The following is a 94,157-nucleotide window of genomic DNA, read 5'->3' as shown; positions in this document are numbered from 1 at the left end:
AAAAATGAATAGACTTAAAATTGAATTAATTTAATAATGCACTACGAGTTATATAGTATGAAAGTGATAAACCTAAAGTATCTGCAACAGCGTCTAAAACTTCTAGTGATCTCCCCAACTTCATTACGTCTTGGAGAATCTCGGTAAGTAATGCGTAGGAAATGAGAATTAGGAAAAAGTATAAAAGTGTGGTTTTGGGAAAACGAACACGAAAGAGAAATCCAAGAAGAAAGAATATAGAAAAGTGAATCACCTTGTCTATATGTTTGAACATAAAGGAATATTCTTTATTTTCTATGCCAGGACGTAATAGCATATAAGTAAGAAATGCCCAATAAATGGGCAATGTGATCTTACTATATTTTTTAATTAGATTATCCAACAACTTCTTGATATTGCTCTGCTGATAATAATTTTTCAAAATCGGCAGTGTCAGAAATCTTCAGTTTGATGATCCAGCCTTTTCCATAAGGATCTGTATTCAACAATTCTGGTTGATCTTCTAAATCTGCGTTCAGTTCTAAAACTGTTCCAGCAATAGGAAGGAAAAGATCGGAAACTGTTTTCACAGCTTCTACGCTTCCAAAAACGTCGCCTTCGTTAAGATCTTCATCCACTGTATCTACATCTACGAAAACGATATCTCCCAATTCTCCTTGGGCATAATCTGTAATCCCGATTGTTGCAGTGTCGCCTTCTACTTTAATCCACTCGTGATCTTTGGTGTACTTTAGTTCTGATGGTGTGTTCATTTCTTTTAATTAGATTTAGGCAAATTTAATTATATAATTAAGATATAACAATAGAATGAAAATAAATTATAAAAAAAGAGTAAACAAAATTGCTTACTCTTTTTTGGTACTAGATTAAAATGTTTTTTAATCTTTATTAATTGGTTCCTGATCCTCCAAATGTCAACGTTGCTGTAATACCAGCTCTGGTTGTGGACAATGGGAAAGCTGTTGAAATCTTATATTTGGTCATCATCTGATCGTAGAAGAATTTCAGGTTTAGATTTTGAGACATATTATAATCCGCAGATAATTTTAAGCTAAAAATCTTTTGACCTCCTGTCACTTGAGAATCATCTATCAAGATATTTGTAATCGTTGTTTTGCTGTCTCTCATTGATAGATCTAATCTCATATTAAGGTCACTTTTGATATTTCTAGCGGTACCTTGATAATTAAGACGGATCTTAAGATCTTTCAAGATGTAGCCGTAACCAACTACAAATTCATTTCCTGCTTCCTCTGTCAGTGTCGTATTTACTAATCCTAAAATGTAAGTTCTATCTCTGTTATAATTGAAACGGAACTGCATATTATTCCTCATCGTTACATCAAAACCAATTAATGGATAGAATGATTCTGTATAACCAACTTGCGAGAATGTATATGGATTATACAAATTTCCATTGGAGTCATAAGCAGTTTCCGAATTAGTCAAATCTCTGTTGTAATAATCTATACTAGACTGAACCCCCGACATTGTGAATGTAGAAACATAAGAATGTAGTACATCAAACTTAGAGAACTTGCTGTTGATAATTGGTAGATTTCTAAGTCCAGAATAAACTACTTTCCAGTTTGGCAGAGGTGCTTTTGCTCTGGTAGGATTACTCATTTGTTTTGGAGACTTGCCTTCTATCGCTGCTCTGAATGCTGGAATTAACACATAAGAATTACTAATTGAATAACCCGCTGTGTAGCCTTCTCTATCTCTTACTCCAACATACTGCTGAGAAATTGCCAATGCATTATCTTTGATAGACTGATAAAGCGCCGCTCCATCTTTGAAAGCCGTATTAAAGGACCAAGCTGTGTTGGAATAAGTAATAAGCTCCGTTCCAAAAGCATCTCTGTAACCACGGTAATCTTCTAGCTCATTCACTCGGTAAACATTATAACCACCCTGAACATAATTTCTACTGTAAGTTTGCAATACATTGAAATCTATTCTAAGGTCATTCGCTGGCATCACCTGCAAATTACCCGTAAGTGTTCTACTATTAAGCTCAGAATAAGCATCACTCATGAGCTCAGAGTTGGAAACCCAACCGTTTTCTATTACTGTTCTTCTGATATCAGATTGAGAACCGAGCAAGAACCCAATGGTTGGACCACCAAGCGTCTGTCCATAGCCATAGAAGTTAGGTGCAGATAATAAACCTGGCAAGACGGTTCCATTACTTTCATTATAATTAAAGTCCAATTGTTTGAAAGATGTCAACGCATAAGCTACAGCCTGAAGTGGCTTCAATTTATTCTTGAATTTATAACTCTTGAATTTGAACCTGCTATTCTTCTTAGTATATGCTGTATTATAAACATTATTAAGAGAATCTATCTCCTGGCGACGTTTCTGCATCGTTTGAGAAATCTTCTTGAAGTAATTAAACTTACCAAAGAATTTCGGAATATCAACCGTAGATGTTGCAACTATTGCATTGGTGTTCTGAGAAAGGTTTCCTAGATTTTCGGTCTCTAATCTCGAAGCTGTGGATCTTGCATTCCAGTTGTATTGGAACTGATAACTAAGTTCTGCATTGATGAAATCCAAATATGGGAAATACTCAAACGGTAATCTATAGTTCAACTGCGCTCTGTGGTTGTACAATACTGGACGACCAGCTCGGAAAGGATTTCCAAAAATCGAACGATTGTTCATAGAGTTCACATCCACTTGATCATTCAAAGTTTTTGTTTCAGAATTGATTTCCAATTTCAAAGACTTAGTAAAATTAAATCCTAGACTATATTGCCATCCGAAGAAGAAGTTTCTGTTTCTGATTGTTTCGAAATCCGAACCTCCATTACCGGAAAGTAAAGCATCCACATTTCTATACTCCAATTCATTATAATTTCTGTCCAAGATGGTTCTGAAAGATAATCTTGTCGGAACCGGATTGAAATTAAACTCCTTAATCCATCTCAAATATTTATAAGACTTAGCAGTATCGCTAACCATTTTGTTAAACGGTTTCAAAACATACGGTTTGAAAGTATAGTTATACTCTACATAACCTTTCAGATATTGCTTGTAGTTACGTTTTGTGTAAACATCACGGTAGAAATCATCATTATAAATGGCTGTTACACTAAGGTTTTCTACATCATAGAATTTCGGTTTTTTATCCGGATTCATTCTCTCTTTTCTCATATTCACAACACCGATGCTTCTTTGTTGTGTGTATGTACTCACCACTTTTTTCAGCTCGTCCTGATTTGGAGCTTTGGAAAGTTCTACATCATTATCCAAAGGATTGTACTTTGGGTTGGTCATTGTCTGTGTATAAGAATAGTTCAACGGAATTTTCATTCCTGCTTTTTCTGGTAAGAACTTATCTACATTAACAGTTGTATTGATACTGAAAGCAGAGTTGTCATCCTGAGATCTTTCCGATGGTTTTTGATCTATCGCTCCAAATCCTACCGAAGCATAAGATGCATTGGCATTCACCATTGCAAAATCTCCCAAGTTGAAGTTAAGACTTGCATTACCTGCATATCCACCTTTGTTCTCGATTTCTGATAGACGGATTTCGTTTACCCAAAGTATTAGATCTTTTGCAGAAGCTTTCTTACTTCCTTTCATTGCTTCAACCTCATTACGCACACCAATCATAATTGTCGTAATGTTTCCAATACTAGGTCGCCCTTTTATATAGATTTTTTTATTATCATCACCATAATCTTGATATAAATATCTTTTATCAATAGCAATATCAGCAGTATTTGCCCTCAGTAATTCGTCTCTTTTCAATTTCCCATTGACAAAATTTTCAACCTCAAGATCTACATTGTTATCTGTTGGCCAAATATCTAATTGCGATGTTGCATTTTTAGCAGTATAATTAAGTGCTGCTTCATATTCGTAATAATTGTCTGTCGCATCGGTCCCAAAACGGATAAAGAATTTTGCATCTTTATCTGGATTTACAACATTTGGATTATTCAAGTCTTCTGCGTGTACAAACAATTGTAACTTTTTGTAACGACGCATATCCAAGCTAGTATTTTTGAAAACACCTTTGGAAGTTGTAAGTCCTGTCGCCTTCATATATAATGAAGATTCGTTTTGTCTTTGTGCACCAGCATTTCCGCTCAATACTTGTCTGTCAATTCCTGGAGGCAAAACATATGGAGGAGTTCCTAATGCATTTTCCTCAAGATTAACACTCCCAATATCGAAATTAGAATTATCTTGATCTATATTTCCTTCATCTACTGTACCGATTGCTGTTAAATTTTTCGTATATTTTCTCCAATCTGATCTTACAAGATCCAAAGATCCAAATCTAAGTGTAGATGTCTGATCAAAACCTTTCATTAATAGTCTTGCAAATCTTACATTATATAGAACAGATTCGTCTGAACCTTCTACCATTGTATTATCATCATAATTTGCAACTGGTACTCTGAATAGATACCATTTTACTTTTTTGGATTGTCCGTTCTCAAATGTAACATCTACTTCTTTTACATCTACAATCTTGTTCTGACCCAAAACCATACTTGCGGGCGAAAGATCAATTGTATATTGGTTATAGTTTTCTGTCTGATCCAGATTATAATCTCTGTTCACATCTTCCGCATCTGGGGTTTGCGTTGCTACCTCCAAAGTATTAGCAGCAGAGTTCCCTTCTGGGCCACGGAAATATTTATAACGCTCTGTCAAAGATGAAGCTAGATCTCCCTGAAACTGATCTGACATATAAAACACAAAGTTATCAGAAGCTGGATCTAACTCATTGGTAACTGGATTCACAAAGCTAACTCCGAATTTTTCCTGTTCCTGTGTTCCATTAAGACCATCATACCCAAGATCCTGCTGAGCTCTCTCATCACCTTCTGTTGAGAAAGCATAAAGAATCGGGAATTGACTTGGCTGATTTCCCCAATTTGTACTAGATGTATTAGTAACTGTACTTGCTGTAGGTAGTCCATTTTCATATTGAAGTTTACCATCTTTCAGTACATCTTCTGAAACGTTTCCTAATTGTAGTAATAGTTTTGGATCACTTCCCAAAGTATTTCCATCAGCATGTGGATCTTGCAACCAAAACTCAACATAATCGATGTTGGATGTGATGAAGTTGGTTACAGAAATTGGTCTCATAAGTCCTGCCCATCTTTGTGATGTTAACTCAGTATTTGGATTAACGTTGTATGGACCTCTTTCCTGAGGATAGTAAGTTATATCAAAAGTATTAAGAAGCGTTTGCTCTCCCGCAACATAATCTCTGTTGTTATAAAGCTCTCTCATTTGCACTCTTCTGGATGCAAAATTGGAAAGTGTTGCAGCATTGATTCCGTTTGGCGCATTTCCCCCAACACCATAGAATCTAGGATCAATCGTGTACCAAGATAAAAGTCCTCTACCATATCCACTTCTAAGATCATCATTATTAACAGTTTGTGGAAAAACTGCAGGGTCATTTTTATTATTCTCTGGGCGAGAAGCTAAACTCCAAGTTGCTGGTTCTTTCAAAGAAATTTTGGAAGTCGTCTGCTCAAAGTCATCAATATAAGATTGATCATTAATCCCTTTACTTTGTCCAGGAATAAGGTATGCACCTTCGGCCTTGAAATTAAGATTGGATGGCGCTTCTGTATTTACAAATGGTATTTTATCTGTCAATCTTGTTAAGAATGGTAGCTCATTATTATACATAATATTGAAACCAGCCATTGTGTTACTAACTGCTTCCTGACCAAAGTTTACTTTTTGAGTCAATGGTCTTTCGGAATAATTGACAACAGTTGCTCCAACCGTCAAATGCTCATTGAATTTTCTCTCCAAATTAAGTCCCCAGAAACTCTTTCTCTGAGTATTAAATGTCAATTGGTTTTCTAATGAAATATTGATTGCTTGCCCGGATTGTTTTACAGTTTCATTGATGATGTTAACTGTTCCCAGCATATAATCAACTGTATAATCTACACCTTCTACCAATTGAGCTCCATTGGCAGTCACTTTCACAGAACCTTGCGGAACATTGATAGCACCAAGAGAAATCCCTTGACCTTGAGTACCCTTGTAGCGTCCTTCTATTGTATAACGTTGCTCTTGAGGAAGACTTGCTTTAAATTTTGTATAAAGATCTTTGATTAAAAAACGGGATTTATCAGGTTCTGTATTAGCAATAATGCCACTTAAATAATCAACGAAAGGTTTTGACTTTGTAAATATTAATTTCCCATTTTCTGCATCTACAGTGATTCCATTAACAAAATCGAATACACCATCACCTTTGGTTCCATCAGCATTATTTTGTGAATCTCCATTAACATTCAATCGATCCCAGTTGAATAATCTTAATAAATTGGTATCAGCAGGTGTTCCGTTATTATATGTTGCTCCTGGAAGATAATTCACTTTCCCACCAGAGTTTTGATCTTTGTAATAAACATTCAACAAGAAGTCTTGCGCTTGGATCTGACTTGTATTAAGAGAATAGATATTCTTCATCATCAAATCCCACATTGGTGATGTTGTCGTATTCTTGGAATTCGATTTTAATAGTTTCGTAATTAGCGCCGGATTTTCTTCAGAGAATTCTCCTACTTTATAAACCGTACTAGATCCATTGATAGTATATGAATACGATACTGCCAAGAACTGGTTATCATTAAGCCTTTGATTTAATGAGATATATCCTAATTGCGAATTGAATTTGTACTCTGATGTTGTAAGTCTTCTAGCTTTTACATTAGTAATAAACTGCTCACCGGAAACATAGGGTTCAGGTGTTCCTTGAGAGTTTGGGAAAGATCTTCCAGCCAAGGTATTATTTGCAGCAGTAACATCTCTAATACTACCAAGAGTAGCAGAAATCTGGTTATACAAACCATTATTTGTATTGCTTGGGGTAACACCTTGAGCTTCTCCCAAATCTCTAATCCCAACAATAGGTTTCTGACTCTCAAGATTAGCACCACCTTGATCCAAAACATAAACTTCCATCCTCGTAATGTTAATTCTGGAATTAATCAATGGATAGTTTTCTAATGCCGTATTATAATTATCTAAAAAGTAATGCCCTAAAAAGTAGTGCTGATTATCTTCATAATCAATAGCGTTTATTTTGAAGGTACTCATTGTTCCTCCTCCTTGTGCAACAATTGTTTTAGCTTCACCTTGTTGCTGAGAAAATACGAGAGTTCCTGTTGTTTTACCCAACTGGAATTCTGTTTTAAGACCGAATAATGACTGTGATCCTCGGATCAAACTTGTAGATAACGGCATACTGATGTTACCCACTTCTACCCTTTTGATGATTTTATCTTCCGGATCTTGTCCTTTTTCATTAAGACCTTTATTCATAAGATCTTTCCAAGTTCCTTTCGCTTGCCAAACCATATTCATACGGTTTTCAAAAGCAAAACCACTTTGGGTATCGTAATTAGCTTTCAACTGGAGATTTTCTCCTACTTTACCGGTAATTCCTAATTGAATCCTTTGTTGGATATTGATTGCAAAACTTTTTCTGTTCTGCGGAAGAATCATTGGATTGTCTATTTTCTGAGATAAAACGCCTAAATCAAAAGAAGCAAAACCTTGTGGAATCAACTCAATTTTGTTACTTCCAAATATGTTTTCGAACATTTTGTTTTTAATAGTAACAGATGGAATTAATCCTTTTTTCTTGGCATCGGTCTGATCTTTTCTACGTCCAAGATCATTCAAAAGAGATTTTTCTTCGTAATAAGAACGAAGATTATTCTGCATGGTGTAGTTTTTGTATTCTTCAAACGTCATTACAATGGGAGCGCCCACAACAGTGTTCCCAACCTTTGGATAAAGGTAATACATTGCCGTCTCAATATCGTAATATGCCTCATATCTGATAGGATCTGCCAGACTAAAATCAGTCCTTACGCTAATCAAACTGTCGGATGGTTTTTCTTGAGCAAAAACGTTTGTAAAACCAACAAAAACTAAAAAAAGAAGGGTTAATTTATAAAGGTAAATATTTTTCTTCACTTATATTTTTTTTAAGAAATTGATGACGGATTATCATCAACTGTTAAATGTTTTTTAAAATCTCTTTCACTAATTCTTCTACAGAAGCGTTTGGATTTTGTTTCAAAATTCTATCTGCAATCTTCTCACTTACTTTCTTAGAAATCCCTAAAACTTCTAAAGCAGATAACGCCTCATTCTTGATTTTATTGTCTACAAAATGAGAAAGTTTTTCTTCCGAAACACTGAATCTACCAACCTTATCTCGTAGATCAATGATGATTCTTTCCGCTGTTTTAGCTCCTATTCCTTTCACTTTTTGAATAACACCGCTCTTCCCAGAAAGTATTGCATTGGCAGCATCCGACAAGCTGAGTGAAGATAGTAATATCAATGCCGAAACCGGCCCAACACCATTAACACTTATTAACAGATTGAACATCTCTTTTTCCTCTTTGGTAAAAAAACCAAAAAGCAAGTGCGCATCTTCGCGAATAATCTGTTGGACATATAGAAAAACTTCAGAATTAAGGTTCAAATTTTGGGAAGTTTGTAAGCTAACACTTAGATAGTATCCAATTCCGCCAACTTCCACAACTACATACGTTGGTGTCAGCTCCTGAACCAGACCTCTTAAAAAATAAATCATTAAATCAAAATTAGGGTTTTGCGAAGATATTAAATTAAGTTAAAAACAAAAGCCATCTTAATCTCTTAAAATGGCTTTTGCTGAATATTTTTAAATAAAAATCTATTTTTCCTCTTTTGTCTGTGCATCTAACACAGCAATTGTTGCAAGATTTACAATTTCATCTACACTAGACCTCATTTGTAAAACATGAACTGGGTGATCTAACCCCATCAAAATTGGCCCGATAGTTTGAGCCGCTTTCATTCCTCTGATGATTTTGTAAGAAAGGTTTGCACTTTCAAGATTTGGAAAAACCAAAACATTTGCTGGATTGGTTCCTAACTTTGAGAAAGGATAATCTGCCAAATGATCTGCATTAAGCGCAAAATCCGGCTGAATCTCCCCATCCACAATCATTTTCGGATATTTCTCGTGAAGGATTTTCACGGCAGCAGCCACTTTTTTGGAAGTATCAGCTTTTGCCGAGAAATTTTCAAATCCTAACATTGCAACTCTTGGTTCTATAGCAAATGATTTAACTGTATATTCTGCCATTCTTGCAATTTCTACCAAATCTTCTGCTGAAGGATTTTTATTAATAGAGGTATCTGCAAAGAACAGTGGTTTCTTTTCTGTCAAAATCATCATCATTGCCGCTACTTTGTTAACACCCGGCTTTTTATCAATGATTTCTAAAACTGGTTTTAGAATAGATGCATAACTTTTTGAGAAACCAACAATCAAAGCATCTGTATCGCCGTGCTTTAACATTAGTGGCCCAAAATAATCACGTTGTCTTACATAACGTTTTGCTTTGTACTCATTAATACCTTTTCTGTTGCGTTTTTCCCAAAGGGTTTTTCTATATTTTTTTCGAGTTTCTTTTTGTTCAATATCATTTGGATCGATGATTGGAATATCAAGAGTAATTCCGTATTCATCCATTTTTTGTTGAATCAACTCCTTACTTCCTAATAAACTAGGATAAGCAATACCTTCTTCTTGTAGAATCTGCGCTGCTTTCAGAATGTTATATTCTTCACCATTTCCAAGCGTTACTCTTTTCGGGTTTGCTTTTGCACGGTTTTGCATCATTCTCACGAGTTTTTCATCTCTTCCCATTCTGTCAAGAAGCTGGTTCTCGTATTCTTCAAAATCCGCAATCGCTTTTCCAGCAATCCCACTTTCCATAGCAGCTTTTGCAACCGCGATAGAAACTTTTGTAATCAATCTATTATCAAAAGGTTTCGGAATGAAATAGTCTTTTCCAAAGCTGATATCTCTAACATTGTAAGCCAACTTTACCATTTCCGGAACAGGCTCTTTTGCAATTTCTGCCAAAGCGTGAACCGCTGCCAACTTCATCGCCTCATTAATTCCTCTTGCTTGAACATCCAATGCTCCTCTAAAGATGTATGGAAAACCAAGAACGTTATTCACCTGATTAGGATAATCACTTCTTCCGGTTGCCATTATCACGTCTTCTCTTGTAGCGAGTGCTAAATCATAACTGATTTCCGGGTCTGGATTTGCCAACGCAAAAACAATTGGATTACTAGCCATGGAAAGCAACATCTCCGGCGACACCACATTTCCTTTTGACAAACCAACGAAAACATCAGAACCTTTCATAGCATCTTCCAACGTCTCAATATCTGTTTGAGCAATGAAGTCTAATTTTTCAGGCGTTAGATTTTCTCTTTTATGATTGATGACACCTTTGCTGTCACACATCAAGATATTTTTAGGATTAAGACCAAGCGAAATGTATAGTTTTGCACAAGCAATTGCTGCTGCTCCTGCGCCATTGATGACCATTTTCACTTCATCGATTTTCTTTCCTGTAATTTCCATACAATTAATCAAAGCTGCTGCAGAGATAATCGCTGTTCCGTGCTGGTCATCGTGCATCAAAGGAATATCCAATTCCTCTTTCAATCTTTGTTCGATGTAGAAAGCTTCCGGAGCTTTGATATCTTCCAGATTGATTCCTCCGAAAGTTGGCGCAATTGCTTTTACCGTTTCGATAAATTTGTCCGGGTCTTTTTCGTTGATTTCAATATCAAAAACATTGATTCCTGCGAAAATTTTGAAAAGTAAACCTTTCCCTTCCATCACCGGTTTTGAAGCTTCTGGACCGATATCTCCTAATCCTAAAACCGCTGTTCCATTAGAAATTACAGCTACTAAATTTCCTTTTGAAGTGTATTCGTACACACTTTGCGGATCATCGTGGATTGCCATACAAGGCACAGCAACACCTGGTGAATAGGCCAAAGACAAATCTCTTTGTGAAGAATGAGGTTTGGAAGGAATAACTTCGATTTTACCTTTCGGTTCCTGACGGTGGTAATCTAAAGCGGCTTTATCAAAAGCGTTTTGGTCTCTTGAATTTTTTGACATTGTTGAATTTACTTTTTTTGTGACTCCTTATATATAAAGACTCACGGGTTTTTATTCTTTATTGCGTAAGGGCGCAGGGCATTGTTGGAGCTCCTCGCCAAAGGCGGAGAGCGACTGCCCAAAGACCGACCCGCTTGTTTTTGCTTGCTGAAAAGTTCTTTTAATGACTTAGTTTTATAAGCAAAAACAAAGGGATACGCCCAAATATTTCTGCAAAGTTAAAGCTTTGGAATGATATAGTCACGATGATAATTCACCAGACTTTCTATAGGACGCTGAACAACTGTCCCGATTTTGAAGTGAAAATCTGATGCTGCCGCTCTTAAAGAATCCTCAAAAAAATAGGCAATTGAACCAATAAAATTGATTTCACTTTCTCGGCATTCTTCGTATGGCATTACCTGAAACTCAAGGAAATTCTTGAGTTCTTTGTAAATAAAATTCTGAAAATATGGATGTGTTTTCCTGTCCACAATGAACCTTGTGAAATCTGCCATATATGCATTTGCTCTTGGATTGTGATACATATTTTTGAGCAAATCATCTATATTCAGCTGATAAATCTCAGTAAATTGCTGATGCAAATCGGGCGGTAATTTCTTCATAAAATAATGACGAACCAGCTGCTTCCCCAATGCACTTCCACTTCCTTCGTCGCCAATCAAAAACCCTAAAGAGGGCAATTCTGTTTTGACATTTTCGCCATCGAAATAGCAAGCATTGGAACCTGTTCCGAGAATACAGACAATAGCCGGAACGCCTCTGTAAGCAGCATAAGCAGCAGCCAAAAGGTCTTCTTTTACTCGAATCTGTGCTGTGTTGAAAACTTTTTGAATCTCTCTTTCTACAATTAGTTTGTTTTCGGGAGTTCCGCAACCCGAGCCGTAGAAAAAGATGTTTTCCAGATAGTCTTTGAACTTGGTAAGTGCTTGATTTTTTTCTATTTCAATTGTAATCAGTTCTGGTTTTATGATATTCGGATTGAATCCAACGGTTTCGGTTTTCAGAACTTCTGTACCGTCGTTTTCCAGAATAACCCAATCGCATTTGGTAGAACCGCCGTCAACAATGGCAATCATATAATATATTATTTAGAATGCTAAAATAATATTTTTTCGGGGAGAATGGATGAGATTTTATGATTGTTTATCTTCTATTAGCCAATCTTGAATCTCATCTTCCAAGTAAGAAGTCTGTAATTTGATAGCATTGATGAAATCGTCGGGAATGCTTTCTGTAGATTCGCTGCTTTCCAAATCCCAAAGTTCATCGGACATTGTTTCATACTCTGAGTAGATTCTTTTGAATCTGGAGCTGCTTTTTTCTAACTCCTCAATCTTTTTTTGTTGAGGCAGAAATTTTCTGTAAGGTCTGCTAGAATTTTTCATTTTTTGTAATAATTATTTTGTGAGTGTGGTGTCTAAACTACTGATGAAAAAATTTCCCGACCAAACAATTTTAGTCAGGACTTGATATCACCTTTAATCAATATTAAGACTTTCACAATTTATTAACACTATAATAATTAATTTTTCAATTGAATCGTGAAATCCTTAACGCTTAATAAAAGTAAAAATATTTTTGACACTAAAAAATTATTTAACTATTATTTTAAAACATTTAACAAATCGTATAAATTTGCAAACGAAATGAAACAACTAATTCTTCGTCATAAACAAGTATTGCTCTTCATCATCGCTGGTGGACTAAGTGCAATTGTAGAAATCGGCAGTTTTAAAACACTGAGTATTTATCTTCCAAAAATCTTTTCTTGGGAGTATAATCTCTCAGGAATTAAATATCCGTTTAGTAATATTCTCTCTACAAGTTGCGGAATTATCACAAATTATTTTTTGAGCATCTGGTTTGTGTTCGAAAGAGGGAAACATTCTAAGAGGAAAGAATTCGCCTATTTTATTTCAGTCTCTGTCGTTTCAACTTTTATCAGTTTGTTCTTGTTTCAGATTCTTTATCATTTTGTTTTCAGAAATGCGGTTGATTTAGGCTTCTATGTTCTTTCTCAGGAGATGATGAGTAAAATAACTTCTATCGTGATTGTTTCTCTCCTTAATTATTCTGTAAAGAAAAAAGTGATTTTTAACGGATAAAAACTTATTTTTGAACTAAATAGAATATTAATGAAGGTTTTTCTCGTTTATCTTTGGCGATTTTGGATGGTGATTTTAGGAATTGTTCTTACATTAATTTTCTTTCTTCCTGTTTATATTTTATCCTTTCGAAAAGAACATTATAAATATTGTTACTTCTTTATCCGCCTTTGGGCAATGGGAATGTTTTATGGAATGGGTTTCCGATATAAAAAAATTCTCAAAACCACTAAAAAAATTGATAAAAACCAACCTTACGTTATCATCTCCAACCACACTTCTATTATGGATGTGATGTTGCCTTGCATTCTTTTCCCCAATCATCCACTTTGCTATGTCGGAAAAAAAGAGATTGAAAAGATCCCGATTTTTGGGACAGTTTATAAAAGAGTTTGCGTAATGGTTGACAGAAAAAGTGCGAGAAGTCGCGCCGATGTTTACAGACGATGCGCTGAAAGAATGCAACAAGGACAAAGTGTTGTTATTTTCCCTGAAGGTGGTGTTCCAGATGACACAAACATAATTCTTGATCAATTCAAAGATGGCGCTTTTATATTAGCAACCAAACATCAATTTCCGATTGCAGTATTTACATTCCGAGGTTTGAAAGAAATGTTCCCATTTGATAATAAAAAAGGATATCCTGGAGTTGTTAAAGTTTTCTTCAATGATATTTTAACGCCAGATGCTACACAGAAAGAACTGAAGGAAAAAGCATTTGAAGAAATCCAATTATCCCTGATTGAGGAATTAAAATAATTATTATCCAAATAAGACTTTTTACTTACATTTGTTTTTAAATATTAACCTAACATTAACAATAAAATTAAATAATGGAGACACAAAAAACCAATTGGGCACAGTTTATTCCACTTGTTACAGTTTTCTTCTTCTGGGGCTTTGTTGCTGCAAGTAATGATATCTTGATTCCAGTTTTCAAAGAATCCTTCCACCTAACTCAAAGTCAAAGCCAATTGGTTTCTGTAGCATTTTATATTGCTTATACAGTTGGCTCAATCATTTATATGATTGTTTCTAAAAGATTGAGACAAGATCTTATCAACAAAATAGGATACAAAAATGGACTTATCTATGGTTTATTAATCTCTGCAATTGGAGCACTACTTTTTATTCCCGCTGCTAACAACAAATCATTTCTTTTGATGATTACTGGACTTTTTGTTATTGGATTAGGATTTTCTTTACTTCAAATTGTTGCTAATCCTTTAGCTATAGCTTTAGGACCAAAACAAACTGGTGCTCAAAGATTAACATTAGCTGGGGGAATCAATAATTTTGGAACAACTGTAGGTCCTCTGATTGTATCTTTTGCAATTTTTGGTGCCGCATCTACAGCGGGAGTGGAAGCTAATATAGAAAGTGTAAAAACACCTTATATTATTTTAGCAATTGCACTTGTGCTAGTTGCTTTACTAATCAAATTTTCGAAGTTGCCCCAAGTAACTTCTATCGTAAAAGAAGACACCGATGATGCAACGCCAGGCGAACATAGAACATCTGCTCTCAAATACCCTCAGCTGGTTTTGGGAATGCTAGCAATATTTGTATATGTAGGTGTAGAGGTTTCTACAGCTAGTAATCTACCTGCATATATGGAAAAATCTCTTGGTTTTGCCACAAAAGACATCGCACCTTACGTTTCTTTATATTGGGCAAGTATGATGATTGGTAGATGGACAGGCGCTGTTGATGCATTTGACATCTCAGGTGGAATAAAAAAAATATTAAGATTTTTAGCTCCTTATTTAGCTTTCGGAGTTTTCTTATTGGTGAACGCCATTGCGCAACACGATCTAAGACCTTTTTACATCTATCCAATATTAATTCTTGTAATGATTGTAGCTGATGTCCTAAGCAAAGGAAACCCAGCAAAAATGCTACTTATATTTTCTTTGACAGCCATATTAGCTTTGTTGATTGGAATGCTTAGCGAAGGCATGGTATCTGTTTACGCTTTTACAAGTGTTGGATTGTTTTGCAGTACACTATGGCCTTGTATTTTTGCCTTAGCAGTTAGTGGCTTAGGAAAACATACCAACCAAGGAAGTAGTTTCTTGGTAATGATGATTATGGGAGGAGGTATTATCAGCTGGCTACAAGGCTACATCGCAGACCTTACTTCTATCCACGCAAGCTATATTGTAGGAGTTATTTGTTTTGCTTATCTTGCATTTTATGCTATAAGAGTTACTCAAATTTTAAGAAAACAAGGTATTAGTCTTGACAAAGAAAAAATCTCAGGAGGTGGACACTAAAAAAAATATCTTTATCAAAAATAAAAATTGGGCAATCATTCTGGTTGCCCAATTTTTATTGTTTTATATCCTATCGAAAATTGATTTTGTCATCAACTTCTTTTCAAATCTATTTGAATGGAAAAAGAAGTTTCACGTTCAATTATTTTCCGGGCTTGGATTTTCAGTTGGAGACGTAATTTATACAATCGTTTTACTTTTTTTAATTGTTTCAATAATCAATTTGATACGGAAAAAAAATAGTCTAACCTTAAAACGAGTCTTAATTTTAATCAACGTCACTTATTTTATCTATCAATGCTTTTGGGGAATGCTTTATTTCCAACCATTGATTATCAAAAAGCTTTCAAATAAAGAAGTCAAGATTAATAATAGTGATTTGAAAAATTTAACAATCAAATATCTTGAACTTTGCAAACACACAAGAGAGAAAGTTTCTGAAGATAAAAATGGGGTCTTTAGAATTAATAATATTCAAAATTTAGAATACGAAATACTTTCTCAACAAAAGCACTTACCAGGTTACCTCAATGAAAAAAAAACACTCGAAATTCTATCCGTAAAATCTAGTCTCTATGATGGATTTATGAATTACACAGGAATCTTAGGTTATTATAATCCTTTCACAGCAGAATCACAATTCAACCCACATCTACCTTCCACAAACATCCCTTTTACACTAGCTCACGAGATGTCGCATCAGTTAGGTTATGCCAAAGAGCAAGAAGCTAGCTTTATCGCCTATTTGTGCGCTAAAAATTCCAACAATATAGATCTACAATACAGTGGTCAACTTTATGTTTTAAAAAGCCTATTGAGAGCTTTGTCAAAGAATATTAATAATAAAGATTTTGTTCTAAAATCAATTTCTCAATATTCTGAAAAGATGCAACGAGATAGAAAGTATGAGTTAGATTTCTACGAGAAGAATGAAGGGGTTATAAGTGATTTCTTTGGCATGACTAATGACCTATTCTTGAAATCAAATCAACAAGATGGAAAAATCACTTACTCCTATTTCATTAATCTTTTGTTGATATACGAAACAAAAAAGAATCGTACTAGGTACGATTCTAAAAACACAAATGATGAAAAAAAATTTATTGCTCCTGAGTGATTGTCTCAAAAGCCGTGTAAAAGTACAACATCCAAATATAACCACCAAATGTTTTTAAAGAAATAATTTAATTTATTTTTAATTAATCTAATAATCAAATCTTTACTAAAAACATTTTTTTTGATTGATTGCTTCGTAAAGAAGCAATAATTAAAACACATCCCTAAAACAAAAAACTCTTTTCTTATAAAGAAGAAAAGAGTTTGTAGTAGCGAAGACGGGAATTGAACCCGTGACCTCAGGGTTATGAATCCTGCGCTCTAACCAACTGAGCTACCTCGCCATTTTTGTGGTGCAAATATAAGGATAATTTGCAATCCCACAAACTTTTAATTAACTTTTAAATAATCTAAAACATCTGCAACATGATTTGGTTTGCTAATAATCTTATTATCAGAACCTAAGATAAAGTAAGTAGGAGTCGCAACAATATTATAAATATCTCCGTAAGAACTATACCAACCTTTTCCTTCAGAATCATTAATCCAAGGATACAGATTTGCTTTAGCTTTAAAGTCTTCTAAGCTATTATCCAAAGAAAAACCTACTATCTCGATGTTCTGAGATTTCAAGTTATCATATTTTTCTAAAAGCTTAGGCAATTCCGCCTCGCAGTGTGAACAAGTTGATGACCAGAAAACAACGATTTTTTTTGACGCTTTGATATCATAAAGCGATTTAGCTTTTGTATGGATTGCGTTTACAAAATTGATGTTCGGCATTTTTGCACCTATTTCGGTATTCTTATTCGCCTTTATAGTAGATGCTAATCTGTCATTGATTGTACATTTCAAATTATTGGCCTCTGTAAGATATTTATCTTTCAATTTATCCATCCCATAAGTATTGAAAATCTCAATCAATTCTGACAAAATTGTTTGCCCTCTAGGTGTTTCTAGATTAACTGCTTCAAGAAGCTTATCAACATTGCCTTCGACATTAGTTTTTGAAACATTCAGAAAATTAATCAAAGAAGGCTTCAGGATTGAAGAAGTTTCCAGATATTCTCCAGATTTTGAATAAAAATTGATAAAATCTTCAGCTTTTAGCTCAGCAATTTTTTCTTGGTTAGAATATTTTTGGTTTTTATTAAAATATTCTAGAAAGGGATGATTTTCATAGGCAGTTTGATCTTTATTGGAAAGTGCATTAATTTCTGTTTCCAAAGATTTATAAAAACTTTCTGATGGCCTATAGTAATCTTTTATTTGAATGAGAGCTGGGAGAATCAGTTCTTGCTTTTTCTGAAATTCAACCTCGCTACTAAAGAGTTGATTGACCGGATCTTGAAAAACAACATTTGATATTTTATTTTTTGAATCAAGTTCAATTTTCAAATTTACATCCTTGTTCTCAGAAACCATATTAACTGATGAATTGGACTTTTTAAAAAAAGCTCTCATCATACCAACATATTGTTTATCAAGCTTGAATAGAGCTACATTGTTGGAGATTTTTGCTTTAGAATATAATATTTCTTTAGAACCATTGAAACCGTATAAATAAACTTCGGAATCTACTAGATATGTTGGGATATCTACTTTTACATTAAATTGTGCAAATGAATAAGTAGACAGTATAAAAGAACTCGCTAATAATAATTTTTTCATAGAGTAAAAATAAAAAAAACCCACTAAAAAGTGAGTTTTTAAAATATTAAAAAAATATAATTTATTCTATAATACTTTTTCTTGATTTTAGAGCAAAATAAACAATCATGATAATTGCTATAAAAAAAAGAACAAAAGTATATGCGTCTATCGGAGATGCTGGATAAGCTCCAATATCTCCAGATTCTGGTGTCTCTGGCGGAGATGGAACAGATTGAGCAAAACTCAATACACTTATTAACACTAATAAGAAAGTGTAAGTTTTTTTTGGTATTTTAGTCATCATGTGTAGGTTTTGTGTGTTCTAATAATTAATAATTTTTCTGATAATAACTTCTCCTTTTTCCGAAGTAGCTTTTACAAGAAAAGTACTTTTTATTTGAGAGCCTAAAGGGATAGAATAATCAGAACCAGTTGAAATTTGCGATTTAGAATGAAGAAGCTGTCCTGCTGCGGAGTAAACTTCAACAGTGGCACTTTTCCAATTTTTCGCAAATCTAACAACCCAGTTTGCGTCTTTCTTTGCTATAATAGTTTGAGAGTTACTGAAGTTATCTACTCCTAAAGTCCCACTTCCAACTGGCTCTCCATAGTATAATCCTAAATTTGCATGGCTACCATTCATTGAAATACTTGCTCCATCTACAATTTTAATAAATTGACCTTGAGGATTTTTAAAATAAAAACTATTCCCATTAGACAACCCATCTTCCACTCTATCTCCTTTCTCATAAACTTCGAATTTCAATTGATATGGCTCATCCGAATAATCTATATAAAGAGGAATTTGTTTTGATTTGAAATCTATTTCATTAGCCTCATTGATATATAAATTATCTCCATAATTAATATCTAATCCACCATCTACCTGCTCTTCTCTAGTATATATCTTTTTTTCAGCACTGTAGGCTTGAAGATTTGCTAACTCATTTTTACCCGTAATAGCTGAAGGGGAAACAGCGTAGTATGTTCTATCTAACTCATCTCCTTCTTGATCATACATTACAACTGCGACCTGTTTAACAATTTTATCTGCTGGGATATCATCAATACTTTCTGTATCACCATCATCTCCTTCATAAGAAGATCTTGCAGCCGTCACACCATTTCGGGTAGTAGCACCTCCTGATGAATATTGGAACCTACGCGTACCATTGAAGTTTATAGTTTGAGCATCATTAGAACTTAATTTTACTATAAACGCACCAAATGGTCTAATTACAGCAGCATTTACATCACCAGCTTGAAGAACTCCACCTGACACATTTACTATAGATGCAGTGGAATAACTAGACCCCGTCTTGATAGCCCACGCAACATTACCAGACGTATAGTAAGCAATACCTACCAGATTAGAAATATAGTTACCATCATTTCTTAGGTTACCTGATGATTCATCTTGTGCAATATATTTCAAATCCAAATTAGTTAAAAAAGGATTTGATATTTGATATAGGTTACGAGCATAATCCGTTGCCCAACCACTTGATTTACTTCTGAAAGGATCGTCTAGGTAGCTATAATATTTCTCACCAAAATAATTAGATCCATTACCATTAACTCCAAAACTTCCTGTATATCCTCCTGATAAAGAAACCTGAACATTAGTCGTAAGTTGATCAGAAACAGGCGTTCCTACAAATGTTTTTGTCTCTCCATTTGGAACCCAAAACGCATTTATACTTGCTGCAGTCCTTCTGGGTAAAATGTAATAAGTCGTTGGTCTAATAAAATTTGCATTAGGGTTACCTGCTGCATCATAAGCTGTTCCACTATAAGCAATCTGATCAAATCGAGCTCTTGCATTGTTCCACCAAAAAGCAGAAGCGACGTTAAAACGTCCCGAAGAATTATTTGCAGTATTGGTTACATTAAGATTTCCATTACCAAAAACATTTACAAGTTCTGGAATAGTAAAATTGTAGAATGGCAATCCAATCTGCTGTCGTCCAGTATTATCCGACGTATTACCATTCAGATATGAAGATCTATACTCTTTACTAACTTTTCCTGAAATAGAAGTCTGAGGAATTCCGGCAATATACAGTTGACCATAATCAGTAGCAGGAGCTGATGTAGAAGCTACCATTTTGAAAGTAGAATTTGTAGCAATAATCAACCCATCTGCTGAAGTACCATTGATCATTACATTCCCAGCATTGTTGACAACGGCATTTCCTGCAGTTTGGAATCCGCCACCATTGTAAACCAAAGTATTACTCTGAACAGTAACCCGTGCAGAACTACCAACATAGGTTAGTATAGCTTGGGAATATCCTGCAAAGCAGAATAATAGTAATTTAAAAATAAATACTTTTTTAATCATCGTGTTGTTTTTTGTGTGTTTATCGCACAAAGATATTAAATTTTTGACAATCAATAAGATGACTGTCAAAAAATTAAAAATCTTTTAATATACTTTCAATTTTCACATTGGTCTCATTGTCAATATTAAACATATAATCTTCCAATATTTTTTCGGTTGTACCTCTTAGCCCTCTTGCACCAAGACCTTTATTCATCGTATCTTCTACAATTTCCTCTATGGCTTTATCTGTAAATTCTAATTTCACATCATCCATTTTGAAAAGCTCTGTAAACTGATTCACAATAGAGTTCTTTGGTTCTTTCATAATCCTCACCAGCACATCTTTTGTAAGTTTTTCTAGATAAGTAATGATCGGAAATCTTCCCAAAAGCTCAGGTATCAAACCAAAACTTTTCAAATCGATCGCATTGATTTGGCTTAGGATATAATCTTCATCATCCGTTTTTTCTAATTTATCTTTAGAGAAACCAATTGCTTGCTTGTTCAATCTTCTCTCGATAATCTCTGTCATCCCATCAAAAGCACCACCAGCAATGAAAAGAATATTCTGAGTGTTGACTTGGATATATTTTTGATCTGGATGCTTACGACCACCTTGAGGCGGAACATTTACAATACTTCCTTCCAAAAGCTTCAAAAGCCCTTGCTGAACACCCTCACCAGAAACATCTCTTGTAATACTTGGATTATCAGACTTTCTTGCAATTTTATCAATTTCATCTATAAAAACTATTCCTCTTTCTGCTTTTTCAACATCATAATCTGCAACCATCAGTAATCTGGAAAGAATACTTTCTACATCTTCCCCAACATAACCTGCCTCTGTAAGAATTGTAGCATCTACAATACAAAAAGGAACGTTCAACTGTTTTGCAATTGTTTTTGCCAACAAAGTTTTCCCTGTTCCGGTTTCACCAATCATGATGATATTGGACTTTTCTATCTCTACTTCACGATTTTCATTTTTGGCATGGAGTAATCTTTTGTAATGATTATAAACCGCGATGGACAATTGTTTTTTTGCTTGATCTTGCCCAATGACATACTCATCGAGAAAAGCCTTTATTTCCCTTGGTTTTTTTAATTCTTCAAGAGAAGACGCCATTGCATTTTCGGGAGTAGTAGTTGCACTGTCTTTCACAATCGCATGAGCTTGTTCTATACAGTTTTCACATATAAAGCCATTTTGACCAGAAATCAGAATTTGAACTTCATTCTTTTTTCTTCCACAAAATGAGCATTGATTTGGATTCATATTATAATTTGAATTCTATTAATTAAAAAAAAGAAGTCAGAAACTTCTTTTATGCATTGATTATCGATTTTTGAATTTCTTTGTATTCTTCTGGTGTGAAAATTAGCCTAACGTTTTTAAAATTAAGATCATCAATATTATTAAGCGGAACAAGATGGATATGCGCATGTGGAACTTCTAAACCGACGACCGCAACACCAACCCTTTTGCAAGGAACAGCTTTTTTTATCTGCTTAGCAATATCTTGTGTAAAAGCCCAAAGATCTTTATAATCTTCGGAATCCAAATCAAAAATAAGATCTATCTCTTTTTTTGGCACAACCAAAGTATGTCCTTTTACCAGAGGCATTGCGTCCAAAAAAGCAATATGCTTCTCATCTTCAGCAATTTTATAACTATCTATTTCCCCATTGATGATTTTAGAAAAAATACTGCTCATAATATTAAAATTAATTCGTTTTCAGTTTTTAGCAATTATCAAACCAATACAATCTTTTTTTACAAAGAAATTTCTAAAACTTCAAAAGAAAGTTTATTCCCATTTGGAAGGACAATATCAGCAGTCTCACCAACCACTTTACCTAGCAAACCTTTAGCAATAGGCGTATTAATAGAAATTTTCCCAGTTTTGATATCGCTTTCATTATCAGGAACCAGAGTAAACTTTTGCTCTCCTTTTGTTGCATTATTTTTCAACCTCACCGTTGTAAGAATAGACACCTTGCTAAGATCCAACTGAGCAACATCAATGATTTTTGACGTAGAGATAACATCTTTCAGTTTAGAAATTCTCATTTCCAACATTCCTTGTGCTTCTTTTGCCGCATCATATTCTGCATTTTCGGACAAGTCACCTTTATCTCTAGCTTCTGCAATCTGCTGTGTTACTTTTGGTCTTTCAATAGTCTCTAGTTGCTCCAGTTCGGACTTCATTTTGTCCAAACCCTCTTTGGTTACATAGTTCATAACAATAAAATTTGTCGTTGATATAAAAAAATAATCCGACCTTTGCCGGATACTATTTTGTCTCGAATTGAGTTTACAAATATATAATTTATTTTGAAATGAAAATTAAAAAAATCATATCCACTTCTACATTTCTACTGTCTTTCAGCTTATTAACTCTCAGCAGTTCTTGCAGTGAAAGAAACGAAACGGTGAGTTGTTTTCCAAATGCCACTATATCCGCTCAGCTCAATTTGAATTTAGGCACATATTACAAATTACAAAACGTTGGCGGATGGATTTATGAAGACCAGATTGGCTCTGGAACACGCGGATTAATTGTTGTGAGAGTTACCAACGGTTTCAAAATTTATGACCGAAACGCTCCCCATATCTGCCCAGACACAGACACAACATTGGAAGTTAAAAACGGTACATCTGTATATTGCCCAAAGGACAATGCAGAATGGATACTTATAACAGGACAACCAACTGCCGTCGCTAATGTATCACCAAAAACTTATGCTTATAGTTTCGATTCCAATTCTAATATTTTATCAATTTACAATTAATGAGAGTAGTAATCCAACGCGTTTCTGAAGCGAGTGTAGAAGTCGACAACAAAATTGTCGGAGAAATCAAGCAAGGATTGATGCTTTTGATTGGTGTTGATGAAAGCGATGAAAACACAGATGCAGATTGGCTTGTCAAGAAAATTCTTGATGTAAGAGTTTTTTCTGACGACGAAGGCAAAATGAATCATTCTGTAAAGGATATCAATGGAGAGATCCTTTGTATCAGTCAATTCACGTTGATTTCTGATTACAAAAAAGGCAATCGTCCTTCTTATATCAAAGCTGCAAGACCAGACAAAGCCATTCCATTATTTGAATATTTTAAAGAAGAATTAAAAAAATCTGATTTGAAAACCGAAAGTGGAATCTTCGGAGCCGATATGAAAGTTTCATTAATTAATGATGGACCAGTAACATTAGTTTTTGACAGTAAGACAAAACAATAAAGGAGCAGATATTTGCTCCTTTATTGTTAATCCACTTCGTATTCGAGCTTTATGGTAATACTCGCTTCTTTTTCTTTGGAAGTTGTGTTGTAAGTTCCGCCGTAAGAGTAATCTTCGTTTGAATTAGGAGCCGTGATTTGAATCACTCCCATTGTAGCTTTTTTTAGATTCCCAAGACTACTCCCTGCATTATCAGCAATTTTTTCCGCACGTTCTTTTGCGTCTTTGGTTGCATTAGCAATCATTTCTTGTTTTACATCAGACAATTTTGTGTAGAAATATTGAGGTGATGAAGAAGTAAATTCGATGCCGCGATTGATAATTTCTGTGATATTTCTGGAGATATTTTCAATCTTTGCGACTTCTTTTGATTTGATGGAAACATTCTGAGTTAAGTTATAACCTGCGAATTCTCCTTGCTGATAATTCCCATTAGAATCTGTATAATTCCTGAATTGTTTTTGAATATCTACCGCTGAGAAAACCATTTCGTTTTCCTTCACACCTTTAGATTTCAGGTACTGAGAAATAACTTGTCTGTCAACCGCCAAAGCATCATAAGCAGCTTTCAACTCAAAACTATTTTTAGAAAAACTTCCCGACCAGGAAATTAAATCGGAAGTAAAGGTTTTGGAACCTAGTCCTGTTACAGAAACTGTATTTTCTGATTTGTTTCTGTTTTTCACAGCACTTCCAAGCAGAGCTGCAGCAATAATAAAACCCAAAGCAGCAATTCCTACTGCAATATAATTCTTCATAAAATTTTGTACTTGAGTGCTTCGAATCAAACTTAATACCAAATTTTAAGACTTCATTATCGTTTTTATTATAAACTCTTCAAGAACCTAAGAGTGACAATTTTAAAACAATGATAATGTCTTAAGAAGTGTCAGGCTGAGGCTATCAAAGCCTTTTCAAATTATTTAATTTCTTTTTCAAACTCCAGACTTACACCACTCATTTCGCCTCGCATTGGAGGAACTGTTTTAGTTAGTCTGATTTTTATAAAAGTTATTTGAGGAAAAGCTTTTTCGATTTTATTAATGATTCTTCCAATCACATGTTCCAGAAGCTCGGAACGTATGGCCATTTGCTGATGAATAATATCGTTAATCTCGGCATAATTAATAGTATCATTCAGATTATCCGATTCAGAAGCTTTTTCTAAATCTGCGTGTAATTCTGCATTAACAATATAATTGTTTCCAATCAAAGCTTCCTCCAACAAAACCCCATGATTAGCATGGATTTGAATATTTTCCAGAATAATTTTTGATTTCATGAGGTTATTTATTTAAGTAAATATATAAAATTGTTAGAAAAAAACCTCATCAAAAAGATAAGGTTTAACAAATATTTTATTTTATACTTTTGGAAAGTTCCAGCATTGCCTCGATAGGCTTGAGTGCTTTGAGGCGAACATCTTCATCCATTACAATTTCCGGAAGTTCGTACTTCATACACAAATAGAGTTTTTCCAACGTATTTCTCTTCATAAAGAAACACTCTGAACAGTTGCAGCTCTCATCAAAAACCAAAGCCGGAATGAGCGATTTGTGCGGTGCTCTTTTTTTCATCTCGTGAAGAATACCTTCTTCTGTTGCGATGATAAACTCCTGACAATCGTCCTGCTCAACATAATTCAAGAGCGCAGAAGTTGAGCCAATGAAATGTGCCAATTCCAAAACCGGAGATTCGCTTTCTGGATGAGCGATTAGTTTTGCATTAGGATGGTCAGCCAATTGTTGCGCAATACGTTCCATAGAAAAAGCTTCGTGCACGATGCAACTTCCGTCCCAAAGAATCATATCTCGACCCGTTTTTTTACTCAAATATCTTCCTAAATTTTTATCCGGAGCGAAAATAATTGGTCGGTCTTTTGGTAAAGCCTCAATGATTTGTTCCGCATTGGAACTTGTTACGATAATATCAGAAGCCGCTTTGGTTTCTGCATTACAATTGATATAAGTCGCTACCAAAGCATTCGGATGTTGCTCTCGCATTTTGTTAAGACCTTCCGCCGAACAACCGTCAGCCAATGAACAGCCAGCCAAAGTATCGGGAAGAACAACTTTTTTGGTTGGATTAAGGATTTTCGCAGCCTCTGCCATAAAGTGAACGCCACAAAAAGCAATCATATCAGCATCAGTTTCTTTCGCTTGTCTCGCCAATTGCAAAGAATCTCCAAGAAAATCCGCGATATCCTGAATCGGACCAGGCTGATAATAATGCGCCAGAATCACCGCATTTTTTTCTTTTTTAAGGTCAAGAATTGCTTTCACAAGGTCATCACCTGTTGGAATTGCAAATTCCTTGAGGTCAAGAAAACCTTTTACAGGCATATTGTTGATTGCAACGTCTAATGTATTTTCCATTACGTGTTTTTCAGATTTTTATTCGTTGATAAAGTTATTGATTATTTTCTCGACTTCCGCTTTTGCAGTGTCCAAATCTGTATTCACAATAATTTTATCGAAGTGTTTTTGATAAGTCATTTCTTCGCCTGCTTTTTCCACTCTGGTTTTGATGGTTTCTGCGCAGTCTGTATTTCTTTTTATCAATCTCTGTTCCAATTCGGCAATGCTTGGAGGCATTACGAAAATCGACAACGCTTTGTCTCCGAAAATCTCTTTCAGTCGGATTCCGCCTTTTACATCAACATCGAAAATAACGACTTTTCCTTCCTGCCAAATTCTTTCGACTTCGGATTTTAAAGTTCCATAATATTTGTCGGTATAAACTTCCTCGAACTCCACAAAACCGTCTTCCGATATTTTGGTTCTGAATTCTTCCGGCGTCAAGAAATAATAATCTTTTGCATGTTCTTCATCACCTCTTGGCTCTCTCGTGGTAGCAGAAATTGAAAAACTGAGTTGAGGAATTACGGACAATCCGTGTTTTACTAATGTTGTTTTTCCACTTCCGGATGGTGCGGAGAATATGATAACTTTTTCTTTCAAAATTTGATTTTTAAAATTCTATGTTAAATTCTTTTCTACCAATATGTCGCTCCTTCGGAGCTTTTTGTTTATTGGTCAATATTGTTTCTACCAACATTTCGCTTCTTCGAAGCTTTATTCTAATTCAATCTTACTTTTAATAAACTCGTCCCAATATTGTTGTTCTAATTGTTCTTCTTCTGACAAATCTTGATTGGTTTTATCAGACAATCCAACTGGTGAATAAAAATACCAATGCCAAGTCGGACGATGTTTGATGAATAAATGATTTCCTCCAAATTCATCGTTTTTATAAATTCCCAAAAAGAATCTGGAAATTACCAAAACTAATATTAAAAGGAAAATCTTCTTTTTCAATTTTAAAGAACATTCAAAGTTTGCTCTTTAATTTTTTCTAAATCATCCTTCATCTCAACCACCAATTTCTGAATCTCAGAATGATTAGCTTTTGAACCCAAAGTATTGATTTCTCTTCCCATTTCCTGAGCAATAAAACCCAATTTTTTCCCATTAAAATCTTCGTTTTTCATCACTTCAAGATAATATTTGATGTGTTGAGACAAACGAACTTTTTCTTCAGAAATGTCTAGTTTTTCAACAAAATAGACCATCTCTTGATAATATCTTGTTTCATCTACATTTTCAAAATTCTTAAGAGCGGAAAGATAACGGTCTTTGATTGGCTGGATTCTTTCTTCCTCATATTGCGCAACTTGAGAAAGATTATTATCAATATTTTTAACGATTTTCTCAATTTCTTCAGCCAGTTGATTACCTTCTGTTTGACGGAATTCTATAAATCTTGCAACAGATTCTTGAACAACGTCCAAAAGCGCTTTCCACTCGTCTTCTTCCAATTCAGAACTTTTTGTTGATAAAACATCTGGCATTCTCACAGCCATTTTCAACAACTCAAATTCTGGAGCGTCTGAACCCACTTCTCTTAGTTGATTCATATAATTTTTGACAACATCTTGGTTGATTTTGACATCGTTGTTCTCTTCAAGGCTTTCGCAATTGATGTAACAATCTACCTTTCCTCTCAGGATTTTATCATTCAGTAATTTTCTAATATCAAATTCCTTCTCTTTATATCTCAATGGAATTTTAACATTGAGGTCAAAATTCTTGCTATTTAAAGACTTGATGTCAATAGTGATTTTTTTGCCTTCAAAAACAGTTTCGGCTCTCCCAAAACCTGTCATAGATAATATCATAACTATTCTATATAAGAGTACAAAGATAGCTAATTTTGATTTTTGTATTTCAATTTAAAACTCGAATTAAAATCTGAAGTAATTTCCCTATTTTTGCAACATATGAAAAGATGGTATCTCTACCCTTTTTCCTTGGGTTATCATTTGGGAACTTCTATTAGAAACCGAATGTATGATTGGGGAATTTTTTCTTCTTCGAAATTCAGAACACCAATCATTGGTGTCGGAAACCTATCTGTTGGAGGCAGCGGAAAATCGCCGATGGTAATGTATCTGGCAGATTATCTTTCGCGCTCATTCAGAACAGGTGTACTTTCTCGCGGATATGGAAGAATTACAAAAGGATACGGCATTGTAAACTACGACAGCAACTATAAATTTGTTGGTGATGAACCAATGCAATTATTCGAACGCTTCCGTAACCGATTTGTAATCGGTGTGTGTGAAGACCGAGTTTTTGGTGCAAAGAAGATTATAGAAGATATGGATTTGGATGTTTTGGTTTTGGACGACAGCTATCAGCATCGTGCCATCAAACCGGGAATGAATCTTCTATTAACAGATTATAATGATCCTTATTTCAAAGATTATATCCTTCCAGCAGGTGACTTGCGAGAAAGCAGAAACGGAATGAGTCGCGCTAATATCATTATGGTGACCAAATGTCCTGATGATTTGACTGAAGAGAAAAAACAATATTATATTTCCAGAATCAGACCTCAGCATTATCAGAAAGTATTTTTCTCGTCCATTGCGTATGATGAAAACATTCTTGGTCTTGATAAACAGATGCCTGTTAAAAACTTGGATTACTATGATGTTTTAGTAATTACAGGAATTGCAAATCCTTCTCAATTGTTAAAAGAGATTTCTAAATACAATAAAAAGGTCAAACATTTACAATACAAAGATCATCATAATTTCACAGATGATGACATCAAGAAAATCTCTGCAGAATATAAAAAACTCGGCGAATACAAAGTAATTCTAACCACAGAAAAAGATTATGTTCGTCTTAAAACATTCGATTATCTGAGAGATAAAATCTATTATTGGCCTATCAATGTAGAGATTGACAAGAGAGAAGATTTCAACAAAATCATTCAGAATTATGTTAGAAAAATTTAAAGAAACAGCCGAGTTCATCAAGAATATTATTGGGGAAACACCAGATTTCGCCATTGTTTTAGGTTCTGGTCTTGGAAAACTCCAATACGAAGTAGAAGCCATTCACACTCTCGATTATAAAGACATTCCGAATTTCCCTCAGACTACGGTTGTTGGTCACGGTGGAAAATTGATCTACGGAATTCTAGAAGGTAAGAAAGTTCTGATGATGAGCGGACGTTTTCATTATTACGAAGGTCATTCTATCGAAACCGTTACTTTCCCCTTCCGAGTTTTCCATTTGTTAGGCATTAAGAATCTGATTCTTTCTAATGCAGCCGGTGGCGTGAATCCAAACTTCAAAGTAGCTGATTTAATGATTCTGACAGACCATATCAATATGATGCCTGAACATCCGCTAAGAGGAAGAAATATAGATGAACTAGGACCTCGTTTCGTAGATATGAGTGAACCTTATAATCGTAAAATGATTTCTATTGCTAAAGATATTGCTACTCAGGAAAATATCGACCTAAAAGAAGGTGTTTATGTAGCCTTAACAGGACCAACGTTTGAAACGCCTGCAGAATACGGAATGGTAAGAACCATTGGTGGAGATGCTGTCGGGATGAGTACAGTTCCAGAAGTGATTGTTGCAAAACATCAGGGGATGGATTGTTTCTGTCTTTCCATTATTACAGATTTAGGCGGACCAGAAATTTCGTTTGCCGTTTCACACGAGGAAGTTTTGGAAGCAGCCAACAAAGCAATGCCGAATGTAATTAAGATTGTAAAAGGATTGGTAAAGAATTATTAATACCATTCAAAATATAAATGACCAAGACAGCTTTTTTAAGTTGTCTTTTTTATTTCTGTTAATATATTAATGATTAACTTCGTTCTTCAAAAATTAAAAAAATGAAGAGGATATTAGTTTACATCTTATTATTTGTTTTCCAATTAGGATTTTCTCAGGAAGTTCCAAAGGTTCTGAAAACCAAATTTTCCAAAGAAGCACTCGCTCAAAAAGTACAGGATGAAAATGGAAAAGAAACTTCCATCAAAGATATTTTGCAAAAGCACAAAGGCAAAGTTGTGGTTCTTGATTTCTGGGCTGGCTGGTGCAGAGATTGTTTAAAAGCATTTCCAAAAGCCAAAGAATTAGAAGCCAACAACCCGAATATTGATTTTGTTTTCCTTTCGCTGGAACGCTCAAAAGAAGGTTTTGATAAAAGTCTCGTAAAACACGAGATGACAGACAAAGAAAATTACTGGTTTTCAACAGGCTGGAAAAACGATTTCAATAATTACGTCGACCTCAACTGGATTCCGAGATATATTGTGGTTGACCAAAAATCTGGCATTGCAAAATACTATGCAATTTCTCCAGACGATCCGGAGATCCAATCGACAATCGACAAGCTTACAAAGTAACAATATGACAATCCCGAAAATTTCGGGATTTTTTTTGCCTAAATTTGTGAGATGCAATCGCAACGCAAGATAATCCACGTAGATATGGATGCCTTTTATGCTTCCGTGGAGCAACTCGACAATCCGGGTTTGCGTGGGAAACCTATTGCTGTTGGCGGCGGACATCGTGGCGTGGTTGCAGCAGCAAGTTACGAAGCGAGGAAATTCGGAGTGCGTTCTGCAATGCCGAGTAAAACAGCTAAGGAAAAATGTCCGCATCTTATTTTTGTTCCTCCAAGATTTGCTAGATACAAAGAAATCTCAAGCAAAATCCGAAACATCTTTCACGATTATACGGATCTGGTAGAACCGCTTTCTTTGGACGAAGCTTATTTGGATGTCACCGAAAATAAAAAAGGAATCGAGTCCGCTAATGATATCGCCAAAGAAATCCGAAAACGAATTTTTGAGGAAACTGGATTAACCGCTTCTGCCGGAATTTCTGTCAATAAATTTCTAGCGAAAGTCGCTTCTGACATCAATAAACCCAACGGACAAAAAACCATTCATCCAACTAAGATTGATGAATTCTTAGACCAACTCCCAATTGAAAAATTCTATGGTGTTGGGAAAGTAACGGCTAATAAAATGCACGAACTTCACATATTCAAAGGCGCTGATTTGAAAGCTAAAACACTTCAACAACTCGAAGGTCTTTTTGGGAAATCAGGAAGATATTATTACAATGTCGTTCGAGGAATTCATAACGGTGAAGTAAAACCCAACCGAATTCAGAAAAGTGTAGCCGTTGAAAGAACCTTTTGGGACGACATCAATGAAGATGATGAGATTGATGAAAAACTAAAATCACTCAGTCAGGAATTGGAAGATCGTTTAAGTAAAAAAGAAATCAAAGGAAAAACATTGACTCTGAAAATCAAATACAAGGATTTTTCGCTTTACACGAGAAGCAAAACTCAGGAACTGTATTTTGAAAATTGGGAGAAATTCTACAAAACCGCTAAACAACTTTGGGAATTGAGGCCTTTTGACAAAGCCATTCGTTTGCTTGGATTATCGCTTTCTAATCTCAATACAGAAGAAAAAAAGCAAGTTTCGGTTCAGTTGAAAATTCCTTTTGAGGAGTTTGGTGATTAATGTTTTCAAACGCAAAGTTCGCAAAGATTTTTTATATCAATATTGAAAATATTTTAAGGTTCGCAAAGATGTAAAACTCAGCAAAGAAAGAAAAACATTACAAAAGTAAGTTTGTCATTCCGAATCTAGATTGTTGAGATTCCTTCGGAATGACAAAATGGTGTTTTTATGTTAAGATTGGATTTATTACAAATCTTCAACTTTGCGAAGCGCGCCCCGGCTTGAGCGGAAATCCTTTTTACGCAACGAAGTGAAGTGAAAAGATTGGGAGCGGAAGACGGATAAAGGCGCCCAAATTATTTGCTCGCTTCTATGTTGGATTTTAATCTTGATTCTTTTTACTTTTCTCTTGAATCTTTCTCCATTTCCTTGGCTTGATTTTTTCATAGTTCAAAATATCAAATCAAACAATCTGAAAAAATCTACAATCTTATGAATGGCACAATGATTCAATTTTTCCATTGGTACACACCTGGAGATTCATTCCTTTGGAAACACGTCCAAGAATCTGCACATTATCTTTCTGAATTAGGAATTACTGCGGCTTGGCTTCCTCCGGCTTACAAATCCACAAACGGTGGTTACGGCGTTGGATATGGCGCTTACGACCTTTTTGATTTGGGAGAATTTGACCAAAAAGGAACTGTTCCTACAAAATATGGAACAAGAGAAGATTATCTAAAAGCTATTAAATCTCTAAAAGAAAAAAACATCCAAACCATTGTAGATGTCGTTCTGAATCATAAAGCTGGTGGTGATGAATTAGAAAAATTCAATGTTGTGAAAGTGGATGACAATGATAGAAACAAAGTGATTTCTGATGTCTTCGAGATTGAATCTTACACCAAATTTACTTTTCCCGGAAGACAGAAAAAATATTCGGATTTTGAATGGAATTTCACTTGCTTTTCAGGTGTAGATTATGCAGAAGGAAACGAAAAAGGGATTTTTAGAATCATTAATGATCACGGTGACGGCTGGGATGATATCATTGATGACGAAAAAGGAAATTATGATTATCTGATGTATAACGACATCGAACACAGAAATCCTTTTGTGCGAGAAGAACTCAATTATTGGGCAAAATGGTATCACGATGAGACAGATTTTGATGGTGTAAGATTGGATGCGGTGAAACATATTTCACCTGATTTTTATAAAGAATGGCTGAATAATCTCCGTTCAAATACAGGAAAAAACATCTTCGCAGTTGGCGAATATTGGGCACCTGGATATCTTCATCTTTTGGAAACTTACATAGATTCTACCGAAGGTTGTATGAGCCTTTTTGATTCTTCGTTACAGAATAATCTTCATAGTGCATCCAAAAATCCGGATTATGATTTGAGAGAAATTTTTACAGAAACGCTTGTTGCATCTCATCCCGATAAAGCTGTAACTGTTGTTGATAATCACGATACGCAACCTCTTCAGGCTTTGGAAGCTCCGGTTGAAACTTGGTTCAAACCAATTGCTTATGCTTTGATTTTATTGAGAAAAGATGGTTATCCTTGTGTTTTTTATCCCGATTTATACGGAGTAAATTACAAAGACCAAGGAAAAGATGGCAACGAATATGAAATTTTCCTTGACAAAGTTGACGCAATTGAAGAACTCATCAAAACAAGAAGAGATTTTGCCTACGGTGAGCAGAGAGATTATTTTGATGATGCACATTGTATCGGCTGGACGCGTGAAGGTGATGATGAACACTCGGGTTGCGCGGTTGTTTTAAGCAACAAAGATGTGAATCAAAAATCTATGGAAATAGGAAAACGATATGCAGGTAAAACGTTTTATGATTTTACCGGACATCTACAAGATAAAGTCACAATTGATGAAAATGGCTGGGCAGATTTTCCTTGTCCTGCGGGAAATGTGAGTGTTTGGGTTGTGGAATAGAATAAAAAAGCACCTCTCAAAATTTGAGAGATGCTTTATTTTTCAGAATACAGATTAATTAATATCCTGCTCCAGCTTCGCCTTTTCCAAGAAGAGCTTTTGCAGAAGACGTTCCAATTCTCTGAATTCCCATTGTAATCATTTTTTCTGCGTCTGCAGGCGTTTTCACTCCACCAGCAGCTTTTACAGGAAGTTTACCCGCATTATCCAACATTATTTTTACACCTTCGAAAGTCGCACCGTTTGGCTTACCGCTTTCGGTCACAAAGAATCCTGTAGAAGATTTAACAAAAATTCTTGAAAAATCTTTTTCTTCAAAATTTGCTTGAGCCCATTTCCAAATATTGGCTGTTAAATCTGCAATCTGAGCATCTGTAAGTGCCGCAATCTCGATAATCCATTTTACTGTTTTTCCGAATTCCAAACCGAGTTTAGTTCCTTCAACAAATTCTTTCTCAACTAAAGCTAATTCTCCTCTTTTGTAGGCTTCGTAATTGATTACATAATCTAGCTCGTCCACTCCATCCAAAATGGCTTGATTAGCTTCTTTCAATTTGTCTTCCAAAGAATAAGTTCCTTCGTGAAAACCGATAACGGTTCCTACAAGAACATCAGAATCTTTCGAAACTAAGTAATCTTTAATCAATTTGACATAGTTCGGACGAATCATCACTTCTTTGAAGTTATAAGTAATCGCTTCATCTGTCAATTCTCTTACAGTTTGCAACGTTTGTTCTTCTGATAACCCAGATTGTTCTGGCGTTTTCAGATATGTTGAGTCTAAATATTGATTGATTTCCATAATTACAAAAATAAAAAAAGGATACAAATAATTTGTACCCTTTTATGATTATATAAAATTTTTTAAACTTTCAATTGTCTGTTGATACTTTGCTCTAGAGAAAGAATCGTCTCTGTTCTGGTAACACCTTTCAGTTTTTGAATTTTGTTAAGAATCTCCATCAAGTGATCGTTATCTTTACAAAGAACTTTAAGGAAAATAGTATAATTACCTGTGGTGTAATGAGCCTCAACAACTTCGTTTACTAAATTCAGGTTTTTGATTGCATCTTGATAATGACTAGGTTGATCTAAAAACACACCGATGTAAGAAACTACTTTATATCCAATTTTTCTTGGATTAAGGAAAGAGATAGAGTTTTCTATCACACCTGCCTGCTCCAATTTTTTGATTCTTTGATGAACTGCTGTTGTAGAAATCCCAACGTGCTTAGATATGTGCGCAAGAGAAGTCTTTGCATTATCCATCAACATATAGACAATCTCTTTATCAACTCCGTCTAAATGATAACCAGATTCAGATGCACTTTTCATAATTTACTATTTGATTTTAAAAAAAATTTAGTGTAAAATATTCTAACCGAATGAATTGAATTCATTCTCAATAAAAAACGAACTAAAAACTTAATATTTAATTAAAATAATTTCAGATTGTTTTTTATTTGATGGTAAAAGTATAGAAAATTATATGAAATATAAAAATACATTAATATAATTTTTAAAATATATCAGAAAAATAACATTAACTAAATTTTATCCAAAAATGTATTTAATGTTAATTTTTAGTTAAGTTAAAGTCGGAAAAACAAGCTTTAATTAATTAAACAACAACTCACAAATAACTATAAATCAAAACACTAAAATTAAAATCACCGTAAAATTAAAAATCTGAATTGTATAATGGAAAAAGTATATATTTATCACTTAATATATAGACCTTATGAAATTTTTTTACAACCTAATCGCATTATTTTTTGCGATCACAAGCTTTGCGCAGCAACAGACTGTGACATCTTCTATAAGTCCAACGACTTTTAATGAAGACGAATCGATCACAATTACTTTCAATGGTAGCAGTATTAACGAGTCTACATGGGGAATCACGAACAATGCTTTATATCTTTGGGCATGGTCGTATGACAGTAACAATGCAAATAGTATGGACTGTCCTACCAATGGAACCTGGACATCATCCAATGAGACAAACAAACTGACTTACAACTCAAGTAATGATACCTATACAATTACTTTTGTTCCAAAAACATTCTATAACAGAACAGGCATTGGAAGAATTGGTTTTCTGATCAAGACAAAAACCGGAAACGGACAGTCTCAAGACATCTATGCGACAGTAGGAAAACTTCAGTTTACAACAACGACACCGCAAAACGGAAGTGTTAATTTTGTAGCTTCGGGAAGCAATTTCCCTATTACTTACAGCACGTCTTTACCAGCCAATTATGTTGTTAAATCAAATGGGAATACTATCTACACAGCTAATAATGTTTCCACTATAACTACTTCCCCTAATATTACAGGTGATAATCAAATTGAAGTTACAGCAACGGCATCAGGAATAACTTTAACATCTAAATTTACAGTTTCTCCAAACCCGGCAGTTCAAATTGCAGCGATTCCGTCTTATATGAGACAAGGAATAAGTTACGACCTGAATGATCCTACCAAAGTGGGATTAGCTTTGTATGCACCTCTTAAAAATTATGTTCATGTGATTGGAAGTTTCAACAACTGGCAAATTTCTTCAAATTACATTATGAAAAGAGATACCAATAATGCAAACCTTTATTGGTTAGAAATTACTGGATTGACACCTCAACAAGTTTATACATTCCAATACAGAACCAATGATGGAGTGAAAGTTGCTGATCCGTATTCAACATTAGTATTGTCTCCAGATGACGATCCTTCGATTTCTTCTACAACTTATCCTGGACTGCCTGCTTATCCTACTGGACAGCAATATGATGTTTCTGTAATCCAGACTGCAAAACCTGCATACAACTGGACTGTAACCAACTTTCAAAAACCTGCAAAACAAAATCTAATTGTTTATGAAGCTCTAGTAAGAGATTTTACCGAAGGAAAAAACTGGCAGGCAATGATTGACAAAATTCCTTATATCAAAGGATTAAATGTCAACGCAATCGAGTTGATGCCAGTAATGGAATTTGATGGAAATAATTCTTGGGGATACAATCCTGCATTCCATTTAGCATTAGATAAAGCTTATGGAACACCAGAAAAATTTAAAGAGTTTATTGATAAGTGTCACCAAAACGGGATTGCTGTAATTCTGGATGTTGCGCTTAATCACGCTTCAGGAAGATCTCCATTAGAAAGACTTTGGTCAACAAGTACAACTGGTGGTTATGGAGATGTGGCTGCTAACAATCCATACTTCAATCAAGTTGCAAAACACGCTTATAGTGTTTTCTACGATTTCAATCACTCAAAACCTGAAACGAGATATTATGTAAATAGAGTTTTGGAACAATGGATTTCTGAATATAAAATTGACGGATTCCGTTGGGATTTAACTAAAGGATTTACACAGAATTGTACCGCTTCAGACGAATCTTGTACCGGAGCTTACCAGCAAGACAGAGTTGATGTTCTGAAGTTATATTCAGACTATCAATGGTCTTACGATCCAACTTCATATATTATTTTTGAACATTTGGGAGGAAACGCTGAAGAAAGAGAGTGGGCAAATTACAGACTGAATGAAGGAAAAGGTGTAATGATGTGGGACAATCTAGTTGGAGCTTACAATCAAAACACAATGGGTTATGATTCTGACAGCAATTTCAACCGAGTGGATTTCGAAAACCATACTTTTTCTGAAAGAAGAAACATCAGCTATGGCGAAAGTCACGACGAAGAAAGATTAATGTTCAAAAACCTAGCTTACGGAAACACCAACGGCTCTTACAATGTTAAAGACTTGAATACAGCTCTTGATAGACAAAAAGCATTTGGCGCAGTTTTCTTCACAGTTCCTGGTCCAAAAATGATTTGGCAATTTGGAGAATTAGGTTACGAATTCAGTATCAACAGATGCGAAAACGGAACGATTAGCAACGATTGTAGAACTTCTCCAAAACCAGTAGCTTTCACTTTAGGTTATGATACCAACGCTAATAGAAAAGCGGTTTATGATACTTGGTCAAAAATATTAGCAATCAGATTATCTAATCAAGTTTTTGATACAACTACTTTCACAGTAGAATCAGGAAATCTTTTACCAAGAATTTTTGTTTGGAATGATGCTTTACCTTCAACTTCTTTGAAAAATGTAGTTGTAGTCGCCAACTTCACAACAACCGCTCAAACTGTAACACCTAATTTCCCTTACGCCGGAACTTGGTATAATTTGATGGATAACACTTCTATGTCTGCAAGTGCTTCTACAACAGTTACACTTCAGCCAGGAGAATTCAGAATTTTTGGTAATCAAAGAACTTTAGCAACAGACGAAACTAAAATTGATACTAACAAAACATCATTACAAATCACTCAAAATCCAGCGACTGACGGATTATTGAAAATCAGATACAACAAAGCTAAAAACGGACAAATCAACATTTACGACCTTAACGGAAAACTTGTAAACACTTTCGGATTGAAATCTGCTAAAGGAGAAGAAACATTCTCTGTCAACGGAATTACTTCCGGAACTTACTTAGTTCAGTTAAAATCTGATGAAGGTTTGGCAGTTTCTAAACTAATCATCAAATAACAAAATAAATTTTCAAATCAAATAAAATCGCCTCGAACATTCGAGGCGATTTTTGTTTTCATTATTTTTCTGCAAGTTCTTTCAATTTCCCAAGACCTTCCGAGAATGATTTGTTCATTTGCCAAGTCATCATCGGTTTCATCGGTTTGAAAAGCGTTTCAATTTCATAATCAATATTCCAAGTCACTTTTGTTCCTGAACCTTCAGTTGTCAAAAGTAAGTCTGAAGTCGCATTGTCATCCATCGGTTTGATAAAATGCATTTTCGTTGCAACTTTCTCATTTGGAACAATCGCCGTGATTTCTTGTTCGCCTTCGCCCACATCATCATTTCCTTTCCAAGTGTAGCCGTCACCAACTTCACCAGCGTTTCCTTTGTAAGTTACAACCAGATTCGGATCGTATTTCAACCAAGGATTCCAAGTGTTGAAAGCCTTCATCGAGTTTACATTTTGCCACACTTTTTCTTTCGGAGCATTGATAACTAGAGATTGTTCGTTATGACATTTGCTGTCAAAAAACAACATTGCAATCACGCAATAAGCAATGAAAATCGCCAAAATAACGCCAATAATTTTCAAAAATTTCTTCATAATAAGTTAGTTTTAAGTTCAAAACAAATCTAAAATAATTTTAAATACAAAAACTTTTACTACGATAATATTTATTGGAGCGCCTTTATCCGTCTTCCGCTCCCAAACCTAACGAAGTGGTTCGACGAAGTCAATCTTTTTTGCAGACAATTTCAAGTTAAATAGAACTCGACAACAAGCAAAAAAGGATTTCCGCTCAAGCCGGGGCGCAATTTTGTCATACTTTCAACTTTAGGTACTAAATTTGTGATTTGAGACAAACATAAAATCATTAATAATTCATCTTTATGAATCCACTTTTAGAAAAATTCAGTACAAAATATACTTCATCGCCTTTTGAGGAAATCAAAGAAGAGCATTATCTTCCCGCTTTTCAGGAATTAGTAAAAACTTCTGAAAAAGAAATCGATGACATCACCAACAATCCAGAAGCTCCAACTTTCGAAAACACGATTGAAGCAATGGCTTTCTCAGGAGAACAATTGGACAGAGTTTCCAATATTTTCTTTAATTTGAATTCTGCTGAAACTAATGATGAAATTCAGAAAATCGCTCAGGAAGTTTCACCACTTTTGACAGAATTCTCTTCCAAGATTTCTCAAAACGAAAAACTATTCGAAAGAATCAAAAGCGTTTACGACCAAAAAAATAGTTTGTCCTTAAACGAAGAACAACAAACTTTACTGAATGAAACTTACAAAGGTTTCGTAAGAAGTGGTGCTTTATTAAGTGAAGAAGATAAAAAGAAACTGGAGAAAATCAATATGGATTTGTCTATCAAATCACTTCAGTTCGGACAAAATGCATTAGCATCAACCAATGCTTATTTCAAACACATCACTAACAAAGAAGAATTAAAAGGAATTCCTGAAGCAATCCTTCAGCAATACGAAGAAGATGCGAAGGAAAAAGGTTTGGAAGGTTATGTGATTACGCTTCAATATCCGAGTTATCTTCCGGCAATGACTTATGCTGAAAATCGTGAACTGAGAAAAGAATTGGCTTTAGCTAATGGAAAAAAATCCTTTGACGGCGGAGAATATGACAATCAGAATTTGATTAAAGAAATCGTAAAACTTCGTCAGGAAAAGGCTGAAGTATTAGGCTATAAGAATTATGCAGATTTTGTTCTCGAAGAAAGAATGGCGCAGTCTCCCGCCAAAGTTTTCGAATTTCTGAATGAACTTCTAGAAAAAGCAACCCCTTACGCTCAAAAAGAAATCGAAGAATTGAAATCATTAGCAAAAGCTGACGGAATTGACGATATACAAAGTTATGACCACACTTTCTATGCAGAAAAATTAAGAAAACAAAAATTCGATATTGATGATGAGGAACTGAAACCTTATTTCCAATTGGAAAAAGTTCAGGAAGCAGTTTTTGGATTAGCCGGAAAATTATTCGGATTAGAGTTCAAAGAAATTAATGATATTCAGAAATATCATTCTGATGTTAAAACTTATGAAATCACAGAAAACGGAAATTACAAATCCTTACTCTACGCAGATTATCATCCAAGAAAAGGAAAACGTGCAGGTGCTTGGATGACGAGTTATAAAAATCAATATAAACAAAATGGTGGAAATTCTCGTCCGCATATTTCTGTCGTTTGCAACTTCACAAAACCAACGAAAGACACGCCAAGTTTATTGACTTTCCAAGAAGTTACAACTTTGTTCCACGAGTTTGGTCACGCGCTTCACGGTGTTTTGGCAGATACGCAATACCCGAACCTTTCTGGAACTTCGGTGAAGTGGGATTTTGTAGAATTACCTTCTCAGTTTTTGGAGAACTATTGCTACGAACCAGAGTTTTTGGAAACTTTTGCTAAACATTATCAAACAGGAGAAATTCTTCCAAAGGATAAAATCGAAAAATTGTCACAAAGCAAATCTTTTATGGAAGGTTATCAGACTTTGAGACAGCTTGGCTTCGGATTGTTGGATATGGCTTATCATACTGAAGTTGGAGCATTGGAAAATAAGAGTGTGAAAGAGTTTGAAGTGGAGAAAACAGCAGCAACCAATCTTTATCCTTCTAATCCCGAAACTGCGGCAAGTCCAAGTTTCTCGCATATTTTCCAAGGTGGATATTCTGCAGGATATTATTCTTACAAATGGGCTGAAGTTTTGGATGCAGATGCGTTCCAATATTTTAAAGAAAACGGAATCTTCAATCCAGAAATTGCTGCAAAATATAAAATCCTTCTTTCTTCTGGAGGAACCAAAAATCCAATGGAATTGTACAAAAACTTCCGGGGAAGAGAACCAAAAGTGGAAAGTCTTTTGAAAAGAGCTTTTGGATAATCATATACAGACATTCGGTTTTAAATCGCCGAATGTCTTTTTTTCTTAGAGCTTGTTAAAAAAATTAAACCACAAAGTCACAAAAGAAAAATCAAAAAAAGAAAATCTTTCAAAGAGCAAATAAGCTAACTTTTGAAATCATTATAGTTATTTGAACTTTTGATAAACTTAAGGAAAATTTAAACTTTTGTGACTTTTGTGGTTTTTGAAACAAATTTAAACAAGCTTTTAATTGTCAGAATTTATTTAAGAATGAACAATAATGACATTTCCGTACTGAATATCAATTTGTTTCAGCCCGAAGCAAAACGTTCTGATTTTTATTTCAATACACTCAAAGAGCATCTTCTAAAAAGTCACAAACATATCGAGAAACCTCATCGCCATGATTTTTATGCTTGTGTGATTTTTACGAAAGGAAATGGCATTCACGAAATCGATTTTCAAAAGTATGATGTTTCTGCGGGTTCATTATTTTTTATGTCTCCAGGACAAGTTCACAGTTGGCAATTGTCGGAAGATACAGATGGTTTTATATTTTTTCATTCGCAGGAATTCTTTGACCTTCATTTTGTCAATGAAAAATTAAGACGATATCTATTTTTCGGGTCTGTTCATTTTCCTCGAAAAATACAATTGGAAGGACAAAAGACATTTGAAATTTCAAATCTGTTTCGGCAAATTGGAAACGAGAATTCTTCTTCCGAAATATTATCTGAAAATCTTATTATTTCTTTACTTTCTCAGTTATACATTAATAGTTTAAGGTTGTTTTCGGAACTTTCATTTAATGAAACAACTCAGACTAATCCGATTTATATTCAGCATTACCAGCATTTTGAAGAATTGTTAGAATTAAATTTCATTAAAGAAAAATCTGCCAATCAATATGCGAAATGGATGAATATTTCCACCAAACATCTTAACAGAATCACCCAAACTGTTGTTCATAAAGCAGCTTCTGAAGTGATAACTGACCGCGTAATTCTGGAAGCCAAAAGATTGTTGATTCATCTTGATGAGAGTCTTGTAGATATTGCTTTCAATCTTGGTTACGAGGAATATTCTTATTTCGTGAGAGTATTCCGTAAAAAAACAGGACAAACACCTTCTTTATTTGTTAAAGAAAATAAATTATAGAACTAGGTTAAACTAATTTACAACCGCATAGACACATAGTTTTCACTAAAGATAAAATAGTGATTATTCTATTTTATCTTTGAAAGTAAATATTTCATTTTTCTATGTGACTATGTGGTTTTTATAAATTTTCAAAGTTTTAAAACTGGAATTTAAAAGGTCCTTCGAAGTAAGTTTTATAAGAATCCAGCATCTTTCCATCCGCATCAAAAACACCTATTTCTATATTCTGTTTTGATAATTTTACCTCACTTTGTGGAAAACTGATGTTAATATTTCCTTTAATAATTGCATCCCCTTTGACAATGATATCTTCTTTCCCGGCAAAGGTTATCTCCGAATGTTTTGGATAAAGGACTTTTATCGTCATTTTCTTTTTCTCGTTAGATTTATTAAGAATCGTGTAAGTGAAAGTATTGGTAATCTTGTTGTCATTCACAAAATAAGATGCTCCAGCCGGACGAATAAATTTCGCTTCCACAGAACCTCTGTCATACATCAGCAAGCACAAAACGCCAATCAATGCAAAAAAGGCAAAAGTTGTAGCTTTCATCCTAGCTGTAAATTTGAATTTTTCCTGATTTTCAATCTCAGCTTCAGTCGCATATCGGATTAGACCTTTCGGCATTCCGACTTTTTCCATAATCTCATCACAAGCATCGATACAAGCCGTACAATTGATACATTCTAGTTGTTGCCCATTTCTGATATCAATTCCCGTTGGACAAACGACCACACATTGCTGACAATCGATACAATCACCTTTTCCTGCACTCGCACGATTTTCTCCATTACGCCATTTTGCACGATTCTCGCCTCTTTTAAAATCATAATAAACATTGACTGTATTTTTATCTATTAAAACACCTTGCAATCTTCCATAAGGACAAACCAAGGTACAAACCTGCTCTCTGAACCAAGCAAAAACAAAATAGAAAACCCCAGTAAAAACCAACATCACGATAAAGTTTGTCGGATATTTTGCAGGACCACTCATTATAATTCTAAAGGTCTCTTCGTAACCAACGATGTACATAAACATATTATGGCTAATCAATAATGATATGAGTAGAAAGACAGACCATTTCAAGACTCTTTTTCTGATTTTTTCTTCATCCCAAGCTTGTTTATTTAGTTTCATTTGTTTGTTTCGGTCGCCTTCTATCCAATATTCGATTTTACGGAAAATCATTTCCATAAATAAAGTTTGAGGACAAATCCAACCACAAAAAATCCGCCCGAAAACCACAGTGAAAAGCATTACAAAAATTACTGATGTCACAGCTCCTAAAGCCAAAATGAAAAAATCCTGCAGATAAAAAGGCTGTCCAAGAATGAAAAATTTTCTACCTATAATATTAATCAGCAAAACCGGATTTCCACTGATTTTAAGAAAAGGCATTATCACAAACAAAAGAATAAGTCCGTAACCTACATATTCTCTGTAATTGGTGTATTTCCCTTTTGGTTTTCTTGGGAAAACCCATTTTCGGGTTCCATTTTCATCCATTGTTCCCACAGAATCTCGAAATGCTTCTTCCAAAATATCTGGATTTTTCACTTTATTGTCTTTTATATCCATAATGATTTTATCTCTACAAGCAAACTAAAGACAATTGAATTATTAAGACTTAAAGTCTTGAAAGTTGCACTCTAATTTGCTAAGACAAAATTACTTCTGGGAGGGTTTTTATGATAATGATATTCACTTACAAAATAGTACCATCAGGACATATTTAGTTTTGATGAGCTAATATTTATCAGTAAAAATTTAATTAAAATATTTACCAATCAATCTTTTGAACTATTTTAGATTTTGTTACTTTGGAATCTCTAAAAATTAAAAAATGAATTGTCCCTGCTGTTCCGGAAAATCTTACGAAGATTGTTGTCAACCTTATCATTTGAAAGAAAAATTTGCACCGACTGCGGAAGCTCTGATGCGTTCTAGATTTTCAGCTTTTGCAATTCCAAATGGAGAATATCTTTGGGAAACTACCTCACCCAACAAAAGGCAATTTCACAAAAAAAAAGATTTGCAGGAATGGGGAGAAATTAATCAATGGACAAAGCTGGAAATTGTTGATAAACCTTCCACTAACAAAGTAGAATTCAAAGCTTTTTATATTGATGAAGACGGGAATGAACAGCTTCATCACGAGTTGTCACAATTCAAACTGATTCAGAATCGTTGGTATTATGTGACTGGAGAATTTTTGGATTAAATCATCAAAATCATTTCCCCAACCCTAAAGGGAGTGATTTTGATTCCATATTAAAGAAATTTCTCCCTTTAGGGTTGGAGAAAAAAATTTCTTTACACTATAATCTATAATCCTTTTTTCTTCTTTTGTCTCAAAACATAGAGATACAAACTTTCTACTTTTGTTCTTGCCCAAGGCGTTTTCCTAAGGAATTTGAGAGAAGAATTCACACTGGGATTTTCGCCTGTAAAACACTTGATGTTGATTTGTTTTCCCAATTCTCCATAACCTTTGTAGTATTCTAGCAATTCCTCAAGAATCGCGTCCAATCTTTTTCCGTGCAAAGGGTCTTTCGAAGTGTTTTCCATTTTGTAAAATTATTGATTTTATTATTTGAAACCACAAAAGATATATATTTAGTTTAATCTCCTTTTTCTTAGAGCTTGTAATAAATTAATCAAAACCACATAGCCACATAGAAAACCACAATTTTAAGCGCAAAAAGAAAAAATAGAAGCACAATATTTACTACTTTTTCTTTTTCATAAAAGCTATGTGTCTATGTGGTTGTAAAATTATTTCTGATGTAAATTTAAACACCTAGGATATCTCGTTTGTGACTTTTGTGGTTAAAAAAGAAATATCTCTATTGTCATTTCTTATATTTGATAACCAAATATAGAATATGAAATTCCTAACCTTTGCATCCATTATATTTTCGACAATGCTATCAGCTCAAGACTTTGCCAATTTTGGAAGATATCAGAAACAAAATCAAGAAGTAATTTCCAAAAACATTGCTCCAAACTCTGTTTTAATGGGAGATTCTATCACAGAAGGCTGGTTTGCCACAGACCCAGAGTTTTTCACAAAAAATAATTTTGTCGGGCGAGGAATTGGCGGACAAGTGACTTCACAAATGCTTTTGAGATTCCGAGAAGATGTGATTAAACTAAAACCTAAGCGTGTCATTATTCTTGCCGGAACCAATGATATTGCAGAAAATCAAGGTCCAATTTCTTTGGATAAAGTGTTTGGAAATATTGTTTCGATGTCAGAACTGGCAAAAGCGAATAACATCAAAGTCGTTTTATGTTCTGTTCTTCCTGCTTCAGATTTTCCTTGGAGAAAAGGCAAAGAACCTGCAGAAAAAGTGATTGCTCTTAACAAAATGATAAAAGATTACGCACTAAAAAACAAAATCACTTATGTTGATTATCATTCAGTTTTGAAAGACGAAAAAAATGGTTTGCAAAAAGAAATTGCAGAAGACGGAATTCATCCAACCAAATTAGGTTACGAAAAAATGGAATCCATCCTAATGAAGAATTTGAAATAATGAACTTAGAACAATTAAAATATCCAGTCGGAAAATTCGTAAAACCAGAATCCATAACAAAAGACATCATCGATTCTGCAATTTCTGAAATTGAAAACTTTCCGAATCTTGTAAAAAATGAAATCCAAAATCTAGACGAAAAAGATTTACAATTAAGATATAGACCGGAAGGCTGGACAATCTCGCAAGTGCTTCATCATTGTGCGGACAGTCACATCAACAGTTATATGAGGTTCAAATTAGCTTTGACGGAAAATGCTCCAACCATCAAACCTTACGAGGAAAGTCTTTGGGCAGAATTGCCTGACAACAATCTTTCACCTTTTGTTTCTTTGAAGTTATTAGAAGCTTTACACGAAAGATGGGTTTACATTTTAAAAAGTCTTTCAGAAGAAAATTTGAATAAAGAATTCATTCATCCGGAACAATCGGAAAGAATTTCGCTTAAAGAAAATATTTTGATTTACAGTTGGCATTGTCGACATCATTTAGCTCATATTAAGCAGGCGAAGGAGTTGAGGTTTTGATTAATTGATAAATCCTTTTTCAAAATCGTCTCGAAAAGTGTATTTTTAGGCAAAATTTTTCAGCGATGATTTACGGAATCGACCAATTCAAATATCAGGATGTTTTAGAGATTTTAAAAAATCCTTCCAAAGCAAAACTCAATAAAAAATCAAAAGGCCAAATCATAAAGTCACAACAGAATGTTCAGAAAATCGTAGAATCTGACAGAACTGTTTATGGTATCAATACGGGATTTGGACCACTTTGCGATTCCAAAATTTCAGAATCTGAAACAGCGCAACTTCAGCACAATTTGATTATTTCTCACGCTGTTGGCGTTGGAAAACCGATTGACAAGAATATTTCTAGGATAATGATGATTTCCAAAATCCACGCTTTGTCTAAAGGATTTTCGGGTGTTTCTTTAGATGTTATCGAGCGATTGATTCTGATGTTGGAATTGGATATTATTCCTGTCGTTCCGGAGCAAGGTTCTGTTGGAGCTTCCGGAGATTTAGCGCCTTTGGCACATTTGGTTTTACCGCTTTTGGGATTAGGTCAGGTTTGGGAAAATGATAAAACTGTTGAAACTGCAAAAGTTCTGAAGAAACATAAACTTCAACCTTTGAAACTCGGCCCGAAAGAAGGTCTAGGCTTGATTAACGGAACGCAATTTATATTAGCGCACGCGATTACCGGTCTTGCAAAATTCGAATATCTTTTGGATTTGGCAGACTTGACAGCTGGAATGAGTCTGGAAGCTTATCGCGGTTCTGCAAGTCCGTTCAAAAAAGAATTACACGAGATTCGTCCTTTTGATGGAAGCCAAAAAGTGGCGGAAAGAATGCGAAATTTCCTGAAAAATTCTGATAACTTAAAATCCCACGAATTCTGTGATCGAGTTCAAGACCCATATTCTATGAGATGTGTTCCGCAAGTTCATGGAGCTAGTAGAAATGCTTTTGAACATCTCAAACAAATGGCAGAAACAGAACTCAATTCGGTAACCGATAATCCAATTGTGTTAAGCGCGGAAGAATCTATTTCCGGAGGTAATTTTCACGGACAATTGATGGCTTTACCTTTGGATTATGCTTCATTGGCCGCAGCAGAATTAGGAAATATTTCCGATAGAAGAAGCTATCTTTTACTTGAAGGAAAATATGGTTTACCGAAGTTATTAGTAGAAAGTTCCGGCCTCAATTCTGGCTTTATGATTCCGCAATACACTAGTGCAGCTTTGGTTACAGAAAACAAAACACTTTGCTTTCCGGCTTCGGCAGATTCTATACCGACAAGTTTAGGACAAGAAGACCACGTTTCTATGGGAAGTATTTCAGGAAGGAAATTCAATCAAATTTTGGGGAATTTAGAAAATATCTTAGCCATCGAATTGATGTTTGCTGCGCAAGGTTTAGAATTTCGAAGACCAGCAAAATGTTCTAAAATAGTCGAGAAAAATTATGACATCATTCGTTCTGTTGTTCCGAAACTGGAAGACGACCGATTGATTGGTGAAGATATTTTGAAAATTGCTGAGTTGATTAGAGAAAGGAAATTAGTAGTAAATTAAAATTAAAAAAATGACAAAAAATATAATTATTTTAATATTATTTTGGGGCTCAATGGCATTGGCGCAAACCTCTAAAGAAAATAAAATTCGGGAATTCATAAAAGTTACTGGCGTTGACAAACTAGGACAACAAGGTGCCAATCAAATGATAGATATGTTTAAGGAAAATTATAAAAATATTCCTACAGAGTTTTGGGACGAGTGTAAAAAAGAAATTTCATCTGATGAGCTTGTAAGCCTTTATATTCCTATCTACGCTAAATATTATTCTGAGTCAGATTTGGATGAGCTTATAAAATTTTACAAAATGCCTGTTGGACAGAAAATGATTTCTATAATGCCCGCTATTATGCAAGACAGTATGAATGCTGGACGGGAATGGGGACAAAAATTGGGAAAAAGAGTTTCTGAAAAAATTAATGAAAAATATAACTATCAAAGTCCGCCGCCACCTCTTCCTTCAAAATAATCAAAAATGAAAACTTTTAGAACAACCTCCGAAAACCCAGATTTTCAAAAATTAGTAAAGCAATTAGATTCCTATCTTGCCGTAATGGATGGCGATGAACACGCTTTCTATCATCAATACAACAAAATCGATATGCTGAAAAACTGTGTCGTAATTTTTGATAATGATGAAGCTGTTGCTTGTGGCGCAATTAAAGAATTAGACACAAAATCGATGGAAGTCAAAAGAATGTTTACGCTTCCCGAGAAACGTGGAAAAGGTCTGGCTTCTAAAATTTTAAATGAGTTAGAAACTTGGGCAAAAGAATTGGGTTACGAAAAAACAGTTCTGGAAACTGGAAAAAGACAAGTCGAAGCTGTTGCACTTTACAATAAATGCGGTTACAAAATCATTCCAAATTACGGACAATATATTGGAGTTGATAATAGTATTTGTTTTGAAAAAGAACTGTAATTTTTATCGCAAAGGCGCAAAATTGTTCTTTTCTCGTCTCGCTTTAAGTCGCCAAGAATTAATTTTCGTATTATGTTTTGCGACTTAAAAACATTATAATTGATTCAGTTTTTGTGCCTTTGCGTTATAAAGTTCAATTTCCAAACTGATAATCCAAAGGCAACATTTTGGAAACCTTTTGAGAAGAAAAATTTTCTTCCAGAATTAACAAATCCGGCTCTGAGCAAATCCCTTCCGGAAAAATCTCAAACTCTGTAGCTTCGGGATGAATGATTGATGATTGCGAAACAGCATTCGCAGATTTTACAAAGTCGCCTTTTTTGATTTTGTAATAATATTTCTGATAATTGACCATTAGCAAGTCATCAAAATCAAGAAACAGTTTTCCCTCTCTGCGTTTGGTAAAATCGGATTCTTTGATTTTTGTCTTTAGAATCGCCATTACAAATTGAGAATTTTTGCTTCTTCTCTGAGAAATATCCTCCAATTCCGGCGACAGATTCACGTTCATTATTTTTTGAGTTCTTACAAAACTCATATAATCTTCTAGCTTTTGTAACTCGGCTGCGGTTGGGTATTGGGGATTTGGGATTCGTTTGGCGTGGTTTACGATGAAACCATCTTTTTCCAATTCGTTTTTATAAAGACTTCTGAAAAAATGCATCAGACTGCCTTTGTAAGCATTCATCCTGTTAAGAATATATTCTTTTTTATTGCTGGTTTCTTTGAAAAATGAAGTTCCCAGATAACTATTGGTTCTATTTTTAAAATCTGCTTCAAAATTAATAAGGTTATATTGAATGCTATAACCCAGATTTTTATTTTCTATAATTAAAGTCTTTGGAGCCTTGACTTTCAGAAATTTGTTTTTCTTATCGTAAGAAAACTTGAGGGTTCGTTGGTTTTTAATCTTCACATTTTCTCTATCATAGCCTATAAACTGGTCGAGAAAATAATTAATATAATTGCGATAAGCTTCTTCTGTATAAGGAATGATAACAACTTCCTCAATCTCTTTTATTGGATTGATAATGACTTTTACCGATTTCCAATTGCCTGATTAAGAGGAAAAATACTGGTTTCGTAATTATCTTTCTGGAAAATCAGATTTCCGCTTTTCTGTCCTTGAACATCTAACTGGAAACTTCCGTCATTAGCAGAAGCAGTTGAGATTTTGGTTCCGTCGAGATAAACATTGACATTAGAAATAACATTCCCATTTTCAGTTTGGATTTTTCCTGAGATAATCTGTGCAAAACAACAGCAGACAAAACTAAAGTAAACGCAAAAAAGTAATATTTTTTTCATTAAAACAATATTACTAATTTTTTAGTTATAAAAAAGAATTAATTAAATTTTATCCAATCCTTATCGATGTCATACTCAAAGAACCACCGATTAATGAGTCATTGAATAATGATAATTCTTCTGATTTCTCTTTCAAACCAAGATTGTAAATCATTGGCAGAAAATGGTCTGGTGTTGGAACGGCGTATTGCAAGAACGAACCTTGTTTCTGATAATCGATGAGTTTCTGAAAATCGCCGTCTAAAAGCCAATTGTTAGTTTTTTCGCGAGCTTCTATCGCCCAATCCCAGCCTGCTCCAACGGTATCGATGTTTTTCCAGTCAATCAATCGGAGATTATGGACAATGTTTCCGCTTCCGATAATCAAGATTCCTTTTTCACGGAGTTTGGATAATTTTTTTGCCAAATCAAAATGATATTGAGGTGGTTTTGTATAATCGATACTCAACTGAATAACCGGAATATCCGCATCAGGATAAAGATGTCTGAGAACCGACCAAGCGCCGTGATCCAATCCCCAATTATGGTCTTCTTCTACCAAAACTGGAGCTAATAACCCAGCTGTTTCCTTAGCAAGTTCAGGACTTCCTTTTGCAGGATATTGGACCTCAAATAATTCTTTTGGGAAACCATAAAAATCGTGAATGGTTTTCGGCATATCCATCGCGGTTACAAAAGTTCCTTTGGTAAACCAATGTGCAGAGATACAAATAATTGCATTTGGTTTCGGGATTTCTTTGCTGATATTCCTGAATCCCTGAACAAAAACATTCTCCTCGATGGCGTTCATCGGAGAACCGTGTCCTAAAAACAGAACCGGCATTTTTTGTGTGGTTCGGAAGTTGTCAGATATTTTTGAAAGGTCGTTGAGATTCATATTTTTTTGGTAAAAAGTAAAATGTATTAATGTAAAATGTATTTTTCAAATCTTTTTTACCCCAACCCTAAAGGGAGAAAGGATTTGAAAATTTCATTAAAATTACTCCCTTTAGGGCTGGGGAAATAATTTTGATGAAATTTTGTTTCTCGCTGATTTGAATTTATAAAAGTCGATTTAGATTCCTACAGAATGACAAACTTTGTGGTTATAACAAAGCTTGTTTTTTTGTAGAATCTGCAGCCCGACTTGAGCGGAGCTCCTTTTTACGCAACGAAGTGGAGTGAAAAGAGCGGGAGCGGAAGGCGGATTAAGCTGCCCTAATAATTATTCTCAAAATCAAAAAAAAGTATAAACAAAGCGAACTCTGTTTATACTTTAAAAAACTCAAACTATAAATACTATTGTATTCTTTTATTGTTTTACAAACTGCAATTCGCCTGCAATTTTAACTTCTTCGCTCACCATTACACCGCCTGTTTCCAAAGCTGCATTCCAAGTCAAACCGAAGTCGCTTCTTTTAATTTTTCCTTCGAAAGAGAAACCTGCTTTTGTGTTCCCCCAAGGATCAGAATTGATTCCCCCGAAATCTACGTCCAAAGTCACTGGTTTTGTAACACCATTGATTGTCAAGTTTCCTGTAACATCGCCATTAAGAGTTGTAGCTTCGAAAGTGATTTTTGGATTAACTTCTGCGTTGAAGAAATCTGCCGATTTCAGGTGCGCATCTCTGTCTGCATTATTTGTGAAAATAGAATCTGTATCCACGAAAGCTGAAACTTTTGCATTAGCGAATGTATCGTCTTCTGCATCAATCTCTGCGTTGAAAGTTGTGAATTCTCCTTTTACGTTGGAAATCATCAAGTGTTTTACTTTGAAAGTGATTTCGCTATGAGTTGGGTCTAATAACCATTTAGTTGCCATAATTTTAATATTTTGTTGTTTAATTATGATGCAAATTTAGGCTGGTCAGATTTCCCTCACATTGATGTAAGTTAAGAATTGTATTTCTCGGTCAAATATTTCCAATAACGTTTCGGAACGTGTTGGATGTGGAGCTTTGTATTTTTCCGTTCTTTGATATTAGTCTTTGTGAAATAGCTTTGCCAAAGCGTTTGGTATTTTTTTTCCTCGTCGTGGAATTTTTCTTTGTACTGATTGAGATTAAGTTTTTCATCAGGATAAAAGAATTCGCAGTTTTCCAAATCATAGAACAATCCGTAATGTCTTCGCAAATCATAAATCATCCATTTTTGGTCTGCATATCGGTCTTTGAAATGTTTTCGAATTAAAGGTAACACATTGAAATCTGGGTCAATCTTGGCGAAATAAATATCGTCCTGCATTTTCTCGAACCTTACAAAAGCGGTCATTCTGTGTCTTTCCCGACTAACGGATTTACAGATTTTTGAGATTTTCAGAATGTCATCGTTGGCGAAATTTTGGAGAATATTGTCGTTTGGATGTTTGATGGATTGTTTTACTGCAGAAAAAATAAGTTGTTCTAATTCTGAATCTTCGGAAAGATAAACTTTGATTAATTGATTGATTCCTGATTTGCCGATGTTTTGTTCTAGTTTATTAAGAACTCTTTCAGATTTTTCGGTTTGAGTTACAACCTCGTGAATCTCCGCAAACATATTCTCTTGCTGGAAAGTTTCTTTGTTTTTGATTTCCACATCTTGATAACGGTATTCAAAAATTTCAAATATCGCTGTGAAAAGTCCATCGAAACTACCGTCATAGAGAAGAGTGATCATTTTTTTCAGATTTGTAAAAAATAAATTTTACAGTGCAGTATAAAAGGTGTAAAACCCAAACACAATGCCAGGAGAATTAGCAATGGCAACTGGCCAGTCGCGTTTTGGCTTTTTAAATAATCCATAACAAACCCAAAGCGTACAGTTAATCGCTGCGACAAGAGGCTGCAGCCAATCGCCTTTTTTTCCGTGGATGTTATTATCAATTTGAGAGATATAAGAAACATACATTGCCATTGCAGTTACTGTGGCTACCCATCCCAATATTCTAAAGAATTTTCCGTTTTCCATACCTAAAATTATAATTGAATATTGCCAAATTACAAAAAATCAAACAAACGGTTTTTGCCAAAGGTGATGGTTTGTTTAAAACAAAGTCAATTGCTGAGAAAACTGATTTTGAAATTTCGATTGACTTCCGCCGATAATTAATTTTCTTAAATTCAAATCCGTTAAGTGTTTCAGAAATGGGTTTCCGTAAGTAAAATCAATAAAATATTTGGCTCGATTTGTTGCTGCGCCGAGTTTCTTAAGGTGGTCAATTGTCAAAACTTGGAATTGTCTTGCACTCACAATTTTCTGCGCCGTTTTCACTCCAATTCCAGGAATTCTGAGAATCATTTTATAATCCGCAGTTTGAAGATTAACAGGAAATTGGTCTAAGTTTCTCAAAGCCCAACTTAGTTTCGGGTCAACTTCTAAATCCAGAAATGGCATACCAGAATCCAGAATTTCATCTGCTTTGAAACCATAAAACCTCATCAGCCAATCTGATTGATACAAACGGTTTTCTCTCAAAACAGGAACTTCCGCAGTAATTGCTGGCAAACGATTATCCACAGTTACAGGAATATAACCAGAATAATAAACCCGTTTCATTGCGTAATTTTTGTAGAAATGGTCGGCAACTTTGATGATTTGCAAATCGTTTTCATTGGTTGCGCCCACAATCATTTGAGTTGATTGTCCAGCTGGCGCAAATTTCGGAGCGCTTCGGATGATTTTTTTCTCGTCTTTATATTGCTGAATTCCTTTCTGAACAATTCTCATCGGCTGAAGCATATCTTCACGATTCTTGTCGGGAGCCAATAATTTCAAACCAGATTCGGTCGGAATTTCAAGATTTACGGAAAGTCGGTCGGCATAAAGTGCGGCTTCATTCATCAAATCATCACTTGCACCAGGAATTGATTTTAAATGAATATAACCATTGAAATTATGTTCGGTTCTCAGTTTTTTTGCCACTCGAACCAGACGTTCCATTGTGGTATCCGCATCTTTGAAAATTCCGGAACTTAGAAATAAACCTTCGATGTAATTTCGTCTGTAAAAACCGATGGTCAAATCAACAACTTCTTCTACTGTAAAAGCCGCACGTTTGATATCATTCGATTTTCTGGAAACGCAATAGATGCAATCGTAAATGCAATGATTGGTCAAAAGGATTTTGAGAAGCGAAACACAACGGCCGTCTTCTGTATAAGTGTGACAAATTCCGCTGGCTGAGCTGTCGCCCAAACCACCATTATTTTTTCTTTTCCCACCGCTGGAAGAACACGAAACGTCATACTTCGCAGCATCTGCAAGTATCTCGAGTTTTTCTTTTATGCGGTCGAAATTCATTTTTGAAAGCTAATTTTTTGAGTGGAATTGATTAGGAAATTAATGTCAAAAATAATTCCATAAATGAAGAAAGTCAAGGATTTTAAGATTTAGTTACTAACAGAAAAATTGATTTTATAGAACTTCAAGTTTATTATCATCACGGTTTCCATCCCAGATTGATAGAACTTTTAATTGTTGGTCATCAAATTTGTAAAATAGAAGATAATCACGAACAATTTTGACACGAATGTTTTCATTAAAATCCGTTTTTCTTCCAATCATTGGATTTTCAGCGGTCTTTTTTATAGTTTCAACAAAGAGTTTGTTGAGTTTGATGCTATATCGTTTGGATTTATTTCGGTTAATCCAATATTGGAGAATTTCTTTTCTTTCAAGGTTGGCTTTTTCTGTCCAGTTTATTTTTCGTTTAGCCATTTCTCGATATCATTGTTGGCTTCTTCTTCACTTAAAACATTGTCGGATTCGGCTTCAATCAATCGTTGTTTTTGCGCAGCACTTAATTGAAAAATACCATTATCCAACTCAAAATCAAGAAGTTGTTTTATCTCATCAATAATATAAGAATCCTTGATATTTTGGATTCTTTTGATGATATCTGATTTTAATTCTGCTGTGCTCATTTGCTTTTTATTTGTATCAAATTTATGAAAAATAATGATTAATAATCTTCAGATTTGTTTTCTATAAATGAAGAAAGTCAAGGATTTTAAGATTTAGTTACTAACAGAAAATTTCAAATACTTATTTGACGAAATAATAATTATGTCTATCTCTATTTCCATTAATTAAACTATGAGATTTTAGAACAATTGTATTTTCATCTAGAATCTTTCCTTTATAATTTACTTCACCTGCAATACTTTTTGTTTGAAAACTGATTTTTTTATTTTTCAATTTATAATTTCCAATCGAAATATCTTTCGAATTTAAATTAAACCAGCTTTCCAAATCTTGTGGTGTAGCGTCACACTCTGTTCCGACTTCTATTACATTTCCATTAGGATAAAATCTAATAAAATAATTAGTTCCTTCAATTTCATCTTTTTCAAAAACACATTTAGTTTGATACAAACCATCAAACTTTAATTCTATTTTTTCCTGAGCATTAAATCTTTGAAAAAGTAAGAAAAACAAAATCGAACAAATCAATATTTTCATCATTATTTTTTTTAATTAATCATATAATTAACTAAACAAATATACAAACCAATCCAAACAAAATCCTCCAAAATTTCTATCTTTACCAACATAAATTTTTGATATGAATCATCAACCTGTTGAAGGGTTTTCAAAACTTTCTAAACAAAGAAAAATTGACTGGCTTATTTCCAAATATCTAAGTAACGACAGAAGTTACGAGCAGATTTTACAGCAATATTGGAATAACGACCACGACCTGCAAAAACTTCACGAAGAGTTCTCGGAAAATACGATTTCCAATTTTTATATGCCTTACGGAATTGCTCCAAATTTCCTTATTGACGGAAAACTTCTGGCGCTTCCAATGGCTGTGGAAGAAAGTTCGGTTGTAGCTGCGGCTTCCAAAGCTGCAAAATTCTGGTTGGACAAAGGCGGTTTCAAAACGACAATTATCAATACAGAAAAATTAGGTCACACACATTTTGTTCTGAAGGTTGAGCCACATAAACTGCTTCATTTTTTCAATTTTAAACTGAAGAAAAAATTGCTCGAAGCTACTGAAGATATCACTGCCAATATGAGAAAAAGAGGCGGTGGAATCTTGGACATCAAACTCATTGATAAAACTTCTGAATTGGAAAATTATTTCCAACTGAAAGCGAGTTTTGACACGGTAGATTCTATGGGCGCCAATTTCATCAATTCTTGTCTGGAGCAATTCGGGAAAACTTTGAAAGAAGAAGTTGCGAATGAGGAAAGTTTTTCTCAGGAAGAAAAAGAATCGCTTCAGATTGTAATGAATATTCTTTCTAATTACACACCAGATTGTATTGTAAGAGCCGAAGTGTCTTGCAAAATTGAAGATTTGAAAGATGACAGCGGAATTTCTAACGAAGAGTTTGCTTGGAAATTCAAACGTGCTGTGACAATTGCAGAAATTGAACCTTATAGAGCAACAACTCACAACAAAGGAATTATGAATGGCGTTGATGCAGTTGTAATTGCAACAGGAAATGATTTCCGTGCAACAGAAGCTTGTGCTCACGCTTATGCAGCGAGAAACGGAAAATATTCTTCATTAACGCACTGTACAACAGATAATGGGATTTTCAGATTTTGGATTGACTTGCCGATTTCGATTGGAGTTGTTGGCGGATTGACAAATCTTCATCCTTTGGTAAAATTCTCTTTGGCTTTGTTAGGAAAACCTTCTGCTCAGGAATTGATGAGTATTTTGGCGGTTTCGGGATTGGCTCAGAATTTTGGAGCGCTTCGTTCTTTGGTAACGACAGGAATCCAGAAAGGTCATATGAAAATGCACCTTTTCAATATCCTGAATCAGTTTGGAGCAACGGAAGAAGAGAAACAGCATTTTGTGACTTACTTCAAAGATAAAACGGTGAGTCATCACGAGGTGATTTCGGAATTGGAAAAATTGAGAAACAAATAAGCTTATGTTTGGAATTGCACTTTCAGCTTTTATGCTGGTTTTTGGAATATTTCTAAAGTTGACAAAAAATCAAGGTTTTGCTAGTTCCAAAAGATTTGCTTGGCTTTTTATCATCTTAGGAATCATTACGCTGGTTGGAAGAATTATTATTTTAAATCAAAAAAGAGAATTATAAAAATGAAAAACTTTACTTTAATCATAGGCGCAATCTACGGTTTGTTGTCCGTAGTTCTTGGTGCATTTGGAGCGCACGCCTTCAAAAAAATATTATCTGTAGAAAGATTAGAGAGTTTCGAAACTGGTGTTAGATATCAGATTTATGCCGCTTTCTTTTTATTGATTGTTGGTTATATTTTGAAATTTGAAACCTCATCTGAAAAATGGATTTCGATTCTGATGATTGCTGGAGCTTTCTTGTTTTCTGTGAGTATTTATTTCTTAAGTTTTCAAAATGTTTGGGGTGTTAATCTAAAATTCCTCGGGCCAATTACGCCGCTTGGTGGATTGTTTATGATTATCTCTTGGGGAATGCTAATTTTACATTTTATAAAGAATAAGGTTTAATACAATAAAAAAGTTCAGGTTTTGCCTGAACTTTTTGTTTTTATAACGTAAAATTCTCCTTCATCCATTTCAGCTTATTGAAACTTTTAAGGAATTTGGTTCTGATAGAAATGAATTTCTCTTGCGCTTCGATGACTTTATTTTCTCTTGAATTAATCAAGAATAATGAACTTTCTCCGTTGCTGTATCTCGTTTCTTCTGCAGACAAAAGTCGCTCGTAGTTTTTGAGATTATTTTCGGAAAGTTCAATTTGCGTTCGGTAGTTCAGAATCTCATTTTTGTATGTTTCGATTTTGGTGTCGAGTTCCCTTATTTTGTAATTGGTATCCAACTCATTCTGACTTAGTTTTATTTTCGCAATCTGATAATTGGCTCTCGCTTCTCGTTGGAAAATCGGGATTTCCAGCTTCAAACCGTATTGAAAATTGTTATCAAAAAGCGGAAGATAATCTGCCTTGTAATTTTCTTTGTTGAAGAAATTATAAGTAAAATCAACCTTTGGAAGGAAACTTTGCCACTTCAGCCGTCGTTCACTTTCCAAGATATTTTGTTTCTGATTATAATATAAAATCGAAAGATGCGAACTAATTTGTCGGGATTCTACATCATTAATCAAGAATTCATAATCGGTGTAAGCCAGATTATTCGTAAGGTCATCAGAAGGATAAATCATCTGCGAAAGCTCATAAACCTGCTGATTTTCCTTCCAAAGAAATAACTGAAGCTCCTGAGTTGTCTTCACAAAAGTCAAAAATGCATCGCGCTGCTGAAGTTCAAAACTTTGCAACTGAGACAAAGCTTCTATCGTATCAATAGCAGGTTTTTCTCCATATTCGAACGTTTTGATGGTGAGTTTGAGACGTTCTCTGTTGATATCAATAATCTCGGTCTTCAGTTTATAAATCTCATAATTCTGAACCCATTCCAGATACTTGTTCTCTGCATCCAGAAGCAATTCATTGGTTAAAACAGCTTGTTCTGCTTCGGTCATTTTCTGAGCAAACTTGGCTTGGTCCAGCATTGCTCTTCTCTTGTCATAAAGAAGATTTTTTGCCAACGGAATCGTCACGCCAAATTGGTATAAACCACCAACCGTTTCGGTATTGCTCAATTTATCTCCTTCTATATAATTGTAACCTCCGTGGATATCAATCCCATACCAAGTCGGAATTCCTAGTTCCAGATTTTTTTGTTTATAATAATTAGTTCCATCGATATTTTTCTCGCCTAACTTCCCACCTAAAACAGGGTCAAAACCACCTCTGGCTTGGGTAATTTCTGCCGTCGCAATCTTATTCTGCAATTGATATTTCAAAGCTAACGGATGATAATTTTTCACAATTGAAATGAACTCACTCGCCGATAACTTCAAAGAATCCTGAGCAAAACTAAACTGAACAAAAAGCAGAAAAACGAGAAGAAATAGTTTATTTAGCTTTTTCATCTTTTGTTGATTTTGCGGTTGCAACTTCATAATAATCCGGTGGAAAACCGTTGATGTTTCGCCATAGTTCGTACCAGATTGGAACATCATTCAGAATGGCAATACCTTGAACGCCTGTTCCCATTTTGATTTTTGGAGGCCATCTTTTTTCATTCTTATCTTCAATCACCAAAGCTTTGAAAAGACCATTCGGACTGATATTATTTTCCAAAGCAATCACTTGTCCTGCAAAAGTTCCGTAACTGGAATCCGGCCAACCTGAGAAAACAATAGCAGGGAAACCATCAAAAATACACATCACACGCTGTCCTTCTTTAACGAGCGGAAGGTCGACTGGCTTGATGTAAATTTCCACCGCGTAATCTACAGTTGTAGGAACAATGGTTCCGATGTTCTCCCCGTCTTTCAGAACCTCTCCAATTCCGGCTTTGTTCAACTGAACCACCTGACCATCCTGAGATGCGATGATGAAATATAAACCTTGCCTTGCTTTGTAATTTGCTACTTGGTTTTGAAGTTTTGCAATGTCGCCATCACTTCCTTCTATATTTCCCAAACTTTGGAAACGTTCTCCTTCTATCTTACTTAGCTTTTCATTGTAATCCTGTGTGACAGCATTTTGTTCAATTTGAGTATTGAGAATCTCTTGTCTGGTTTGGGCTACTTTGTTTTCTGTCGCTGTTTTTTTTGCAATCGCATTCTGATAAGAAATACTTCTCTGCTGGAACTGTGTCAAAGAAACCAAACCATCATCATACATCTTTTTCTGTCTGGCAAATTGGTCTTCTGACAATTTGAGTTCGTTTGTTGTTGCAGCTAACTCAGCTTCTTCTCCAACCAACTTGTTATTCAGCTGACTAATTTTAATTTTAACTTGATTAAGTTTCAAATCTCTTGCAGCATTAAGCGCCAAAAGTTGATTTTTAGCGGTTTCAACTTTAGCTTCGTAGTAATCTCTTACGCCTTTTTTGGCTTCAACTTGTTCTTCTGTTCTTTGAACCAACATTGGATCCAGATAATCGTCTTTTATTTCGGAGAGTTGCAAAAGTGTATCTCCTTTTTTCACATAATCTCCATTTTTCACATTCCATTTGATGATTCTTCCAGGAATTGGAGAATTCAATTGTTGTGGTCTTTGGGATTGATACAAAGAAGAAACGTTACCTTTCACTTTAATATTCTGAGTCCAAGGAAGAAACAATGTGATGATTCCTCCAATTAGAATAAAGAAAAACCATCTTTTGACTCTGGATTTTCTGTGGATATGGTATATTTTATCGTATGACTTTAGTTCCATTTTTTTCTAAATTTTTAAGAAATCATTTTTATAGTTCCATCTTCAAGATGCAAATGCTGGTCTGCACTATAAAGAAAATTTTTGTCCGGAGAAACCACGACAATGGTGGTATCTTTTTTCTTTTCCTGAAGATATTTGAGCATTTTTTCCTGAAATTCCGGCGGCATTCCTGCGAAAGGATTTTCCAGAAGTATCATTCTTTTTTCTCCTAATAATGCACGAAGCAGAAGAATTTTTTTCTTGGAACTGAATGTCAACTCAGAATCGGTTTCGCTGATTTCTGTTGTAAAACCTTGACTGAACAAACTAGAAATGTTATCAATTCCCATTTTCTCAGATAATATTAGAATATCTTCGGTATTGCAATCACTATTTCCTAATAGTATATTTTCCTGAACCGTACCTTGGATGACTTTCATATTTTCCAGATACAGACCGACACTGCTTCGGAATTTTTGTTTTTCTAAATTTTTCAAAGGAATCTTATCAAACAAAATGGTTCCTGCTCCCGGCTCATAAAACCCAGAAAGGATATTGAGCAATAGAGATTTTCCTGATCCCATTTTTCCCGTAATCGCTGTGATGGTATTTTCCTGAAGTTTGAAATTTAAATTTGATAAAATCGGATGTGTTTCATTGAACGAAAAATCAACATTTTTAAACTCAATTTCGATTCCTCTGTCTTTTTGGGTCAACTCAATTTCACCATTATTTTCCTCTTTCAATTCTGTAATTTTATCGAGTTTCGCAAAGGAGGCAATGATGTCATAGTAACTTTCGAGGCTTACAATTAATTTTTCCACCGCCGACATAATACTTAGAACAACAATTTCCGTCGCAATAAAAGCACCGATATTTAGCTGTTGTGTTATCATCAAATAAGTTCCAATGGCTAACATCGCTAACGTGATAATCACTTTGAAGGCTACAATAGTTTTGTATTGGAATACCAAAACTCGGAAATGCGCATTTCTATCTTCTAAATATTTGACTACTCTATTATCTGTTCCTGCCAAATGAACTTCGTTATCAGAATGCATTTTGAAAGTTTGAACAGACGCGGCAACATCTTCTATCCACGCTGCTGTTTCGTATTTTTTATCACTTTCGTCTATGCTCGATTTGATTCCGCTTTCCATTGTAGCTCGGAAAATTATAACTACAGAAAGCACAACCAACGCTCCAAAAGCCAAAAACCAAGGATGATAAAACGACAACAACAAAATCCCAAACACAATCTGAATCAATGCGGTAGGGATTTCTAGAAGGATTTTCGATATTCCTTTTTGCAGATTCTGAACATCAAAAAAACGATTCACCAATTCTGGTAAGTAATATTTTCTAGTACTTGAAAGATTGACTTTCGGAAGTTTCTCGGTGAAAGCCATAGAGAACTCAACAAAAATTTTCTGCTGAATTTTCTCAATAATCTGCAAAACTTTCAGCCTGAAAAAACCGACTAAGAAAGTTCCGAATACCACAAAAAATATTAAAATATAAATAGAAGTTACCATCGTAGCTCCCATTACAAAGTTCACGATCGACTGGATCCCTAAAGGAATACTAAGCGCAACCAAACCATTGAGAATCGCATAAAAATAGATATTTGTGACGTCCTTTTTTTCTTTGGTGATATATTGCCAGAGCTTTTGCCCATATTCATTTGGTGATGTTTTCATTGTCTTATTTTGTAAGATTAAATGTTAAATATTTTAAATAATTCAGGACATACGACTTATGATTCTGATTATCTTTATTATCTGTCAATTTTGACATATGCTCGCTAAAAAACTGCTGATCGTGTGCTGTTTCCAACAATGTACTTGCAAAAGAAGTTGGATAAGGAAACTTTGGATTGGAAGTCGAAATTATATTCGAAATAAAAGCACACAGATTTTCCAGCGGACTGAAAAGCATATCTTTATTAATTTCGTCCACTTCTTTTACAAGGTAAGATTTAGAACTCTCCGAAACCACAATGGCGTGAAGTTTACCAAGGTCATAGTCCTCGATCTCTACACAAGATTTGTCGTGATGCGTGATGATTTCTAATATCTTATCGAGTTTATCCGACGCAAGCTTGATTTCCGAAACCCGAAGCTGGGAAATAAACTCTAGATAGGACCAATACCAATTGAGGATGTAAGTCAAAAGCTTATGTTTTGAAGAAAAATAGCGGTAAATGGTTGCTTCTGTAGAACCAATTTTCGCTGCCAGTTTTTTGAACGTAAAATGCTCAAAACCGATTTCAAAAATCAGCTCTATGGCATTTTTTACAATAGATTTCCCTAACTCGCTTTTCTCGGGATCTTTGAGATAGAGTTTCTCTGTAACTTTGAATTTTAATTGAAAATTCATTGATATTAATCTAAATTTTTTGACTATTCAAAATTATAAAATGATTCAGAATAATAGTATTACTATACATTAAAATAGTATTAAAATGTGATTAGAAAATTGTACCAAAAATTAGATTTCAATGATAAAATTATAGTCAACCCGTTGTGCATTTAGCATAAATTAATTTTTATTTTGTTTAAACTTCTTTTGAATATAAAGAAATTAAGATATTGTATCATTGTAAAAGAAGTGATTTTAGAGGTAATTCTGGTTGCCAATCCTTCAAAAGTTTTTGCTAAATTGATGTGTAGTAAAAATTGCCCGCTCAGTTGTGAAATAGCTGTTTCAATTCGTTTTCTAATTTTAGATTTTACTTTCGAAAACGACACAAATTCATGTTGATTTTTTCGCATTGGAACAGAAAGTTTAATGTTTGAGTAATTGAACAGATCAACCCTTAATTTTTCGCTTATATACCCTCTGTCGCCTATAAGTAAACAGTTTTTGAAATTTTCTTTTACATCCTTCAGATAATTGATGTCATGAACATTGGCCGGAGAAAAATCGAAGGAATGAAAAACACCATTTTTGTCGCAGACAGCATGTAATTTATAACCAAAATATCGTGTTTTTTGTGCTGCACAATATCCAAATTCCGGGCGGATATTTTCTGTAGAACAAATTCCGCTGCGATTCGCTCTACTTATTTTGCAAATTTCCAATGGGGTTGAATCAACAATAAAAACGTCCGTAAAATCAGAAAACTTTGAACTCAAAACTCTGCGGATTTCTTCTAAATAAGAAAACAATTTTCGCTTTCTTCTGTTATAAACGCTTCTTTCTATTTTTTGTTCCAGTTCTGTTTTTGAAATGTATCTAAACAATTGTAGTTCAGAGTTTATCGACATATATTCTGCAGTAATATTTAATGCTACAAGTTCTAAATCAGAGAGTTTTGGAACTCTGATCTGAGGTTTAGTTTTAATATGACTGCAAGTATTTATCAATTCTTCTAAAATAATTTTGTAGTTTTGAATAAGATTGTTCATGTGTTTAAATGATTGGTAGTCAAATAAATATACGGTTTTCAAACCAAATGAACAATCTTTTATCGTTTAATTCTTAAATGCACAACAGGTTATAGTCAATCTTTTTACCATTCTCATTTTAAACTAATAAAGTGATTTAAGTCATTAAAACTTCTATAATTTTCTTTTTAGCGTTGGTCATTTTTCTTAAATTTGTAAATCTTATAAAATTTAAAAATTAATCAAAACATATTATGAATCTTCACGAGTATCAATCAAAAGAGATTTTAGCAAAATACGGGGTTAACATCCAACGTGGTTTTGTTGCAAACAATGTGGACGAAGCAGTTGCTGCTGCTGAAAAATTAACTGCTGAAACCGGCGCACAAGGATGGGTTGTAAAAGCTCAAATCCACGCAGGTGGACGTGGAAAAGGTGGTGGTGTTAAGTTCTCTCCAAATATGGATAAACTTAAAGAAAACGCTGGAAACATCATCGGGATGCAACTAGTTACACCTCAGACTTCTGCTGAAGGTAAATTGGTAAATTCTGTTTTGGTAGCTGAAGACGTATATTATCCAGGTGAGTCAGAAACTAAAGAATTTTACGTTTCTATCCTTTTGGACAGAGCTCTTGGGAAAAACACTGTTGTTTATTCTACTGAAGGTGGAATGGACATCGAGCATGTTGCTGAAGTTACACCTCACTTGATTCACAAAGAAGTGATTGATGCAGCTTACGGACTACAAGGTTTCCAAGCTAGAAAAATTGCTTTCAACCTAGGTCTTTCTGGTAACGCTTTCAAAGAATTTACAAAATTCATCACGTCTCTTTACAATGCTTACATCGGTATTGATGCTTCTCTTTTCGAGATCAACCCGGTTTTGAAAACTTCTGATGACAAAATCATCGCTGTAGATGCTAAAGTAACGCTTGATGACAACGCACTTTATAGACATAAAGACCTTGCTGAACTTAGAGATAAGAGAGAGGAAGATCCAATGGATGTAGAAGCTGGTGAAGCTGGTCTTAACTTCGTGAAACTAGACGGAAACGTTGCTTGTATGGTAAACGGAGCTGGTCTTGCAATGGCAACTATGGATATCATCAAGTTGTCTGGTGGTAACCCTGCAAACTTCCTAGACGTGGGTGGAACAGCTGATGCTGCGAGAGTTCAAACAGCTTTCGGAATCATCTTGAGAGACCCGAACGTAAAAGCTATCTTAATTAACATCTTCGGAGGAATCGTAAGATGCGATAGAGTTGCTCAAGGTGTTGTTGATGCTTATAACGCAATGGGAAGCCTACCTGTTCCATTAATCGTAAGATTGCAAGGAACTAACGCTGTTGAAGCTAAGCAATTAATTGACGATGCTGGATTACCAATCCACTCTGCAATTACTCTTGAAGAAGCTGCAAACAAAGTAAAAGAAGTTTTGGCTTAAGCTAAAATTTTCAAATAAATAAAGAAACCGTTTCATTTTTGGAACGGTTTTTTAATGCATTGATTTAAAATAAATTGATGAATAAAATTTACATTCCCAATCCTTGCTCGGAAAACTGGAACGAGATGTCGCCTGAAGAAAAAGGGAGATTCTGTTCCGTTTGTAGCAAGTGTGTGATTGATTTCACTGAAAAAAACTCTCAGGAAATTCAAGAAATTATCGAAGAAAAATCTGATGATACAATTTGTGGAAGATTTTATAATCATCAATTGAATATTATTGATTCGAAATCGGGGAAGATTAAAGAAAAGCTTTTTCGTCATGTTCCTTTAAGTCTTCAAAATAGCAGATTATCGCTAGGATTATTATCATTAATCTTATTCTTAATAGGTTGTTCGAAGTCTGAAAAGGAAAATTGTGTTGCAACAACCGGACTTGTCGATATTATAGAAGAGGACACAATACCAAAAAATGAAGATTTTATAATGGGAGAATATATTGCCGTTGATGATTCTGTTGCAACAATTCATAAAGAAAAAGATTCTATTAATTTTAATAAAAACAAAAAACTCAAGAAGTAATTCCTGAGTTTTATTTTTATGCTGTTGTATTAGTGATATTAATACTTGTAGGCGTCACGAGTTCAATATTCTCTTTGACAAGTCTTTCATTGATTTTCATAATAGCATCACTTTTCACATTGGTAAAATTGCCACCAATTTCTAACCAAAACTTAACCTGCATTGTAAACAAACCTTGTTTCACATTAGTAAAAATAACATCTATTGAATCTGCTTTGTCAATGTGTTCCAATGTTTTTATTTCATCCAGAACCGCTTGTTTAGCTTTAGTGATATCTTCTCCTACAGGAATTTCGAAATCCAGAATAATCCTACGTTGTGGCGATGCCGTAATATTGAAAAATGGAGAATTGAAAATCACCTGATTGGGAATATAAACTTTTTTGCCGTCATCAGTAATTAATTTAGTCGTCAACAATCCAATATCCTGAACTGTTCCTGAGTTTCCTCCAATAGTGACATAATCTCCAATTTTGAAGGCTTTATCAACATTCACCAGCATTCCTGAGAAAATACTTGAAACTAAATCTTTCAGTGCGACCCCAGCAATCACCCCGGCAACTCCCAAACTTCCTAAGAACTTCATAAAGAAACCACTGAAACCCATAATTTCTAATGCGATGAAAGTTCCCATCAGAATAATCAGAAATTTGAATACAGCGATAAGCGTTACGACAGAATCGCTTTTTGTTTTTGGAAAGAATTTGTGAAAGAGTTTCACTGACCATCGGCTGAGATACTTACTGGTTGTAAGGAAAAATAAGAAAACTAAAATCCCTACCACTAATCTTGGTGTCAATTCAGCTAAACTGATGTACCATCTTTCTAAAACCTTATAAATCGTGTTTATATATTCCATAATTAATATTAATAAAAAAAACCGACAAAAGCCGGTTTAATTATATTTTTAACTTATAATTATTTTACTTCGTTAGCAATTCTTTTAGCATGAGAAGTTGGTAAATAGATACTGAAACCTACATTGAAAGTTATGTTAGAGTTATATGGTGTATTTCCAAAACCTGCCTCACCATTATATTTTACTAAGCCTTCTACACCGATATTTGGTGTAATGAAATAAGAATATCCTGGACCAATACCATATACAAAACCTGTTGTTGAGTTTCCATTTTCTATAGAAGTTCCACCTATCCCAGCATTGCCTTCAAAAAACCAACGTCCGTGATTTAATAAATTGTCAACACCCGCTTCTCCAGGAGAAATATAGTAACGCCCTAAAGCACCCACACCATACTTAAACTGAGTAGCTTCACCTTTGCCAGTTTTTAAAAAATTCAAATTAACCATACCTCCCAATGCGACATTGTCTTTAATAAAATATGCTGCTTTTGGTTCTAATCCAATTTGATAACCTCCACCTGTGTTAAGACCAAAATTACTAGAAATAATACTACTTCCTACCATCCAGTTGCCTTCTTGTATCTGAGCGTTTGCAGTGGAAAAAAAACCTGCGGCAATAACAAATGCTCCTAATAATAATTTTTTCATATCGTATAAATTTTTAGTTTCTTATTATCTTTTCTACAATTTACAAAGGCTGTGCCATTACTATTTTATAAAAAAAACAATTATAGAAAACATTTTTATGAAAATTGATTATCTATTTTTTTCAGCAACAAAAAAACCAATCATATTTGATTAGCTTTTCTATTCTATACTAAATACTTTATTTTTTGAATTACCTTGATTATGTATTGATTTCTAATACAAAAATCATGTTATCAAATATGTTTGAGTTTGTTTTATCTTACTTAGAATTTTCACCCCATTATTTTTAACCAAAAATCAATGTTTATCAATCTAATAAATTATCATAGTTTTTCTTCAGCAATTCCCAAATCAGCTCCTGTTTATATTTCATCACACTATCTCTCGCAGATACTTGAAGCTTATTATAGATTTCAGGATCTAAACATCGCTTCATAGCTTCTTGTAAATCATGAGATTCTTTGGCTTGAAAAATCAGTCCATTCTGTTGATGAGCAACAATCTCATTACACCCATTGATATTTGATACCAATGTAGGCAAACCCATTGCTAAAGCCTGCAATACAACGTTTGGAAAACCTTCTCTATAACTTGGAAATGCTAATGCATTACTCATTGCGAAATAAGGTCTTACATCTTTCCGGAATCCCACAGATACAATCCCTGGATTATTTTCTATCTCATCCAAAACCTCTTGAGATAAAGGATCTAAATCTTGCTCCAAAGGACCTACCAGCAAAAGTTTGAGGGTTGGAGTATTTGAGATTTGGAGGGATTTGAAAGCAGAAACCAACTCATTGATTCCCTTATCCTTTACCAATCTGCCTACAAAAATGAAGACAAAATCATCTTTTGAAATATTGAGTTCTTGTCTAAGTCTAAAACTATCATCATCTGAAAACAGAGAAGAATCAAAATAGTTGACATCAATGCCATTTGTACTACCATTGCCAATGACTTTCAATTGATCCACTTTGCCTAGTTTTTCTTTTAAAATGAAGTCATATAAACCTTTGGAATTAGGATAGACATTTGTAGCGCAAGCGTAGGTCAGTTTTTCTACTTGGTTTAGAACTTTTCTTTTGATACCCGTTGTCTCCATAAGCGGCAAACCTGCTACTGTATGCAATCTCACTTTTACACCAGCTAGTTTTGCTGCTAACATGCCAATAAGCCCAGCTTTTGGTGTGTGCGAATGCACTATCTCCGGTTTTTCTTTTTTCAGGTAAGTATACATATCCCATAAAGATTTCAGATCTTTTAGAGGTGTCATCTTACGTGTCATTTCTATAGTATGGGTTTTGACCCCAAGTTCCTTGCCTACTCTATCTAGATTTTCTTTATCCGCTGAAATAGCCGTCACATCATAATATTGGTTCATAAACGTCAGTTGTTTTCCCAATAATTTTTCTAGAGAAATTGGAACCGTTGTAATACGGAAGAGCTTTGCCATCTGGATGTCGTTTTTTTGCAAAGATAGGAAAAGAGAGGAAGGTTTGGCATCTAGAAAATAAGAGACTGAGTGCTTTGAGAATACAAAAAAGAGTGTTCTAAAACTTGAATTTTTATGGTTGTAAAATTATACTTTGTAGGCATTTCCAGACTGTTTGATAATCTGTATTACTACTAGTAACAAAAAAGGTAAATACATCATTTTCGTGCGTACAAAGATCCCTAGACAAGAATAGCGATGGATGAAAAACAAGGATGAAACCACGAAAAACAATAAAGCTACTCTTGCAAAAGTATCCAGCTTGATTGTCTTGTATCTCACTATGTAAACAATTACAGCCGAAAGGATTAGCAGCAAGGTTAAGACATTTTCTACACTCAAAACCAATGAAAAAAAAGAGTTAACATCAAAGAACAATGGTCGAAAATTGAGTGCAAATATTCTCTCTATCCAATTATAATCTATCATCGGCACATAAGAATTGGCTCTTTTGAAGGCGATTAAAGAAGCATTATTTCGTTCTAAGATATAGGCTAAATCAAAAGGATTGCGATTGAGCAATTGCATGGTCATGAGATACAACCCCAACGAACATACCGCTAAGCCAATAGCAATTCCTATTTTTTTGCGTGTTAATTGGCTATCTTTTATCAATAGTGTGATTCCGATAGCCAGTAATAAAAATAATGCAACATGCGGCCGGATGAGAATCAGTAATATCCAGCCTACAGAGTATTTGAAATTGGTGTATTGCTTTTCTGTTTGCTTGATGATGATCCAAGTAATGGCGAGGAAAACAAGAGGTTCTTTTCCTATAATAGCTGTCCAAAAATGGAGATTAGGTAACAAAAAAACGCCCATCAATGCGTATTTGAAAATATTATGTTGCGGATTAACATAGCTCTGAGCAAATCTGTATAATTCTAAAATTGCATAGTATCCAATGAGACTGTACATCAAAAATCCCATCCAAAAAGGTAGGTTTAGTAGTTTTACAAAGGGATAATTGATCAATTTAATGACATCGGTTCCTATACTGAAGAAGTCGATCCAATTTCCTTCAAAATGCCAATATCTATACGCATCGCTTGGATTTGCGAGATTGTATTGCCAAGCTATGAAGGCAAAAGCGGAATGGTAAAGCAATAAAAAAACAGGGAATAGCCACTTTCTGCTTTTCATATTTTGAATTAGTATCTGTTTAAATTTTATTCCAAATCAAAATCTTATGGAATTTTTCTTCACCCCAACCCTAAAGGGAGGAAAAATCCCTCCAAAATTAAACAAAATCACTGCCTTTAACTATAAAATCTGCATCCAACCCAGCTTTGATTGTCCATTTGAAATCGAAATTAAATGCAACCAGTTGTTGAGATTGAATTCGTCTACTGCGATATTTTTTTTAGGAATGACAAAAATAGTGTTAAAAATTAACAAATAAGGTTTATAAAATTAGATGCTTCGAGAGCCTCAGCATGACAGTGGTAGATGAGAGAGAGTGAGTTAGAGAGTTGGAGAATTGGAGAGTGAGAGGATGGCGGTGTTAAAGTCTGTATTACTTGGTTTTAAGGTTTTGCTTTTCGAAGAGGTTTCTTAGCACGTGATTTATAAAGGGTTTTCGGTTGTCTGAATGTTTGTTGCTGATAAGAAAACACCCATAACATAAAAATAATGAGTCCTGGTAGAAACATATTTCTCATGCGGATCATAATCCCAACATTACCTAAAGATTGAGAAAATGCAAGCGTCCCAATTATAAGAAATATAACCAGACCTTTGATTACAAATGGTGCTGCTTTGAAAGCCAATATCGGACTAGACCTCATTGCCTTTACAAAAACGATTACAATTACCAGATTTTCCAAAGACGCTATCAAGCCATTGAGATTTCTAGCATCAAAGAAAAATGGTCTAAACCAGAAAGTTAATACTTTGAGAGGGAATGGATAAGAAGAAATATCAATTGCGGAGCCTGTATGCCCCCTGCTCAAAGCTGCTGCTTTATTTGTTGCAAATTTATCAAAACCTTCAACAGAAGCTTCTTCAATTTTGGCAAACTCCATCACGCTGGGTAAAATGGTGAGTCCTATCCCAATCATGATAGCAGAGAATAATATTCTTTGTCCTGCAGAGACTTTTCCACCCAAGACGTAAGCCAAGCCAAATCCTACCATCAAAAACAGGGTAATATGTGGTCTGATAGCCAACGATAACAATACAGCTATTATTAATAATGGTATCCTTTGAAAGGGTTTCATCACCCCGTAGGTAAACATTGCTATGCACAAAAACAAAATAGTATCCTTGCCTACGCCTGCACTCCAAAAATGAAGATTTGGGAGAAAGAAGATTAATGGGAATACGACGTAACCGTTGATGATTGTGTTGTAAGGAACGGTTCGTACTGCAATCAGAAAAAAGTAGGTGATCCCCATAAAGCCCAAGAGGCTATAAAACATAGTATTGGACAAGAATGACATACCCAACACATTGACAGGTATGTAATTGAGCGCCCGCATAAACTCGGTCCCCTCTCCACCTCTTAAATCTTTCACAAACTGAAGATAATCCATATTTTTCCCCGCTGTCCAATACCCCCATGCATCTCCACCTCCATTGTTTGTAGTGAAAAAATATGCGATACCCAATACAAAGTGAAATAGTGCCAATCTATTAAGAATAGGCAAATAGGCTTGTTCCTTGTCTTCCAAAAGTAGTTTTGGAAAGTGGGTTGCCAACAGAATAAAAATCGGAATGTAAATAATATCTAAAATCATTCCTTCAATATTTTAATCCAACGCTTTGCCGTCACCTGAATACAGTATTTTTCTTCCACCAGTTGTCTAGCACTTTTTCCCAATTGCCTTCTTGCTGAGTCATTGTTTTTCAAAAACTGTATTTTTTCTATCCAGTCTTCTTTAGTTTTTGCAATGAAACCTGTTTCGTTATCTACGCAGACATCTTTATTCATTCCGACTTCCGATGCTACTCCAGGAATACCACAAGCCGCATACTGAATCAGCTTATAGGCACATTTTCCTTTTTCCCATTCAGAATTCTGAAGCGGCATTATCCCCACATCCATTTTAAGGATTTCTGAGACTTCAGTATCTTCTGTCCATTGGATATAATTTACGTTATTTCCTAGATCCACATCCTCTGTGATTCCAACAATATGAAAGTTAATTTCAGGATCTAGTTTCTGCAATTCTTTGATCCAGTCTTTGCAAGGCAACAGATGTTTTTCGAATGTTGTTTTTGTACCAATCCAGCCGACTATGAATTTTGTATGATCTCTTGATACATTTGTTTCCCCAGCCCTAAAGGGTGGAAGCTCTAGACCAGTATTTTTTGATGAATATCTTTTGATATCGATGACGGTAGGGATTATTTCTATGTTTTTTGCACCAGCTTTTTGGGCATAATCTGCAAGATATCTGTTACCTGCTACCACGGTTCCGCTGTAGCGCATGACTTTGGCAATTTTACTCCCTAGAAATTTTTTAATAATGGGATTGGAACTTTTATCATAATTATGAAAAATCGCATCATCATAATCTACAACGTATTTTATTCCTAAAATCATTAGAATCCATTCTGCAAATGCTGGAAGAAAAGGAAAAATCTCTTTTTCGATAACGATTTTATCGTAGTTGAAAATCGTAAAAAAAACAAAGAAACGAAATAAATAGGACTTTAGAACTGTGTTGATGTTCTTTTTCCCAGCATAAAAATCCTTGAGATAAGCCTCGTCAAAAAAAGGTTTCACCGTAATTTTCATCCCTTCTTTTTCCAGATATGGGAAATACTGATAGCTCCGCATTCTGCTGCTACCAGCCATTCTGGTATACTTTGTAAGGTAGAGGATTTTCATATTTGGTTGATGGTTGATAGTTGTTAGTTACTCTATTGATTATATTAATGTATGATTCTGCGGCGGCTTCCAAAGAGAAAAACTCTTGAGCTTTTGTTGCCAAGTTTTTTTTATCGGCCAATACAACTTTTTTCAAAAAGTCGGTTATTTTATCTTTCTGCTTCTCTAATTTGGATGAATGGTCATAAAGATAGCATTCTTGGAAATTTTTCAAAATATCATCTGTATCTCCAATCCCTTTGCTGGCGATAACGGGCAGCCCGCACAAGAGGTATTCTCCCAACTTAATTGGAGCCACACCTTGCATGCTAAAAGTTGGTTGTCGCAAAGCAAACGCCACATCTGCTGCGTTGAGATAGAAAGGAACCTCATCTGATTTTACCGATTTCAAAATGATATTGGGCAACAGTTCTTCTGGGATATTTTGTTCAGCAAATTCTGTATTACCCGTCAGAATAAGAAATTTGGAAATTTTAGTCATCTTGTGATGATTAAAAATAACTAGCATCTCTGGAAGACAATATTGAGGTCCCAAAGAACCTGCATAGACGAATAAAAACTCGTCCCCTAATCCCAATTCTTTACGAGCCAGAACTCTAAAATCATGATTTAATTTAAAAAGATTCTTATCTCGTCCATTATAGACTACAGAAAATTTTTCTCTGTTCTTTTCTCCAATATTATTGATGTGAACATCTATTGCTTTTTGAGATCTTGTGATAACTGCGTCTGCATTTTTCAGTATTTTGGTTTCCGCAGATTTCATCAATTTGTATTGAACGGAATCTTTTTTGAGACCCGCAAAATCTATGCGTTCCTCGATGGGAAGTCCGTCGGCATCGAAGATAAGTTTTACTTCCCCCTTCAATCCCCTAAAGGGGACTTTTTTGCTACCAAAAATTTGATTTATCATCATTGCCGGGAAAGTACTTCTAGGCATTACGATGTCTATCTTATTTTCTTTGATGTATTTTTTGATTTTATTTGAAGATGTAAAAACCGTCAACAAACTTCCTACAGACACATTGGGTTTTCTAATGATTGGTAAAGCAGAATAACTGATTCCCATTTTTTCCGCTACATTTCTGGTATGACTGATTTTATTCTCATCTGCCCAAGTGAATTGTAACACGTAAAATTTCACATCATTATTCTTGGCAATTTCTTGAAAAATAGGCATAAACAGACCTTCCATATAGGAAGTCTGTGGACCGTCCCAAGTGATGAAGAGGAGTTTTTTTTTAGTCATCAATATTTTTCATTTTTAATAGTTCTCCATACAACTTGATTACGTCACCAACATACCGCTCTTCGGTGTAATGATTTATAGCTCTATCATATCCATTCGACGCAAACTTCTCTAGTAGCTCTATCTCACCATACATTTTTTTTATTGCATTTGAGATTTCTTTTGGTTGATTAGGTTTTACTAAAATACCAGTTTCTCCATCTACCACTATATTCTGTAAACCTCCAACTCGTGTCGCAATTACAGGCAATTGATGCAACATGGCTTCCGCAGCAACTAAGCCAAACCCTTCTCTTTGCGAAGCTATACAAAACACATTCATTAGTTTATAAAACGGTGCTGTATCAAATTGGTAACCTACAAAAATCACTTGATTATCTAAACCTAAATTAGTTACTTCTTGTCGAATCATTTCTTCATCGGGTCCACTTCCAACAATTAAAAGTTTAATATTAGGCTGATTCAACAAAGATAATGCTTCGATGATATCTGTAAATTTTTTATGATCATTAAATAATCTACCAACAGTACCTATTATAAAATCATTTTCTTTGATCCCTAACTGACTTTTTAATGACTGAATTTCTTCATCCGAAACGATTCTAGGAATTTCGACTCCATTGTTAATGGTTATTATTTTCCGTGGAGAAACTTTTGCTGTGTTTTTAAGATAATCTGCCACATTAGGAGCAATGGCAATAAATCTATCTGCCACAAAAGAAAACACACGAAGTAGAAAATCTGCTTTTTTGCTCCTATTTTGAGGATCTGATGTTTCTTCTAATATAACAATAGGAACTTTTTTTATAAAGCCATTAACTGCCGCCATGGTTACTCCTTCGAAAACAGCACCATGGATAATATGTGGTTTGTAGTCTTCTATTATTTTTTGAATCTTTTTATGCTTTTCCCAATGAAAAGGCCCTTTAAAGTCACCAATTTCTATAATTTCTACCCCATTTTCTTCTATTTTTTCCGCAATCTGACCTTGTTTAAAAGTTCCTACCAATTTCATTTGAAACTTGGTATTTTTAAATGCTTTTGCCAAAGAAAGTCGTCGTCGTTCTACGCCACCACCAGTAACTGTTGACATTATGTGTAATACTCTAATCATGGCGTAGTCTGTTATAAAATCCTTCTAAATTATGAATATACTTTTCTACTGTAAAGTTGTCGCTCACTTTATGATATCCATTCAGTCCGATTTGGGTAAGAAAAGTATCATCCATAGCAAAAATATTATTTAGCTTGGTCGATAATTCATTAATATCTTGAGGATTGAATAACCAACCGTTTTCTCCATCTTCTACAAATTCTGGAATTCCTCCAACATTAGAACATAAAACTGGAGTTTTTAAAAACATCGCTTCTGCAGTTGCAATTCCAAAACCCTCAGAAAATGATGGCAAAACAAACAAATCAGCATTGGAAAGGTATTTTGAAGGTTCGGAGGAAAAACCTGTAAAAGTGATTTTGGATTCTATCTGAAGTTGGGAAGTAAGTTGTTCCAAATTATTTCGCTCTCTACCATCACCAACAATCGTAAGATGTGCATTGATATTGTTAGAATCTGCAAATGCTTTAATTAAACTAGCAACATTTTTCACTGTTTCTAATCTTCCTACATAAACGATATTGAATGTAACCTTGTCAGGGTTTGAGACCCTGACAAGGTTTTTTTTCGAAACACTGACAGGATTATAAATCACAATGCCTTTCTTTTGAGGTATTTCTCCTGTTTTGACCAAATGATCTACTACCGATTGCGAAACGCCAATGACTTTATCAGCTAGTTTATACACCCATCGGAAAACTTTTTGTGCAACTGAAGAATGGTTAGGAATTCCTATTTCTTCTGCTATAATGGTTTTGACACCGGCTAATTTTGCTGCTATAATCCCATGAAAATTAGCTTCTGCCGCTGCTGTGTGTACAATATCTGGTTTTGTTTTTTTTATCAATTTGTAAACACTCCATATATTCGAAATGTTTTTAATAGAAAAATTTTGATTGAGGATATGAACTTCGAATCCTCTTTTTTTCAGCGTTTCTTCCGCATGACCACCAAAACCTATTGCAGCAAAAATATATTGATGCTGTAGCAATTCTGGTTTTTCGGTAAAACTGAGATATTGTTTTTCCTGTCCTCCAAAATTGAGAAGAGTTGTTAAACGCAGAATTTTCATTTATTTTTGTAATAATCTTATTATGATTTTTAGTGAATTTTTCAAACTCAAATACTGATAATTATTCCTTACAAATCTAAATCTTTTACTTTTTTCCGGATTAATCTTAAAATATGCATATATAATCTGATAATTAAGGTGATCTTTACTTAGTTTTAATTGATTATTAAATTTTCGGTTGGTTAATTCATCAAAACTTTCTATTGTTTCTATTTTATATTGATAGTTTTTCCATTTGTTTTCAAATAGATTATTTTTCGCTGACCAATTTTCTAAAGTGGTTCTATAAACAGACATCTTTTCGCTAGAATATCCAATTTTACCATTTAATAAACCTGTTAATATTAAGGGAGAATCTGTGACGTTAAATAATTTAAAATACTCTGGAAAGGGTTGAAGATATTCAGCTTTAAAAAATGCTGAAGAAGTTGGAAATGCTCCACCCAGCCTCTTAAAAAGTATTTTATTATTAGCTTCTGAAAGATGTGTATGTTTATCCAGATCAACAATATCTACAAATCTATTTTCTTTTTCTATAAAATTTTTGGCATTATGGAAACAGAAAGAGAAGTCTTTATTTTCTTCTAAAAATTGAAGCTGCTTAGATAGTTTTAAAGAATCTATCCAATAATCATCACCATCACAAATAGCAATATATTTTCCTCTTGCTTGTTGTAATGCCCAAATAAAATTAGGCATCATTCCTAAATTTTCACTATGATAAGTATAATTAATTACAAAATTCTCTGGAACATTTTTTATAAGATTTTCAATTATATTATGCGAATTATCAGATGAATTATCGTTAGAAATAATAAAATCAATGGTACAGTCTACTTTTTGTAGAAGAATACTCTGTATCGCTTCTTCAATATAATTTTCATGATTATAGGTAATCATTACAACACTAATTGTTTCCATAGATTTATAATTATTAATTTATAGGTTTTTTATTTATCGTATAAGAAAACATCAAAATCTGTTGGGTAATTTGATAATTAATTAAAAAACATAGTTTGATGAAAAAACCTTTTTCAATAATATTTTTTTGATTTTCCCTAAAGATTTGAATATGTAATTATTTTTTAAAAAATTTCAGGAATCAAGTCATAACTATTTGAAAACATTTCATAACTTTTGTATAAATTCTCTCTATGTTTCAAATCAGAACTGTTATCACAAACGCCAATATTTACAAGAAATACCGATACTGTAGATGCTATTGCTTTGCTATGCAGCTAAAATATTGTTTTTATTGATTTCCAATATTGAAAAGTAAAGTAAGTCATATGATTTTAGAAGATCGATAAGAGCTTCTGAAGGTTTTAATTCTTTTCATTGATAAAATTGGGTAAAACAACAATTCCAACCCACTCTTTATGTTACCTTTAAAAAACTGTTGCCCAGCATATTTGTATAGTATGCTTACGGACTTTTTAAATGAAACATTTATGTTCATCATTATTTCAACTTTCTTTATTGATATTATTCTTTTTTCAAATTCTGGACTCATTTTACCCCCACGTTCTTCTCTAAGATGGTGAATATATACATCTGGAACAATTATACATTTTTTTTTATGATACCTAATTCTAGATAAAAAATTAGAATCCTCTCCATAATGATAAAAAGCAGAAGAAAACAGTCCTCCTAACTCATTTACAACTTCAACTTTTATTAGCCAAGCAGCCGCATTAACAAAACCAATCTCATAATAGCTACGTCTCTTCTTTAAAGATAAATCAGAAATATAATTAGGACAAGATGCCGCAGTAATATATTGTTCAAATTTTTTATCTAGTCTAGTTCCGTGATCATTGAGATGCATTGGTGAAGCAACTCCAACAACATGATCATTGTCCATAATCCTTATTAAATTACAAATAGATTCTGGATAGCTAATTGTATCCTGATTGAGAAGGTAAATAAATTCTGCTCCGTTTTCAAAAGCCAAATTATAACCTAAATTATTTGCTCCTCCAAAACCAAGGTTTTTTTTACTAGCAATTAGCCTAACATCCGGAAACTCATCCTGTATAATTTTGACTGTTTCATCTGAAGAATTATTATCTACAATCACAATCTCCAATTGTATTTGAGTTTCATTTATAGTAGAGAGGCATTCTCTAATCCATTTTTCACCATTATAAGTTACGATGATACAAAATACTTTACGCATATTTATATAATTTCCTATAAATCAACTCAATCAATCTTACTTTTCTATATTTTAATAATGTATAAAACACTTTACCTTTAAAACCCGAAGTTTTGAATATTAAGAGATAATTTTCTCGAAACTCAAAAAAAATAGTTTTAAGATTTTCCACTCTCTTTTCTTTCTCATCACAATTAGTAAAAACAGACCTTAATAGCTTCCCTAGTGGGTATCTTAAATTTGTAGAAATTATATGAATTCTAAGATCCATTTTTTTTAATCGATATAAAAGCTTAGTAGCAAGAAAAAAAGCTCTATCAAAACCCAACACTTTTGTACTTAAGCTATTAGGTACTTTATTATAATGGTAGTTATTACCATACAAATAAAGCACTAAATTACAATGAATTAAATAATCAAGTACAAACAAAGTATCTTCTCCATATGATAAATCTACAGAAAAAGTCACTTTTTTTTCTTTTAAAATATTATTGGAAAAAAATTTACAAACCGGACCCAAGGGATAAAGATGAAATTGATTTACAAATTCGTTTTTTAAAATAACTTTATTAGAATCATTTTGTTTACCATTTAACCGATTAATAAATCCTTGTACTACAAAATCACAGCTATTAGATTTAACTCCCGAAACAAAATCTTGGAGATAATGATTGTTCACTGTATCATCTGAGTCAATAAAACAGACCCACATCCCCTGCGACTCTTTGATACCATGATTTCGTGCTGTACTCACACCACCATTTATCTTATGAAAAACCTTTATTCTATTATCCTTTTTTGCATATTCATCACAAATTTCTCCACTACTATCTGTAGATCCATCATTAATAAGTAAAACCTCAAAGTCGGTAAATGTTTGCTGCAAAACTGAATTCAAGCATTCATGCAAATACTTTTCAACATTGTACACAGGAATGATTACTGATATTTTAGGAAAATTTTTCGAATTCATTTTTAAGCTTAAATGGAGCTACACTCAATAAGTTTTTTTGAAGCTTCTCAATCACATTTTTTTTTGGCAAAACCTCATTTTTATAATTAGAATCAATTTGTCTAAATATGGTTTCTATATTTATGTTTTCTATTGATGTAATTTCTATAGTTTCATATTCAGTTAAATCTACTGATGAAAAATATTCTTTAAATTTAATATTATCTCCATACAATCTTTCTTTTGTTTCTGTAAAATATGCCCACAATGAAGGAACCTTATAGCTATGTGAAACAATGATACCATGTAACGAAGTTGACAATGTTAATTCACAAGAAACTATTAAATCAATAATATCCTCAATATCATCTAATAAATTAATAACTAAAATTTCATCTGAAACTCTACTTTTGATATCATCATAATGTGCGTAATGCGGAATAATTCCAAGTTTATACTTTTTTTCTAATTTTGGAATATAAACCATTGGGAGCAAAACTGCAGGATCTCCAATAATACTCGGCACTGTATATCCCAATTCTTTTAGTTTCTCTTGGGTGTATTTTCCTCGCACCGCTAAAAAATTAGCATTTTTGAAAGCGTGTCTTTTTGCAATTGTACCAGAACCCCAGACTGTACAATTAGAATAATTATTAAATTGTAGTACACTTCCTATGGATAAGAGAATATCAGGTTTACTAAAAAAATTAAAATTAAGATACTGAAAAAAACATTTGATTGACAATCTATTCTTAAGTAATTCCTTTAATAGAATTATAAAAGCATTCCATTTTTTATCATTAAGTAACTTAATGTTGGTATACTCAATTTTTTGGTCTGAAAGTCTACTTATGATATATGGATTCAATTCATCTCCAAAATTACCTTTTCCTTTGGGATGTTTATACCAAAAAAGTTTAATTGTTTTCATTAATTTCACCACGCTTTTCCTAGATTTGACCGTAAATTATACTATTTAATAATATTTTTTTATTCGTTTCAATTTTTTGTACCAATCATCCTCTCCATTTGTAATGCTGCTATAATGTTTTATATGCATTTGCCACTTTTTCATCTAGTCCATTTAAAGACCTCAAGAATCAAATATTACGTTATATTCAAATTCATCATTAAAAATAAATTTCATCAATATTATTTCACCAATTTCAAAAGTAAATCTCTGTCATCGGCTATGCTTTTCATTTTTTAATGAATTTTAAATTAAAATAATTTTTAATAAATTTCTTTTCGTGTTTGTTAATTCCAAACAGAACAATAACTAAGGATGTAGATATAACATTAATGATTCCAAATATTATTAGTGAGATAATGGTGTTGGCTGCTCCATAATAATAGTATAATGTATAATTTGCAAGAAAAACTATTGTTGTACAAACCAATATTTTTATAAAAACATCTTTGATAAAATCTTTCACATTAAGACTTATCATATTCTGCAAAAAGTAGATACGAAACACCAACGCTCCAAAATTTAAAATACTTATTATAATAAATATCAGATTAGGGTTTTTATAAATTTTCAAAGCAAAATATGATAATGGTAAGCTTAAAAAAATTGTAATACTAATAATAATCTGATACCACTTAATTTTTCCGCTTGCACGAGCAGCTGTCATTAGCGGGTTAGAAATTGCATCTAGTAAAACTCCTACAAGTGAAATACAGATAAAAGTATTGGTGTAAGGTGGAACTTTTTTAATCCATATTTCCAGTATATAATCGATATTATAAACCATTGGAACACTCATAATTAGCATCAGAAAATATGATAATTTTGAACTTTCCTTCATTAAAAAAATTGATTTCTCAAATTCTCTATTAGCATATGTTTTTATGATTTGGGGATTTACAGCAACTTGAAAATTAGAAACAAAACTATTGATAACTCCTTGAAATTGGGTACTAACTCCATAGGCAGCATTCAGTACTGGTCCAAAAAAAAGATTCAATAGCATGTTATTCCCTTGTCCCCTTGCAACTGTTGCAACGTTACCAAATATATTCCAGCCTGTAAAAGATAAAATTTCTTTAAAATAACTTTTATCAAAATAAAATTCATAGTTACTCTCGGGAAAATTTCTACGAGAATATATCCTATACACCATCCTAATTACAAAAGAAGATACAAATAACAACGTAGAATATAATACCAACTTATCATGTTGGACACAAACTAGAAAATAGAGAATAGCAAGTTTAAATGCAATTTCTAGAAAACTGATGTATGCATAAACATTAAAGCGTTCGTGCGCTGTGATCAAAGCATTGTAAGGAACTTGAACAATTCCTAAAAACGAAGACACAACAGAAAATTGAAATACAATATTAACCGCCATCATTCTCTCCGAAGGAACATTAAGTTTATAATTGATGTACCAAAGCCCAAAGGTTTCCAATACCAAAACTATGAGGATTGCAATCGCGAAATGAATGGTTACTGTTGTACTAAAAGTTTTACGAAGTTGTTCAAAATCATTTTTCCCCAAATCAAAAGATAGAAATCTCTGTGTTGCAGAGGACATCGAAGCATTCAAAAATCCAAACATGGATACGAATCCGCCGACAACATTATAGATTCCATAATCTGTAATCCCTAGAGTATTGAGAACGATCCCAGCTGTAAATAAACCTACTCCCATATTGATGAACATACGGAAATAAAGAATTAAAGAATTTTTGGCAATATTTTTTGTAGAAGACATCAGAAAAACTTTTTTATACCTTGTTTCCCTAAAGTAGAATAATACCCATACCCATACTTATTCCCATAACGGCTATTCTCTGGCTTCACATTATTCAGTACAAATGACATGTTCGTGACATCATGTGTTGTTTGGAGCTCATCGATAAAGTCTAACATTTGAACCTCGGTGTAGTTGGCCTTAACCACATATAAGATAGCATCCGCAATATCCATCAAGTGCAATGTATCACTTACCAACATCACGGGAGCTGAGTCTATAACAATATATCTGTATCGCTCCCTGAGTAGCTCAATCATTGCATCGAATTTATCCATCTCTAGCAAATCATTGGGGTTGGGTGCCAATGCGCCGCTAAAAAGAACATCCACATTATCATGTATCTTAGAAGGTATAACATAACTATCTGGCTGAACATCATCTGACACCAAATAATCTGTCAATCCCTTTTCTTTGATTGGAACGAACCTATGCAATTGTGGGTTCCTGATATCCGCGCCAATAAGCAACACTTTCGCATTCCCTGCCAGGCTCATTGCGGTGTTAAAAGCTATAGTAGTCTTCCCTTCTCCTTTGATGGAAGATGTAATGAGTATCACATCGCTTTCTTTTTTATTCTTTTTTGCTTTCAGAATAAATTTGAGATTGGATGTCAAAATACGAAAGGACTCTGAAAAGACAGAAAAATCATTGGCTAAAACCAAATGGGATTCTTTTTCGCACTCAGGAATCTCTGCAATAATCAAAGCATCGGGAAGCTGTGACTGTATCTGTTGCTTTGTATGAACCTTACTATCCGAAGCATATTTTATAAACAATATAACCAGAGGTAATAGCAAGCCTGCCAGTAATGCTCCTAAAGTAATCTTCTGCCTATCTGGTTTTACAATACCAACGGTATAAGCTGGATTGATAACTTTTGCAATAGGTGCTGTTACCGCTAATGTGATCGCATTCTCTTCTCTTTTTTGTAAAAGATAAAGATATAGTTGCTCTTTAAGGTTTTGCTGACGCTCTATCCCTCTATATACTTTTTCCTGTGTAGGATAATTATAAATTTTTGAACGATTTGTATCAAGTTGATTTTGTACTTGTGCAATCTGAAGTTGCAAAGTACTTTTTGACTCTTTGAGGTTATCCCGAATAAGATCTCGCATCTCTGCAATATCTCTATTGAGCTGGATAACAGATGGGTTTTGAGTGGTTGCCTGCTTCAAAGTCTTGTTCTTTGTCAGCAACATCTCATTATATTTTGCAATATAGCCTTCGGTTACTGAGGACAATCCCATATTAGACGGCAGCAAACGTTCTGCCGCTGTAAACGCATATATAGAATTAACCAAATCCAATTGTGTTGCAAGGGTAACAATCTGGTTTGTATTGGTATTGGCATTATTGACAGCCAAAGCTGCTTGTGTATCAAGATCAGTAATCTGATTTTTACGTTTGAAGCTTTCTTTTTCGCCTTCGATGCCAGAAAGATCTTCTGATATGATCTCTAACCTACCATTAATAAAATCTTGGGTATTTTGTGCCTCTAAATTACGGTCTTTGACGCCTTCTTCTTTGTAATGTTCTGTAATGCTATTCAGTATACTCTCAGACTTACTCGGAATAGCTCCTATTAAACTTAGCTCCATCATCAAGCCCTTATCAGGCGGTAAGGAAACGATTACAGAACTCTCTAATGATGATACTAAATTGGATGTGCTTCTAAATACAACCTTTACTGGCGCAAAAGACTTTACCCCTTGTTTCAAATTCATTACAAACTTACCAAAAGGCAGCTGAGCAATCTCTCCTAAACGAAATGTGTCTTTTCCCTTGAGCAAAGGGCCTTCTGAAAGTTTGTACGTGTTGTTACCATTGGGTGTCACAACGTATGATACAGAGGTGAATCTAAGATCTGTAACTGTAATGATGTTGGCTAACAAAGGAGACGATGTATAAAGCTCGGTTTCTTTGATTGCTCCTACTCCGTAGAAACTTACATTCATATTCAGTTGTCCTACGACTTTTGCAAGTATTGGTTTGGATAGAATAGCGGATGCCTCTCCTTGAAGCTCGCTATCTCCATTGAGACCATTGCCCAAAGTTGTCAAATCACTGAGTGGAACACCTCCTTTGGTTTTAGATTGTGGAAACTGTAATGTAGTTTTCGAAAGATATTGAGGCGTAATATATCGCAAATAAACTCTAGCTCCTAAATAAAATACTATCATACTCAAAAGCATCCAATACCAATAGCGAAGATACTTTAATACCTCCTTCTTGAGATTGAGTTTCCTCTTCTTCACAGCCGGTTGGCTCTCCATTAACTCCATATAGATTATTTAGCTATTGCAATCACAAATGTTACTAGACCAATTGCTACTCCTAAAATCTGGAATAGTAATGCTCGATTGGGATTGGTAGTATTAGCCGCAATTTGCTTGTTACGATCTGGTTCTACATATAGAATATCATTCTGCTGCAGATAATAATAAGGCGAATTGACGATAGAAGCTTCTGACAAATCCAATGAGTAGGTCACATCTTTCCCCGATTCTTCTGAATATCTGATTAATTTCACCTTGGTTCGATCTGCAGAATCTCTCATATCTCCAGCTAAAGCTAAAGCTTGAAAGACATTCAATCTTTCTGTAGAACTTGTTTTTTGCCCTGGCGCACCCACATCTCCTAAAACACTGATGTTAAAATTGACATGTCTTATGGTTACAATAGGATCTGTAAGATATTGCTTGAGTCTATTATCAAATTCGGTTTTCAGTTGTTGCTTGGTCATCCCTTTGCAATACACATTGCCTAGAACCGGGAAAACAATATAACCTTCCGAGGTAACTTGATACTCATTATTCCCTAAACGCATAGACATCCCTCCAGAGCTCCCCTCTTCTCCTGTCTGCTGAATGGTAGTCTTGTTAAAAGGTTTAACCGCCAAATCATCCATAGCAGTCACAATAACCTCCAACACATCTCCTTCTTGAATATGAAGACCTGTGTACCTAGCCTTAGAAACCTCTTGCTGAAAGTTGTTGTTACTCATATAAATCATATTATTTTTAGGCTTGCAAGAAAAAGCTAAAAACAATATAACAAGTAAATATAATAATGATTTCTTCATGAAAATACTGTTAGATCATAACGATCTTTTAACAGCCAAATATTTTTTAGAACCCAGACTCGCTTAAATACAAATTGATTCCTATAGCTAACATTCTGTTATAGGTTGTGTACTTTGTATAATCTGGATAAATCTTGGAAAAACCTCTGTCGTACCTAATAAAAACATCCCAACTATTTTGGATATTAACTCCAACTCCTGCAGAAATCCCGTAGCCAAACTTTTCAAGGTTCTCCTCTTGATGTGCAGTAAGAGACACAGGTCCAGATACTTTATTGGCTACCATAAACTCAAATCTTGGACCCGCCATAAAATAGATATCGCCTTTATAACCCTGACTTTTCATAAAATATTTGATATATAAAGGTATCCCTATATAATTATTATGATACTTTTGAGTTTCCAGCCCCGGCATTTGAGCATTTTCTCCTTGGGTGTTAAACTCCAACTGAGGGCTAAAGTACAACCAAGCAGAGTTATATATATCATTGGTGACTAAGGAAAAATCAGCAAAAATACCTAATCCTCCACCAAATATACCTTTTGAACGATCGTGAATACCCGGAATTGAGCTTTTATGAAAATTACCTGTCACTCCATATTTAACCGTTTGTGCATTTATAAATCCAAATAACAATAGTGAAGATATAGTAATAATTTTTCTCATGGAATAGTAGTTGTTCAAATTTGTGACGAAATTAAGAATTATTCATCACTTTTTAAGAAATATTTTAAAATCTTATAGTATAATCATATATTAATTTAATTTAATATACTATTTCATTCATTATTTACAACATCCAAAACAACATCATACTCATAACCTTTGGATATAAGATGTTTGATTGTTTTGCTTTTTTTTTGATAATCTTTCATTGCTTTCTGTTTGGAAAAATAATCGTGATAGATTTTCATGAAAGCCTTTTCATAATCATCAACATCAATCTCGTCCATACATTTTGAAATCAGTTTTTCAGTAATTCCTTTTTGTTTGAGGTTCATTTTGATTTTATTCCTTCCCCAATGTTTGATGTAGAACTTCCCTCGGATGTAACTTCTGGTAAAACGTTCTTCATTAAGATAATTTTCCTTCATCAGATAAAGAAAAATTTCATCCTTAGCTTCCGGAATCAAAAGAAACTCTTTCATCTTCTGCTCTACTTCATAATGACATCTGTCCTGATAAACGCAATAGTTCACAAGTTTTAGTTTAATTTCATCGAAAGTGAGGGATTTTTTGTCCATATTTTTTTAGATGGATAGATAAAAGACTATTAGATGAGAGACAGAAAAGGTGCAGTTGTCCTGCACCTTCTTATTAAATATTTTGAAACTAATTTCTTAATAATTGAAAAGTGCGTAACCTTCCATCAATTCATTCACTTTCGTTCTAACAGAAGATAAAACTTCTTCGTTTTTGATATTATCAACCACTTCAGAAATCAAACCTGCAATGGTTGTCATATCATTTTCCTTGAGACCTCTTGTCGTAATTGCAGCAGTTCCAAGACGAATCCCCGAAGTTGTAAAAGGTGATTTATCATCAAAAGGAACCATATTCTTGTTACAAGTGATATCCGCTTTTACCAATGCCTTTTCAGTTTCTTTCCCGTTAACATTCTTATTTCTAAGGTCAATCAGCATCAAGTGATTATCCGTTCCTCCACTCACGATTTCGAAACCTAAATCTATCATTGATTTTGCCAAAGCCTGAGCATTAGCTTTAACTTGCTTCGCATAAGTTTCAAATTTAGAATCAATAGCTTCTGCAAATGCAACTGCTTTCGCTCCAATCACGTGTTCCAACGGCCCACCTTGGATTCCAGGAAAAACAGCACCATCCAAAACAGCACTCATCAATTTAGTTTCTCCTTTTGGCGTTTTATGACCATAAGTATTTTCAAAATCTTTGCCCATCATAATCATTCCCCCTCTTGGACCTCTCAATGTTTTGTGAGTGGTAGTCGTTACAACGTGGCAATGTTCAAATGGATTATTCAAAAGACCTTTTGCAACCAAACCAGCCGGATGCGCAATATCAGCCCAAAGTGTCGCTCCAATTTCATCCGCAACTTCTCTGAATTTAGCATAATCCAAATCTCTGGAATAAGCAGAGAATCCGGCAATTAGCATTTTTGGGTTTTCTCTTAAAGCGACTTCTCTCATTTGGTCATAATCAATCAAACCAGTTTCTTTTTGAACGCCGTAAGAACAAACCTGATATTGGATTCCTGAGAAATTAACCGCAGAACCGTGCGTCAAATGTCCGCCCATAGACAAATCCATTCCCATCACTTTATCTCCAGGTTTAAGAACTGAAAGATAGATTGCAGCATTAGCCTGAGAACCGGAATGAGGCTGAACATTTACATAATCCACACCAAACAATTCTTTTGCTCTGTCGATTGCCAATTGCTCTACCTCATCTACCACTTCGCATCCGCCATAATAACGTCTTCCCGGGTAGCCTTCTGCATATTTGTTGGTTAGCACACTTCCCATTGCTTTCATCACGTTTTCGGAAACAAAATTTTCCGAAGCGATGAGTTCAATACCGTGTGTTTGTCTTTGTCTTTCTTTTTCAATTAGTTCGAAAATAGGGTCTTGCATTTCTTAGATTTATTTCCTCCAAAATTACAAAATTCTAAAGAAATTTTCATACCTTTCATAGATTAACATCATTCGAAATGAAATCAAAGAAAAAATATAAAAAAGAACTTCTAAAATCTCTGAAACATCTGGAAGCTGCAGAAAGTGCATCCCTAAGAGTAATGACCAATCTAATGCTTCTGAAAGAAATGAAAGAAAACAATATCAGCTTTAAAAAAGGAGATGTATTTTCTTTTGAAGACGATATTTTCGATTACAGCGATGACAAAAATGTTCGTATTCTAGCTAAACTTCGTAAAAAAACTTTGAAAGCGATGAATAAACTTGTTGAAAACAATAAGTTCAAAGATAAAGAATTGAAGTTTTTGGCTTAGTCATCGAGAGCCTCAGACTGACAATTATAAAAATTAATTCCCTTCGAGTTGAAGGGAATGTTTATTTAAAACAAAGTTGGCTTTTCCGAAGCCATTGTTGGAATATGAATATTGGTTCCAAACTCTTTATTAACTTTCTCAATAAAATAAGCTGACAATAATGGCGAAGCTTTTTCAACATTCTGATGAACAAAGAAATAAAGATTCTTCAATCCCTCTTTTTTCCAAACTTTGATTCTCTCCAACCAATCATCCAATCTTGCATAATCGCTTTCTGCATTAGCTCCAACGTAACGAACAAAAGCATTCGGAGTTGTCAATCGCATATGAAGCATATCTCGTCTTCCGGCCGTATCTACAATGATGTTGGTGATATTATTCATTTCAAATAATTCACAGATTGTATTGAAAACCTCTTCATCTGTAAACCATTCTGTATTTCTGAGTTCAATTGCTAACGGAACTTCTTTTGGCCAATCTTGAACAAATTTCTCCAAACGTTCATAATCTTTCGGTTTGAAATTATCGTGAAGCTGAAGAAAAACCATTCCTAATTTCTCATCGAAATTCAAAACTGCCGAAGCAAATTGTGTTACAACATCAGTAATATTAAGCAATCTTCGGAAATGGGAAACTGTGTTCGTGATTTTCGGAAAGAATTTAAAATCTTTCGGTGTTTTCTCTTTCCAAGTCTGAACTTGTTCTGCGGTCGGCATTCCATAGAAAGTTGCATTCAATTCAATCGAGTTAAATTGGGTTGCGTAATATGTTAACTCGTCTTTTGTGCCTTTCGGATAAAAACCTTTGAGGTCAGTTTTGTTCCATTTTGCACAACCAATCGAGATATTCTCCAAACTTTTTTTATTCTGATTAAGAATGAATTTAGTTTGAGGATGGTCTTTTGGTAAAGTAAAATCGATTTGTGACGGGTTAGCAACTTGTCCGAATTTCATTTTGTAAGAAGTTAGAGGTTAGAAATTAGATTTTAGAGTTGAGGTTTAAAGTTAGCAAAAAACCGCAGAAAATTCTGCGGTTTTATATTTTTACTTTTGTATTGTTTCTTACTTACGCTTCACAAGCAGAGCAAGTCACAAAGTTCACCATCAATTCTTTGGAAACCGAAGAACTTCTTTGGTAATACAATGTTTTCACTCCTTTTTTCCACGCTTCAATCATTACGTAATTTACGTCTTTAACAGGCATTGTAGAAGGAATCTGCAAGTTAAGAGATTGCGCTTGGTCAATATATTGCTGTCTTTGAGCCGCTTGAGAAACGATTTCCATGGGAGAAATCTCTCTGAACGTTTTAAATACTGCTTTCTCATCATCTGTCAAACCTTCAAGGTGTTGAACAGAACCGTGGTTTAACATAATCGTTCTCCAAGTCTCTTCATTGTCAAGACCTTTTTCGTCTAACAATTTTGCAAGATATTTGTTCTTACGCATAAAGTTTCCTTTTGCCAAACCAGCTTTGTAATAGTTAGAAGCGAAAGGCTCAATTCCAGGAGAAGTTTGTCCAAGGATTGCAGAACTTGAAGTTGTTGGCGCGATTGCCATTGTTGTAGTATTTCTCAATCCGTAACCTTTCAACATATCTGGTTCTCCGTAAATGTTTGCCAATTCTTTGGAAGCAATCTCAGATTGTTCTTTAATATGACGGAACGCTCTTGCATTAAACTGAGTCGCCTCAAAACTTTCAAACGGAATCATATTCTTCTGTAAATAAGAATGGTATCCAAGAACACCCAAACCTAAAGCTCTGTGACGCATCGCAAAGTTCCTAGCTGAAGTTAGATAATAATTCCCTTCAGTTTTTTCAATGAATTCTGATAAAACGGCATCCAAGAAATAGATGGCTAATTTCACAGCATTTGTATCTTTCCACTCATCATATAGTTCAAGATTCATAGAAGATAAACAACAGATGAAAGATTCATTCGCAGTAGAAGGCAACATAATCTCCGAACAAAGATTACTTGCATTCACCATCAATCCTGCATCTTTATAGACCTGAGGTTTGTTTCTGTTCACATTATCTGTGAAGAAAATGTAAGGAAGACCCTTTTGCTGACGGCTTTCCAAAACTCTTGCCCAGATTTTACGCTTATCAACATCACCATCAATCATATCCTGCATCCAATAATCTGGAACACAAACACCTGTGAATAGATTCTGGATTGGACTTCCGATATCTTTGATACTCAAGAATTCTTCAATATCTCCGTGGTCGATATCAAGATAAGCTGCGAAAGCTCCTCTTCTCACACCACCCTGAGAAACTACATCCATCGCCGTATCGTACAATTTCATAAAAGAAACCGCACCTGAAGATTTTCCGTTATCTGTAACTGCCGTTCCTCTATTTCTCAACTCTCCGAAATATCCAGAAGTTCCACCTCCGATTTTCGTCTGCATAATTACTTCACCCAATTTGTGAGTAATTCCTTCGATATTATCAGGAATATGAACATTGAAACAAGATATCGGCAAACCACGCTGTGTTCCCATATTAGCCCAAACCGGAGAAGAAAAACTAATCCAGCCTTTTACAATCATCTCTTTGAAAGCCGGTTGCAATTCCGGTTTGTAAAGACGTTTTGCTGCTGCAGTTGTAATTCTGTCGATTGCGCCTTCCACAGTTTCCCCTTTCAAGAGGTAACCTCTGTTAAGCATTTGCTCAGACTCTTCGTTGAGCCACCAGATATCTATATTTTCGTCCATCATAACTTTATTATTTTATATTGAGAGTTAGCCATTTTCAGTTTAATATTTGGGTGCCTTTATCCGCTTTGTCTCTCTAAGGCTCTTGAAGGATCCACTCATAGAGTTTATATTGAGCTTGTCGAAGTAGGGCGCGCTTCGTCATTTTTGACGATTTTACATAAAAAAGAAAACCCCAAGAATTAATATATTTCTTAAAATTTTCTTTTTTACACCTTTCTTAGCTTGAAACTTTGAAAGGATTTTTTATTCATTTTTGTCATTCCGTAGGAATCTCGACAGCTTAGTTTTAGATATATATTGAAGACAATAACGTTATTTATGTCGGTGCTTCGCACCTTGAATCTACTCTCTGTTTGATTCTCTACCAATATGTCGCGACTTCGTCGCTTTCAAAATTCGATAATCAAAAAGACGAAGGCGAAAACTTCCTTCTTCTGACATCAGACTTCCAGCAGAAATCTAAAACAAATCATTCGCCGTAATCGACTTGTCGTGTTTTGTATAATCTACCGGACGTTTTGCAAAGAAATCATCCATAGAATTGGCAAAAACTTCTTCTTCGAACCAAACCATTGGTCTGTAATCTTCCGGAGAGACGTTGTATCTTGTTTTCATTCCGATTTTTTTCAAAGAGTCATCTACTCTATATTTCATAAAATCAAGAAGATTCTTTTTGGATAATTTGTCCAATTCACCTTGCTCGAAAATCCAGTCCAAAATCTGACCTTCCATTTCAATAGATTGGTCAACCAAGTCGTAGATTGCTTCGATATCACTTTCTGTTAAAAGATCTGGTTGTTCTTCTCGGATTTTATTGATCAAATAGATTCCTCCATTCGCGTGAATTTGCTCATCAACAGAAGTCCAAGCAATAATGTTGGAAACGTTTTTCATATAACCTTTGAATCTCGTGAACGACAATATAATCGCAAACTGACTGAAAAGAGAAACATTTTCCACCAAAATACTGAACAGCAACAAAGCTGACATATACGCTTTGGGATCGTTGGAATTAGCGTGTTGAAGCGCTTTTCCAAGATATTCGATTCTATTTTTTACAGCGGGGATTTTAACAACTTCCAAGAACTCATCATTATATCCTAAAACTTCTAACAATCTAGAGTAAGCTTCAGAATGGCGGAACTCGCACTCTGCGAAAGTTGCGCCTAAGCCATTCAATTCAGGTTTTGGAAGATGCTGATAAAGATTCCCCCAGAATGTTTTCACATTCACCTCGATTTGTGCAATTGCCAACAATGCGTTCTTAACTGCATTTTTTTCGTGAGGTTCCAACTGGGAATGAAAATCCTGAACATCTGCCGTAAAATCAACTTCTGAGTGAACCCAGTAAGACTTGTTAATGGCTTCTACGAATTGTAGAACTTCCGGATATTCAAAAGGTTTGTAGCTAATTCTCTTGTCAAAAATTCCCATTATCAGCAGTTTTTATCAATTATAATTTTATTTCGTGAGGTGGATAAACATGTAATCGCCTATTATTTAGCAAGTAACAAAATTACACTTGTTCTCCAAAGTGGTAAAGCAAAAGTAGAAATTGAAGTCTGAAAATGAAAGAGCAAAAAGCGGAAAAATGACAAAAAACTGACAATCATAAGTAAAAGTTTTCCACATTGTGTTAAAAGCTCTATGAATAGGGATTTTATACGAATTTAGCTTTGCGCAAAGCTACTAATTGGCAATATTCAATTTAAACAAAAACACCCAAATAACTGATATAAAGACAAAAGCAACTAAACAATCAAAATAAACAAAACCAAGGTTATCCACAATGATGTGAAAATGGTTTAAAATTTTAACTTTCGGCTTGTTTCTTAGAAAAATTGTGAGTCTTGATATATTCTGCGAAAGCAATTTTGAGTTGCGATTCTATAGCAACTTTGTTAAAATTGTTTCTGTAATTTTTGGAAAGCCCACGAGCCTCGTCTGCATAAGCCAGAAAAATATCGAAATCATACTCGTCCAAACCATAATCTGTATAATAGCCTAAATCAACTACAGCTTTCACACGTTTATAGAATTCTTGTTTTTCCGAATAATTAGCGGTAGTTTTCGGAGACGACGTAGCTTTATTTAGCAATCCACCAATTGCTTTGCCCAATTTCATCATATCCAATTGCCCTGCCCCAAAGTCCGGTTGTTTGAATGCTGAAGGCGTTGAAGCTCTTGGAATAACTTCGTTGAGTGGCGTTGTCATATAATTGTTCATCGCCATATTGAGTTCTACAACTTTTTTAGGCGGATTGAGTCTTGTAACATCTTTTTTGAGAATTCCGGTTGGCTTAAAAGCAATTTTCACCTCTTCTATTTCTACCGGAATGGTTGTTAGTTTTACGTCCAGACTTTTTGAGAAACTGTCTTGCGTTAAAGTTATCATCTTGCGCTCTGAGCCTTGTCTTGAAATCCTAAGCTCATCGGAAGGTTTTGCTGCAATAGAAAAATTACCTGTTTTATCTGCCGTTACAACCTGATCTGTGCGAAGATTATAAATACTTGCGTAAGGCAACTTATCGCCGCTCTCATTAGTAACACTTCCTAAAATATAATCTGATTGAGAAAATACCTGTATTGAGAATAATGTAATGAGAAGGAATAATAATTTAATTTTCACAGAATTAATTTTTTACAAAATTAGCTCTAATCGTTTTGGTTATTATAATGAAAGTTTTGAGAGAGAGATAGTTTAACCGACTTTAACCTGTTTTGGGAATTTTTTAGAAATTGGAGGTTTTGGTTTTGTTAAAATTATTTTGAGAACATTTGGGTTCTTGAAGTTTTAAACGCAAAGGGCGCGAAGTTTTTTTTGATTATTAAAAATATTTTTAAGATTTGTTAAAGACGTTTTGCTCAGCAATTTTTTATTGCATGCTGATTTTGGAAATTCTGCAGATTTTTTTTTTATTTTGTTTTGAAAGGAAAAGTTCTAATTGTTGACAAAGTTTGTTTTTTGCGAAGCGCTTGAGGAATGGTAGTGGAAATCCTTTTTTGCCTGGGTTTCGAGAGCCCCAGTATGACAAGCGGCTGCGAGGGGCACGCGCTAATAATTATGAATAATGAATTATAAATGATAAGTGATTTCATTTTTTTGTGTAACTTTGTCGTCTTATCTAAAAACGGGGTTGACTGGTTTCGACAGCAAGACCAATGGGTAAGTAAGCATGCAGAGAACCGTAGCGCGATCTCTTAAATCCCTTGCTACAACATTTTAACTGGCAACGAAGAGTTCGCTCTTGCAGCTTAATAATCGAAGTTTAGTAGATTCAAGCGTTTCCCGAAGATAGTAAGGAAGCAAGATGTCTCACCAATGTTCTGTTCTGCGACGTTGGATCCTGGGATATAGGAATGCGGAAATAAGGTTTTGGGTGCTTTGACCAAAACTCGAAAACTTCAGAAGCTAAGGTCTAAGTTGGGTGTCTGCTCTCTGCTTAGGCTCGAAAACTAATGGCAGAATAAGCATGTAGAAAGCTTGCGTATTGCTTGTTTGGACGAGGGTTCGAATCCCTCCAACTCCACAATCGACATTGAAAATCAATAAATTACAATGTCCACACCCAAAAACACACCCAACTATTATTAGTTGGGTGTACTCATAATATCTGATGTGTTTTTCTATGTCTAAATAAATGCTGATCGGTATTCATTTTTTTGAATAAGAATGAACTCACAATGAGATATTCTTTAGAAATATAGCTGATAGTAGGGATTGTTCTATTCTACTTGATTTTATAACCCGTAGTGCATTATAAAAAAGGTTACTCATAATACGAAAATTTCGTATA

88 protein-coding genes, 1 tRNA gene and 1 other RNA gene are annotated in these 94,157 nt (G+C 34.4%); 27 read left to right on the top strand and 63 right to left on the bottom strand.

The genetic code is table 11. From position 1 onward, the window contains the following. Positions 1-25 precede the first annotated feature (25 nt). From RTY06_RS12920 to RTY06_RS12890, 7 genes are all read right to left on the bottom strand, one after another. Entirely contained in the window at positions 26-316 is a 291-nt protein-coding gene (locus RTY06_RS12920) for a VanZ family protein (protein WP_312825410.1), read from the bottom strand. A 58-nt stretch (positions 317-374) separates the two neighbouring features. Then, positions 375-752: a glycine cleavage system protein GcvH gene (gcvH, locus tag RTY06_RS12915; protein ID WP_116036257.1), complete on the bottom strand. Its 378-nt coding sequence runs from the start codon at positions 750-752 to the stop codon at positions 375-377. Positions 753-888: 136 nt separating this feature from the next. Continuing rightward, complete coding sequence (sprA, locus tag RTY06_RS12910) at positions 889-7,989, bottom strand: cell surface protein SprA (protein ID WP_312825408.1); 7,101 nt, start codon at positions 7,987-7,989, stop codon at positions 889-891. Between the two features lie 43 nt (positions 7,990-8,032). Further along, complete coding sequence (gene ruvA / locus RTY06_RS12905) at positions 8,033-8,617, bottom strand: Holliday junction branch migration protein RuvA (protein ID WP_312825407.1); 585 nt, start codon at positions 8,615-8,617, stop codon at positions 8,033-8,035. Between the two features lie 102 nt (positions 8,618-8,719). Continuing rightward, complete coding sequence (locus tag RTY06_RS12900; RefSeq protein ID WP_312825406.1) at positions 8,720-11,002, bottom strand: NADP-dependent malic enzyme; 2,283 nt, start codon at positions 11,000-11,002, stop codon at positions 8,720-8,722. A gap of 218 nt (positions 11,003-11,220) precedes the next feature. After that, a complete protein-coding gene (locus RTY06_RS12895; RefSeq protein ID WP_074236459.1) occupies positions 11,221-12,081 on the bottom strand; it encodes a BadF/BadG/BcrA/BcrD ATPase family protein in 861 nt (286 codons plus the stop codon). Between the two features lie 57 nt (positions 12,082-12,138). Further along, on the bottom strand, positions 12,139-12,390 hold the full coding sequence (locus RTY06_RS12890) for a hypothetical protein (RefSeq protein WP_312825405.1): 252 nt from the start codon (positions 12,388-12,390) through the stop codon (positions 12,139-12,141). 261 nt (positions 12,391-12,651) lie between these two features. Here RTY06_RS12890 and RTY06_RS12885 point away from each other — a divergent pair, with 261 nt between their 5' ends. From RTY06_RS12885 to RTY06_RS12870, 4 genes are all read left to right on the top strand, one after another. After that, positions 12,652-13,110 carry a GtrA family protein gene (locus RTY06_RS12885; protein ID WP_312825404.1) on the top strand — a complete coding sequence of 153 codons (459 nt, stop codon included), beginning with the start codon at positions 12,652-12,654 and terminating at the stop codon, positions 13,108-13,110. Between the two features lie 30 nt (positions 13,111-13,140). Then, positions 13,141-13,869, top strand: coding sequence for a lysophospholipid acyltransferase family protein (locus RTY06_RS12880; RefSeq protein WP_312825402.1), 729 nt, complete (start codon positions 13,141-13,143; stop codon positions 13,867-13,869). 74 nt (positions 13,870-13,943) lie between these two features. Beyond that, positions 13,944-15,386: a sugar MFS transporter gene (locus RTY06_RS12875; protein ID WP_312825401.1), complete on the top strand. Its 1,443-nt coding sequence runs from the start codon at positions 13,944-13,946 to the stop codon at positions 15,384-15,386. Then, the gene (locus RTY06_RS12870; protein ID WP_312825399.1) at positions 15,376-16,503 is read left to right on the top strand and encodes a DUF3810 domain-containing protein; all 1,128 of its coding nucleotides are present in this window, start codon (positions 15,376-15,378) and stop codon (positions 16,501-16,503) included. The genes RTY06_RS12875 and RTY06_RS12870 overlap by 11 nt, the downstream gene beginning before the upstream one ends. Before the next feature lie 209 nt (positions 16,504-16,712). Here the strand turns inward: RTY06_RS12870 and RTY06_RS12865 are convergent. The 7 genes from RTY06_RS12865 to greA form a co-directional block, all read right to left on the bottom strand. Further along, positions 16,713-16,786 (bottom strand) — tRNA-Met (locus RTY06_RS12865). A gap of 46 nt (positions 16,787-16,832) precedes the next feature. Further along, positions 16,833-18,113: a TlpA disulfide reductase family protein gene (locus tag RTY06_RS12860; RefSeq protein WP_312825397.1), complete on the bottom strand. Its 1,281-nt coding sequence runs from the start codon at positions 18,111-18,113 to the stop codon at positions 16,833-16,835. Positions 18,114-18,174: 61 nt separating this feature from the next. Continuing rightward, complete coding sequence (locus RTY06_RS12855) at positions 18,175-18,399, bottom strand: hypothetical protein (protein ID WP_312825395.1); 225 nt, start codon at positions 18,397-18,399, stop codon at positions 18,175-18,177. An 18-nt stretch (positions 18,400-18,417) separates the two neighbouring features. Continuing rightward, positions 18,418-20,439, bottom strand: a complete 2,022-nt coding sequence (locus RTY06_RS12850; protein ID WP_312825393.1) for a hypothetical protein — start codon at positions 20,437-20,439, stop codon at positions 18,418-18,420. Between the two features lie 73 nt (positions 20,440-20,512). Further along, on the bottom strand, positions 20,513-21,697 hold the full coding sequence (gene clpX, locus RTY06_RS12845; protein ID WP_312825391.1) for an ATP-dependent Clp protease ATP-binding subunit ClpX: 1,185 nt from the start codon (positions 21,695-21,697) through the stop codon (positions 20,513-20,515). Between the two features lie 49 nt (positions 21,698-21,746). Then, on the bottom strand, positions 21,747-22,136 hold the full coding sequence (locus RTY06_RS12840) for an HIT family protein (protein ID WP_116036237.1): 390 nt from the start codon (positions 22,134-22,136) through the stop codon (positions 21,747-21,749). 59 nt (positions 22,137-22,195) lie between these two features. Further along, on the bottom strand, positions 22,196-22,663 hold the full coding sequence (gene greA, locus RTY06_RS12835; protein ID WP_312825388.1) for a transcription elongation factor GreA: 468 nt from the start codon (positions 22,661-22,663) through the stop codon (positions 22,196-22,198). Positions 22,664-22,761: 98 nt separating this feature from the next. Here greA and RTY06_RS12830 point away from each other — a divergent pair, with 98 nt between their 5' ends. Further along, positions 22,762-23,214 carry a hypothetical protein gene (locus RTY06_RS12830; protein ID WP_116036234.1) on the top strand — a complete coding sequence of 151 codons (453 nt, stop codon included), beginning with the start codon at positions 22,762-22,764 and terminating at the stop codon, positions 23,212-23,214. Further along, on the top strand, positions 23,214-23,663 hold the full coding sequence (gene dtd, locus RTY06_RS12825; RefSeq protein ID WP_312825385.1) for a D-aminoacyl-tRNA deacylase: 450 nt from the start codon (positions 23,214-23,216) through the stop codon (positions 23,661-23,663). Before RTY06_RS12830 ends, dtd begins: the two co-directional genes overlap by 1 nt. Positions 23,664-23,689: 26 nt before the next feature. Here the strand turns inward: dtd and RTY06_RS12820 are convergent, their stop codons facing one another. From RTY06_RS12820 to RTY06_RS12795, 6 genes are all read right to left on the bottom strand, one after another. Beyond that, positions 23,690-24,421, bottom strand: coding sequence for an SIMPL domain-containing protein (locus RTY06_RS12820; protein WP_312825384.1), 732 nt, complete (start codon positions 24,419-24,421; stop codon positions 23,690-23,692). A 161-nt stretch (positions 24,422-24,582) separates the two neighbouring features. Further along, complete coding sequence (folB, locus tag RTY06_RS12815) at positions 24,583-24,945, bottom strand: dihydroneopterin aldolase (RefSeq protein ID WP_312825383.1); 363 nt, start codon at positions 24,943-24,945, stop codon at positions 24,583-24,585. 76 nt (positions 24,946-25,021) lie between these two features. After that, positions 25,022-26,038 carry a quinolinate synthase NadA gene (gene nadA, locus RTY06_RS12810; protein WP_312825382.1) on the bottom strand — a complete coding sequence of 339 codons (1,017 nt, stop codon included), beginning with the start codon at positions 26,036-26,038 and terminating at the stop codon, positions 25,022-25,024. 18 nt (positions 26,039-26,056) lie between these two features. After that, positions 26,057-26,623, bottom strand: a complete 567-nt coding sequence (gene gmk, locus RTY06_RS12805; RefSeq protein WP_312825381.1) for a guanylate kinase — start codon at positions 26,621-26,623, stop codon at positions 26,057-26,059. Between the two features lie 114 nt (positions 26,624-26,737). Continuing rightward, a complete protein-coding gene (locus RTY06_RS12800) occupies positions 26,738-26,980 on the bottom strand; it encodes a hypothetical protein (RefSeq protein WP_312825379.1) in 243 nt (80 codons plus the stop codon). 2 nt (positions 26,981-26,982) lie between these two features. After that, positions 26,983-27,840, bottom strand: a complete 858-nt coding sequence (locus RTY06_RS12795) for a YicC/YloC family endoribonuclease (RefSeq protein WP_312825378.1) — start codon at positions 27,838-27,840, stop codon at positions 26,983-26,985. 102 nt (positions 27,841-27,942) lie between these two features. Here RTY06_RS12795 and lpxK point away from each other — a divergent pair, with 102 nt between their 5' ends. The 5 genes from lpxK (at position 27,943) to RTY06_RS12770 (ending at position 33,420) form a co-directional block, all read left to right on the top strand. Beyond that, entirely contained in the window at positions 27,943-28,968 is a 1,026-nt protein-coding gene (gene lpxK / locus RTY06_RS12790; RefSeq protein WP_312825376.1) for a tetraacyldisaccharide 4'-kinase, read from the top strand. Beyond that, positions 28,952-29,764, top strand: a complete 813-nt coding sequence (locus RTY06_RS12785) for a purine-nucleoside phosphorylase (protein WP_312825375.1) — start codon at positions 28,952-28,954, stop codon at positions 29,762-29,764. The genes lpxK and RTY06_RS12785 overlap by 17 nt, the downstream gene beginning before the upstream one ends. Before the next feature lie 101 nt (positions 29,765-29,865). Continuing rightward, positions 29,866-30,381, top strand: coding sequence for a thioredoxin-like domain-containing protein (locus RTY06_RS12780; protein WP_312825374.1), 516 nt, complete (start codon positions 29,866-29,868; stop codon positions 30,379-30,381). A gap of 51 nt (positions 30,382-30,432) precedes the next feature. Next, positions 30,433-31,518: a DNA polymerase IV gene (dinB, locus tag RTY06_RS12775; protein WP_312825373.1), complete on the top strand. Its 1,086-nt coding sequence runs from the start codon at positions 30,433-30,435 to the stop codon at positions 31,516-31,518. Positions 31,519-31,962: 444 nt separating this feature from the next. After that, positions 31,963-33,420, top strand: coding sequence for an alpha-amylase (locus RTY06_RS12770; protein ID WP_312825372.1), 1,458 nt, complete (start codon positions 31,963-31,965; stop codon positions 33,418-33,420). A 58-nt stretch (positions 33,421-33,478) separates the two neighbouring features. On the opposite strand, the gene deoC is transcribed toward RTY06_RS12770, so the two are convergent. Continuing rightward, positions 33,479-34,225, bottom strand: a complete 747-nt coding sequence (gene deoC, locus RTY06_RS12765; protein WP_409450855.1) for a deoxyribose-phosphate aldolase — start codon at positions 34,223-34,225, stop codon at positions 33,479-33,481. Positions 34,226-34,284: 59 nt separating this feature from the next. Further along, positions 34,285-34,755, bottom strand: a complete 471-nt coding sequence (locus RTY06_RS12760) for an Lrp/AsnC ligand binding domain-containing protein (protein ID WP_116036212.1) — start codon at positions 34,753-34,755, stop codon at positions 34,285-34,287. A gap of 406 nt (positions 34,756-35,161) precedes the next feature. Between RTY06_RS12760 and RTY06_RS12755 the strand changes: the two genes are divergently transcribed. Next, on the top strand, positions 35,162-37,981 hold the full coding sequence (locus tag RTY06_RS12755; RefSeq protein WP_312825370.1) for an alpha-amylase family glycosyl hydrolase: 2,820 nt from the start codon (positions 35,162-35,164) through the stop codon (positions 37,979-37,981). A 61-nt stretch (positions 37,982-38,042) separates the two neighbouring features. Here RTY06_RS12755 and RTY06_RS12750 read toward each other — a convergent pair whose 3' ends face one another. After that, positions 38,043-38,573, bottom strand: a complete 531-nt coding sequence (locus RTY06_RS12750) for an SRPBCC family protein (protein ID WP_312825369.1) — start codon at positions 38,571-38,573, stop codon at positions 38,043-38,045. A gap of 287 nt (positions 38,574-38,860) precedes the next feature. Between RTY06_RS12750 and RTY06_RS12745 the strand changes: the two genes are divergently transcribed. Then, on the top strand, positions 38,861-40,879 hold the full coding sequence (locus RTY06_RS12745) for a M3 family metallopeptidase (protein ID WP_312825367.1): 2,019 nt from the start codon (positions 38,861-38,863) through the stop codon (positions 40,877-40,879). 252 nt (positions 40,880-41,131) lie between these two features. Beyond that, complete coding sequence (locus RTY06_RS12740) at positions 41,132-42,019, top strand: AraC family transcriptional regulator (protein ID WP_312825366.1); 888 nt, start codon at positions 41,132-41,134, stop codon at positions 42,017-42,019. 139 nt (positions 42,020-42,158) lie between these two features. On the opposite strand, the gene ccoG is transcribed toward RTY06_RS12740, so the two are convergent. Beyond that, positions 42,159-43,601, bottom strand: coding sequence for a cytochrome c oxidase accessory protein CcoG (ccoG, locus tag RTY06_RS12735; RefSeq protein ID WP_312825365.1), 1,443 nt, complete (start codon positions 43,599-43,601; stop codon positions 42,159-42,161). A gap of 265 nt (positions 43,602-43,866) precedes the next feature. Between ccoG and RTY06_RS12730 the strand changes: the two genes are divergently transcribed. Then, positions 43,867-44,244, top strand: a complete 378-nt coding sequence (locus RTY06_RS12730; RefSeq protein WP_312825364.1) for a YchJ family protein — start codon at positions 43,867-43,869, stop codon at positions 44,242-44,244. Between the two features lie 104 nt (positions 44,245-44,348). Here RTY06_RS12730 and RTY06_RS12725 read toward each other — a convergent pair whose 3' ends face one another. Next, positions 44,349-44,591 carry a VF530 family protein gene (locus RTY06_RS12725; RefSeq protein WP_312196206.1) on the bottom strand — a complete coding sequence of 81 codons (243 nt, stop codon included), beginning with the start codon at positions 44,589-44,591 and terminating at the stop codon, positions 44,349-44,351. A gap of 317 nt (positions 44,592-44,908) precedes the next feature. On the opposite strand from RTY06_RS12725, the gene RTY06_RS12720 reads away from it, so the two are divergent. From RTY06_RS12720 to RTY06_RS12700, 5 genes are all read left to right on the top strand, one after another. Next, positions 44,909-45,562, top strand: a complete 654-nt coding sequence (locus RTY06_RS12720) for an SGNH/GDSL hydrolase family protein (protein WP_312825361.1) — start codon at positions 44,909-44,911, stop codon at positions 45,560-45,562. Continuing rightward, a complete protein-coding gene (locus RTY06_RS12715) occupies positions 45,562-46,089 on the top strand; it encodes a YfiT family bacillithiol transferase (RefSeq protein ID WP_312825360.1) in 528 nt (175 codons plus the stop codon). The genes RTY06_RS12720 and RTY06_RS12715 overlap by 1 nt, the downstream gene beginning before the upstream one ends. A gap of 65 nt (positions 46,090-46,154) precedes the next feature. Further along, the gene (gene hutH, locus RTY06_RS12710; RefSeq protein WP_312825359.1) at positions 46,155-47,642 is read left to right on the top strand and encodes a histidine ammonia-lyase; all 1,488 of its coding nucleotides are present in this window, start codon (positions 46,155-46,157) and stop codon (positions 47,640-47,642) included. Between the two features lie 10 nt (positions 47,643-47,652). Further along, positions 47,653-48,111, top strand: coding sequence for a DUF2059 domain-containing protein (locus RTY06_RS12705; RefSeq protein ID WP_312825357.1), 459 nt, complete (start codon positions 47,653-47,655; stop codon positions 48,109-48,111). 6 nt (positions 48,112-48,117) lie between these two features. Then, a complete protein-coding gene (locus RTY06_RS12700) occupies positions 48,118-48,564 on the top strand; it encodes a GNAT family N-acetyltransferase (RefSeq protein ID WP_312825355.1) in 447 nt (148 codons plus the stop codon). A 133-nt stretch (positions 48,565-48,697) separates the two neighbouring features. Here RTY06_RS12700 and RTY06_RS12695 read toward each other — a convergent pair whose 3' ends face one another. The 10 genes from RTY06_RS12695 to RTY06_RS12650 all read right to left on the bottom strand — a co-directional run bounded on the left by RTY06_RS12695 (position 48,698) and on the right by RTY06_RS12650 (position 55,296). Then, positions 48,698-49,480 carry a hypothetical protein gene (locus tag RTY06_RS12695; protein ID WP_312825354.1) on the bottom strand — a complete coding sequence of 261 codons (783 nt, stop codon included), beginning with the start codon at positions 49,478-49,480 and terminating at the stop codon, positions 48,698-48,700. 122 nt (positions 49,481-49,602) lie between these two features. After that, positions 49,603-49,872, bottom strand: coding sequence for a hypothetical protein (locus RTY06_RS12690; protein WP_312825352.1), 270 nt, complete (start codon positions 49,870-49,872; stop codon positions 49,603-49,605). A gap of 49 nt (positions 49,873-49,921) precedes the next feature. Continuing rightward, positions 49,922-50,749, bottom strand: coding sequence for a 4,5-DOPA dioxygenase extradiol (gene ygiD, locus RTY06_RS12685; protein WP_312825350.1), 828 nt, complete (start codon positions 50,747-50,749; stop codon positions 49,922-49,924). A gap of 414 nt (positions 50,750-51,163) precedes the next feature. Beyond that, on the bottom strand, positions 51,164-51,673 hold the full coding sequence (locus tag RTY06_RS12680; protein WP_312825348.1) for a YceI family protein: 510 nt from the start codon (positions 51,671-51,673) through the stop codon (positions 51,164-51,166). Between the two features lie 71 nt (positions 51,674-51,744). Next, a complete protein-coding gene (locus RTY06_RS12675) occupies positions 51,745-52,509 on the bottom strand; it encodes a TIGR03915 family putative DNA repair protein (RefSeq protein ID WP_312825346.1) in 765 nt (254 codons plus the stop codon). 27 nt (positions 52,510-52,536) lie between these two features. Further along, entirely contained in the window at positions 52,537-52,800 is a 264-nt protein-coding gene (locus RTY06_RS12670) for a SemiSWEET family transporter (protein ID WP_312825344.1), read from the bottom strand. Positions 52,801-52,875: 75 nt separating this feature from the next. Beyond that, on the bottom strand, positions 52,876-54,132 hold the full coding sequence (locus RTY06_RS12665; RefSeq protein WP_312825342.1) for a putative DNA modification/repair radical SAM protein: 1,257 nt from the start codon (positions 54,130-54,132) through the stop codon (positions 52,876-52,878). Positions 54,133-54,246: 114 nt separating this feature from the next. Next, complete coding sequence (locus RTY06_RS12660; RefSeq protein WP_312825340.1) at positions 54,247-54,549, bottom strand: type II toxin-antitoxin system RelE/ParE family toxin; 303 nt, start codon at positions 54,547-54,549, stop codon at positions 54,247-54,249. Next, a complete protein-coding gene (locus RTY06_RS12655) occupies positions 54,531-54,755 on the bottom strand; it encodes a hypothetical protein (RefSeq protein ID WP_116035977.1) in 225 nt (74 codons plus the stop codon). The genes RTY06_RS12660 and RTY06_RS12655 overlap by 19 nt, the downstream gene beginning before the upstream one ends. A gap of 121 nt (positions 54,756-54,876) precedes the next feature. Then, on the bottom strand, positions 54,877-55,296 hold the full coding sequence (locus tag RTY06_RS12650) for a hypothetical protein (protein WP_312825336.1): 420 nt from the start codon (positions 55,294-55,296) through the stop codon (positions 54,877-54,879). Between the two features lie 100 nt (positions 55,297-55,396). On the opposite strand from RTY06_RS12650, the gene RTY06_RS12645 reads away from it, so the two are divergent. The 3 genes from RTY06_RS12645 to RTY06_RS12635 are packed head-to-tail and all read left to right on the top strand — an operon-like array spanning position 55,397 to position 57,289. Next, positions 55,397-56,725, top strand: coding sequence for a hydroxymethylglutaryl-CoA reductase, degradative (locus tag RTY06_RS12645; RefSeq protein ID WP_312825334.1), 1,329 nt, complete (start codon positions 55,397-55,399; stop codon positions 56,723-56,725). 4 nt (positions 56,726-56,729) lie between these two features. Continuing rightward, entirely contained in the window at positions 56,730-56,900 is a 171-nt protein-coding gene (locus tag RTY06_RS12640) for a hypothetical protein (protein WP_312825332.1), read from the top strand. A 2-nt stretch (positions 56,901-56,902) separates the two neighbouring features. Then, the gene (locus RTY06_RS12635) at positions 56,903-57,289 is read left to right on the top strand and encodes a DUF423 domain-containing protein (protein WP_312825330.1); all 387 of its coding nucleotides are present in this window, start codon (positions 56,903-56,905) and stop codon (positions 57,287-57,289) included. A gap of 40 nt (positions 57,290-57,329) precedes the next feature. Here RTY06_RS12635 and RTY06_RS12630 read toward each other — a convergent pair whose 3' ends face one another. The 5 genes from RTY06_RS12630 to RTY06_RS12610 all read right to left on the bottom strand — a co-directional run bounded on the left by RTY06_RS12630 (position 57,330) and on the right by RTY06_RS12610 (position 63,419). Further along, the gene (locus tag RTY06_RS12630; RefSeq protein WP_312825328.1) at positions 57,330-58,733 is read right to left on the bottom strand and encodes a TolC family protein; all 1,404 of its coding nucleotides are present in this window, start codon (positions 58,731-58,733) and stop codon (positions 57,330-57,332) included. Further along, positions 58,717-60,030, bottom strand: a complete 1,314-nt coding sequence (locus tag RTY06_RS12625; RefSeq protein ID WP_312825326.1) for an HlyD family secretion protein — start codon at positions 60,028-60,030, stop codon at positions 58,717-58,719. Before RTY06_RS12625 ends, RTY06_RS12630 begins: the two co-directional genes overlap by 17 nt. Before the next feature lie 14 nt (positions 60,031-60,044). Next, positions 60,045-61,709 carry an ATP-binding cassette domain-containing protein gene (locus tag RTY06_RS12620; protein WP_312825324.1) on the bottom strand — a complete coding sequence of 555 codons (1,665 nt, stop codon included), beginning with the start codon at positions 61,707-61,709 and terminating at the stop codon, positions 60,045-60,047. Positions 61,710-61,713: 4 nt separating this feature from the next. Continuing rightward, on the bottom strand, positions 61,714-62,388 hold the full coding sequence (locus tag RTY06_RS12615) for a TetR/AcrR family transcriptional regulator (protein WP_312825322.1): 675 nt from the start codon (positions 62,386-62,388) through the stop codon (positions 61,714-61,716). Between the two features lie 152 nt (positions 62,389-62,540). After that, positions 62,541-63,419, bottom strand: a complete 879-nt coding sequence (locus RTY06_RS12610) for an IS982 family transposase (RefSeq protein ID WP_312825320.1) — start codon at positions 63,417-63,419, stop codon at positions 62,541-62,543. Positions 63,420-63,652: 233 nt separating this feature from the next. Here RTY06_RS12610 and sucC point away from each other — a divergent pair, with 233 nt between their 5' ends. Together sucC and RTY06_RS12600 are read left to right on the top strand one after the other, a co-directional pair. Then, on the top strand, positions 63,653-64,843 hold the full coding sequence (gene sucC, locus RTY06_RS12605) for an ADP-forming succinate--CoA ligase subunit beta (protein ID WP_312825318.1): 1,191 nt from the start codon (positions 63,653-63,655) through the stop codon (positions 64,841-64,843). 77 nt (positions 64,844-64,920) lie between these two features. Continuing rightward, positions 64,921-65,424 (top strand): hypothetical protein, encoded by a 504-nt coding sequence (locus RTY06_RS12600; protein WP_312825316.1) that lies wholly within the window; start codon positions 64,921-64,923, stop codon positions 65,422-65,424. A 16-nt stretch (positions 65,425-65,440) separates the two neighbouring features. Here the strand turns inward: RTY06_RS12600 and RTY06_RS12595 are convergent, their stop codons facing one another. The 19 genes from RTY06_RS12595 to glyA all read right to left on the bottom strand — a co-directional run bounded on the left by RTY06_RS12595 (position 65,441) and on the right by glyA (position 87,262). Continuing rightward, positions 65,441-66,283, bottom strand: coding sequence for a mechanosensitive ion channel family protein (locus RTY06_RS12595; protein WP_312825315.1), 843 nt, complete (start codon positions 66,281-66,283; stop codon positions 65,441-65,443). Positions 66,284-66,342: 59 nt separating this feature from the next. After that, positions 66,343-66,933 carry a hypothetical protein gene (locus tag RTY06_RS12590; protein WP_312825314.1) on the bottom strand — a complete coding sequence of 197 codons (591 nt, stop codon included), beginning with the start codon at positions 66,931-66,933 and terminating at the stop codon, positions 66,343-66,345. 307 nt (positions 66,934-67,240) lie between these two features. Beyond that, positions 67,241-68,386, bottom strand: a complete 1,146-nt coding sequence (locus RTY06_RS12585) for a glycosyltransferase family 4 protein (RefSeq protein ID WP_312825312.1) — start codon at positions 68,384-68,386, stop codon at positions 67,241-67,243. 126 nt (positions 68,387-68,512) lie between these two features. Further along, positions 68,513-69,568, bottom strand: coding sequence for a hypothetical protein (locus RTY06_RS12580; protein WP_312825310.1), 1,056 nt, complete (start codon positions 69,566-69,568; stop codon positions 68,513-68,515). Positions 69,569-69,951: 383 nt separating this feature from the next. Beyond that, positions 69,952-71,163 (bottom strand): hypothetical protein, encoded by a 1,212-nt coding sequence (locus RTY06_RS12575; protein ID WP_312825307.1) that lies wholly within the window; start codon positions 71,161-71,163, stop codon positions 69,952-69,954. Then, positions 71,160-72,260 carry a glycosyltransferase family 4 protein gene (locus RTY06_RS12570; protein ID WP_312825305.1) on the bottom strand — a complete coding sequence of 367 codons (1,101 nt, stop codon included), beginning with the start codon at positions 72,258-72,260 and terminating at the stop codon, positions 71,160-71,162. The genes RTY06_RS12575 and RTY06_RS12570 overlap by 4 nt, the downstream gene beginning before the upstream one ends. Continuing rightward, on the bottom strand, positions 72,217-73,509 hold the full coding sequence (locus RTY06_RS12565) for a glycosyltransferase (protein WP_312825303.1): 1,293 nt from the start codon (positions 73,507-73,509) through the stop codon (positions 72,217-72,219). The genes RTY06_RS12570 and RTY06_RS12565 overlap by 44 nt, the downstream gene beginning before the upstream one ends. Then, a complete protein-coding gene (locus tag RTY06_RS12560; RefSeq protein ID WP_312825301.1) occupies positions 73,502-74,602 on the bottom strand; it encodes a glycosyltransferase family 4 protein in 1,101 nt (366 codons plus the stop codon). Before RTY06_RS12560 ends, RTY06_RS12565 begins: the two co-directional genes overlap by 8 nt. Before the next feature lie 13 nt (positions 74,603-74,615). Then, on the bottom strand, positions 74,616-75,695 hold the full coding sequence (locus RTY06_RS12555) for a glycosyltransferase (RefSeq protein WP_312825299.1): 1,080 nt from the start codon (positions 75,693-75,695) through the stop codon (positions 74,616-74,618). Further along, the gene (locus tag RTY06_RS12550; protein ID WP_312825297.1) at positions 75,696-76,616 is read right to left on the bottom strand and encodes a glycosyltransferase; all 921 of its coding nucleotides are present in this window, start codon (positions 76,614-76,616) and stop codon (positions 75,696-75,698) included. A gap of 364 nt (positions 76,617-76,980) precedes the next feature. Further along, positions 76,981-77,874, bottom strand: a complete 894-nt coding sequence (locus RTY06_RS12545; protein WP_312825295.1) for a glycosyltransferase family 2 protein — start codon at positions 77,872-77,874, stop codon at positions 76,981-76,983. Continuing rightward, entirely contained in the window at positions 77,867-78,826 is a 960-nt protein-coding gene (locus tag RTY06_RS12540; protein WP_312825293.1) for a glycosyltransferase family 2 protein, read from the bottom strand. Before RTY06_RS12540 ends, RTY06_RS12545 begins: the two co-directional genes overlap by 8 nt. Beyond that, the gene (locus tag RTY06_RS12535; protein ID WP_312825291.1) at positions 78,804-79,736 is read right to left on the bottom strand and encodes a polysaccharide pyruvyl transferase family protein; all 933 of its coding nucleotides are present in this window, start codon (positions 79,734-79,736) and stop codon (positions 78,804-78,806) included. Before RTY06_RS12535 ends, RTY06_RS12540 begins: the two co-directional genes overlap by 23 nt. 268 nt (positions 79,737-80,004) lie before the next feature. Then, entirely contained in the window at positions 80,005-81,528 is a 1,524-nt protein-coding gene (locus tag RTY06_RS12530; RefSeq protein WP_312825289.1) for an MATE family efflux transporter, read from the bottom strand. Next, a complete protein-coding gene (locus RTY06_RS12525) occupies positions 81,528-83,852 on the bottom strand; it encodes a polysaccharide biosynthesis tyrosine autokinase (protein ID WP_312825287.1) in 2,325 nt (774 codons plus the stop codon). The genes RTY06_RS12530 and RTY06_RS12525 overlap by 1 nt, the downstream gene beginning before the upstream one ends. 5 nt (positions 83,853-83,857) lie before the next feature. After that, positions 83,858-84,574, bottom strand: coding sequence for a polysaccharide biosynthesis/export family protein (locus RTY06_RS12520; protein WP_312825285.1), 717 nt, complete (start codon positions 84,572-84,574; stop codon positions 83,858-83,860). A 124-nt stretch (positions 84,575-84,698) separates the two neighbouring features. Then, positions 84,699-85,319 (bottom strand): porin family protein, encoded by a 621-nt coding sequence (locus RTY06_RS12515; protein ID WP_312825283.1) that lies wholly within the window; start codon positions 85,317-85,319, stop codon positions 84,699-84,701. A gap of 113 nt (positions 85,320-85,432) precedes the next feature. Then, positions 85,433-85,897 carry a regulatory protein RecX gene (locus RTY06_RS12510; RefSeq protein ID WP_312825281.1) on the bottom strand — a complete coding sequence of 155 codons (465 nt, stop codon included), beginning with the start codon at positions 85,895-85,897 and terminating at the stop codon, positions 85,433-85,435. Positions 85,898-85,993: 96 nt separating this feature from the next. Beyond that, entirely contained in the window at positions 85,994-87,262 is a 1,269-nt protein-coding gene (gene glyA, locus RTY06_RS12505) for a serine hydroxymethyltransferase (protein WP_312825280.1), read from the bottom strand. A 77-nt stretch (positions 87,263-87,339) separates the two neighbouring features. Here glyA and RTY06_RS12500 point away from each other — a divergent pair, with 77 nt between their 5' ends. Beyond that, complete coding sequence (locus RTY06_RS12500) at positions 87,340-87,636, top strand: hypothetical protein (protein WP_312825279.1); 297 nt, start codon at positions 87,340-87,342, stop codon at positions 87,634-87,636. A gap of 65 nt (positions 87,637-87,701) precedes the next feature. Here RTY06_RS12500 and RTY06_RS12495 read toward each other — a convergent pair whose 3' ends face one another. From RTY06_RS12495 to RTY06_RS12480, 4 genes are all read right to left on the bottom strand, one after another. Next, positions 87,702-88,589 carry a DUF72 domain-containing protein gene (locus RTY06_RS12495; RefSeq protein ID WP_312825278.1) on the bottom strand — a complete coding sequence of 296 codons (888 nt, stop codon included), beginning with the start codon at positions 88,587-88,589 and terminating at the stop codon, positions 87,702-87,704. A 112-nt stretch (positions 88,590-88,701) separates the two neighbouring features. Further along, complete coding sequence (locus tag RTY06_RS12490) at positions 88,702-90,357, bottom strand: ribonucleoside-diphosphate reductase subunit alpha (protein WP_312825409.1); 1,656 nt, start codon at positions 90,355-90,357, stop codon at positions 88,702-88,704. A gap of 462 nt (positions 90,358-90,819) precedes the next feature. After that, positions 90,820-91,794 (bottom strand): ribonucleotide-diphosphate reductase subunit beta, encoded by a 975-nt coding sequence (locus RTY06_RS12485; RefSeq protein ID WP_312825276.1) that lies wholly within the window; start codon positions 91,792-91,794, stop codon positions 90,820-90,822. Between the two features lie 379 nt (positions 91,795-92,173). Continuing rightward, positions 92,174-92,989 carry a carboxypeptidase-like regulatory domain-containing protein gene (locus RTY06_RS12480; protein ID WP_312825274.1) on the bottom strand — a complete coding sequence of 272 codons (816 nt, stop codon included), beginning with the start codon at positions 92,987-92,989 and terminating at the stop codon, positions 92,174-92,176. A 504-nt stretch (positions 92,990-93,493) separates the two neighbouring features. Between RTY06_RS12480 and ssrA the strand changes: the two genes are divergently transcribed. Next, positions 93,494-93,893: a transfer-messenger RNA gene (gene ssrA, locus RTY06_RS12475) on the top strand. Positions 93,894-94,157 lie beyond the last annotated feature (264 nt).

The sequence above is a fragment of the Epilithonimonas sp. genome (genome assembly GCF_032055105.1).
Classification (GTDB): Bacteria; Bacteroidota; Bacteroidia; order Flavobacteriales; family Weeksellaceae; genus Epilithonimonas.
The sequence above is the reverse complement of the archived record's forward strand: the minus strand, read 5'-3'. Positions and strand labels throughout refer to the sequence as shown.

Bases quoted from the DNA above. Each gene is read 5' to 3' on its own strand.
- RTY06_RS12795 (WP_312825378.1), bottom strand. From the start codon at position 27,840: ATGATATTATCTATGACAGGTTTTGGGAGAGCCGAAACTGTTTTTGAA.
- RTY06_RS12600 (WP_312825316.1), top strand. From the start codon at position 64,921: ATGAATAAAATTTACATTCCCAATCCTTGCTCGGAAAACTGGAACGAG.
- RTY06_RS12690 (WP_312825352.1), bottom strand. From the start codon at position 49,872: ATGAAAAAAATATTACTTTTTTGCGTTTACTTTAGTTTTGTCTGCTGT.
- glyA (WP_312825280.1), bottom strand. From the start codon at position 87,262: ATGCAAGACCCTATTTTCGAACTAATTGAAAAAGAAAGACAAAGACAA.
- RTY06_RS12715 (WP_312825360.1), top strand. From the start codon at position 45,562: ATGAACTTAGAACAATTAAAATATCCAGTCGGAAAATTCGTAAAACCA.
- RTY06_RS12535 (WP_312825291.1), bottom strand. From the start codon at position 79,736: ATGAAAACAATTAAACTTTTTTGGTATAAACATCCCAAAGGAAAAGGT.
- RTY06_RS12495 (WP_312825278.1), bottom strand. From the start codon at position 88,589: ATGAAATTCGGACAAGTTGCTAACCCGTCACAAATCGATTTTACTTTA.
- RTY06_RS12880 (WP_312825402.1), top strand. From the start codon at position 13,141: ATGAAGGTTTTTCTCGTTTATCTTTGGCGATTTTGGATGGTGATTTTA.
- RTY06_RS12840 (WP_116036237.1), bottom strand. From the start codon at position 22,136: ATGAGCAGTATTTTTTCTAAAATCATCAATGGGGAAATAGATAGTTAT.
- RTY06_RS12780 (WP_312825374.1), top strand. From the start codon at position 29,866: ATGAAGAGGATATTAGTTTACATCTTATTATTTGTTTTCCAATTAGGA.
- RTY06_RS12555 (WP_312825299.1), bottom strand. From the start codon at position 75,695: ATGAAAATTCTGCGTTTAACAACTCTTCTCAATTTTGGAGGACAGGAA.
- RTY06_RS12675 (WP_312825346.1), bottom strand. From the start codon at position 52,509: ATGATCACTCTTCTCTATGACGGTAGTTTCGATGGACTTTTCACAGCG.
- RTY06_RS12650 (WP_312825336.1), bottom strand. From the start codon at position 55,296: ATGATGAAAATATTGATTTGTTCGATTTTGTTTTTCTTACTTTTTCAA.
- RTY06_RS12740 (WP_312825366.1), top strand. From the start codon at position 41,132: ATGAACAATAATGACATTTCCGTACTGAATATCAATTTGTTTCAGCCC.
- RTY06_RS12545 (WP_312825295.1), bottom strand. From the start codon at position 77,874: ATGCGTAAAGTATTTTGTATCATCGTAACTTATAATGGTGAAAAATGG.
- RTY06_RS12625 (WP_312825326.1), bottom strand. From the start codon at position 60,030: ATGGAACTAAAGTCATACGATAAAATATACCATATCCACAGAAAATCC.
- nadA (WP_312825382.1), bottom strand. From the start codon at position 26,038: ATGGAAAATACATTAGACGTTGCAATCAACAATATGCCTGTAAAAGGT.
- RTY06_RS12665 (WP_312825342.1), bottom strand. From the start codon at position 54,132: ATGAATTTCGACCGCATAAAAGAAAAACTCGAGATACTTGCAGATGCT.
- RTY06_RS12635 (WP_312825330.1), top strand. From the start codon at position 56,903: ATGAAAAACTTTACTTTAATCATAGGCGCAATCTACGGTTTGTTGTCC.
- RTY06_RS12620 (WP_312825324.1), bottom strand. From the start codon at position 61,709: ATGAAAACATCACCAAATGAATATGGGCAAAAGCTCTGGCAATATATC.
- RTY06_RS12785 (WP_312825375.1), top strand. From the start codon at position 28,952: ATGTTAGAAAAATTTAAAGAAACAGCCGAGTTCATCAAGAATATTATT.
- dtd (WP_312825385.1), top strand. From the start codon at position 23,214: ATGAGAGTAGTAATCCAACGCGTTTCTGAAGCGAGTGTAGAAGTCGAC.
- RTY06_RS12515 (WP_312825283.1), bottom strand. From the start codon at position 85,319: ATGAGAAAAATTATTACTATATCTTCACTATTGTTATTTGGATTTATA.
- RTY06_RS12895 (WP_074236459.1), bottom strand. From the start codon at position 12,081: ATGATTGCCATTGTTGACGGCGGTTCTACCAAATGCGATTGGGTTATT.
- RTY06_RS12485 (WP_312825276.1), bottom strand. From the start codon at position 91,794: ATGGGAATTTTTGACAAGAGAATTAGCTACAAACCTTTTGAATATCCG.
- folB (WP_312825383.1), bottom strand. From the start codon at position 24,945: ATGAAATCAAAAATTATTCTGGAAAATATTCAAATCCATGCTAATCAT.
- RTY06_RS12580 (WP_312825310.1), bottom strand. From the start codon at position 69,568: ATGAAAAGCAGAAAGTGGCTATTCCCTGTTTTTTTATTGCTTTACCAT.
- RTY06_RS12645 (WP_312825334.1), top strand. From the start codon at position 55,397: ATGAATCATCAACCTGTTGAAGGGTTTTCAAAACTTTCTAAACAAAGA.
- RTY06_RS12725 (WP_312196206.1), bottom strand. From the start codon at position 44,591: ATGGAAAACACTTCGAAAGACCCTTTGCACGGAAAAAGATTGGACGCG.
- RTY06_RS12680 (WP_312825348.1), bottom strand. From the start codon at position 51,673: ATGGCAACTAAATGGTTATTAGACCCAACTCATAGCGAAATCACTTTC.
- RTY06_RS12550 (WP_312825297.1), bottom strand. From the start codon at position 76,616: ATGGAAACAATTAGTGTTGTAATGATTACCTATAATCATGAAAATTAT.
- RTY06_RS12585 (WP_312825312.1), bottom strand. From the start codon at position 68,386: ATGGCAAAGCTCTTCCGTATTACAACGGTTCCAATTTCTCTAGAAAAA.
- RTY06_RS12920 (WP_312825410.1), bottom strand. From the start codon at position 316: ATGCTATTACGTCCTGGCATAGAAAATAAAGAATATTCCTTTATGTTC.
- lpxK (WP_312825376.1), top strand. From the start codon at position 27,943: ATGAAAAGATGGTATCTCTACCCTTTTTCCTTGGGTTATCATTTGGGA.
- RTY06_RS12655 (WP_116035977.1), bottom strand. From the start codon at position 54,755: ATGAGCACAGCAGAATTAAAATCAGATATCATCAAAAGAATCCAAAAT.
- RTY06_RS12540 (WP_312825293.1), bottom strand. From the start codon at position 78,826: ATGAATTCGAAAAATTTTCCTAAAATATCAGTAATCATTCCTGTGTAC.
- RTY06_RS12490 (WP_312825409.1), bottom strand. From the start codon at position 90,357: ATGGACGAAAATATAGATATCTGGTGGCTCAACGAAGAGTCTGAGCAA.
- RTY06_RS12595 (WP_312825315.1), bottom strand. From the start codon at position 66,283: ATGGAATATATAAACACGATTTATAAGGTTTTAGAAAGATGGTACATC.
- ygiD (WP_312825350.1), bottom strand. From the start codon at position 50,749: ATGAATCTCAACGACCTTTCAAAAATATCTGACAACTTCCGAACCACA.
- RTY06_RS12900 (WP_312825406.1), bottom strand. From the start codon at position 11,002: ATGTCAAAAAATTCAAGAGACCAAAACGCTTTTGATAAAGCCGCTTTA.
- RTY06_RS12750 (WP_312825369.1), bottom strand. From the start codon at position 38,573: ATGAAGAAATTTTTGAAAATTATTGGCGTTATTTTGGCGATTTTCATT.
- clpX (WP_312825391.1), bottom strand. From the start codon at position 21,697: ATGAATCCAAATCAATGCTCATTTTGTGGAAGAAAAAAGAATGAAGTT.
- dinB (WP_312825373.1), top strand. From the start codon at position 30,433: ATGCAATCGCAACGCAAGATAATCCACGTAGATATGGATGCCTTTTAT.
- RTY06_RS12615 (WP_312825322.1), bottom strand. From the start codon at position 62,388: ATGAATTTTCAATTAAAATTCAAAGTTACAGAGAAACTCTATCTCAAA.
- RTY06_RS12875 (WP_312825401.1), top strand. From the start codon at position 13,944: ATGGAGACACAAAAAACCAATTGGGCACAGTTTATTCCACTTGTTACA.
- RTY06_RS12575 (WP_312825307.1), bottom strand. From the start codon at position 71,163: ATGATTTTAGATATTATTTACATTCCGATTTTTATTCTGTTGGCAACC.
- hutH (WP_312825359.1), top strand. From the start codon at position 46,155: ATGATTTACGGAATCGACCAATTCAAATATCAGGATGTTTTAGAGATT.
- RTY06_RS12730 (WP_312825364.1), top strand. From the start codon at position 43,867: ATGAATTGTCCCTGCTGTTCCGGAAAATCTTACGAAGATTGTTGTCAA.
- RTY06_RS12565 (WP_312825303.1), bottom strand. From the start codon at position 73,509: ATGACTAAAAAAAAACTCCTCTTCATCACTTGGGACGGTCCACAGACT.
- RTY06_RS12745 (WP_312825367.1), top strand. From the start codon at position 38,861: ATGAATCCACTTTTAGAAAAATTCAGTACAAAATATACTTCATCGCCT.
- RTY06_RS12855 (WP_312825395.1), bottom strand. From the start codon at position 18,399: ATGATGACTAAAATACCAAAAAAAACTTACACTTTCTTATTAGTGTTA.
- gcvH (WP_116036257.1), bottom strand. From the start codon at position 752: ATGAACACACCATCAGAACTAAAGTACACCAAAGATCACGAGTGGATT.
- RTY06_RS12720 (WP_312825361.1), top strand. From the start codon at position 44,909: ATGAAATTCCTAACCTTTGCATCCATTATATTTTCGACAATGCTATCA.
- RTY06_RS12660 (WP_312825340.1), bottom strand. From the start codon at position 54,549: ATGGCTAAACGAAAAATAAACTGGACAGAAAAAGCCAACCTTGAAAGA.
- RTY06_RS12760 (WP_116036212.1), bottom strand. From the start codon at position 34,755: ATGAAAAGTGCATCTGAATCTGGTTATCATTTAGACGGAGTTGATAAA.
- greA (WP_312825388.1), bottom strand. From the start codon at position 22,663: ATGAACTATGTAACCAAAGAGGGTTTGGACAAAATGAAGTCCGAACTG.
- RTY06_RS12590 (WP_312825314.1), bottom strand. From the start codon at position 66,933: ATGAAAAAATTATTATTAGGAGCATTTGTTATTGCCGCAGGTTTTTTT.
- RTY06_RS12670 (WP_312825344.1), bottom strand. From the start codon at position 52,800: ATGGAAAACGGAAAATTCTTTAGAATATTGGGATGGGTAGCCACAGTA.
- RTY06_RS12500 (WP_312825279.1), top strand. From the start codon at position 87,340: ATGAAATCAAAGAAAAAATATAAAAAAGAACTTCTAAAATCTCTGAAA.
- ccoG (WP_312825365.1), bottom strand. From the start codon at position 43,601: ATGGATATAAAAGACAATAAAGTGAAAAATCCAGATATTTTGGAAGAA.
- RTY06_RS12525 (WP_312825287.1), bottom strand. From the start codon at position 83,852: ATGGAGTTAATGGAGAGCCAACCGGCTGTGAAGAAGAGGAAACTCAAT.
- RTY06_RS12510 (WP_312825281.1), bottom strand. From the start codon at position 85,897: ATGGACAAAAAATCCCTCACTTTCGATGAAATTAAACTAAAACTTGTG.
- RTY06_RS12570 (WP_312825305.1), bottom strand. From the start codon at position 72,260: ATGAAAATCCTCTACCTTACAAAGTATACCAGAATGGCTGGTAGCAGC.
- RTY06_RS12630 (WP_312825328.1), bottom strand. From the start codon at position 58,733: ATGAAAAAGCTAAATAAACTATTTCTTCTCGTTTTTCTGCTTTTTGTT.
- RTY06_RS12755 (WP_312825370.1), top strand. From the start codon at position 35,162: ATGAAATTTTTTTACAACCTAATCGCATTATTTTTTGCGATCACAAGC.
- sucC (WP_312825318.1), top strand. From the start codon at position 63,653: ATGAATCTTCACGAGTATCAATCAAAAGAGATTTTAGCAAAATACGGG.
- RTY06_RS12830 (WP_116036234.1), top strand. From the start codon at position 22,762: ATGAAAATTAAAAAAATCATATCCACTTCTACATTTCTACTGTCTTTC.
- RTY06_RS12860 (WP_312825397.1), bottom strand. From the start codon at position 18,113: ATGAAAAAATTATTATTAGCGAGTTCTTTTATACTGTCTACTTATTCA.
- RTY06_RS12520 (WP_312825285.1), bottom strand. From the start codon at position 84,574: ATGAGTAACAACAACTTTCAGCAAGAGGTTTCTAAGGCTAGGTACACA.
- RTY06_RS12700 (WP_312825355.1), top strand. From the start codon at position 48,118: ATGAAAACTTTTAGAACAACCTCCGAAAACCCAGATTTTCAAAAATTA.
- RTY06_RS12890 (WP_312825405.1), bottom strand. From the start codon at position 12,390: ATGAAAAATTCTAGCAGACCTTACAGAAAATTTCTGCCTCAACAAAAA.
- RTY06_RS12885 (WP_312825404.1), top strand. From the start codon at position 12,652: ATGAAACAACTAATTCTTCGTCATAAACAAGTATTGCTCTTCATCATC.
- ruvA (WP_312825407.1), bottom strand. From the start codon at position 8,617: ATGATTTATTTTTTAAGAGGTCTGGTTCAGGAGCTGACACCAACGTAT.
- RTY06_RS12820 (WP_312825384.1), bottom strand. From the start codon at position 24,421: ATGAAGAATTATATTGCAGTAGGAATTGCTGCTTTGGGTTTTATTATT.
- RTY06_RS12530 (WP_312825289.1), bottom strand. From the start codon at position 81,528: ATGTCTTCTACAAAAAATATTGCCAAAAATTCTTTAATTCTTTATTTC.
- RTY06_RS12560 (WP_312825301.1), bottom strand. From the start codon at position 74,602: ATGTCAACAGTTACTGGTGGTGGCGTAGAACGACGACGACTTTCTTTG.
- RTY06_RS12610 (WP_312825320.1), bottom strand. From the start codon at position 63,419: ATGAACAATCTTATTCAAAACTACAAAATTATTTTAGAAGAATTGATA.
- RTY06_RS12770 (WP_312825372.1), top strand. From the start codon at position 31,963: ATGATTCAATTTTTCCATTGGTACACACCTGGAGATTCATTCCTTTGG.
- RTY06_RS12705 (WP_312825357.1), top strand. From the start codon at position 47,653: ATGACAAAAAATATAATTATTTTAATATTATTTTGGGGCTCAATGGCA.
- RTY06_RS12850 (WP_312825393.1), bottom strand. From the start codon at position 20,439: ATGATTAAAAAAGTATTTATTTTTAAATTACTATTATTCTGCTTTGCA.
- RTY06_RS12640 (WP_312825332.1), top strand. From the start codon at position 56,730: ATGTTTGGAATTGCACTTTCAGCTTTTATGCTGGTTTTTGGAATATTT.